The organism is Plantactinospora sp. WMMB334 (assembly GCF_049179095.1).
Taxonomy (GTDB): Bacteria; Actinomycetota; Actinomycetes; order Mycobacteriales; family Micromonosporaceae; genus Plantactinospora.
Genome location: NZ_JBMHME010000002.1, coordinates 2,183,056 through 2,298,398 on the forward strand (window position 1 = coordinate 2,183,056; position 115,343 = coordinate 2,298,398).

At 72.7% G+C, this 115,343-nt stretch carries 89 protein-coding genes, 4 pseudogenes and 4 CRISPR repeat arrays (2 of these 97 only partly in view); of the genes and pseudogenes, 50 read left to right on the forward strand and 43 right to left on the reverse strand.

What is annotated here, in order from left to right; all coding sequences use genetic code 11:
- Positions 1-75, reverse strand: partial view of a hypothetical protein gene (locus tag ACN27G_RS09270; protein ID WP_421492363.1) — the start only. It extends 135 nt beyond the left edge of the window; 75 of the gene's 210 nt are visible here — the first part of the coding sequence; its start codon is at positions 73-75; the stop codon falls past the left edge of the window.
- 472 nt (positions 76-547) lie between these two features.
- Here ACN27G_RS09270 and oxc point away from each other — a divergent pair, with 472 nt between their 5' ends.
- Together oxc and ACN27G_RS09280 are read left to right on the forward strand one after the other, a co-directional pair.
- Positions 548-2,281: an oxalyl-CoA decarboxylase gene (oxc, locus tag ACN27G_RS09275; protein WP_421492364.1), complete on the forward strand. Its 1,734-nt coding sequence runs from the start codon at positions 548-550 to the stop codon at positions 2,279-2,281.
- A 78-nt stretch (positions 2,282-2,359) separates the two neighbouring features.
- Positions 2,360-3,721, forward strand: a complete 1,362-nt coding sequence (locus ACN27G_RS09280; protein ID WP_421492365.1) for an NAD-dependent succinate-semialdehyde dehydrogenase — start codon at positions 2,360-2,362, stop codon at positions 3,719-3,721.
- A 7-nt stretch (positions 3,722-3,728) separates the two neighbouring features.
- Here the strand turns inward: ACN27G_RS09280 and ACN27G_RS09285 are convergent, their stop codons facing one another.
- The 6 genes from ACN27G_RS09285 to ACN27G_RS09310 form a co-directional block, all read right to left on the reverse strand.
- A complete protein-coding gene (locus tag ACN27G_RS09285; RefSeq protein WP_421492366.1) occupies positions 3,729-4,178 on the reverse strand; it encodes a nitroreductase family deazaflavin-dependent oxidoreductase in 450 nt (149 codons plus the stop codon).
- A gap of 35 nt (positions 4,179-4,213) precedes the next feature.
- Complete coding sequence (locus ACN27G_RS09290) at positions 4,214-4,975, reverse strand: GntR family transcriptional regulator (RefSeq protein ID WP_421492367.1); 762 nt, start codon at positions 4,973-4,975, stop codon at positions 4,214-4,216.
- A gap of 136 nt (positions 4,976-5,111) precedes the next feature.
- Positions 5,112-5,963 (reverse strand): GNAT family N-acetyltransferase, encoded by an 852-nt coding sequence (locus ACN27G_RS09295; protein ID WP_421492368.1) that lies wholly within the window; start codon positions 5,961-5,963, stop codon positions 5,112-5,114.
- Between the two features lie 55 nt (positions 5,964-6,018).
- Complete coding sequence (locus tag ACN27G_RS09300) at positions 6,019-6,957, reverse strand: RNA polymerase sigma factor (RefSeq protein ID WP_421492369.1); 939 nt, start codon at positions 6,955-6,957, stop codon at positions 6,019-6,021.
- A 53-nt stretch (positions 6,958-7,010) separates the two neighbouring features.
- Complete coding sequence (gene gcl / locus ACN27G_RS09305) at positions 7,011-8,717, reverse strand: glyoxylate carboligase (protein WP_421492370.1); 1,707 nt, start codon at positions 8,715-8,717, stop codon at positions 7,011-7,013.
- Positions 8,718-8,830: 113 nt separating this feature from the next.
- Entirely contained in the window at positions 8,831-9,832 is a 1,002-nt protein-coding gene (locus ACN27G_RS09310; protein ID WP_421492371.1) for a 2-dehydropantoate 2-reductase, read from the reverse strand.
- A gap of 98 nt (positions 9,833-9,930) precedes the next feature.
- Between ACN27G_RS09310 and ACN27G_RS09315 the strand changes: the two are divergent.
- Positions 9,931-10,014, forward strand: a pseudogene (locus ACN27G_RS09315) (hypothetical protein); the annotation flags it as partial.
- A gap of 194 nt (positions 10,015-10,208) precedes the next feature.
- Here ACN27G_RS09315 and ACN27G_RS09320 read toward each other — a convergent pair.
- From ACN27G_RS09320 to ACN27G_RS09330, 3 genes and pseudogenes are all read right to left on the reverse strand, one after another.
- Positions 10,209-10,409: pseudogene (locus ACN27G_RS09320) on the reverse strand (nucleoside hydrolase); the annotation flags it as partial.
- Between the two features lie 30 nt (positions 10,410-10,439).
- Positions 10,440-11,639 (reverse strand): hypothetical protein, encoded by a 1,200-nt coding sequence (locus ACN27G_RS09325; RefSeq protein WP_421492372.1) that lies wholly within the window; start codon positions 11,637-11,639, stop codon positions 10,440-10,442.
- 68 nt (positions 11,640-11,707) lie between these two features.
- Positions 11,708-12,886, reverse strand: a complete 1,179-nt coding sequence (locus tag ACN27G_RS09330; protein ID WP_421492373.1) for a low temperature requirement protein A — start codon at positions 12,884-12,886, stop codon at positions 11,708-11,710.
- Positions 12,887-13,048: 162 nt separating this feature from the next.
- Between ACN27G_RS09330 and ACN27G_RS09335 the strand changes: the two genes are divergently transcribed.
- Positions 13,049-14,206, forward strand: coding sequence for a low temperature requirement protein A (locus tag ACN27G_RS09335; protein ID WP_421492374.1), 1,158 nt, complete (start codon positions 13,049-13,051; stop codon positions 14,204-14,206).
- A 25-nt stretch (positions 14,207-14,231) separates the two neighbouring features.
- Here ACN27G_RS09335 and ACN27G_RS09340 read toward each other — a convergent pair whose 3' ends face one another.
- The 3 genes from ACN27G_RS09340 to ACN27G_RS09350 are packed head-to-tail and all read right to left on the reverse strand — an operon-like array spanning position 14,232 to position 17,937.
- Positions 14,232-15,257: an ROK family protein gene (locus tag ACN27G_RS09340; protein WP_421492375.1), complete on the reverse strand. Its 1,026-nt coding sequence runs from the start codon at positions 15,255-15,257 to the stop codon at positions 14,232-14,234.
- Positions 15,254-16,726 (reverse strand): M81 family metallopeptidase, encoded by a 1,473-nt coding sequence (locus ACN27G_RS09345; protein WP_421492376.1) that lies wholly within the window; start codon positions 16,724-16,726, stop codon positions 15,254-15,256. The genes ACN27G_RS09340 and ACN27G_RS09345 overlap by 4 nt, the downstream gene beginning before the upstream one ends.
- A gap of 59 nt (positions 16,727-16,785) precedes the next feature.
- Entirely contained in the window at positions 16,786-17,937 is a 1,152-nt protein-coding gene (locus ACN27G_RS09350; protein WP_421492377.1) for an ROK family transcriptional regulator, read from the reverse strand.
- A 221-nt stretch (positions 17,938-18,158) separates the two neighbouring features.
- Here ACN27G_RS09350 and ACN27G_RS09355 point away from each other — a divergent pair, with 221 nt between their 5' ends.
- The 4 genes and pseudogenes from ACN27G_RS09355 to ACN27G_RS09370 all read left to right on the forward strand — a co-directional run.
- A complete protein-coding gene (locus ACN27G_RS09355; RefSeq protein ID WP_421492378.1) occupies positions 18,159-19,964 on the forward strand; it encodes a peptide ABC transporter substrate-binding protein in 1,806 nt (601 codons plus the stop codon).
- Between the two features lie 78 nt (positions 19,965-20,042).
- Positions 20,043-21,002, forward strand: coding sequence for an ABC transporter permease (locus tag ACN27G_RS09360; RefSeq protein ID WP_421492379.1), 960 nt, complete (start codon positions 20,043-20,045; stop codon positions 21,000-21,002).
- 14 nt (positions 21,003-21,016) lie between these two features.
- Complete coding sequence (locus tag ACN27G_RS09365) at positions 21,017-21,922, forward strand: ABC transporter permease (protein ID WP_421497285.1); 906 nt, start codon at positions 21,017-21,019, stop codon at positions 21,920-21,922.
- A gap of 19 nt (positions 21,923-21,941) precedes the next feature.
- Positions 21,942-24,275 (forward strand): annotated as a pseudogene (locus ACN27G_RS09370) (dipeptide ABC transporter ATP-binding protein); the annotation flags it as partial.
- A 28-nt stretch (positions 24,276-24,303) separates the two neighbouring features.
- On the opposite strand, the gene ACN27G_RS09375 reads toward ACN27G_RS09370, so the two are convergent.
- Together ACN27G_RS09375 and ACN27G_RS09380 are read right to left on the reverse strand one after the other, a co-directional pair.
- On the reverse strand, positions 24,304-24,813 hold the full coding sequence (locus tag ACN27G_RS09375) for a hypothetical protein (RefSeq protein WP_421492380.1): 510 nt from the start codon (positions 24,811-24,813) through the stop codon (positions 24,304-24,306).
- A gap of 91 nt (positions 24,814-24,904) precedes the next feature.
- Positions 24,905-27,097, reverse strand: a complete 2,193-nt coding sequence (locus ACN27G_RS09380; protein WP_421492381.1) for a heavy metal translocating P-type ATPase — start codon at positions 27,095-27,097, stop codon at positions 24,905-24,907.
- A 99-nt stretch (positions 27,098-27,196) separates the two neighbouring features.
- Between ACN27G_RS09380 and ACN27G_RS09385 the strand changes: the two genes are divergently transcribed.
- From ACN27G_RS09385 to ACN27G_RS09400, 4 genes are all read left to right on the forward strand, one after another.
- On the forward strand, positions 27,197-27,718 hold the full coding sequence (locus ACN27G_RS09385; RefSeq protein WP_421492382.1) for a hypothetical protein: 522 nt from the start codon (positions 27,197-27,199) through the stop codon (positions 27,716-27,718).
- Positions 27,719-27,817: 99 nt separating this feature from the next.
- A complete protein-coding gene (locus tag ACN27G_RS09390; RefSeq protein WP_421492383.1) occupies positions 27,818-28,459 on the forward strand; it encodes a DUF305 domain-containing protein in 642 nt (213 codons plus the stop codon).
- 171 nt (positions 28,460-28,630) lie between these two features.
- Positions 28,631-29,014 (forward strand): VOC family protein, encoded by a 384-nt coding sequence (locus ACN27G_RS09395; RefSeq protein ID WP_421492384.1) that lies wholly within the window; start codon positions 28,631-28,633, stop codon positions 29,012-29,014.
- Between the two features lie 208 nt (positions 29,015-29,222).
- Complete coding sequence (locus ACN27G_RS09400; protein WP_421492385.1) at positions 29,223-32,186, forward strand: AfsR/SARP family transcriptional regulator; 2,964 nt, start codon at positions 29,223-29,225, stop codon at positions 32,184-32,186.
- Here ACN27G_RS09400 and ACN27G_RS09405 read toward each other — a convergent pair.
- Positions 32,119-33,699, reverse strand: a complete 1,581-nt coding sequence (locus ACN27G_RS09405) for an alkaline phosphatase D family protein (RefSeq protein ID WP_421492386.1) — start codon at positions 33,697-33,699, stop codon at positions 32,119-32,121. The genes ACN27G_RS09400 and ACN27G_RS09405 overlap by 68 nt on opposite strands.
- Positions 33,700-33,904: 205 nt before the next feature.
- On the opposite strand from ACN27G_RS09405, the gene msrB reads away from it, so the two are divergent.
- Positions 33,905-34,366, forward strand: a complete 462-nt coding sequence (gene msrB / locus ACN27G_RS09410) for a peptide-methionine (R)-S-oxide reductase MsrB (RefSeq protein WP_421492387.1) — start codon at positions 33,905-33,907, stop codon at positions 34,364-34,366.
- Between the two features lie 25 nt (positions 34,367-34,391).
- Here the strand turns inward: msrB and ACN27G_RS09415 are convergent, their stop codons facing one another.
- From ACN27G_RS09415 to ACN27G_RS09425, 3 genes are read right to left on the reverse strand one after another with little or no spacing between them, the layout of a single operon-like run.
- The gene (locus ACN27G_RS09415; RefSeq protein WP_421492388.1) at positions 34,392-35,561 is read right to left on the reverse strand and encodes a hypothetical protein; all 1,170 of its coding nucleotides are present in this window, start codon (positions 35,559-35,561) and stop codon (positions 34,392-34,394) included.
- A 58-nt stretch (positions 35,562-35,619) separates the two neighbouring features.
- The gene (locus tag ACN27G_RS09420) at positions 35,620-36,705 is read right to left on the reverse strand and encodes an alpha/beta fold hydrolase (RefSeq protein WP_421492389.1); all 1,086 of its coding nucleotides are present in this window, start codon (positions 36,703-36,705) and stop codon (positions 35,620-35,622) included.
- 28 nt (positions 36,706-36,733) lie between these two features.
- The gene (locus ACN27G_RS09425; RefSeq protein ID WP_421492390.1) at positions 36,734-37,324 is read right to left on the reverse strand and encodes a TetR/AcrR family transcriptional regulator; all 591 of its coding nucleotides are present in this window, start codon (positions 37,322-37,324) and stop codon (positions 36,734-36,736) included.
- Positions 37,325-37,466: 142 nt separating this feature from the next.
- Here ACN27G_RS09425 and mycP point away from each other — a divergent pair, with 142 nt between their 5' ends.
- Complete coding sequence (mycP, locus tag ACN27G_RS09430; RefSeq protein WP_421492391.1) at positions 37,467-38,804, forward strand: type VII secretion-associated serine protease mycosin; 1,338 nt, start codon at positions 37,467-37,469, stop codon at positions 38,802-38,804.
- Positions 38,805-38,926: 122 nt separating this feature from the next.
- Complete coding sequence (gene eccD / locus ACN27G_RS09435; protein ID WP_421492392.1) at positions 38,927-40,306, forward strand: type VII secretion integral membrane protein EccD; 1,380 nt, start codon at positions 38,927-38,929, stop codon at positions 40,304-40,306.
- A gap of 55 nt (positions 40,307-40,361) precedes the next feature.
- On the opposite strand, the gene ACN27G_RS09440 is transcribed toward eccD, so the two are convergent.
- Positions 40,362-41,069 (reverse strand): hypothetical protein, encoded by a 708-nt coding sequence (locus tag ACN27G_RS09440; RefSeq protein WP_421492393.1) that lies wholly within the window; start codon positions 41,067-41,069, stop codon positions 40,362-40,364.
- Between the two features lie 99 nt (positions 41,070-41,168).
- The gene (locus ACN27G_RS09445) at positions 41,169-42,389 is read right to left on the reverse strand and encodes a type VII secretion protein EccE (protein WP_421492394.1); all 1,221 of its coding nucleotides are present in this window, start codon (positions 42,387-42,389) and stop codon (positions 41,169-41,171) included.
- A gap of 54 nt (positions 42,390-42,443) precedes the next feature.
- On the opposite strand from ACN27G_RS09445, the gene eccB reads away from it, so the two are divergent.
- Positions 42,444-43,910, forward strand: coding sequence for a type VII secretion protein EccB (eccB, locus tag ACN27G_RS09450; RefSeq protein ID WP_421492395.1), 1,467 nt, complete (start codon positions 42,444-42,446; stop codon positions 43,908-43,910).
- Positions 43,911-43,967: 57 nt separating this feature from the next.
- Here eccB and ACN27G_RS09455 read toward each other — a convergent pair whose 3' ends face one another.
- Positions 43,968-44,366 (reverse strand): YbaB/EbfC family nucleoid-associated protein, encoded by a 399-nt coding sequence (locus ACN27G_RS09455; protein WP_421492396.1) that lies wholly within the window; start codon positions 44,364-44,366, stop codon positions 43,968-43,970.
- Positions 44,363-44,845 carry a YbaB/EbfC family nucleoid-associated protein gene (locus tag ACN27G_RS09460; RefSeq protein WP_421492397.1) on the reverse strand — a complete coding sequence of 161 codons (483 nt, stop codon included), beginning with the start codon at positions 44,843-44,845 and terminating at the stop codon, positions 44,363-44,365. The genes ACN27G_RS09455 and ACN27G_RS09460 overlap by 4 nt, the downstream gene beginning before the upstream one ends.
- Positions 44,846-44,972: 127 nt before the next feature.
- Between ACN27G_RS09460 and ACN27G_RS09465 the strand changes: the two genes are divergently transcribed.
- Both ACN27G_RS09465 and ACN27G_RS09470 read left to right on the forward strand, forming a co-directional pair.
- Positions 44,973-45,362, forward strand: coding sequence for a hypothetical protein (locus ACN27G_RS09465; protein ID WP_421492398.1), 390 nt, complete (start codon positions 44,973-44,975; stop codon positions 45,360-45,362).
- Entirely contained in the window at positions 45,362-46,444 is a 1,083-nt protein-coding gene (locus tag ACN27G_RS09470) for a hypothetical protein (RefSeq protein WP_421492399.1), read from the forward strand. The genes ACN27G_RS09465 and ACN27G_RS09470 overlap by 1 nt, the downstream gene beginning before the upstream one ends.
- A 151-nt stretch (positions 46,445-46,595) precedes the next feature.
- Here ACN27G_RS09470 and ACN27G_RS09475 read toward each other — a convergent pair whose 3' ends face one another.
- The 3 genes from ACN27G_RS09475 to eccCa form a co-directional block, all read right to left on the reverse strand.
- A complete protein-coding gene (locus ACN27G_RS09475) occupies positions 46,596-46,892 on the reverse strand; it encodes a hypothetical protein (RefSeq protein WP_421492400.1) in 297 nt (98 codons plus the stop codon).
- Between the two features lie 85 nt (positions 46,893-46,977).
- The gene (locus ACN27G_RS09480; RefSeq protein WP_421492401.1) at positions 46,978-47,295 is read right to left on the reverse strand and encodes a WXG100 family type VII secretion target; all 318 of its coding nucleotides are present in this window, start codon (positions 47,293-47,295) and stop codon (positions 46,978-46,980) included.
- Between the two features lie 158 nt (positions 47,296-47,453).
- Entirely contained in the window at positions 47,454-51,467 is a 4,014-nt protein-coding gene (eccCa, locus tag ACN27G_RS09485) for a type VII secretion protein EccCa (RefSeq protein ID WP_421492402.1), read from the reverse strand.
- A 92-nt stretch (positions 51,468-51,559) separates the two neighbouring features.
- On the opposite strand from eccCa, the gene ACN27G_RS09490 reads away from it, so the two are divergent.
- From ACN27G_RS09490 to ACN27G_RS09515, 6 genes are all read left to right on the forward strand, one after another.
- On the forward strand, positions 51,560-51,928 hold the full coding sequence (locus tag ACN27G_RS09490; RefSeq protein WP_421492403.1) for a hypothetical protein: 369 nt from the start codon (positions 51,560-51,562) through the stop codon (positions 51,926-51,928).
- Positions 51,921-52,955 (forward strand): hypothetical protein, encoded by a 1,035-nt coding sequence (locus ACN27G_RS09495; RefSeq protein WP_421492404.1) that lies wholly within the window; start codon positions 51,921-51,923, stop codon positions 52,953-52,955. Before ACN27G_RS09490 ends, ACN27G_RS09495 begins: the two co-directional genes overlap by 8 nt.
- A 169-nt stretch (positions 52,956-53,124) precedes the next feature.
- Positions 53,125-54,171: a FecCD family ABC transporter permease gene (locus ACN27G_RS09500; protein WP_421492405.1), complete on the forward strand. Its 1,047-nt coding sequence runs from the start codon at positions 53,125-53,127 to the stop codon at positions 54,169-54,171.
- Positions 54,168-55,268: a FecCD family ABC transporter permease gene (locus ACN27G_RS09505; protein WP_421492406.1), complete on the forward strand. Its 1,101-nt coding sequence runs from the start codon at positions 54,168-54,170 to the stop codon at positions 55,266-55,268. The genes ACN27G_RS09500 and ACN27G_RS09505 overlap by 4 nt, the downstream gene beginning before the upstream one ends.
- A complete protein-coding gene (locus tag ACN27G_RS09510; RefSeq protein ID WP_421492407.1) occupies positions 55,269-56,120 on the forward strand; it encodes an ABC transporter ATP-binding protein in 852 nt (283 codons plus the stop codon). It begins immediately after the preceding gene.
- Positions 56,066-57,019, forward strand: coding sequence for an ABC transporter substrate-binding protein (locus ACN27G_RS09515; RefSeq protein WP_421492408.1), 954 nt, complete (start codon positions 56,066-56,068; stop codon positions 57,017-57,019). Before ACN27G_RS09510 ends, ACN27G_RS09515 begins: the two co-directional genes overlap by 55 nt.
- 88 nt (positions 57,020-57,107) lie before the next feature.
- Here ACN27G_RS09515 and rimO read toward each other — a convergent pair whose 3' ends face one another.
- The 7 genes from rimO to ACN27G_RS09550 all read right to left on the reverse strand — a co-directional run bounded on the left by rimO (position 57,108) and on the right by ACN27G_RS09550 (position 65,709).
- Entirely contained in the window at positions 57,108-58,556 is a 1,449-nt protein-coding gene (gene rimO / locus ACN27G_RS09520) for a 30S ribosomal protein S12 methylthiotransferase RimO (protein WP_421492409.1), read from the reverse strand.
- Positions 58,557-58,692: 136 nt separating this feature from the next.
- Positions 58,693-58,854, reverse strand: a complete 162-nt coding sequence (locus tag ACN27G_RS09525; RefSeq protein ID WP_421492410.1) for a hypothetical protein — start codon at positions 58,852-58,854, stop codon at positions 58,693-58,695.
- Between the two features lie 203 nt (positions 58,855-59,057).
- On the reverse strand, positions 59,058-60,314 hold the full coding sequence (locus tag ACN27G_RS09530) for an MFS transporter (RefSeq protein ID WP_421492411.1): 1,257 nt from the start codon (positions 60,312-60,314) through the stop codon (positions 59,058-59,060).
- A complete protein-coding gene (locus ACN27G_RS09535) occupies positions 60,311-61,570 on the reverse strand; it encodes an ATP-grasp domain-containing protein (protein WP_421492412.1) in 1,260 nt (419 codons plus the stop codon). Before ACN27G_RS09535 ends, ACN27G_RS09530 begins: the two co-directional genes overlap by 4 nt.
- Positions 61,567-62,976, reverse strand: coding sequence for an ATP-grasp domain-containing protein (locus ACN27G_RS09540; RefSeq protein ID WP_421492413.1), 1,410 nt, complete (start codon positions 62,974-62,976; stop codon positions 61,567-61,569). The genes ACN27G_RS09535 and ACN27G_RS09540 overlap by 4 nt, the downstream gene beginning before the upstream one ends.
- An 11-nt stretch (positions 62,977-62,987) precedes the next feature.
- Positions 62,988-64,250 carry an ATP-grasp domain-containing protein gene (locus ACN27G_RS09545; RefSeq protein ID WP_421492414.1) on the reverse strand — a complete coding sequence of 421 codons (1,263 nt, stop codon included), beginning with the start codon at positions 64,248-64,250 and terminating at the stop codon, positions 62,988-62,990.
- 226 nt (positions 64,251-64,476) lie between these two features.
- Positions 64,477-65,709, reverse strand: a complete 1,233-nt coding sequence (locus tag ACN27G_RS09550; protein ID WP_421492415.1) for a PucR family transcriptional regulator — start codon at positions 65,707-65,709, stop codon at positions 64,477-64,479.
- A gap of 300 nt (positions 65,710-66,009) precedes the next feature.
- Here ACN27G_RS09550 and ACN27G_RS09555 point away from each other — a divergent pair, with 300 nt between their 5' ends.
- The 7 genes from ACN27G_RS09555 to ACN27G_RS09585 all read left to right on the forward strand — a co-directional run bounded on the left by ACN27G_RS09555 (position 66,010) and on the right by ACN27G_RS09585 (position 74,573).
- Positions 66,010-67,212 carry an NAD(P)/FAD-dependent oxidoreductase gene (locus ACN27G_RS09555; protein ID WP_421492416.1) on the forward strand — a complete coding sequence of 401 codons (1,203 nt, stop codon included), beginning with the start codon at positions 66,010-66,012 and terminating at the stop codon, positions 67,210-67,212.
- 295 nt (positions 67,213-67,507) lie between these two features.
- Entirely contained in the window at positions 67,508-69,418 is a 1,911-nt protein-coding gene (locus ACN27G_RS09560; RefSeq protein ID WP_421492417.1) for a 2Fe-2S iron-sulfur cluster-binding protein, read from the forward strand.
- Positions 69,415-70,311 (forward strand): dihydrodipicolinate synthase family protein, encoded by an 897-nt coding sequence (locus ACN27G_RS09565; protein WP_421492418.1) that lies wholly within the window; start codon positions 69,415-69,417, stop codon positions 70,309-70,311. The genes ACN27G_RS09560 and ACN27G_RS09565 overlap by 4 nt, the downstream gene beginning before the upstream one ends.
- A complete protein-coding gene (locus tag ACN27G_RS09570; RefSeq protein WP_421492419.1) occupies positions 70,304-71,308 on the forward strand; it encodes a proline racemase family protein in 1,005 nt (334 codons plus the stop codon). The genes ACN27G_RS09565 and ACN27G_RS09570 overlap by 8 nt, the downstream gene beginning before the upstream one ends.
- Before the next feature lie 117 nt (positions 71,309-71,425).
- A complete protein-coding gene (locus tag ACN27G_RS09575) occupies positions 71,426-73,474 on the forward strand; it encodes a M6 family metalloprotease domain-containing protein (protein ID WP_421492420.1) in 2,049 nt (682 codons plus the stop codon).
- A complete protein-coding gene (locus ACN27G_RS09580) occupies positions 73,453-73,944 on the forward strand; it encodes a hypothetical protein (protein WP_421492421.1) in 492 nt (163 codons plus the stop codon). The genes ACN27G_RS09575 and ACN27G_RS09580 overlap by 22 nt, the downstream gene beginning before the upstream one ends.
- Entirely contained in the window at positions 73,941-74,573 is a 633-nt protein-coding gene (locus tag ACN27G_RS09585; RefSeq protein WP_421492422.1) for a TlpA family protein disulfide reductase, read from the forward strand. The genes ACN27G_RS09580 and ACN27G_RS09585 overlap by 4 nt, the downstream gene beginning before the upstream one ends.
- A 64-nt stretch (positions 74,574-74,637) precedes the next feature.
- Here ACN27G_RS09585 and ACN27G_RS09590 read toward each other — a convergent pair whose 3' ends face one another.
- Together ACN27G_RS09590 and ACN27G_RS09595 are read right to left on the reverse strand one after the other, a co-directional pair.
- On the reverse strand, positions 74,638-76,215 hold the full coding sequence (locus ACN27G_RS09590) for a Na+/H+ antiporter (protein ID WP_421492423.1): 1,578 nt from the start codon (positions 76,213-76,215) through the stop codon (positions 74,638-74,640).
- 148 nt (positions 76,216-76,363) lie between these two features.
- Entirely contained in the window at positions 76,364-77,809 is a 1,446-nt protein-coding gene (locus tag ACN27G_RS09595; protein WP_421492424.1) for an amidohydrolase family protein, read from the reverse strand.
- A 270-nt stretch (positions 77,810-78,079) separates the two neighbouring features.
- On the opposite strand from ACN27G_RS09595, the gene ACN27G_RS09600 reads away from it, so the two are divergent.
- Genes ACN27G_RS09600 through ACN27G_RS09615 form a run of 4 tightly spaced genes read left to right on the forward strand, consistent with a single transcriptional unit; the run spans position 78,080 to position 81,433 of the window.
- Positions 78,080-79,309, forward strand: a complete 1,230-nt coding sequence (locus tag ACN27G_RS09600) for a CaiB/BaiF CoA transferase family protein (protein WP_421492425.1) — start codon at positions 78,080-78,082, stop codon at positions 79,307-79,309.
- A complete protein-coding gene (locus tag ACN27G_RS09605; protein ID WP_421492426.1) occupies positions 79,291-80,160 on the forward strand; it encodes a citryl-CoA lyase in 870 nt (289 codons plus the stop codon). Before ACN27G_RS09600 ends, ACN27G_RS09605 begins: the two co-directional genes overlap by 19 nt.
- 29 nt (positions 80,161-80,189) lie before the next feature.
- Entirely contained in the window at positions 80,190-81,074 is an 885-nt protein-coding gene (locus tag ACN27G_RS09610; protein WP_421492427.1) for an extradiol ring-cleavage dioxygenase, read from the forward strand.
- Positions 81,071-81,433, forward strand: a complete 363-nt coding sequence (locus ACN27G_RS09615; protein ID WP_421492428.1) for a hypothetical protein — start codon at positions 81,071-81,073, stop codon at positions 81,431-81,433. The genes ACN27G_RS09610 and ACN27G_RS09615 overlap by 4 nt, the downstream gene beginning before the upstream one ends.
- 27 nt (positions 81,434-81,460) lie before the next feature.
- Here the strand turns inward: ACN27G_RS09615 and ACN27G_RS09620 are convergent, their stop codons facing one another.
- Complete coding sequence (locus ACN27G_RS09620; RefSeq protein ID WP_421492429.1) at positions 81,461-82,297, reverse strand: IclR family transcriptional regulator domain-containing protein; 837 nt, start codon at positions 82,295-82,297, stop codon at positions 81,461-81,463.
- Between the two features lie 478 nt (positions 82,298-82,775).
- On the opposite strand from ACN27G_RS09620, the gene ACN27G_RS09625 reads away from it, so the two are divergent.
- From ACN27G_RS09625 to ACN27G_RS09650, 6 genes are all read left to right on the forward strand, one after another.
- The gene (locus tag ACN27G_RS09625) at positions 82,776-83,276 is read left to right on the forward strand and encodes a DoxX family protein (RefSeq protein WP_421492430.1); all 501 of its coding nucleotides are present in this window, start codon (positions 82,776-82,778) and stop codon (positions 83,274-83,276) included.
- Between the two features lie 122 nt (positions 83,277-83,398).
- The gene (locus ACN27G_RS09630) at positions 83,399-85,087 is read left to right on the forward strand and encodes an amidohydrolase (protein ID WP_421492431.1); all 1,689 of its coding nucleotides are present in this window, start codon (positions 83,399-83,401) and stop codon (positions 85,085-85,087) included.
- A gap of 85 nt (positions 85,088-85,172) precedes the next feature.
- The gene (locus ACN27G_RS09635) at positions 85,173-86,429 is read left to right on the forward strand and encodes an amino acid ABC transporter substrate-binding protein (RefSeq protein ID WP_421492432.1); all 1,257 of its coding nucleotides are present in this window, start codon (positions 85,173-85,175) and stop codon (positions 86,427-86,429) included.
- Positions 86,430-86,543: 114 nt separating this feature from the next.
- The gene (locus ACN27G_RS09640) at positions 86,544-87,422 is read left to right on the forward strand and encodes a branched-chain amino acid ABC transporter permease (RefSeq protein ID WP_421492433.1); all 879 of its coding nucleotides are present in this window, start codon (positions 86,544-86,546) and stop codon (positions 87,420-87,422) included.
- Complete coding sequence (locus ACN27G_RS09645; RefSeq protein ID WP_421492434.1) at positions 87,422-89,455, forward strand: ABC transporter permease subunit; 2,034 nt, start codon at positions 87,422-87,424, stop codon at positions 89,453-89,455. Before ACN27G_RS09640 ends, ACN27G_RS09645 begins: the two co-directional genes overlap by 1 nt.
- Positions 89,448-90,164: an ABC transporter ATP-binding protein gene (locus ACN27G_RS09650; protein WP_421492435.1), complete on the forward strand. Its 717-nt coding sequence runs from the start codon at positions 89,448-89,450 to the stop codon at positions 90,162-90,164. Before ACN27G_RS09645 ends, ACN27G_RS09650 begins: the two co-directional genes overlap by 8 nt.
- A gap of 102 nt (positions 90,165-90,266) precedes the next feature.
- Here ACN27G_RS09650 and ACN27G_RS09655 read toward each other — a convergent pair whose 3' ends face one another.
- Together ACN27G_RS09655 and ACN27G_RS09660 are read right to left on the reverse strand one after the other, a co-directional pair.
- Complete coding sequence (locus ACN27G_RS09655) at positions 90,267-90,542, reverse strand: hypothetical protein (RefSeq protein WP_421492436.1); 276 nt, start codon at positions 90,540-90,542, stop codon at positions 90,267-90,269.
- Positions 90,543-90,545: 3 nt separating this feature from the next.
- Positions 90,546-90,944, reverse strand: coding sequence for a hypothetical protein (locus ACN27G_RS09660; RefSeq protein WP_421492437.1), 399 nt, complete (start codon positions 90,942-90,944; stop codon positions 90,546-90,548).
- Positions 90,945-91,074: 130 nt separating this feature from the next.
- Between ACN27G_RS09660 and ACN27G_RS09665 the strand changes: the two genes are divergently transcribed.
- The 3 genes from ACN27G_RS09665 to ACN27G_RS09675 all read left to right on the forward strand — a co-directional run bounded on the left by ACN27G_RS09665 (position 91,075) and on the right by ACN27G_RS09675 (position 94,744).
- The gene (locus ACN27G_RS09665) at positions 91,075-91,839 is read left to right on the forward strand and encodes a DUF5753 domain-containing protein (RefSeq protein WP_421492438.1); all 765 of its coding nucleotides are present in this window, start codon (positions 91,075-91,077) and stop codon (positions 91,837-91,839) included.
- Positions 91,832-92,029, forward strand: coding sequence for a DUF397 domain-containing protein (locus ACN27G_RS09670; RefSeq protein WP_421492439.1), 198 nt, complete (start codon positions 91,832-91,834; stop codon positions 92,027-92,029). The genes ACN27G_RS09665 and ACN27G_RS09670 overlap by 8 nt, the downstream gene beginning before the upstream one ends.
- Before the next feature lie 100 nt (positions 92,030-92,129).
- Positions 92,130-93,805: direct repeats of the CRISPR family, unit length 28 nt; unit sequence CTGCTCCCCGCGCACGCGGGGGTGATCC.
- A 61-nt stretch (positions 93,806-93,866) separates the two neighbouring features.
- Positions 93,867-94,744 (forward strand): IS5 family transposase gene (locus ACN27G_RS09675; RefSeq protein ID WP_421492440.1). Its coding sequence is split into 2 segments (ribosomal slippage): positions 93,867-94,214 and positions 94,217-94,744, totalling 876 coding nucleotides; the frame shifts between segments, so codons are not numbered across the junction.
- Positions 94,745-94,777: 33 nt separating this feature from the next.
- A CRISPR array of direct repeats spans positions 94,778-97,125; the repeat unit is 28 nt; unit sequence CTGCTCCCCGCGCACGCGGGGGTGATCC.
- A gap of 92 nt (positions 97,126-97,217) precedes the next feature.
- Positions 97,218-97,917: a CRISPR direct-repeat array (repeat unit 28 nt; unit sequence CTGCTCCCCGCGCACGCGGGGGTGATCC).
- A gap of 9 nt (positions 97,918-97,926) precedes the next feature.
- Here ACN27G_RS09675 and ACN27G_RS09680 read toward each other — a convergent pair.
- On the reverse strand, positions 97,927-99,024 hold the full coding sequence (locus ACN27G_RS09680) for an IS630 family transposase (protein ID WP_421492441.1): 1,098 nt from the start codon (positions 99,022-99,024) through the stop codon (positions 97,927-97,929).
- 316 nt (positions 99,025-99,340) lie between these two features.
- On the opposite strand from ACN27G_RS09680, the pseudogene ACN27G_RS09685 reads away from it, so the two are divergent.
- Positions 99,341-100,575 (forward strand): annotated as a pseudogene (locus ACN27G_RS09685) (IS3 family transposase).
- Between the two features lie 39 nt (positions 100,576-100,614).
- Positions 100,615-102,838: direct repeats of the CRISPR family, unit length 28 nt; unit sequence CTGCTCCCCGCGCACGCGGGGGTGATCC.
- A 513-nt stretch (positions 102,839-103,351) separates the two neighbouring features.
- Here ACN27G_RS09685 and ACN27G_RS09690 read toward each other — a convergent pair.
- From ACN27G_RS09690 to ACN27G_RS09700, 3 genes are all read right to left on the reverse strand, one after another.
- A complete protein-coding gene (locus tag ACN27G_RS09690; RefSeq protein WP_421492442.1) occupies positions 103,352-103,822 on the reverse strand; it encodes a PPC domain-containing DNA-binding protein in 471 nt (156 codons plus the stop codon).
- Positions 103,815-104,867 (reverse strand): asparaginase, encoded by a 1,053-nt coding sequence (locus ACN27G_RS09695; protein ID WP_421492443.1) that lies wholly within the window; start codon positions 104,865-104,867, stop codon positions 103,815-103,817. Before ACN27G_RS09695 ends, ACN27G_RS09690 begins: the two co-directional genes overlap by 8 nt.
- Before the next feature lie 189 nt (positions 104,868-105,056).
- Entirely contained in the window at positions 105,057-107,165 is a 2,109-nt protein-coding gene (locus ACN27G_RS09700; protein ID WP_421492444.1) for an N-6 DNA methylase, read from the reverse strand.
- A 95-nt stretch (positions 107,166-107,260) separates the two neighbouring features.
- Here ACN27G_RS09700 and ACN27G_RS09705 point away from each other — a divergent pair, with 95 nt between their 5' ends.
- Both ACN27G_RS09705 and ACN27G_RS09710 read left to right on the forward strand, forming a co-directional pair.
- Positions 107,261-107,434: a hypothetical protein gene (locus tag ACN27G_RS09705; RefSeq protein ID WP_421492445.1), complete on the forward strand. Its 174-nt coding sequence runs from the start codon at positions 107,261-107,263 to the stop codon at positions 107,432-107,434.
- Positions 107,435-107,481: 47 nt separating this feature from the next.
- Positions 107,482-108,189, forward strand: coding sequence for a hypothetical protein (locus ACN27G_RS09710; RefSeq protein ID WP_421492446.1), 708 nt, complete (start codon positions 107,482-107,484; stop codon positions 108,187-108,189).
- On the opposite strand, the gene ACN27G_RS09715 is transcribed toward ACN27G_RS09710, so the two are convergent.
- Entirely contained in the window at positions 108,128-109,360 is a 1,233-nt protein-coding gene (locus ACN27G_RS09715; RefSeq protein ID WP_421492447.1) for a protein kinase domain-containing protein, read from the reverse strand. The genes ACN27G_RS09710 and ACN27G_RS09715 overlap by 62 nt on opposite strands.
- 321 nt (positions 109,361-109,681) lie before the next feature.
- Here ACN27G_RS09715 and ACN27G_RS09720 point away from each other — a divergent pair, with 321 nt between their 5' ends.
- The 3 genes in view from ACN27G_RS09720 to casA are tightly spaced (at most 25 nt apart) and all read left to right on the forward strand, a layout consistent with a single transcriptional unit that may run on beyond the window.
- Positions 109,682-111,790 (forward strand): UvrD-helicase domain-containing protein, encoded by a 2,109-nt coding sequence (locus ACN27G_RS09720; RefSeq protein WP_421492448.1) that lies wholly within the window; start codon positions 109,682-109,684, stop codon positions 111,788-111,790.
- Positions 111,787-114,636 (forward strand): CRISPR-associated helicase Cas3', encoded by a 2,850-nt coding sequence (gene cas3, locus ACN27G_RS09725; protein WP_421492449.1) that lies wholly within the window; start codon positions 111,787-111,789, stop codon positions 114,634-114,636. Before ACN27G_RS09720 ends, cas3 begins: the two co-directional genes overlap by 4 nt.
- 25 nt (positions 114,637-114,661) lie before the next feature.
- Positions 114,662-115,343: the beginning of a type I-E CRISPR-associated protein Cse1/CasA gene (casA, locus tag ACN27G_RS09730; RefSeq protein ID WP_421492450.1), read on the forward strand. The gene runs 986 nt beyond the window's last position; 682 of the gene's 1,668 nt are visible here — the first part of the coding sequence; its start codon is at positions 114,662-114,664; the stop codon falls past the right edge of the window.

Here is a 115,343-nt window from a genome sequence, read left to right on the forward strand (position 1 = left end):
CGGGAACCCGGTCGGCAGGGCCAGCCGGTCGGAGAGTCGGGTCAGGGAACGTGAGAACGTTCGCCAGGTGGTCATGACAGCATCACTCCTGCTGCTTGTCGGCCTGCCCGGGAAACGACGCTTCCCGGGACCGTGCGCACCGGGCCGGACGGGATGAGACCGTCCGGGACGGTGGTCCGGCAGGACATGGTGTGAACGGCACGCCGATCTCTCCTCTGTGGAGCTACCCGGTGCCGCGCCACCACAAACCCTCGTGCTCGTCCTGTCCGGCGACAGGTCCTGTTCGACGGTTCCAGGATACCGCCTTCGGTATACAAAAAACGATGTAGTGACCAAGGCCACCGCGTCGCTCACCGGTCCACGACCGGGCAGCTCGACGGCGGTGTGGATCGGCTGCCCGGAAAACGTCCCTGCCACCCCCTAGACACCCTGCTGTTACATGGTCCACGATTATTGCCTACCCCATACGGTATGCACTTCGAGGGACAGCGAGGGACGGTCGCCGCTTCCCCGCGCGCCCGCACGACGATGATGGAGGACCCTGATCATGACCATCGCTTCCGTCCGGGAGTCAGAGGCTGACGGCCCCGTAGGTGCGAAGAAGCTCACCGACGGGATCCATCTGGTCGTCGACGCGCTCAGGCTCAACGAGATCGACGCCATCTACGGCGTGGTCGGCATCCCGATCACCGACCTGGCCCGCCTGGCGCAGGCGTCCGGCATCCGCTTCATCGGCTTCCGGCACGAGAGCGCCGCCGGGCACGCGGCGGCGGCGGCCGGCTTCCTGACGAAGAAGCCGGGCATCTGCCTGACGGTCTCCGCTCCGGGTTTTCTCAACGGGCTGGTGGCCCTGGCCAACGCCACCGTGAACTGCTTCCCGATGGTGCAGATCTCCGGGTCCAGCGAGCGGCACCTCGTCGACCTGCAGCGGGGCGACTACGAGGAGATGGACCAGCTGTCGGCGGCGCGACAGTTCGCCAAGGCGGCATACCGGGTCCACCGGGCGGAGGACATCGGCCGCGGCGTGGCCCGCGCGATCCGTACCGCCGTCTCCGGACGACCGGGCGGCGTCTACCTCGACATCCCGGCCGCGGTCCTCGGCGAGGTCGTCGACGCGGATCTGGGCGCGGCGTCACTGTGGCGGGTCGTCGACCCGGCACCGCGTCAGGTGCCCGATCCCGCCGCCCTCGACCGCGCGATCGAACTGCTCGCCGGCGCCCAGCGGCCGCTCGTCGTGCTCGGCAAGGGCGCCGCGTACGCGCAGGCGGACGACCAGATCCGCCGGTTCGTCGAGCTCACCGGTCTGCCCTACCTGCCGATGTCGATGGCGAAGGGCCTGCTCCCCGACGACCACCCGCAGTCGGTGGCCAGCGCCCGATCACTCGCCATCCGCCGGGCCGACGTCGTGATGCTCGTCGGCGCGCGCCTGAACTGGCTGCTCGGGCACGGCGACGCACCGCAGTGGAACTCCGACGCCAGGTTCATCCAGGTGGACATCGCCAGCACCGAGCTGGACAGCAACCAGCCGATCGCGGCGCCGCTCGTCGGTGACGTCGGTTCGGTGCTACAGGCCCTGGTCGACCGGAGCGGATCCGGTCGGATCGCCGTCCCGGCCCAGTGGCGGGACGAGCTCGCGGCCCGCTCCGCGGAGAACGTCGGCAAGATGACCAGGCGCCTCAAGGCCGCCGAAGCGGCACATCCGATGAGGTTCCTCGGGGCCCTACAGGCCATCCGCGACGTCCTGCGGGAGAACCCGCGGACGTACGTCGTCAACGAGGGCGCGAACGCGCTGGATCTGGCGCGCAACACGATCGGCATGCAGGTGCCGCGACACCGCCTGGACAGCGGCACCTGGGGCGTGATGGGCATCGGCATGGGGTACGCGATCGCCGCCGCGGTCGAGACCGGAGACCCGGTCGTCGCCATCGAGGGCGACAGCGCGTTCGGGTTCAGCGGCATGGAGCTGGAGACGATCTGCCGCTACGGCCTGCCCGTCGTCACGGTCGTGCTGAACAACAGCGGCGTCTACCGTGGCGACGACGCGTCGACCTCCGGGGACCCGGCCCCGACCGCCCTCCGGGCCCGGCACGACCTCATGATCGCCGCATTCGGCGGCCGGGGCTTTCGGGCGACGACTCCGGTGGAGGTCGCCGCCGCCCTGCGCGAGGCCCTGGCGCTGGGCAGGCCCGCGCTGATCGACTGCGTCATCGACCCCGCCGACGGGACCGAGAGCGGCAACATCTCCCACCTCAACCCCAAGGGCATCACGGTGCGGCGGTGAGGACGAGCACCACCCCCGCACCGCACGGTGCACGTCGATCACTGCGCCCCACCGCACCGACCGGAGGCTTGGTTTCCCATGTACACAGTTGCCGACCCAGCGACGGGTGAACTGATCGAAAAGATCGAGAACGCGACCGACGAAGAGGTCCGGGCGGCGATCGACCGCGTCCATCGTGGGTACCAGTCGTGGCGGCGTCGGCCGGTCACCGAGCGGGCCGCGATCGTCTCACGCGCGGCGGACCTCTTCGCCGAACGCGCCGACGAGCTGGCCGCGACGATGACGCTGGAGATGGGCAAGCGGATCAACGAGGGCCGCGGTGAGGTCGGCGTGGTCGCCGACATCTTCCGGTACTACGCCGACAACGGCCCCGCGCTGCTGGCCGACGAGCCGCTGGAGATCAGGGGCGGCAGGGCCGTGATCACCAAGAACCCCATCGGGCCGCTGCTCGGCGTCATGCCGTGGAACTTCCCCTGCTACCAGATCGCCAGGTTCGCGGCGCCGAACCTGGTCCTCGGCAACACGATCCTGCTGAAGCACGCCTCGATCTGCCCCCGGTCGGCGGCGGCGATCGAGCGGATCCTGCACGACGCCGGGGTGCCCGAGGACGTGTACGTGAACATCTTCGCGTCCAGCGCGCAGGTCCCGTGGATACTCGCGGACCCCCGGATCCAGGGGGTCTCGCTGACCGGCAGCGAGCGGGCCGGCATCTCGGTCGCCGCCGAGGCGGGAAAGAACCTGAAGCGGGTCGTCCTGGAGCTGGGCGGCTCCGACCCGCTGATCCTGCTGGACACCGACGACATGAAAAAGACGGTGAGGGCCACCGCGACCGCCCGGATGCGCAACTGCGGCCAGTCGTGCAACTCGCCGAAGCGGATGATCGTGCTCGCCGACATCTACGAGGAGTTCGTCGACCGGCTGACCAGGCATGTGGCCGAGACCTTCCTGCCGGGCGATCCCCGCGATCCTGCCACGAAGCTGCCACCGCTGGCGTCGGTCGCGGCCGCCGACGAGGTGGCCGGTCAGGTCGAGAAGGCCGTCCGGCAGGGCGCGACGCTGCGTACCGGTGGGCGCCGGGTCGACCGGCCCGGCGCCTATCTCGAGGCCACCGTCCTCACGGACGTGACCCCCGAGATGGACGCCTACTACGAGGAGATCTTCGGCCCTGTCGTGCTGGTCTTCCGCGCGGAGACCGAGGAGGAGGCGGTCGCGATCGCCAACGACTCGCCGTTCGGGCTCGGCGCCAGCGTGTGGGGCACGGATCCCGACCGGTTGCGCCGGGTCGCTGAGCGGATCGAGTCCGGCATGGTGTATCTGAACAGTGCCGGTGGGTCGCAGGCCGATCTGCCGTTCGGCGGGATCAAGCGCTCCGGGATGGGCCGGGAACTCGGCCCGGCCGGCATTGAGGAGTTCATGAACAGGAAATCCATCCGCCTGTGAAGAGGCACTAGCCGTCCAGCGGGGTGAGCAGGACGATCGGGATCTCGCGGTCGGTCTTGCGCGCGTAGTCGTCGTAGAGCGGGAAGATGTCCGCCATCTGGGCCCAGAGGGGGGCGCGCTCGGCCGGGGAGGCGACGCGGGCGCGTGCGGTGAACCGGCGAGTGCCGACCTGCACGCCGACGCTGGGGTCCGCCTGGAGGTTCATGAACCATGCCGGGTCCTCCTTGGCACCGCCCTTCGAGGCGACGACGACGTACTCGCCGCCCGAGGTGCCGTAGATCAGGCAGGTACGGCGGGGCGTACCGGTCCGGCGTCCGGTCGTGGCGAGCACGAGGGTGTGCACGCCGTTGTTCTCATGGCCTTCGGTGCCGCCCGAGGCGAGATACCTGCGGGTGTGCTCGGCGACCCAGTCCCATTGCGAGTCGGTGGCGCGGTCGAGGTCCTCGGCGGTGGCCATGGCGGCGGTCCTTTCGATGTCGGATGGTGCGGCCATCAGCCTAGGGCTTCGCGCTCGGCGGCCTCCTTGCGGCGCTGATGGTAGCTCTCCCGGGTCCGCTCGGTGTGCCGGCGCATCATCTCGCCGGCCCGCCGGCCGTTCCGGCCGGCGATCACCTCGATCAGCTCGGCGTGCTCGTCCCACGCCTCCCGCCCCCGGGACCGGGCGATCGGGGCGTAGTACCAGCGCACCCGCCGGTCGACCATCGAAATCAGTTCGGCGAGGACCTTGTTGCCGGACATCTCCACGACGTACGCGTGCAGGGCCGCGTTCGCCGCGACCAACTCCACCTGGTCGTCGTCCCGCAACGCCTTCTCGCCGGCCTCCTGAAGCTCGCGGAGCCGCTCGATCTGCTCCGGGGTGGCCTGCCGGGCCGCCAGCCGGGCCGACTCCGACTCCAGCAGGGTACGGGTGGCGAGGAGCTGGTCCGCCTCCTCCTCGGTCGGCACGTGGACGAAGGCGCCGAGCGCGGGGCGCAGGTCGACCCAGCCCTCGCTCTGCAACCGTTGCAGCGCCTCCCGGACCGGTTGCCGGCTGACGCCGAGCTGGGCCGCGAGCTCGTTCTCGACCAGGTGCTCGCCGGGGCGCAGCTCGCGGTTGATGATCATTTCCGCGATGACGTCGTAGACCGCCTGGCGCAGCGGCGCCGGCCGCTCCAGGGGCTGCCGGGCGGCCCGTGGCTCGCGACGCGCCGAGGCGAGCCGCCGCCGACCAGCACTGCCGCCGACGGGCGCGGTCGAGCCGTCCCAGTCGGTCATGGACCACCTCCGGGCGCGAGGAAACGAGCGGGCGCGGGCGCGCCGATGTGGGTTATAGCATACAGTAGTCGAGATGCAGTTATCGCCCGCTATCATATCGACGCGCGGCGATCAGCGGGCTGCCGGCGCGGGAAGGTCAGGCGGTGCTGCCCGGCGCGGGCTCGGCCCGCCAGCGCCAGTTCTGCCGGACGTACTGGACGCGCAGCCCGGCACGCCGCATGTTGTTCAGGGACTGGTTGACCCTGCCGTCGGTGAGGTTACCGGTCTCCGAGGCCAGCCAGCGGCAGCCGAGGCTGCGCGCCGCCTCGGCGCGGGCCGCGATCAACGCGGTCTGCCCGCCCAGCCTGCGGTGGCTGGGCAACACCGAGGCGGAGTGCAGCGAGCCGACCGGGTCGTGCACCGACAGGGTGGCCCCGCCGACGATGTCGGCTCCGTCCCAGACGGCGAAGGGATGGCAGGTCGGGTCCGCGAAGGCCGAGGCCATCATCTCGGCGAGCCCGTCGGGCGGCATGCCGTGGCCGCGTACCAGCACCGAGGCCCACTCCTCGGCGTCGTCCTCGTCGACCGGCCCGACCCGCAACCGGGTGCTGACGGCGGGGCGGACCCGGTCGCTGGGGGCCATGAGTTTCACCCACGACGAGACCGGGTCGAGGGCGTGGGCGGCGCTGATCTCGTCCCAGTCGGGCGGCAGGAACGACGGCGCGATCTGGACGACCGCGCTCGGCGTGCCCTGGTCGCGGTAGAACGCTACGACCCTGTCCAGCACGTCACGGGTGACCGGTGCGGTGACGCCGAACCCGAGGGCCTTGCTCCAGTACTGGACGGGGTCGTGCCGCATGGCGAGGACGACGGCGCCGCCGATCCGGGTGCCGGTGATCCCGAGCCGGGCGCGGACGGCGGGCGGGGCCAGGGTCTCGAGCCCGTACATGAACTCCGCCTCGGACCATTCGGCCAGGGCGGTCAGCTCTGCTGTCGAAGAGATGCTCACGTAGACACGATGGGCGCACCGGGCGGGAAGTTCGGAAGAACGGCTGTGACGCCACTCACCCCGCCCGCGCGGGGACCGGCGCCGGTCGGCGGGCGTGGTGCAGCCGGAACCGCTGCACCCGGCCGGCCCAGAGGTGCTGTACCCAGACCGCGCCGGGTGGGCAGTGGAACGGGTCGTCGGCCGGGTTGACCAGGTCCACCTCCCAGATGGTGATGTCCCGCGCGGCCACGACGTTCGTCAACCGCTGGTGCACCCGGTCGGTGAGGTCCCTCTCCATGGCCCGGACCGGGTAGTCGTAGCCGATGGTCCGGTGACCGCGCGGCCAGCTCGACTCGACCGTCGGCGACCAGTGGGCCGCGAGCGCCGCGGCGAAGTCGCCGCGCCGGGCCGCGTCGAGCGTCTCCTCGGCCTCCCGCCGCCTCGACCTGGCCAGCGGCAGGACGTCGTCGTGGGCCGCGTCCGCGGTGGCCAGCAGGGCCCGCGCCAGCTTGCCCCGGGCGTCGGCGAGCCGGCTGCGCACGGTGCCGACCGGCACGCCGCAGGCGTCGGCGATCTCCTGGTACGCGGTGACGCCGGTGAAGTACCGCAGCATCAGCACCAGTCGCAGCGGCGGCGACAGCTCCGCCAGGGCCTGCCAGACCCAGTCCCCGGTGGCGTGCCCGTCCAGCAGGTCGGCCGGGTCGGGTTCGGTCGACGGTAGGCTCGCCAGTCCGTCGAGCGGGACTGGTGTGGCGGCCCGTAGCCGCGTCCGGCAGGCGTTGCGGACCACCGTCCGCAGCCAGGGGCCGGCCGCCCCGGGGTCGCGCAGGTCGCCGATGCGGCGCAGGGCGATCACGGCGGTTTCCTGCACGGCGTCCTCGGCGTCCGGACCGTAGCCGAGGACGCCGTACGCCACGGCGAGCAGGGCCGGCCGGTGTCGGGTGAGCAGCAGGCCGAGGGCGCTGACCTCGCCGGCCTGGGCCGCACGGACCAGGCCGGCATCGGTGGGTTGCACGCAACCGAGGCTACCTGTGGCTCCGCGGCGCCCCCGCCCACGGGCCGGCTCCGCTATTCGATCTCCGGCACCGGCTCGAACTCGTTGACCTGGGCGATGGAGAGCCCGTGCGCGGTGTTCGCCTCCCGCTCGATCATGACCTCGACCAGCACCGGACGGCTGGTCCGCCGGGCCTCCTTGCTGGCCCAGGCGAGCGCGTCGGCGATCTCGTCGGGGTGCAGCACCCGGCGGCCGGCGCAGCCGTACGCCTCCATCACCTTGACGTTGTCGGTGCCGTACTCGTCATAGTGGATGTCCACCTCGTAGTTCATCCCGTAGCCGATCTCGGCCTGCCGGATCAGCCCCAGATACTCGTTGTTCAACATGACGAGGACGAACGGAATGTGGTATTGCGCGGCGACCGCCAGCTCCTCGACCAGGAACTGGAACGAGTAGTCGCCGACCACGCCGACCACCTCGGCGTCGGGCCTGGCCGACTTCACCCCGATCGCCGCCGGGATCTCCCAGCCGAGCGGGCCGGCCTGGCCGCAGACCTGGTAGTGCCGGGGCTTGAAGACGTGCTGGAACTGCCCCGACCAGATCTGGTAGAGCCCGATCGCGGTGACGAAGTAGGTCTCCGGACCGAAGAACTCGTTGATCTCCCTGAAGACCCGGGGAGCCTTGATCGGTACGGTGTCGAAGTCGTCCCGGCGGCGCAGTGTCGCGCGCAGCTCGCGTATCCGGGACACCCACCCGGTGCGGTCGCGCCGCACCCCACGACGGCGGCGTACCGCGTCGAGCAGCGCGGCGAGGAACGCCCCGGCGTCCGAGACCACCCCCAGGTCCGGGCCGAAGACCTTGCCGAGCTGGGTCGGCTCGATGTCGACGTGGATGAACGTCCGGTCGCCCCGATAGGTCTCCAGGTCGCCGGTGTGCCGGTCGCCGAAGCGGGCGCCGAGCGCGAGCACCAGGTCGGATTCCAGGAAGGACGCGTTGCCGAAGCGCTGCGTCGTCTGGATGCCGGTCATTCCGGCGAAGAGGTCGTGGTCCTCCGGGATCGCGCCCTTGCCCATCAGGGTCACCTGGACCGGGATCTCCAGCGTCTCGGCGACCTCCCGGAGCAGCTCGGCGGCCTCGCCGATGATGACCCCGCCGCCGGCCAGGATCAGCGGCCGGTCGGCGGCGAGCAGCATGTCCAGGGCCCGTTCGACCCGGGGCGGGTGCGGCTCGACCCGGTGCACCGGCAGCGGCGCGTCGATGGTGGCGTCCCACTCGATCTCCTGGCGCGCCACGTCGACCGGCAGGTCGATCAGGACCGGCCCCGGCCGCCCGGAACGGGCGATCCGGAACGCCTCCCGGAAGATCCAGGGTGCCTGGGCCGCCTCCTTCACCTGCACGGCCCACTTCGTCACCGGCTTGGCGATCTCGACGATGTCGACCGCCTGGAACGCCTCCTGGTGCAGCTTGGCGGTCGGCGCCTGGCCGGTGACGCAGACCATCGGGATGGAGTCCGCCTGTGCGGTGTAGAGCCCGGTGATCATGTTGGTGCCGGCCGGCCCGGAGGTGCCGATCGCCACCCCGACCCGGCCGTTGGTCCGGGCCCAGCCGTCGGCCATGTGGGTGGCGCCCTCCTCGTGCCGGACGATCAGGTGCCGGATGTCGCTGCGTCGCAGCGCGGCGTAGAGCGGCAGGATCGCGGCGCCGGGGCAGCCGAACGCGATGTCGACGCCCTCGGAGGCGAGCACCGAGACGACCGCGTCCATGCAGGGGATCTTGGCCATGGTTCAGACCTCCGGGTGGTGCGTGTGGGTGGGGACGGTGCCGGGTTTGCGGATAAGGGTCACGGGGGCCTCCAGGGCCTGGCACGTGCTGTGCGAAAGGGGGAGCCAGCCGGTCAGGCGGCCGTCATGCTGGGAGCCGGCGCCGGCCTGGCCAGGGTCCTGGCCAGCAGCTCGGTCGCGGCGTAGATGGTGCGCAGGGTCGGGGCCGGAGCCCCGGTGATGTCGGCGATCTCCACCACGGCGGCGACGACGGCGTCGAGCTCCAGCGCCTTGCCCGCCTCGAGGTCCTGCAACATCGAGGTCTTGTGGTGGCCGACCCGGCGGGCTCCCTCGACCCGTCTGCTGATCGAGATCTCGGGTCGGCTGCCGACCCGGTGCGCGATGTCCAGGGTCTCTGCCATCATCTGCTCGACCACCCGGCGGGTTCCCGGGCTCTCGCAGATCTCCGCCATCGTGGCCCTGGTCAGGGCGCTGATCGGGTTGAGCGAGACGTTCCCCATCAACTTGATCCAGATGTCGTCGCGCAGTCGCGGCTCGACCGGGCACTTGAGGCCGCCGGCCACCATCGCCGCGCTGAACCGCAGGCAGCGCTCCGAGACCGTGCCGTCCGGCTCGCCGATGGAGAACCGGGTCCCCTCCAGGTGCCGGATCACCCCGGGTGACTCGATCACGGTCGCCGGATAGACCACGCAACCGATCGCCCGCTCCGGCGCCATCACCGCCGAGGTCGCGCCGCCGGGATCGACGGCCTCGATGCGGTGCCCCTGGTACGGCCCCGGCAGCTTGTGGAAATACCACCACGGGATGCCGTTCTGCCCCGCGATGAGGGCGGTCCCGGGGCCGAGCAGCGGTGCGAGCAGCGGCCCCGCCGAGGCGTAGGAGTGCGCCTTGAGCCCCAGGAACACGTAGTCGACCGGCCCGACCTCGGTCGGGTCGTCGGTGGCGTGCGGGTGTGCGGCGAAGTCGCCGCGCGGGCTCAGCACCCGGACCCCGTGTGCCCGCAGTGCGGCCAGGTGCGGGCCGCGGGCGATCAGTTGGACGTCCACCCCGGCCCGGCACAGGGACGCCCCGACGTACGCGCCGATGGCGCCGGCTCCGAGCACAGCAACTCGCACGGGCTGCTCCCTTCTCGTACGACGTCCGCACGGCGTCGAGGCGACGCAGCGGTGTGCCCTTTCGTATGCGTTATGTTGACTACAGTATGCAATCTCGGATGACGCTGACAAGCCCGACCCGTCCGACGAGGAGGGCGGAGGCGACGCGGGACAGCAGGGACCCGTGTGGGCCGGTGCTGACGTTCACTCCCGGACAGTGGCGCGGTTTCGTCAGGCCGCGCCGGGACTCCCCGGAGGGCACGGGGTCACCGGGCCCGGTCGACGACCTCGAAGTAGTGCGCGAGGGCTTCCGCCGGGCGTACGTCGACGGCGGCCTCGTGCCCGACGCGGCCGGTCGAGGCCCGAAAGGTGGTGGTGCCGGCCGTCGGCCGGCCGCACCGGGCAGGATCGGGACGTCCCGGCCAGCGACCCGGCAGAGCACGCTGGCAAGCGACGCCCGGGCCACCGGCTCGGCGCTGACCGTCGTGATGCCGAGCAGGTCGCAGCGGGGCTGCGCCAGCAGGTACGCGAGGCAGACGGCGTCGTCGATGTCGTTGCCGATGTCGGTGTCCAGCAGGACGAGGCTGCGGTCGGCCATGTCGATGATTGTTCACCCGGGGACGGGCCGCTACCGCAGCGTCGAGCCGGTCACCGTGGGGTTGCGGGCGCCGAGGAAGAAGATGCCGGGAAAGCCCCGGGTCTCGAAGCCGTCGCTGGGGTTGCGGCGCAACGTCGAACCCTCGATCGTCATCGTCCCGGTCCGGTCGTTGCTGACGAAGAAGACCGCACCGCCGCCCTCGTGGGCACGGTTGTCCGTCACGACGCTGCCGGCGATCGTCACCGTGAACCGGTTGCCGTCGGTGTAGATGGCGCCGCCGCTGCCGCCGCCCGGCGTACCGCCCCGGGCCGGGTTGGCGCCCCGGCCGACCGCCCGGTTGTGGGTCAGCACGCTGTTCAGCACCACCCAGGAGACGCCGATGCTGCTCAGCGCGCCGCCGTTGGCGCAGCTCCCGCCCTGGCCGGCGGCGCCGCCGAAGGTGCTGTTCACCACGTACACCGGGAGGTTCCTGTGCTGGCTGAGCACCCGGATCGCCGCGCCGCCCAGGTCGGGGCCGGTCTGGTCGCAGCGGTTGCGGACGAAGCGCGAGTTGACCACCTTGAACCGGCCGCCCCGGACGAAGATCGCGCCGCCGCCACCGCCCTCGGCGCGGTCGCCGGTGGAGTTGCCGTCGGCGAAGACCAGGTTCTGCACGGTGAGCTGCGGATGGTCCTGGTCCTGGCAGTGCGAGGTGGTCCAGCCCTGCGCCTGGTCGCAGGTGTTCATGTAGAGGATCCGGCGCTTACCGCCGCCGCTGAGCGTGACCCTGCCGCCGCCGTCGAGCACGATCCGGGGGCCGGTCGAGTTTCTGATCTTCGCGGTCGCCCTCATCGTGATGGTGACCGGGGCGGGGCCGCAGGAGAAGGTGATGATGCCGCCCCTGGCCACCGCCGAGACCACCGCCTCCGAGGTGCAGCTTGCCGGCGTACCGTTGCCGATCACCCTGGTGGGGCGGGACGTCTGCACCGCGCGGGCCTCGGCCGGGACGGCGGCCCGGCCCCTGGGGTTGCCCGGTCTGGGCAGCGCGGGCACCGTCCGGGGCGCGGGGGTGGGCGTCGCCTGCGGTGTGGTCGTGTCGGACGGCGCAGGTGTCGCCGTGGCGGTTCCGGCGGCCGACGGATCCCACCGCGGGGTCGCCGCCCGCTCACCCGCGGAGGAGCCACAGCCGGTCAGGCCGACGACTGCGGTCAACACGGTCACGATCAGCCCCGGGGCGGTCCTGGTGCGCATCGGCAGATCGTAGGCCCGGCCGCCCGGACCAGCGTCATCGGCCGGAAGGCGTGCTCGCCCGGCCGGACTCAGCCGCCGCGCCCGGTCGGGACGAGTGGACGCCTGCGCCACGAGACCGTGTTCTGGGCCGCGATGCCGGTCAGGATGATCAGGACGCCGAGGGCCAACGTGACCGGTGGCACCAGCGGGGCGGCGGCGGTCAGGGCGGCCAGCAGCGGCAGTCCGATCACGATGGCCGGGCTGACCCGCGCGAACACGATGTAGCCGAGCGCGCCGCGAGCGATCAGGAAGAGCATCGGGGCGCCGACGACGACCACCGTCCAGGAACCCGGGGTCTCCCCGAACGGGCGACCGATGACGAGCTTGCTGGTGACGGCCGTGCCGATGATTCCGGTCACCATGATCAGATGTAGCAGGGCGGTGAGCTGGCTGAGCCGGATCGGATCGGCGGACCGGGCGATGGTGGCGGCCATCAGCGCCCCCGCGCCACCGATGTAGACCCGCCAGATCATCACCTTGACCGCGATGACCACGACCAGCGCCACGGCGTGCGGCACGGTGTACGCACCCGTGGTGAAGGCGCTGCCGGTGACATAGATCGAGACGCCGAGCGCGACGATGACGAACTGCCGGTAGCGCTCGGCGATCCGCTCGCCGACGAGCCGCTGGTTGTGCCGGGGCACGCGGCGCCACGACCCCGGCACGGGCCAGCCGAGCGTCGCCCCGACGTACTCGATCGTGATCGCCGCCGCCCAGAGCGCGTCCCGGGCCGTGCCCGACAGGGTTCCGCCGGCGAGCCAGCCGGCCGAGGAGAGGACGAACCAGCAGAAGATCCGGACGGTCCGCAGCCGCAGGGCGGGCGGGCCCAGGATCATCATGTAGAGGCCCGTGCCGATGGTGACCCCGACGTAGGTGGAGGCGAAGAGCAACCCGCGAGACCCGTACGCGTCCATCACCGTGGCGCCCATCAGCAGGATGCCCACCATGGAACCGATGACCCGCGGCAGCAGGAGCGCCGGGCTCAGCAGATCGCCCGCCCAGGCGGTCAGCGCCCAGAGCAGCGCGAAGGCGAGCAGCAGGATCAGGGTTCGTCCGGCGCCCACCCAGGTCAGGTCGTCGAACAACCTCTCCGCGAGCAGGATCAGCACGAAGACGAAGGCCAGGTCGAAGAAGAGTTCCAGGAACGCGGGACGGTTCGGCGTCTCGTGGACCGGTTCCGCCGCTCCGCCGTCCTCGTCCGCCGCCATCGATCGCTCGTTCCGGTCGCCTGCGCGGTGGAGAGCGAAGCGCCGCACACCCTTGTCCCCTCGAGGATAGGAGATCGGCAGGGCGCGTACCGGCGTTCGGCAACGGAAGTCTTGTCTGGCTTTGTACGGTTACCGGAACAGGTACCCAGGAGGCTCCCCGTCGTGACGACCGCCGAGCTGCCCCGGATCCTTCGCAGGCGGGGCGAGCCCGAATATCCGACGTTCCTGGAACTCTTCTTCGACCTCGTCTACATCTTCATGCTCTCCCGGCTCTCCACCGGGCTGGCCGGCGACCTCAGCGCCCGCGGCGTGTTCCAGACCGCGGTCCTGCTCTGCGCCGCCTGGTGGGTGTGGGTGCTGACCGCCTGGCTCACCGACATCTTCAATCCCCGTCTGGCGATCATCCAGGCCACGACCCTGGTGATCATGTTCGGCGCGCTACTGATGGCGGTGGCGGTGCCGGCCGCCTTCGCCGACCGCGGTCATCTCTTTGCCGTCGCGTACGTCGGCATCCATCTCGTCCGCGCCGGCGTGGTCATCGCGGCTACCAGGGTCAACCGGCACATCCAGGCCCCCACCATCCGGATCCTGTTCTGGTTCCTGGTCGCCGCGCCACTCTGGGTCACCGGAGCCTTCGCGGACGAGGTCCTCCGGTTGGTGCTCTGGGCGGTCGCGGTGGCCGTGGAACTCCAAGCGCCCCTGATCAGGTGGCCCACACCGTGGCTCGGCCGCACCGAACCCGCCCGCCAGCCCTTTACCGGCACGCACCTGGCCGAACGGCACCGGGAGATCTTCCTCATCGCGCTCGGCGAGCTGGTGCTGACCGTCGGCCTCGGCCTTGCCTACAGTGACCTCACGGCCCGCGAGGTGGCTGTCTGCGCGGTCTCCTTCGGCAGCGCCGTGCTGTTGTTCCTGCTCTACCGCCGGCAGGTGCGGCACCTGCTGCTGCGGCAGGGCGCCGCGGTGGAGGGGATACGACCGGGCATCTTCACGTCCTACAGCCACCTGACGATGGTCGGCGGTGTACTGCTGATCTCCACCGGCACCACCCTCGCGCTCGAACACCCGGACGCCGGATCGCCGGCCGCCTGGATTCCCGTCCTCCTCGGCGGCCCGGCGCTCGTGCTGCTCGGCAGTTGTCTCTTCGACCGGGTGACCACCGGCCGGATTTCCCCGTCCCGGGCGGCTGCGATCGGGGTGCTGGCCCTGGTCGGGCCGGCGACGCCCCTGCTACCGCCGGTGGGAGTCATGCTGGTGGGGGCCCTCGTCCTGCTGGCCACCCTCCTGGTCGAGACGGCCGCGGCCAGGCGACGCCGGTGATGCCGTCGGCGCCGGTGCGGGGTGGTCAGGGGACGCGGACCACGGGCCCCCGGCCGGCAGCGGGGACGGGTGCGGCCCAACCCTCCGGCACCGGCAGGCCGGCTGCCCGGCGGGCCAGGATCGCGGCGCCCACCTGGGCGGCCCGGGTGCCGAACGCGGAGGGGACCACCTCGGGCGCGCTCCGCCAGGCCAGTGCCGCACGCAGCGCGTCGCGTACCGGGTCGAAGAGCTGGGCGCCGGCCTCGGCGAGACCGCCGCCGAGCACGATCCGGGCCGGGTCCAGGGTCAGGGTGAGGGTGGCCAGGGCGATTCCCAGCGCGTGTGTCGCGGCGTCCCAGACCTCGCCGGCCAGCGGGTCGGTCGAGGCGGCGGCGGCGATGGCCCGGCTGTCCAGCCCGGAGGCACCGCCGAGCCGGAGATAGCGCCGGGCCAGGCCGCCGGCCGAGGCGTACACCTCCAGGCAGCCGCGCTGGCCGCAACTGCAGGGTTCGCCGCCGGGGTGCACCGGCATGTGTCCGACCTCCCCGGCCGACCAGGCCGTGCCGGGCACCGGCCCGCCGTCCAGCACCACCGTGGCGGCGATGCCGGTGCCGAGCGGCAGCAGCAGGAAGTTGGCCAGACCCCGGCCGGCCCCGGCGACCGCCTCGGCGACCCCGGCCGCCCGCGCGTCGTGCCCGACCGCGACCGGCAGTCCCAGGTCGTCGCCGACCAGGGCGCGCAGCGGCACGTCGCGGAAGCGGATGTTCGAGGCGTACCGCACCACGCCGGCGGCCTCGTCGACGATGCCGGGGGTGACCACGCCGATCCCGGCCGGCGTGACACCGGCGGCGAGCGCCTCGTCGCGCAGCCGCCGGCAGAGCGCCCGGAGCGCGCCGACCGGATCGCCGTCGGCCCGGGACGGCACCACCACCGAGTGCCGGACCCGGCCGTCCTCGTCGAAGGCCGCTCCCTTGATCGTCGTCCCCCCGACGTCGACGGCGAGGACACCGGGGCCGGTGACGAGCGTCCCGGACCGGGACCCCGGCCGGGCGCCGGTGGCGGGCGGGATCACGCGGTCGCCACGGTGAGGTCCGCGACGAAGTCGCGGTCGAGCGGAAAGAGCGGCCGTACCAGGTGCCGGTACGGCAGCCGCACGAGGTCCTGGTCGACCCCGCCCGGTGTCAGCGCCAGCAACCAGTCGCCGGCCGCCTCGTAGAGCTCGGGCTCCAGGTAGCCGATCTTCACCACCACCAGGTCGACGGCGTCGACGGTGACGCCGAGCCGGGCGTACGAGGCGAGTTCGCGGTACTGCATCCGGCGGGAGGTGACGAAGACGCTCAGCCCGCCGACCCGTACGCTCACGCAGCGCCCGCCGGCCGGATCGTCGGCGACCGCCTCCAGCACTCCGTCCAGGCGTACCGGACCGGGGTCCCGGGGGTCGATCCGGCCGCCGACCGTGACGCTGACCGGCGTGCCGGGCGGCTGGTCGGCGACCTGCGCCACGGCGTCCGGGTCGACCAGCGAGGCGTGCACCGCACGGACCGCACCGCCGACGATCTCGGGGCGGGCCAGCATCCGGGCCAGCGCGAACGTGACGTCGTCGGCGCCACCGGCGCCCGGGTTGTCCCCGGAGTCGCTGACGAGGAAGGGTCGCCGGGCCGGGTCGGCGACGGCGGCGAGCGCCTGGTCGAGGCACTCGTCCAGGCTGCCGGTCGGCGCGACGAAGGTGAACCCGTCGCGGGCGGCCCAGAAGTGTTCGCCGAGTTCCCGGGCCGCCGCGGTCGTCGCCACCGCGTCGGTGCCGGTGACCACGACCGCGCCCCGGCAGCGGGGCTGGTCGGCCCAGGCGAAGCCGATCCAGATCGCCGCGTCGACGATCCCGTGCCGGGACTCGATCTCCGGGATCCGGGCGTAGAGGCCGCGGGCCGGCTCGACCCGGGTGCTGGTCATCTCGCCGGGCAGCAGGATCGGCACGTGCACCAGGGCCTTGTGCGGGCGCCGCCCCCGGCGCAGCGCCTCGACCAGGTTGCGGGCCGCCCGCTCGCGGGTCTCCCCGACGTCGACGTGCGGCGCGGTGCGATAGCAGGTGAGCAGGTCGCAGCCGGCGAAGAGCACCGGCGAGACGTTGCCGTGCAGGTCCATCGCGGCCGAGACGTACGGCTCCGGTCCGATCGCCGCGCGAATCGCGGTGACCAGGTCGCCCTCGGCGTCCTCGCGCCCGACCACGCTCATCGCGCCGTGGATGTCCAGGAGTACGCCGTCGACCGGCCCGAGCCGGGCGAGCCCGTCGACGAGCTCGGCGGCCCAGGCGTCGTAGCTGGCGGCGTCGACCGCCCCGCCGGGCAGCGCCCGGGCGTGCACCAGCGGCAGCCACTCGACGCCGCCGGCCCACGGCTGGAGCGGCGGCGCGAGCCAGGCGTAGCGGGCCAGCAGCGCGTCGCCCCGGGTCACCTCGAAGTCGTCGGCGGTGCTCAGGTGCGGCGAGAAGGTGCTGGACTCGATGTGGATGCCGCCGATGGCGATCCGCAGCGGACGGTGCACGGGTGGAACTCCTCAGGCGGTTCGGGTGTGTCGGGCGTCGGGTGTTCGGGTGTGGGCCGTCAGGCGGTCCGGGTGTCGGCCGTGGCGCGTACCAGGTGCCCGAGGCCGACCAGGGCGGCGTCCGGGCCGGCGGCGCTGGCCTCGATGGCGAGGGACTGGGTCATCGACGGCAGGCAGCGCTCGTAGAGCATGCCCCGGGCCGCCGCGACGTAGACGTCGAGGCTGGAGAGGGCCCCGCCGATGACGACGGCGTCGGGGTTGAGGAAGTTGACCAGGCCGGAGAGGGCGACCCCGAGCAGCCCACCGGCGCGCCGGACCAGGGTGACGGCGGCCGGTTCGGCGTTGACGACCGCGGTGATGACGTCCTGGGTGGTGGTGGTCGGCTGGCCCTGCTCGACGAGCCGGGCGGCCAGGGCGGCGCCGCTGGCCACCGTCTCCAGGCAGCCCCGGCTGCCGCACGAGCAGTGCCGCTCGCCGCCGCTGTCCGCCACCCGCACGTGGGTGACGTCGCCGCTGAGCCCGCGGCCGCCCCGGTAGACCTGGCCGGCGCTGACCAGGCAGCCGCCGATGCCGGTGCCGGCCTTGACGTAGATCATGTCCCCGCTGTCCCGGCCCCGGATGACGTACTCACCGATCGCCGCCGCCCGCGCGTCGTTCTCGACCACCACCGGCGCCTCGAAGCGCTGTCCCAGCTCGGTCCGCGCGTCGACGCCGCTCCAGCCGGGCATCCGGGCGGGCCCGACGAGCCGGCCTCGCAGGTGGTCGACCGGGCCGGGCAGTGCGGCGCCGACGCCGAGCAGTGCCTGACCGGGTGCGCTGGCCGCCAGGATCCGGCCGAGGGCGGCCTCGACGGTGTCGAAGACCTCGCCGGGGCCGGCGGCGATGTCGATCGCGACCTCCTCGGTCGTGAGCAGCCGGCCGTCGGGGGTGCAGAGACCGACCCTGGCGTGCCGGGCGCCGAGCTCGGCGACGGCGAGCACACCCTCCGGCTCGCGGAGGCGCAGGATCCGGGGCCGTCGCCCGCCGGTGGAGCGGCCGACACCCTCCTCCAGGATCATGCCCTCCGCCAGGAGGCGCCGCACCAACCCGGTGACGGTCGAGGGTGCGACCTGCAGCGCCTCGACGAGCTCGGCCCGGGAGGTCGCCTCGCCGCTGGCGAGCAGGCTGAGCGTCTGGTCGCGCAGGGTGGCGGAGATCGACGAGTCCGACATACCTCTCCTTCTGCTGGCCGGTCATCCGCCGCTCCCCGTGCGGTTGCCGGGGACGGGACACCACCGCGAAGGGTATCGGAAGATGCTTCGGCGGCTTTGATCCTAGACCGTTGGAAGTCTTCGAAGGAAGTGGCTTAGTTCCGTTGACTCGAAACTTCATCGCCTATACATTCTCCGCATTGACCGCCCGGGAAGCCCCCGCGTGTTGATCGAGGAGACGTATGAGGAGCAGATACCACCGGCGGGCACTGCGCGGCACCGTGGCCGTGGCCAGTGCGCTCGCCCTCGGGACAGGGCTCGTCGCCTGTAGTGGCGACGCCAGTTCGTCGGGGCAGGGCGGAAGCCAGGGCAGGGACACGGCGACCGTGGCGTTCCGGACCCCGAACTGGATCCTGCCCATCTCGGCACCCGGCTTCACCCAGGGCGAGAACGCCATCTTCGGCAACGCCCAGTACCGGCCGCTCTACCAGTACCGCCTGGACGGTACGGCGAAGTACAACATCGACACCGAACGCTCGCTGGCCGAGCCGCCCGAGGTGAGCGACGGTGGCCGGACCCTGACGATCACGCTGAAGGAGAACACCTGGTCCGACGGGAAGCCGATCACCACCCGGGACGTCGACTTCTGGTGGAACGTCGTCACGGCGAACAAGGACAAGTGGGCGTCGTACCGCAAGGGCGGCTTCCCGGACAACGTCGCCAACTGGACGATCAAGGACGAGAAGACCTTCTCGCTGACCACGACCCAGGTCTACAACACGGCCTGGTTCGTCGGAAACCAGCTCAACCGGATCACCCCGATGCCGCAGCACGTCTGGGACAAGGACTCCGCCACCGCGAGCGTCGGCGACCTGGACCGGACCCCGGAGGGGGCGAAGAAGGTCTTCGACTTCCTCACCGCGGCGGCGAAGGACCCCAAGACATACGCGACCAACGACCTCTGGAAGGTCAACAGCGGTCCGTGGAAGCTGGAGAAGTACGTGCCGAACGGCGAGGTCGTGCTCGCCGCGCAGCCGAACTATTCCGGCTCGGACAAGCCGAAGCTGTCGACGATCGTGCTGCGTCCCTTCACCGGCGACGACGCGGAGTTCAACGTGCTCCGGGCCGGTGAGATCGACTACGGCTACGTCCCGGCGGCCAACCTCTCCCAGCAGTCCTACCTGGAGTCCAAGGGCTACACGGTCGCTCCCTGGTACGGCTGGTCCATCACCTACCTCCAGCTCAACTTCAACAACCCGAAGACGGGCGTGCTCTTCAAGCAGGACTACCTGCGGCAGGCGATGCAGATGCTGATCGACCAGCCGACCATCAACAAGGTCATCTGGTCCGGCATGGCCGCACCCACCTGCGGCCCGGTGCCGCTCGAGCCGGGCACCGCCGGCTCCGGCGAGAACGGCTGCGTCTACTCCTTCGACCCGAACAAAGCGAAAGAACTATTGGAGAGCCACGGCTGGAAGGTGACCCCCGACGGCCGGACCACCTGCCTGTCGGCGGGCACCGGGGCGAACCAGTGCGGCGCGGGCGTCGCCGCCGGCACGCCGCTGGCCTTCACCGTCACCAGCCAGAGCGGCTTCGCCGCCACCACCAGGATGTTCGCCGAGATCAAGTCGCAGATGGCCAAGCTCGGCATCGAGCTGACCATCAGGGAGGTGCCCGACTCGGTCGCCGTCACCCCGGCCTGCGAGCCGACCGAGGCGAGCTGCACCTGGGACATGTCCTTCTTCGGCTCGCAGGGGAGCTGGTACTACCCGGCGTTCGCCAGCGGCGAGCGGCTCTTCGCCACCGACGCGCCGGTCAACCTGGGCAGCTACAGCGACCCGCAGGCCGACCAGCTCATCGAGGCGACGCAGTTCTCCGGGGACGACACCGCGCTGAAGGCGTACAACGACTTCCTGGCGCGGGACCTGCCGGTGCTCTGGATGCCGAACCCGGTGTACCAGATCTCGGCGTACCGGTCGGGGTTGCAGGGCGTCGAGCCGCAGGACCCGATGAACAACATGTACTTCCAGGACTGGTCCTGGAAGTAGCCGGCAGTCACTGACCGTCCCGGCTCCGGCGGTGCCCCCGTGGCGCCGCCGGAGCCCTCGACCGGGAAGGATCCGCCCGTGGTCCGGTACCTCGTCACGCGCCTGGGCCAGGCGCTCGTCGTCGTCGTGCTCGTCACCGTGATCGCGTTCCTGCTGCTGCACCTCCTGCCCGGCGGTGCGGCCCGGGCCACCCTGGGCAAAGAGGCGACGCTCGAACAGTTGGCGGCGTTCAACCACGAGATGGGCTACGACCGGCCCTGGATCCAGCAGTACGGCATGTACGTGCAACGCCTGCTGCACGGCGACCTCGGCTACTCGTTCCAGCTCAACCAGTCGGTGACCGAGGCGGTCGGCCAGCGGCTGCCGAAGACCATGGTGCTGTCGCTGCTCTCGACCCTGCTGGCGATCGCGGTCGCCATCCCGCTCGGGGTGATCCAGGCGGTACGCCGCAACCGCTGGCCGGACTACGCCATCACCTCGCTGTCGCTGCTCGCGTACGCCACCCCGATCTTCTTCCTCGGCCTGATGCTGATCATCGTCTTCTCGCAGCTCTGGCCGATCCTGCCGCCGGAGGCGCCGCAGGGCTTCACCGTGGCCGAGGTGCTCGCCGACCCGGCCGGGCTGGTGCTGCCCACCGTCACCCTCGCGATCGTCACCATCGCGGTCTACTCCCGCTACGTCCGCTCCTCGATGGTGGACAACCTCAACGAGAACTATGTGCGGACCGCCCGCGCCAAGGGGCTCTCCGAGCGGCGGGTGGTGCTCCGGCACACCCTGCGCAACGGGCTCTTCCCGGTCATCACCCTGCTCGGGATGTACCTTCCGACGCTGTTCAGCGGTGCCCTGGTGGTGGAGTCGCTCTTCAACTTCCCCGGCATGGGGCAGCTCTTCTGGCAGGCGGCGCTCAAGCGGGACTTCCCGATCCTGCTCGGGGTCACGCTGATCATCTCGGTGGCGACGGTGCTCGGGGCGCTCCTCGCCGACCTGCTCTACGCCGCGGTCGATCCGCGGGTGCGACTCCGGGGGAGCACGTCGTGACCACCCTTCCCGAGGTGGCCGCCCCGCCACCCGTACGCGCACCGCAGCCGGCCGCCTCCGACGACGCCCCGCTGCACGGCCTGTGGCGGCAGGGCTTCGCGGTCTTCCGCGAGAACCGGCTGGCCCTGGTCGGGCTGGGACTCTTCGTGCTGCTGGCCGGGGTCTGTTTCCTCGGGCCGCTCTTCTACCACACCGACCAGGTGCACACCGACCTCACCAGGGTGCACCTGGCACCGGGCGCCGGGCATCCGCTCGGCACCGACGGCGTCGGCTACGACCAGCTCGGCCGGCTGATGCTCGGCGGCCAGACCTCGATCATCGTCGGGCTGGCGGCCGGGCTCCTCGCCACCTTCCTCGGCACCGTCTGGGGCGCGGTCGCCGGCTTCGTCGGCGGCTGGGTCGACGCGGCGATGATGCGGGTGGTCGACGCGATGATGTCGATCCCGTCGCTCTTCCTCTTCATGCTGCTGGCGGCGATCGTCACGCCGAGCGTGCCGATGCTGATCCTGATCATCGGCGCCTTCGCCTGGCTCGGCCCGGCCCGGCTGGTCCGGGGTGAGGCATTGAGCCTGCGCACCCGGGAGTACGTCCAGGCCATGCGGGCGATGGGCGGCACCGGCGGCCGGGCGGTCCGCCGGCACATCGTGCCGAACGCCATCGGCACGGTGATCGTCAACGCGACCTTCCAGGTCGCCGACGCGATCCTCTACGTCGCCTACCTCTCCTTCCTCGGCCTCGGTGTCCCGCCACCGGCCGCGAACTGGGGCGGCATGCTCTCCGACGGCCTCGCGGACACCTACAGCGGGCACTGGTGGCTGCTGTATCCGCCCGGGATCGCCATCATCCTCATCGTGCTCGCCTTCAACTTCATCGGCGACGGGCTGAGGGACGCCTTCGAGGTCCGCCTCCGGCGACGTTAGGAGTGGGACGATGACCGCACCGCTGCTGGAGCTGCGGGAGCTGCGTACCGACATCGCGCTGCGGCGCGGCACCGTGCACGCCCTGGACGGGGTGAGCCTGGCGGTCCGGCCGGGGGAGACCCTCGGCATCGTCGGCGAGTCGGGCAGCGGCAAGACGATGACCGCGCTGTCGGTGATGGGGCTGCTGCCGCCGGGCGGCGAGGTGGTCGGCGGCGAGATCCGCTTCGAGGGCCGCGACCTGCGGTCGCTGCCTCCCGAGGAGGTACGCCGGATCCGGGGCGTCCGGATGGGCATGGTCTTCCAGGACCCGCTGACCTCGCTGAACCCGACGATGCGGATCGGCACCCAGGTCGCCGAGCCGCTGCGGGTGCACCAGCGGGTCGGCAGGGCGCAGGCCCGGGAGCGGGCGGTCGAGATCCTGCGCCGGGTCGGGATGCCCCGCCCGGACCGGGTGGTGGAGAACTACCCGCACGAACTCTCCGGCGGGATGCGCCAGCGGGTCGCCATCGCGATGGCGCTGGTCTGCTCGCCCCGGCTGCTCATCGCGGACGAGCCGACCACCGCGCTCGACGTGACCACCCAGCGGCAGATCCTCGAACTCCTCGACGACCTGCGGGAGGAGTTCGGGATGGCGGTCGTCCTGGTCACCCACGACCTCGGCGTGATCGCCGGCCGGGCCGACCGGGTCGCCGTGATGTACGCCGGCCGGGTGGTCGAGGTCGCCGGCACCGGCGAGCTGTTCCGGTCGCCCCGGCACCGCTACACCGAGGCGCTGCTGGAGGCGCTGCCGGAGTCGGCGGTCCGCACCGAGCAGGCCCGGCTCTACAGCATCCCCGGCCTGCCGCCGGACCTCTCCCGGCCGCTCACCGGCTGCCGCTTCGCCCCCCGCTGCCGGCACGCCACCGACGAGTGTCGCGGCACCGAGGTGGTGCTGACCCCCGGCGGCCGGCACCGGTACGCCTGCCTGCACCCGGTCGCCGCACCGGCCACGATCCCGTCCGCCGCACCGGCCACGGCCCTGGCCCGGCGCCCGGACGCACCGGCCCCCGTCCTACCGGACGTGCCGGCCGACGCGAAGGCCGCGGTCCCACCGGACGCGCCGGCCGACGCACCACGCGACGTGGCTGCCGTCGTCGAGTCGGGCGCGCCGCTCGACGGCGCCGCTGGGGTGCCGCTCGACCGTGCCGCTGGGGTGCCGCTCGACCGTGCCGCTGGGGTGCCGCTCGACCGTGCCGCTGGGGTGCCGCCCGACCGTGCCGCTGGGGTGCCGCCCGACCGTGCCGCTGGGGTGCCGCTCGACCGTGCCGCTGGCACGGCGGTCACCGGCGCTACCGGTGCCGGTCCGGCGCCGATCCTGTCGGTCCGGGACCTGGTCAAGAACTATCCCGCCGGTGGTGGCGGCCTGCTGCGCCGGGCCGCCGGGCAGGTCAGCGCGGTCGCCGGGGTGTCGCTGGACGTCCAGCCGGGGGAGACGTTCGGGCTGGTGGGCGAGTCCGGCTGCGGCAAGTCCACGGTGGGGCGGCTGATGGTCGGGTTGGAGCGCCCCACCGCCGGCCGGATCGTCCTGGACGGCACCGACATCGCCGGCCTGCGACGGCGGGAACGCCGCCGGATGCACCGGCAGGTCCAGTTGATGTTCCAGGACAGCTACGCGGCGATGAACCCCCGGATGCGGGTCGACGCGATCCTCGCCGAGCCGCTGGAGATCCAGCAGGTCGGCGACGGCGCGGCCCGCCGGGCGCGGATCACGGACCTGCTCGACCAGGTCGGGCTCTCCCGGCGGGTACTGGAACGCTATCCGCACGAGTTCTCCGGCGGTCAGTTGCAACGGATCGGCCTGGCCCGGTCGCTGGCCCTGCGACCCCGGCTGATCGTCGGGGACGAGCCGGTGAGCGCGCTCGACGTCTCGATCCAGGCCCAGGTGCTCAACCTGATGCGGGACCTGCAACGTGAGCTCGGGCTGGCGTACGTCTTCATCAGCCACGACCTCTCGGTCGTCGACTACATGTCGGACCGGATCGGGGTGATGTACCTCGGCAAGCTCGTCGAGGTGGGCCCGGCGCGCGACGTGGTCCGGTCCGCGCGGCACCCGTACACCCAGGCGTTGATCGACGCGGTCCCGTCCGCCAGCCCCGACGCCGCCGCGCAGCCGAGGAGCGGGGCGATCCGGGGCGAGTTGCCGAGCGCGGTGAACCCGCCGACCGGGTGCCGGTTCCGCACCCGGTGCCCGATCGCCGCCGAGATCTGCGGGACCGAGCCGCCGCTGGCCGGCGCCGTGCACCGGGTGGCCTGTCACTTCCCGCTACGTCCGGAGTCGAGCGCGGCCGGCGTACGGGCGGGGGCGGCCGGATAGCTCCCACCGGGCGGCGGGCCGGTCGTCGTCAGGGCGTGGCGAAGCCGTACCGGGAGGCGTGCTCGGGGTCGGCCGGGTCGATCTGCCGGAGCCCGTCGTCGGCGAGGCGCTTGTTGACCTCGTCGAGGTGGTCGCGGACCAGCCGGGCCTCCTCCTCGGTGACCCGGCCCCGGTGCGGCTTGCCGGCGTGTTCGAGACTGGCGTAGTCGACGCGTTCCCGGCTGGCCCTGGCCGGCCGGACCCGTTCGGCGGTGCGCAGCAACTGCGCCATCGGCACGTCGGTGGCGAGCGCGTCGAACTCGCTGGCGGTGAGCACCACCCGGCGGGGGGCCTCGCCCGGCCGGCCGTCGTGGATCTCCACGACCGCGACGTCCAGCGCCGCGTCGTCGATGCTCTCGACCTCGGCCGGCTCGGCCTCCAGCTGCACCGGCCCGGCGACCAGGTCCGGGTGGTCGAGCACCACGATCCGTACCGCCTCGTCGGCGCCGGGCAGCACCTTGCCGCTGAAGTCGGAGACGTGAACGGTCCGCTTACCCATGCCTGCGCTCTCCCTGTCCTGGCCGTGGTCACCTGAGACCTGTTCCTCGCCTGACACCTACTCCTCGGTGGGCGACGGCCGAGAAGAGAAGTTACCCGACAGGTGTGCGAATCGCCGGCCGGGGGAGCCCGTGTCCGTACCGTGGTTCGGGAGTGAGGCGTACCCGGCGCAGGAGTTGTGCGTTGACGGCGACCACGATGGTGGAGGCGGACATGAGCACCGCTCCGACGGCCGGGCTCAGGGTCAGGCCCGCCCAGGCCAGTACCCCGGCGGCCAGTGGGATCGCGACGATGTTGTAGCCGGCGGCCCAGGCCAGGTTCTGCAGCATCTTCCGGTACGACGCCCTGGAGAGCCGGATGACCCCGGTGACTCCCCGGGGGTCGGAGGAGGCGAGGACGACGCCGGCGGACTCGACCGCCACGTCGGTACCGGCGCCGATCGCGATGCCGACGTCGGCGCGGGCCAGCGCCGGGGCGTCGTTGACACCGTCGCCGACCATCGCCACGGTCAGGCCGCGGGACTGGAGGTCGCTGACCGCCCGGTCCTTGTCGGCCGGCAGCACCTCGGCGAACACCTCGTCCACACCGGGCCGGAAACCGAGGTCGGCGGCGACGGCGTCGGCGACCGGCCGGGCGTCACCGGTGATCATGACGATCTTGTCCACTCCCTGCTCGCGTAGCTGGCTGATCGCCTCCCGGGCCTCGGGACGGATCTCGTCCTCCAGGCTCAGTGCCCCGAGCACCTCGGCCCGCTCACCGTCGAGCCGGAGCAGGTGCAGTACGGCGGCGCCGCGCCGTGACCAGTCCTCGGTGGTGGCGACGAGGTCGTCCGGCACCTGCGCGCCGAACTCGCGGAGCAGGGCCGGGCCGCCGACGGCGTACCGGATGCCGTCGACACCGGCCTGTACGCCCCGGCCGGTCAGGGAGCGGAAGTCCGATGCGGACGCCGGACCGACGGGCGCGGCGGCGGCCACGATCGCCCTGGCGAGCGGGTGTTCGCTGTCGGCCTCCACCGCTGCGGCCAGTCGCAGCACCTGGTCCTCGGTCTCGCCTACGGCGGCGGTGATCCCGGTGACGGTGTGGGCGCCCCTGGTCAGGGTCCCGGTCTTGTCGAACAGCACCGCCTGCACGGTACGCATCCGCTCCAGCGCGAGCCGGTCCTTGACCAGGATGCCGGCCTTTGCCGCGACCGCGGTCGACAGGGAGATCACCAACGGGATGGCCAGCCCGAGGGCGTGCGGGCAGGCGATCACGAGCACGGTGACGGTGCGTACCACTGACTCGTCGAGGTCGCCGAACGCCCACCAGACCGCGAAGGTGACGATGGCGGCGGCCATCGCGACGTAGAAGAGCAGCGCGGCGAACCGGTCGGCAAGCACCTGGGCGCGACCGCCGGCGGCCTGGGCCTGGGCGACCAGGCGCTGGATGCCGGCCAGCGCGGTGTCCTCGCCGACCGCCTCGATCCGGACCCGGATCGCCGAGTCGGTGGCGACCGTGCCGGCGACCACCCGGTCGCCGCTCGCGCGGGTCACCGGCCGGGACTCCCCGGTGATCATGGACTCGTCGAGCTCGGCCTCGCCGTCGACGATCCGGCCGTCGGCCGGGACCCGGGCACCGGAGCGGACCAGCACGACGTCGCCGACGGTCAGCTCCGTGGCCGGGACCGGGCGCACCTGACCGTCGGCGCCGACACGTTCGGCGTCGTCGGGCAGCAGTGCGGCCAGGGCGGCGAGCGCGCCCCGGGCCTGGCCGATGGCCTTCATCTCCTGCCAGTGGCCGAGCAACATGATGGTGACCAGGGCGGCGAGCTCCCACCAGAAGTCGAGGTCGAAGGCGCCGACGCTGGTGGCGAGCGAGGCGACGTAGGCGACGGTGATCGCCATCGAGATCAGCAGCATCATGCCGGGGGCACGGTCACGCAGCTCCCGGACGCCGCCCGCCAGGAACGGCCAGCCGCCGTACCAGAAGACGACGGAGCCGAGCACCGGGCCGACCCAGGACATGCCCGGGAAGTCCACCGTGTAGCCGAACCAGTCCATGACCATGTGGCTGGTCGCCACGATCGGAACGGTCAGGGCCAGGCTCAGCCAGAACGTGCGCCGGAACATCTCCGGGTCATGGCCGGCGTGCTTGTCGTGTCCCCGGTGACCGTCGTGGCCGGGCGGACCTCCATGCCCCTCGTGACCGTCAGGACCGGCGGGCCCACCATGACCCGCGTGTCCACCATGACCCGCGTCTTCACCATGCGTGACGTCCAGCCGTGCCGTATGCGCTTCCTGTCGCATCTCCAGCACCTCCTCGATCCCGAAAGCTATACCCCTAGGGGGTATCATCGCAAGACCGGGTTCCCCGTGGCGTGGACCACTGCCCCCTGCTGACACAGCGTGCGCGCGGGCGATTCGGCGGCCGGGTTGGTCCGCCGGCTGACTAGGATGACCTCGATGACAGCCGTCGGTCGTGTCCAGTGCCGCCGATCACTTGCGGTGATCCGCATGGTGGCGATGCTGGTCGGGCTCGTCGGGCTGATCTTCATGCACCAACTCGTCGGTGCTCCGGTCGCGGATGGTCATCACTTGTCGCCCGCCGCCGTCGAGGAGATGGCGGGATCGGAGCTTCAGGCAACGGGTCCGGAAGGGGCGTCCGCTCTTCTCGCCGGCCCCGATCCACACTGTCCTCCGGGCGATCTCCACTGCCCGGAGGCGCCGCACGGGCACCCGGGACAGGTGTGCCCGGTCACCGCGTCGAGCCAGCTGCCGGCCGCACCGGCGCCGGCCCTGCTGCCGGTTCCTGGTCCGGTGCCGGCACTGGCCGTCGTGCTGTCTCCGCGGACGGCGGCGCACGAGGCCGCCGGTGGCAGTGGCTGCGGTCCTCCGACGCTGTCCGAACTCTCCCTCTGGCGCGTATAGGCCGACTCCCGGCCCGGTTACCGACTCCGCCCGATCCGCGGGCGGGGCGTCGGGCATCTCGTCGTGACCGTGAAACGGCTATCAGGGAGTCGACAAGCCATGTACATCAAACGATCCATCATTCGATCCGTCGTACTGACGTCCGCCGCGATCGGCGCCGTCGCTCTCGTCGCCGCCTGCGGTGGTGCGAGTGACGGCGGCGGTCGCACCACCGGGCGTCCGGTGGCGACCGCGACCGGCGTGCCGGCCGTGGCAGCCGGACACAACCAGGCGGACATCGCCTTCGCCCAGGGCATGATCCCGCACCACCGGCAGGCCGTGCAGATGGCCGAGATGGCGGAGCTCCGGGCCGGCGATCCGCGGGTCAGGTCCCTCGCAAGCAAGATCAGGGCAGCTCAGCAGCCGGAAATCGACCAGATGACGGCCTGGCTGCGGGAGTGGGGGGTGCCGGCGGCGCCCGCCTCTGTGGGCGGGCACGGCATGCACGGTGCCGCTCCGGGCGGACTCATGCCCGGGATGATGACCGAACACGACATGACCGGCCTGGAGCGGGTCGGCGGGCACGGGTTCGACCGGATGTTCCTGGAGATGATGATCCGCCACCACGAGGGTGCCGTGCAGATGGCCGGCACCGAGGTGGAGGAGGGCCAGAACCCGGCGGCGAAGAGTCTCGCGGAGAAGATCAGGTCAGACCAGACGGCGGAGATCCGCCAGATGCGGAACCTGCTCACCGGCGGGTAGGCGGCACGGTCCGGCGTGCCGAGTCTTGGCACGGCGCGCCGGACCGTCGCTGTCGCCCGCACCATGCCGTCGCCCCGTCGCCCCGTCGCCCCGTCGCCCCGTCGCCAGGAATATCTGTACGATGTACAACGTACGCCGTAAGGAGTTTTGGATGCCCGCGAGGAGCCGCCTGTGAAAGTCACCTCCGCCGCCGTCTCGTTGAACGTGGCGGACGTCGCCGCCGCCAGCCGCTTTCTCGTCGGGCACTTCGGGTTCCGCGAGGAGATGGCCGCCGACGGGTTCGCGTCGCTCCGCCGGGACGACGTCGGCATGAACGTCGTCTTCCTACGTCAGGGCCTGCCGACGCTGCCGGCGGACCAGCGCGACGAGCACGCCCGAGGGCTCATCCTGGCCTTCGTCGTCGAGGACCTGGAGGGCGAGCTCGCCCGCCTCCAGGCGGAGGGCGTGACCATCACCATGCCGCTCACCGTCGAGGAGTGGGGGGAGCGCGCCTTCCAGGTGCGCGACCCCAACGGGATCATCGTGCAGCTCGTCGACTGGAACGGAGCGGGTTAGCCGGATGCCCCGACGGCCGGGTCCGCGAGGAGGCGGCCGCCGGGGCACGCCGGGCCGGCGCGGCGGGCCGGAAAACAATGTTCGGGCCGGATGACCGGCCGTCTGTCCGATTGCTCCGTCAAGTGACGCTGATCTAAGTTCGAGGCCGGTTGACCGCCGCACCGATCGCTCCGTCGCGGCGGCGACGCGCGGACGGCGGGGGGCGCCCTTGCGTATTCAGCTGCTCGGTCCGGTGCGGGCCTGGCGTGACGGCGAACCGCTGGACCTGGGGCCCGCGGCCCGCCGGGTGGTGCTGGGACTCCTCGCGCTCGCCGGAGGAAAGCCGCTGCTGCGGGCCGAGCTCATGAGCGGACTCTGGTATGACCGGGAGCCACCGACCAGCGCCGCCAACGTCATCCAGACGCACGTCAAGCATCTGCGCCGGCTGCTGGAGCCGGACCGGCGCCCCCGGGACCGGGGCACCATGCTGCGGCTGGTCGGCGACGGCTACGCGCTGCACCTGCCCGCCGCCGCACTCGACCTGGCGCGGTTCCGGCAGTGCGTCGAGACGGCCGCGACCGCACAGCGACGCGGCGAACTCGCCGAGGCGGCGGACCTGCTCGGCGAGGCGCTGGCGCTGTGGCACGGTCCACCGCTCGCCGACCTCCCCACCCTGGCGACCCATCCGAAGGTCGTCGCACTGACCGGCGAGCGGCAGGCCGCACTCGGCCGGTACGGCGAGGTGATGATCGCCGCCGGTCGCGCCCCCGAGGCGCTCTCCATCCTGGCAGAGGCCGCGGTCGCCGCCCCGCTGGACGAGGCGGCGCACGCCTGGCTGATCCGGGCGTACCACGCGGCCGGACGGCGGGGGCAGGCATTCGCCGCGTACCACGAGGTGCGGCGCCGGCTCGCCGACGACCTCGGCGTCGCCCCCGGCCCAGCACTGGCGGAGGCACACACCGCGCTGCTGCACGACGAGGAACCGGCCGGCGCGGTGACCGCTCGGCACCAGGCGCGAGGTGGTCTCGGCACGGTGGCCGGCGGCCCGCCCCGGAGCGTCCCGACACCGGCGCAGCTTCCGGCGGACCTGGTCGACTTCGCCGGCCGGACGACCGAACTGGGCCTGCTGGACAGCCTGCTGGACCGCACGGACCCGTCGGCCGGCACGACCGCGACGGCGATCGCCGTCGTCTCCGGTACGGCCGGCGTCGGCAAGACCACCCTGGCGGTGCACTGGGCGCACCGGGTGGCACACCGCTTTCCCGACGGGCAGCTCTACGTCAACCTGCGCGGCTTCGACCCGAGCGGCGCGGCGGTGGACCCGGCCGAGGCGGTACGGCGCCTCCTCGACGCGCTCCAGGTGCCCGCCGAACGGATCCCGACCGACCTCGACGCCCAGGCCGCGCTCTACCGCAGCGAGATGTTCACCCGGCGGATGCTGGTGCTGCTGGACAACGCCCGGGAGGCCGCCCAGCTCCGGCCGCTGCTGCCGGGCGGCCCGGGTTGCCTGGTCGTGGTCACCAGCCGGACCCGGCTGGCGGACCTGGTCGCCATCGAGGGTGCCTGGCCGGTGCCGGTCGACCCGCTGCCGGGGCTGGAGGCCAGGGAACTGCTGATCCGGCGGATCGGCGGGCAGCGGGCCGGCGACGAGCCGCAGGCGCTGGCCGAGGTGCTCTCCTGCTGCGCCGGCCTGCCGCTGGCGCTGGCGATCGTGGCGGCCCGGGTCGCCACCGACCGGGACCTCTCCCTGACCGACCTGGCCGACCAGTTCCGCCGGGGCGCCGGCCGGCTGGACGCGCTGACCACCGGCGACCCGACCACCGACCTGCGGGCGGTCTTCTCCTGGTCGTACCGCTCACTCAGCCCGGCCGCCGCCCGGCTCTTCCGGCTGCTCGGCCTCCATCCGGGCCCGGACTTCACCGCCGCCGCGGCGGCCAGCCTGTCCGGTCGCCCGGTGACCGAGGTGCGCCGGACGCTGGCCGAACTGGCCCGGGCCAACCTCGTCGGGCAGCGCTCCGACGGCCGCTACGCCCTGCACGACCTGCTGCGGGCGTACGCGGCCGAGGACGCCGAGCGGGTCGACTCCGACCGTCGCCGCCGCGCCGCCACCGGGCGGCTGCTCGACCACTACCTGCACAGCGGGCACGCCGCCGACGTGCTGCTGCGGTCCGACCGGAGCAGTCCGGTCGCGCTCGGCCCGCCCCGCCCCGGGGTCACCCCCGAGCGTCCCGCCGACGACCGGGCGGCGATCGACTGGTTCACCGCCGAACGCACCGTGCTGCTGGCGGTCCTGGGCGACGCCGCCGGCGCCGGGCTGGACCTGCCGACCTGGCAGCTCGCCTGCTCCCTCGGCACCTATCTGGACCGGGCAAGCCACTGGTACGACCTGGTCGGCACCCAGCGGACGGCGGTGGCCGCCGCCCGCCGGATGGCCGACCCGACGGCCCAGGCCGTCGCGCACCGCTTCCTCGCCCGCGCCTACACCCGGCTGGACCGCCTCGACGACGCGCAGACCCAGCTCCGGTACGCCCTCGACCTCTACCGGCACTCCGGCGACGAGGCCGGGCAGGGGCTGACCCAGCTCAACCTGTCGCTGCTGGCGGAGCGGCGGGACCACCCCGTCGAGGCGCTCGAACACGCCCGGCGGGCACTCGAGCTGTTCCGGTCCACCGGCAACCGGCACGGGCAGGCCCGCGCGCTGAACGCGATCGGCTGGTGCCACACGCTCCTGGCCGACCACGCGTCGGCGCTCACCTACTGCGAGCAGGCCCTCGACCAGCTCCAGGAGCTCGGCGACCGGCTGGGGCAGGCCAACACCTGGGAGAGCCTGGGCCGGGCCCACCACCACCTGGGCGAGCCGTCCCGGGCGCTGGAGTGCTACCGGCACGCCCTGCGGCTCTTCCGGGTGCTCGGCGACCGTCACCTGGAGGGCATCACGCTGTCGCACGCCGGCGACACCCAGCAGAGTCTCGGTGACCTTCCGGCCGCCCGGGACGCCTGGCGGGGGGCGCTGGCACTACTTGGCGGGGTGGACCAGGTGGAGGCCGGCCGGGTGCGTACGAAGCTCGCCGCACTCGACCAGTCCGCCCAGGTGGTGGTGGCGGGGGCCGTCCGCTACCGCCCGGTCAGCGCGGTGCCGGCAGGGTCGTCGTCCACAGTGACCGCCCGTCCTGGTCCCGCAGGTGCACGGTGAGCGCTCCGGACGGGCCGTCGATGGCGACCTCGCCGAAGTGCTGGAAGCCCTCCGCCGGTGACGTGTTGGCCCGGGGCGGCGCGTGCACGAAGACCGCCCGCGGTCCGAAGGTGCCGTCCAGGGTGTTCGGCCCGAACGCCCCGGCGTGCGCGGGCCCGGAGACGAACTCCCAGAACGGGGTGAAGTCGGCGACCGCGGCCCGGGCCGGGTCGTAGTGGTGTGCCGCCGTGTAGTGCACGTCGGCGGTGAGGAAGACGATGCCGCGTACCCCGGCCCGGTGCGCGGCCCGGAGGATCTCGGCGAACTCCAGCTCCCGGCCGGCCGGCGCCCCGCCCTCGCCCTGGGCGACGCCCTCCTGCGCGGTCGCGCCGTCCGGCACCACCAGGCCGACCGGCAGGTCGGCGGCGATCACCTTCCAGGTCGCCCGGGACTGCTTGAGCTCCCGGATCAGCCAGGCCCGCTGCTCGGCGCCGAGCAGCCCGCGTCTCGGGTCGGCGTAGGTGTTGCCGTCGTTGGGGTCCTTGTGCGTGCGCATGTCCAGCACGAAGAGGTCCAGCAGCGGCCCGTACGGCAGCCGCCGGTAGAGCCGCCCGGACGACGGGGTCGGCACCCACTCGTGGAACGCCTGGCGGGCCCGGGCGGCGAGGACGTCGACCCGGCGTTCGGTGTAGCGGGCGTCGTCCAGGATCTCGCCGGGATACCAGTTGTTCGTCACCTCGTGGTCGTCCCACTGGTTGACCTGCGGCACGTCGGCGACGAACGCCCGGAAGTGCTCGTCGAGCAGGTTGTAGGCGAACTGTCCCCGGTATTCGTCCAGGGTCTCGGCGACCTTGCTCTTCTCCGGGGTGACGATGTTGCGCCAGGTGCTCCCGTCGGGCAGGGTCACCGTCTCGGCCAGCGGGCCGTCGGCGTAGACGGTGTCGCCGCTGCAGAGGTAGAAGTCGGGGTGTACCGCCCGCATGGCGCGGAAGATCGACATGCCGCCCAGGTCGGGGGCGATGCCCCAGCCCTGGCCGGCGATGTCGCCGGTCCAGACGAACCGGACGTCGTCGCGCCGGTCCCACGGGCCCGGGGCGGTGCGCAGCGAGCCGTGCAGCGCCTCGCTGAACAGGCCGGGCCGGTCGAGGCTCTCCACCCGGGCGCGGTAGTACAGCCGCTCCCCGGCCGGGAGGCCGGTCAGGCGTACCTTGCCGGTGAAGTCGCCGCGCGGGTCGAGCACCGGGCCGCGGACCCGGCGGGCACCCCGGAGGTCGGGACGCCGGCCCACCTCGAGGTGCAGCCGCCCGGCCCGGTCCGCCCGGGTCCAGACGACGGCGGAGTGCGCGGTCGCGTCGCCGCTCTGCACCCCGTGGGTCAGCACCGGGCGCCCGCCCGGGTGCCAGCCGGGCGTGCCGGGCCAGCCGGTCCGCCCGGTGGCGGGCGCGGCGGCGCCGCCGAGCAGGGCGCCGCCGGCGAGTCCGGCTCCGGTGGCCAGGCCGGCGCGAAGCAGGGTACGCCGATCAAGTGCGCTCATCGGTCCTCCGAATCTGGGTCCAACTCCGGTCCGTCGCAGGTCTACCGACCGGACGTTGCCTGATCACCCGGCTTCGGTGACCACCACCTCAACCGCACGCGAACGGCTGCCGGACGGTGGGCCGTGCCGGGGTCGCGCCCGGGCGGGCCGTGACGTTTCCGGCACCGCTGGCCGGGTAGGCGGCTCTGCGGGAGAGGAGGATCCGGTGGTGTCGAAGGAGTACCGAAAGGACCCGGAGGCGGTGTCCCGGCTGTCCCCGCAGCAGTTTCACGTCACCCAGGAGAGCGGGACGGAGCCGCCGTTCCGGAACGCCTACTGGGACAGCAAGGAGCCCGGGATCTACGTCGACGTCGTCTCGGGGGAGCCGCTCTTCGCCTCCGTCGACAAGTACGACAGCGGCACCGGTTGGCCGAGCTTCACCGCCCCGATCGAGGCCGGCAACGTCGTCCAGATCGCCGACGCCAGTCACGGCATGGTCCGCACCGAGGTGCGGTCGGCGCACGGGGACAGCCACCTCGGCCACCTCTTCGACGACGGCCCACGGGGCCGGGGCGGGATGCGGTACTGCATGAACTCCGCAGCGCTGCGGTTCGTGCCGCTGGCCGACCTCGAACGCGAGGGCTACGGCGAGTACCGCCGGCTCTTCGAGGGCGCCGCGGCGAGCTGATCCGGTGGCCCGGCCTGCCGTCCCGCTACCGCGCCCGGCCCGGCGGGCGGCGGCGGGCCCGCCGGACGGCGAATCCGCCCGCCGCCGTCAGGAGCAGCAGGGTGGCCGCCACCGCGGTGACGAAGTGGCCGGTGACGTCCTGGTGCGACTCCGCCGGCCGCGCGCGGCCGACCTCGGGGTCGTCGGGTGCGGCGCGCGGGGCGGCACCCGGGGTGGCGGAGGAGGGTGCCGACCGCTCCCGGTCCGCCACCGGATAGCGCAGCAGCACCGGATCGGCGGCGGACTCGCCCTCCGCCTTCTCGGAGAGGGTGAGCAGTGCCGTACCGTCCGGGCTGTAGCTGATCGCCTCGCCCTGCGGTTCGTCCGGCAGCGGGATGATCCGGGGCGTGCCGGTGACGACGGCCCGGACCACGTCGCCGTCGGGTACCTCGAACTCCAGGGCGTCGGCATAGGTCCGCAGCACCACCCGGCTGCCGTCCGGGGCGACCGCGCCACCGGTGACGAGCTGCGGGCCGAAGATCGAGTACGGGTTGCTGGTGGTGCTCCTCGGCAGGGTGAACTGCCCGACCCTGCGCAGCGGTACGGTCCGCCCGGGTCGCAGCGCCCCGTCCGGGCTGTAGAGGCCCGGCGTGCCGGGATCCTTGGTCACGATGATCGGGGTGCCGTCGGCGGAGAGCAGCAGTGCCTCGGCGTCGTGCGCGCCGTCCGGGTAGCTGACCCGGTGCAGCACCGGCGCACCGGCACCCGGGGCCAGTTTCCAGAGGGCGACGGTGTCCCGTACCCGGTCGTTGTCGCCGATGTCGCCGATCCAGATGGTGCCGTCCGGTGCCCGGGCCAGATCCTCGGTGTCCCGGGGCCGGGACGGGTAGCGGACGGATCGGGTGACCGCACAGTCCCGGCCGAGGAAGAAGACGCGCCGCCGGTTGTCCACGTCGGAGCCGTCGTTGACGACCACGTAGCCGTCCCCGGTGGCGGCCAGCCCGGAGATCTCGGGTAGTCGCTCGTCGTCGACCGTGCAGACGGGCGTGCCGGCGGCGGCGCGGACGCCGGCCACCGGCTGGCCGGGTGCTGTTCCCGCCACCGGCCGGGCCGCCGCGCCGCCGGTCGGCAGGACCAGCACCCCCGCCAGCACCGAGGTCACCCCCGCCAGCACCGAGGTCACCCCCGCCAGCACCGAGGTCGCCAGCCGTCGCATTCGGCAAGTGTGCCATGGGGTTTCACGTTTCGAGCCGGTATGCGGCGGGGGTCAGCCGTCAGCGGGACGAGGGCCAGCCCGCCGCCTCCTGCCGCACCGGCAGCGGCGCTTCCCACCCTGGCGGAGGCGGGCCCGCCGGGCTGACCGGCGCCACCTCGCCGGTGCCGGATGCGGGGGCGGCTCCGGGTGCGGGGCGGGGCTCGGTGGCGGTTCCGGTCTCCCGGACGAAGTCCACCACCCGGAGCACGACGTCGGGGTCGGCCAGGATGCGCCCGTGCCCGAGCCCACTGGTGCGGTGCAGCCGTCCCGGCCAGGCGGCGGCCAGGGCGGCGCCGTCGGTCGGGGCCACCTCGCGGTCGTCGCGGTCCTGCACCATCAGCAGCGGAGGCAGCCCGCCGACCCGCCGCCGGGCCCGCTCCGGCAGGTGGAAGTCGGCCATGGGGCGGCCGGCCAGCGATTCCAGCTCCGCGATGAACCGGTCGGCGGCCGCCGGGCCGATCCCGAGCGCCCGGCGGAACGTCCCGAGGTAGGGGAGCGGATCGGCGAGCGGAGCGATCAGCACCAGCCGGCGTACCGGCAGCCCGTCGAGGACGGCGAGCCCGGTCGCGCTGGCGCCGAGCGAGTGCGCGATCACGGCGTGCCCGGGGCCGTGCGCCCGGACGACGGCCGTCAGCGCGTCGGCGAACTCGACGAGTGTGGCGCGGTGCGGGCCGAGCGCGCCGGATGCGGAGCGGCCGTGGCTGAGGGCGTCCCAGGCGACCACCCGGTAGCCGGCCGCCACCAGCGGCGGTACGAATCCGTGCAGCTGGGTGGCGGAGCCACCCCAGCCGTGTGCCAGGTAGACGAGCGGGCCGCTGCCCCAGGCCCGGCCGGTGACCGTACTGCCGTTGACGGCGACGGTGAACGGGGCGCCGTCGTACGGGCCGGTGAAGGTGCCGGCACCGCCGGGACCCACCCGCACGGTGGGGACGGTGCCCCGGCGGCGGGGCGGGGTGCACCAGAGCCGCAGTGCGAGCCGGCCACCGGCGGCCGGGGCGAGGTGTTCGAGCACCCGGAACGCGACCCGCAGGCCGCGGACCGAGAGGGCACGAATAATGACACGAACGATCGTGCTTTTTTTGCGCCGGACGTACGCGGTGGTCATGGCGGCTCCTCGGGTCGTTGCGCTGCGCTCAGTCGGATTTCGGTCGTGCGGCGTCCAGCAGTGCCTCGAAGGCCCGCCGGGTCCAGGTCTCGGCGCGCGGATCGTGCAGCAGGCGTGCCGCGTGGAAGGCGCCGAGCATGACGCTGTGCAGGTCGTGGGCGAACCGTTCGGGGTCGGCGGCGCTGTCGAAGTGACCCTCGGCGACGCCGGTACGGAAGATCTGGGCGATCACGTCGGCCAGGTCGCGTTGCGCGGCGACCAGGTTCTCCCGGATCGGGCCGGGCTGGTCGTCGAACTCCGTCGAGGCCGAGACGAAGAGGCAGGCGCCGGGGACCTGGATGCTGGCGTACCAGTTCTCGAAGAGGGCCCGCATCCGCGCCTCGCCCCGGGGCGCGCGCAGCGCCGGGCGGATCACCTCGGCGGTGAAGGACTCCCGCGCGTGGTCGAGGACCTGCAGGTGCAGCGCCTCCTTGGAGCGGAAGTGCGCGAAGAGCCCGCTCTTGGACATCTCCATCCGGGCGGCGAGGGTGCCGATGGTGAGGCCGCCCAGACCGAGCCGGCTGGCGATCTCGGTCGCCTCCGCCAGCACCGCCTGGCGGGTGGCCTCCCCCTTGCTCACCCGTCAGTGATAGCACGATCGTTCGCATATGCCAACCGCGATTCGCCAACGCGCGCTGCCGGAGCGCGACGCCGAACACGCGACTGGCGGCATGGAATACGCGACTGGCGGCATGGTGTGCGCGTGGCGGCATAATGCGGGGGTGCGAGCCGATCGGGATGCACGACCGGTGCCGTCGCCACCGGCGACCGTGCCGCAGCCCGGCTTTCCGTCCACCCGGCATCGGCATGGGAATCTGCACCGGCACCGGCACCGGCACCGGCACCGGCATCTGCGACGGGGACCGGCGGCCGTGCTGGCGGCGCTGGTGGCCGGCCTGGTCGCCACCGGCGGCGGTCCGGCCGCGGCAGCCCCGCCGGCCGGCTCCGTGAGCGCCGCGCGCTGCGGCCCGAGCGTCACCGACCCGCTCTCCGCCGCACCCTGGCCGCTGACCCGGTTGCGACCCGACCTCGCCTGGCCGTTGAGCACCGGCGCGGGGATCCGGGTGGCGGTGGTCGACTCCGGCGTCTCCGCCGACCATCCGACCCTGACCGGCAAGGTGCTGCCCGGCCGCGACCTGCTGGCGTCCTCCGGGGGCGACGGCCAGTGCGACGAGAACGGGCACGGCACCCTGATCGCCGGGATCATCGCCGGCCGTGAGGCGGTGAGCGCCGGATTCCGGTTCTACGGCGTCGCACCCGGCGCCGAGATCGTCCCGGTACGCGTCCTGCGTGACCAGCGCAGGTCGGTCGAGGCCGATCTCTCCGAGCGGATCGCGGAGGCGATCCGGTGGGCGGTGGACGAGGGCGACGCCGACGTGCTCAACCTGTCGCTGACCACGCCACCGACCCGGCAGTTGCAGTCCGCCGTCGCGTACGCCCTCGACCGGCAGGTCGTGGTGGTCGCCGCTGCCGGCAACTCCGGCGAGTCCGGTGTGGAGGCGGGCCGGCCGACCTTCCCGGCCGGCTATCCGGGGGTCATCGCGGTCGCCGGGGTGAACGCCGACGACGAGCACGTGCAGACGTCGACCACCGGTGAGTTCGTGGACGTGGCCGCGCCGGGTGAGCGGATCGCCGGCCCGGCGGCGGCCGGCGGGGGATACCTGTTCACCGCCGAGGGTGGCACCAGCTTCGCCACCGGGTACGTCTCCGGGCTCGCCGCGCTGATCCGGGCGTACGATCCGACGCTGTCGCCGAGCCAGGTGGCCGAGCAGATCTTCCGGACCGCCGACCACCCCGACGGGCTGTGGAACCCGCAGGTCGGGCACGGTGTGGTCAATCCGGTACGGGCGGTCGGCGCGGTGCGGCCGGCGGTAGCTCCGGCTCCGGCCGCTGCCGGCAGCGTGCCGCGCCCGGCGGCCCGGCCGGCGCCACTGCGCGCCGTCGGTGTCGCCTCGGCGGTGATCGCCGTGGTCGGCGTCGCGCTGGCGTTGCTGCTGCTGGCCTCCGTGCCGGTCATCCGGCGGGGGCGGCGTCGCGGCTGGCGGGCGACCCGGAAGTGAGCGCCGGCCGGCCGACCCGGGCTCCACCGTCGACCTGGTGCCGGCCGCGGGCGCGCCCGTTCCGGTGATAATGTCCCGGCATCGTTGACACGTCCCGGCATCGTTGACACGGAGGTGCAGGCGTGGCCAGTGGGTTCAGCCGGGTCACGGTGGTAGCGCCACGCAGTCGCGTCGATCTGGCCCTGCCCGCCGACGTACCCCTGGCCGACCTGCTGCCGACGGTGCTCGGTTATGCGGGCGACGGGCTCGCCGACGACCCGGCGGCGCGCAACGGCTGGACGCTGTCCCGGATGGGCGGTGCGGCCCTGGACAGTTCGCGCAGTCCCGCCCAGCTCGAGGTGCACGACGGCGAACTGCTCTATCTGCGGCCCCGGGGTGAGGAGGCGCCGCTACCGGTCTTCGACGACGTGGTGGACGCCGTCGCCACGGCCGCCCGGGAGCGCACCGGCCGGTGGAGTCCGGCCACCACCCGGACCCTAGGCCTCACGCTCGGGGCGCTGGCGCTGCTCGGCGGCGCCGTCGGGGTGCTGCTCGCCGGCCCGCCGCAGCTGCCCGGTGGCCTGGTCGCGCTCGGCCTCTCCGCCGCGCTGCTGGTCGGCGCGGTGGTGCTGGCCCGCGCGGTGGGTGACGCGCGCAGCGCCACCATCCTCGCCCTGGTCGCGCTCTGCTACGCGGCCGTCGGTGGGCTGCTGGTGCTCGCCGGGGACCGGAGCCTCGGCCAGCTCGCCCCGCCGCACGTGCTGGTCGCCGCGACCGCCATGGTGCTGGTGGCGGCGGCCGCCGCGATCGGCGTCGGCGACGCCGGCCCGGTCTTCCTCTGCGGCGCCGCGTGCGCGGTGGCACTGCTGGTCGCCGCCGCGATCCGGGTGCTCTTCGCCGTCGGTACGCCGGCCGCCGCTGCCGTCACCGTGACGCTGGTCTTCGCCACCCTTCCGCTGTTGCCGATGGCCGCCTACCGGCTCGGCCGGCTGCCGGACCCGTCGGTGCCCACCGAGCCGGAACACCTCCGGCAGGACGAGCAGGCGGTCGACGGCCTTGATGCGTTCGCCCGATCCGACCGGGCGGACGCCTTCCTCGCCGGCATGCTGGGCGCGCTCGCCGTGATCGGGGCCGTGGCAGCCGTGGCCGTCTCCACCGCCGGCATCGGCGGGCTGGCCCTCTGCGTCGTACTCGGGCTGACGATGATGGCCCGGGGCCGCTGGTTCCTCGGCCGGGCGCAGCGGCTGCCGCTGCTCGGCGGCGGTACGGTGGCCCTGGGCGCCGCCATCGTCGCCGCCTACGACGATCTCGGGCTGGTGTGGCGGCTGACGGCGCTGCTCGGCGCCCTGCTGATGGTCGCCGCGATCAGCATCGGCTTCGCGCTGACCAGTGGACGCCGGCCGGGTTCACCGATCTGGGGACGCACCCTGGACATCGTCGAGGTGATTCTCATCCTCGCCGTCTTTCCGCTGGCGGTCTGGGTCAGCGGCCTGCTCGGCTGGATCCGCGCCATCCGCGGCTGACCCGCGCCAACCGCCGTGCCCGACCGGGTTGGGGGGGCGCCGGTCGACCGGGGTGTCAGCCGAAGAGCTGGCGTTCGTGGCGGGTCGGGGTGAGCCAGAGGTAGCGGGCGGAGCCGCCACCGAGCGCGGCGACCATCTCGGGCCGCATCGCGGAGAGCGGGGCCCAGAGTTCCCCGGCCAGGCCGAGCGCCGAGCCGACCAGCGCCGCCTCGGGCCGGGTCAGCCGCTGCGCCAGCACCACGTCGGCGCCGGCCAGCACGGGTACGCCGGCCGGGGTCAGCCGGGGCAGCAGGGTGAGCTGGGTCTCCCAGGCCCGGGTCGGCGGCCGTCGCTCCGGCCCGTGCACACCGACGTCGCGGAGCCGCAGCAGCGGCCGGGTCGGGCCGGCCGGCTCGTCGCCGCCGGGATAGGCCGAGCGCCAGACCCGGTCACCGGTGCCGCCGGCCGCCCGGTCCAGCGCCAGCCAGTGGGCCATCGTGGCGATCGTGCCGGCCGCTGCCGGATTGACCGCGTCCACGGCCTCGACCGCCACCCGCGCGCCCTGGCCGAGGCAGCGGAACAGCAACACCTGGGCGGTCCACCAGTCACCGACGAAGGCCACGGCCAGCGGTTCCGGGCGGAACAGGCGCAGCAGCACCGGCTGGTTGGCGCCGTCCCGGCCCAACAGCACGCCTACCGCGTCCAGATCCAGGCTGAGCCGGCCGAGCAGGTCGCCGACGAGCCGGCGTTCCGGCGCGACGGTCTTCGGATCACCGGTCGGCATCGCCGGCCCTCCTCCCGGTCGCACCCGGCCGTTTCGTGACGTCCCCACCCGGCCGCCTGCCCGCGGTGGCACCCGGCCGCGCCGTCACGCCGCGGGCGCTCACCGGGCGATCAGTCCCAGGGTCGCCCCGGTCGGCGCGGTCGCGTACACGCCGGTGGCGTGCTCGCCGTTGAGCCGGACCAGCCGGATCCCGGCACCGGCCGCACCGGCCCGCAACTGCCGCACGCAGGCGTCGACGGATTCGGGGAGCGCGGTGAGGCGTACCAGGGTCCGGGCCGCCGCCCGGCCGCCCGGGAGCCGGGGATCGCCACGCCGGCCGAACACCACCGCGACGCTCACGTCGAGGGCGGACGGGACCTGCGTCAGTGCCCTGAGCGGGTCTGCGCCGGCCTTCGCCGGCCAGGCGCGTACCGCGAAGCAGACCTGCACCCGGCGCCGGCCCTGCCAGCGCGACCACCGCTCCCGGGCCGGCCCGGACGGTGCGGCGGCGCTGGCGAGCCCGTCGATGCCGTCGACGCCGCACGAGTACGCCACGGCCTGCCGCAGGCCCTCCCCGTCCAGCATGCTGTGTTCGAGACCGAGGTTGGCCAGTCCGGTGCCGACCCGGGCGAGCGCGGCGGTGAGCGCCCGGTGTACGCCGGCCGTCCCGCCCCCACGATCAGCCGCCACCGTCGCCGCGTCCCGGGTGGCGAGCCGGGCGGCGATCCAGAGGTCGTGGTGCACCGGCACCGCCAGGACCCGGCAGAGCTCCAGATAGGACTGCGCGGCAACGGCGTGCGGGTGGACGGCGGCGACCGGCAGCGACGAGTGCCGGAGCACGACCTGGAGGGTGCTGGCCGGCAGCGCCGGATCGGCGGCCAACTCGGCGAGCCAGTCGAGCGGCAGCGCGCCGCGGTGGCCGCCGGCGAGCGCGTCGGGATGGCGTACCGCGATCGCCGCGAACCAGCCCAGCGGATCCTCGCCCACGCCGATCGTGCCGGCCCGGTCGGTGACGGTGCTGGTGCGTGGGCCAGGCGGAAGGACGGCCAGCAGCGGGTCGTCCACACCCTCCGCGCCGGCCAGGCGCTGTGCGCGGCGGGCGGCGCGGCGGCGGCCGGCCAGCCGCAGTCGGGCGCCGAGGACCTCGTACCACCAGCGGCCGCCGGACCGGCCGAAGGTGGCGACGAGCAGGACGGCACCGGCGGCCCCGGCCAGCACACCCGGCACGGGGGCGAGTGCGTAGGCGGCGGCGCCGGCCGCGAAGAGCGCCAGCTCGACGGCGACGAGTTGGACCGTGCCGAACCGGCCGGTGGGCCGGCCGACAGCCATCAACTCCGGCATGGTCCACACCATACGTGCCGGCGCTAAGATATCGCATCGGGCGAAGGCGGGGTGATGATGCGCAGTCGTCGGGAGCAGGTCCAGGCGTACCGGTTCCTCCTCCGGCGGATCGTCTCCGCGCTGCTCGTCGGCGAGCCCGAGACGAACGAGCTGCCGATGCGGCGGTTCGCCCTCGCGATGCTCGGCGGCCTGCTCGCCGCGGTGCTGCTCGTCGCCGGCTTCGGCGTCTACGGGCTGCTCCGGCCGGGCGGTCGGCAGCCGGTCGAGAACGCCATCATCGTGGAGCGGGGCACCGGCGCGAAGTTCGTCTACACCCGGGGCCGGCTGCACCCGGTGCTCAACTGGACCTCCGCGCTGCTGATCCTCGGCCAGCCGGAGCCGGCGGTACGGACCATGTCGGAGAGTTCGCTGCGCGCGGTGCCGCGCGGGCTGCCGATCGGGATCCCCGACGCGCCCGACTCGCTGCCGCCGAGGTCGGCCCTGGTGGGGCTCCCGATCAGCGTCTGCAGCGCGCCCCGGTCGCTGACCTCGGTCGCCCGGGCCACCCATCTGCTCCTCGGCCGGGCCCCGGCCGGAGGCACCCCGGTCGGTCGGCAGGGGCTGCTGGTGAGCGTGGACGGTGGCGACCGCTACCTGCTCTGGGACGAGCACCGGCTGCGGATCCGGGGCAACGCCGTCCTCGCCGCCCTGGGCTGGGCCGGGATTCCGCCGGTCGCGGTCGGCGAGGCGTTCCTCAACTCGGTGCCGCCGGGGCCGGACCTGGTGCCGCTCGCCCTGCCCGGTGCCGGCTCACCCGCCCGGCCCACGATCGCCGGCCAGCAGACCCGGATCGGGCAGCTCTTCCGGGCGGCCGGTCGGTCCTACGTGATGCTGCCCGACGGGCTGGTCCCGATCGGCGCGGTCACCGCCCGGCTGCTCGAGGCCGCCGGCCGGGCGGTCAACGAGATCTCCGCCCAGCAGGCCGGCCGGTTGATCGTGGACGGTACGGCCGAGCCGCCCGGCCTGCCCGACGAGGTGCCCCGGGCCCGTGGCGCGCAGACGCCGACCCCGGTGGTCTGTGCGAGCTACCGCGACGACGGCGGTGCGGCGGAACATCCGGTCACCATCGAGACCTTCGGCGGCGTACCCGGCGAGGTGCCACCGGTCGAGGAGCCGGCGGCGGCCGGGATCGGGGCGGACGGGGTCCGGCCGGCGGACCGGGTCGCGCTGCCGGGCGGGCACGCGGCGCTGGTCCGTGCCGCCAACCCGATCGGCGCGAACGCGGCCGGCAACGTCTACCTCGTCACCGACCAGGGGCTGAAGCTGCCGCTGGCCCGCCCGGACCTGGAAAAGGTGCAGAGCTCGCTCGGCTACGCCGGGATCCGGCCGGTGCAGGTGCCGGCGAGCATCCTGGCGCTGGTGCCGACCGGGGTGGCGCTCGACCCGGAGGCCGCGCTGCGGCTCGCGCCGCCGCCGACCGCCGCACCGGCCGGCGGCGGACCGGCCGGCGGCCCCGGCACCCCGGCAGCCAACCCGAGCTGACCCGGCGTCAGCTGCGAGTCGGCCCGGCCCCCGGCCGGTGGGGCAGTGACATGGCTGCTACGGCGCCGGCCTCTCCGCGCCCCGGATCAGCCGCTCGCACTCGGCGACCTCGGGCGGGGCGACCTCCGCGACCGCCTCGTCGTACGCCGCACGGGCCCGCTGCTGGGTGTCCCGCAGCACCCGGGTGACCACCTCACCGAGCTTGACGTGGTGGTACTGCCGCAGCGCCCCGCCCCGCAGGCGGACCTCGGTGACCACGCCCGCACCGGTCACCCGGACGGCCACCCGGCCGTCCCGGCTCTGCCCCTCGACCGGCGCGCTCGCCAACCGTTGCAGCTCACCGTCCAACGTGTCGAGCGCGGCGAGCGCCCGGCGGGCCAGGTCCTCGTATCGTGCCTCGTCGTGCGGGGAGTAGCGCAGCGGCACGCCGTCGTCCCGGTCGTCACGTCCGGTCATCGCGGCTCGCCTCCCAGCACCCCGCCGTGCGGCTCCGGCGGCTCCACCCCGCCGCCGGGCGGCGACCCGGCGGTACGCCAGCCATCGGCGCCGCTCCGGTCCCCGACCATGTCGCCGGAACCGCCGGCGGCGGCCGGGCTGGGAACCGTGGCGGAGGGCGTGGCCCCGGCGGCGAGGGCGGCGCAGGCGTCGCCGAGGCGCTGCTGGGCCGCGGCGACGGCGGCGAGCACGGCATCCTCGACCACGGCCGGATCGTGCCGGGCGACCGTCGGCGCGAAGGTCACCCTGACCACCAGGCCCTCGCCGTCGACCACGCAGGTGACGAGCCGGGCCGGATCACCGCCCTCGTAGCTGCCGGCCCGCAGCCGTTGCCACTCCGCCTCCGTCCGCGCGATCGACGCCTCCAGCTCGGCAAGGCCGGCGGGGGTGGCACCCGGGGTGGTGATCGTCGTCGGGTCGGGCGGGTCGTCCGTCGGCATCGCAACCTCCGCAGGCATTGGGACCTCGACCCGGTAGGCATAATATTTTATGAAGGCCGATCCGATGGTCCCCGGCCGATCCGATGGTCCTCCGTGCCAGCAGAAGCGACAAACCGGGAGGATGGCGTTGAGCATTCCGGACGGTTCCGACCCCGTCGCCGCGTCGGGCTCCATGCCCGTCGGCGCGGCAGAGTTCCAGGCACACCTGCCGGAGATGCGGGTGGCGGCGAACCAGATCGCCAGCCTGGCCGAGGAATACCGCAGCTCCTTCACACCGATCGGTGGCGCGGTCGAGGGCACGGTGGCCGGCAACGCGGGGCTGCCCAGCTTCAGCACGATGGCGCAGTTCTTCACCGTCGCCCTCTCGGCGGCGGTCCGGACCGTCGCCGAGGAGCTGGACACCCAGGCGGTGCAGGTGCGCCAGGTGGCGCAGCACTTCGAGGAGGTCGACCTGCAACAGCGGCAGCGGGCCGCGATGTTGCGCTTCGACGACCGGATGCCGCCGGGGGTGGCGTGATGGGCGCGGTGTCCTTCATGGGCCTGCGGCTGTCGCAGCCGGCCGTGGTCCAGTCGATCCTCACCCCGGTCGTGCAGACCCTCGTGCAGAACATGACGAACACCAGAGCCAGCTTCGGCACCGCCGCCACCCTGCCGAACCTCGTCGGCGAGACCGGTGTCGCCCAGCAGGACCGCCGGACCGTCGCGCTGAACGCACTCCAGCAGGTCGTCGGCACGGTGGCCCAGGCGCAGATGACGACCAGCACCGGCAGCGCCCAGTTGCAGGCGACCAAGACACGGCTCGACGCGATCGTGGCCAGCGCGACCGCGGGTGGCTACATGGTGCTGCCGACCGGGCAGGTGACGCCGGGCGCCGCGCAGCGGGCGTACTGCAAGGCGACCTGGTCGCACGGCGGCGCCGCCAGGTGGGCGATGTACCAGGCGAGGGCCGCGCAGTACACCGCGCAGATCGCCGCCACCACCGGCCAGGCGTCGACCCTGGACGCGCAGCTCACCGCCGCCCTGGTGAAGCTGGCCAGCGACTATCTCACGAGCCTGTTCCAGAAGGAGCCGGACGCGGCCACGACAGCGCTGCCGCCCGTACCCGAGATCCCGGCGCCACCGACCTTCCCGTCGCCGGCCATCCCGGCACCGGGCGGCGGTGCGCCGGTCGGCGCCACCCCGACGACGCCGCCCGCCGGCATCGGGGCGGACGTCGGCGCCGGGGCCGAGCTGACCGGCGCGACCGCCCTGGCCGGGGCGGGGGCCGGGGGAGGGCCGCTCGGCGGTGCCGGCGCGCTCGGTGCCGGCGCGGCCGGGCTCGGCCTGAGCGGCGCACCGGCCGCCGGCACCGGCGCCGTCCCGCTGCAGGGTGGTGCCGCCGGTGTCGGGATGGCCGGGATCGGCACGGCGGCGGGTGCCGCCGCCGGAGCCGGGGCGGGGCGGGCGGCCGGGGGCGTGTCCGCAACGGGTGTGGGCGGCTTCGCCGCCGGTCACCCCGGCGCGGGGAGCGACTCCCGCGAGCACGAGGGCGCGGACTGGCTGGTCGAGGATGGCGAGCCGTGGGCCTCCGGCGACGCACCGGACGGGGTGATCGGCTGACGCACCGGTCGGCCCGGTGGCGGCGACGCCCCGGACCCGGGCTCGGCCGGCCGGCGCGGCAGAGGGAGTAACGGGGCCGCAGCCGCCCCGGCGAAGAACACGACGCACCCGGCAGCGCGGGGCGCGGCTGCCGGGTGCGTGCGGTCCGACCTCAGCGACCGCTCTGCTGCATCGTCTGGGCCGCCTGCCTGTCGACCTGCCTGATGGCGGTGCTCGCGTCGCTGACCACGGTGCCGGCCTTCAGGACCACCTGGTGGAACTCGTTCCACATCTGCTCCATCTGGCCCTTCCAGACCTCGAACTCGACCCGGGCGTCGCTGTCCCACGGGATCTTCGCGATGTCGGTGACGAAGTTCTTGGTGATGCCCTCGATGTTTGTGCCGTACTTCTTGAGCTGCACGGCCGCGGCCTCTGCCTCGGCGTGGACCATCCGGATCTGGTTGCTCATGGGTTCCTCCGCTCGGACCGTTCCGTCCGCCTGGATGTGACCGGGTGGACGCGAGCCACCCTCGGGTGCGACCGGTCGCGCAGGATCAGCCGATGTTGTAGACGTTGATCGTGTTGACCGAGGCGGTCATCGTCTCGTTCGCCTCGGAGAACTTGCGGTCCACCTGCTCCAGGCCACCCCGCATCTCGTCCATCTTGTTCTGCAGGCGGCGGGCCCCGGCCACCATCTCGGCGGCCACGGCGTAGAACTTGGTGGCGGCCTCGCCCTCCCAGCCTCGGCCCTTGAGCTGCTGCACCGACTGGTCGATGTTCTTGACCTGAGACTCGATCATGCCGCGGGCCTGGTCCACGAGCGCTGCGGCGCGCTGGGCGTTACCCTCGTCGTGGGTGAATGTCTGTGCCACGCTTCCCTCCGGGAAATAGGCAGAGGCGGGACGCCCGATCCTCGGCGTCGCTATTCGGCCAGGGTAGCCGATGGCCGCACCGAGCCGCACCGTCCACGTGCCGTCCGCTCACCCATGATGATCGATGCCGCCGCGCTGTTTCCACTCCGGAACGGGTTTCACTCCGGGGCGAGCCACGCCGTCTGCACCAGGTTCACCCCGTCACTGCGCCGGATCAGCGTGCCGCGACCCGCCGGTTGCGGGCTCGGCCGGAGGTGCCCGAGTACGGCGCCCTCGTCGGGGTTGCCGGACATCAGCAGTCCCGGCGTGTTCAGGTCGGTGATGGTCTGCAGGACCGGCTCGTACATCGCCCGGCCGATCCCGCCGCAGCGGCGGGCCAGGATCAGGTGCAGGCCGATGTCCCGGGCCGGCGACAGCAGGTCGACCAGCCCGTCCAGCGGGTTGCCGCTGCTGGTGGCGACCATGTCGTAGTCGTCGACCAGGACGAAGATCTCCGGCCCGCTCCACCAGGAGCGGTTGCGCAACTGCTCGGTCGTCACGTCCGGGCCGGGCAGCCGGGCGGTAAGCGCCTGGGCGATCCCGCCCACCATCGCCGTCGTGGTCTGCGCCGAGGGGGTGTAGTCGAGCAGGTGCTCGCCCTCGACCACGCCGAGCAGCGTACGCCGGTAGTCGACGATCACCAGCTTCGCCTCGGTCGGCGGGTGCCGTTCCACGATGGTCCGGGCGATCAGCCGGAGCAGGTTCGTCTTGCCGCACTGCGCGTCGCCGAGCACCAGCAGGTGCGGCTCGGTGTCGAACGCCAGCCGCACCGGGGCCAGGTGGGTCTCGTTGAGCCCGATCGGGATGCCCGGCCCGGCGACCTCGCGCAGCCGGGCCGCCGGCAGTTCGCGGGGGAGCAGGCGTACCGCCGGGGCGGGCTCGTGCTGCCAGGCGGCCCGGACCCGCTGCACCAGGTTGCCGGCGCCGGTCGCCAGGTCGTCGGCGCCGGCCCGGCCGTCGATGCGCGGCACGGCGGCCAGGAACTGGAGCTTGTCCCGGGTGACGCCCCGCCCCGGGGTGTCCGCCGGTACGTTCGCCGCGGCCCGCCGGTCGATCTCGGAGTCCGCCGGGTCGCCGAGCCGCAGCTCCAGCCGGGTGCCGAAGAGCTCCCGGACGTTGTAGCGGATCTCCGACCAGCGGGTGGCGGTGAGCACCACGTGGATGCCGAAGCCGAGACAGCGGGCGGCGAGCCGGGTGATGATCTCCTCCTGCTGCTCGAACTCCTCCCGTACGACGCCCCAGCCGTCGACGACGAGGAAGACGTCGCCGAACGGGTCGTCGGTGATCTCGCCGCCGGCCCGCATCGCCCGGTACGCGTCGATCGACTCGATCCCGCGCTCGGCGAAGCGCGCCTCCCGCTCGTCGAGCAGCACGCTCACCTCGGCGACCGTCCGGCGGATCGCCTCGTGGTTGCGGCGCACCGCCACCCCGGACAGGTGCGGCAGCCCCTCCAGGGAGCGCAGCGTGCCGCCACCGAAGTCGAGGCAGAGGAACTGCACCTCGCGCGGGCTGTGGGTGAGCGCGAGGGCGCAGAGCATCGAGCGGAGCAGGGTGCTCTTGCCGGTACGCGGACCGCCGACGATCACCACGTTGCCGCCCGCCCCGGCCAGCTCCACCAGGAACGGGTCGCGGCGCTGCTCGTAGGGGCGGTCCTCGATGCCGACCGGCACGGCGAGCCGCCCGACGCCGGGCCAGGCGGGGGTGACCAGGCCACGCCGCTCGTCGACGACCGCCTCGCCGAGCAGCGCGTCCAGGCTCGGCGCCACGTCCAGCGGGGGCAGCCAGACCTGGTGCGCCGGCGGGCCGTGCCGCAGCCGCGCCACGATGACGTCGAGCATCGTCGTCTGCCGTCCGGCCTCGGCCGGACCCTCCGCCGTGTTCACCGGCTGCTCGGGCGCTGCCGGCAGCTCGGGCGGGACCGGCACGTGCACGGTGCCGTACGGCATGATGCGGCGGCGTACCAGGGCCTGCGGCACCCGGGGGCCGGTGCCGTCGGCCGCGCGGTACGGCCCGGAGACGTACGCGGCCCGGAAGCGCAGCATGGGCACCGTGCCGGCCTTCAGGTAGCCGTGCCCGGGCGCGTTCGGCAGCTCGTACGCGTCCGGCACGCCGAGCACCACCCGGCTCTCCATCGCGGAGAAGGTCCGCAACCCGATCCGGTACGACAGGTGGGTGTCCAGCCCGCGCAGCCGCCCCTCCTCCAGGCGCTGGCTGGCCAGCAGCAGGTGCACCCCGAGCGAGCGGCCGAGCCGGCCGATCGTGACGAAGAGGTCGATGAAGTCCGGCTTGGCCGCCAGCAGCTCGCTGAACTCGTCGCAGATGATCAGCAGGCTGGGCAGCGGGGCGAGCGGTTCACCGGCCCGCCGGGCCTTCTCGTACTCGTACCGGGAGACGTAGTTGCCGGCGGCCCGCAGCAGCTCCTGCCGGCGGACCAGCTCGCCCGCGACGGCGTCCTCCATCCGGTCCACCATGGCCAGTTCGTCGGCGAGGTTGGTGATCACCGCACTGGTGTGCGGCAGCACGTCCAGCGAGGCGAAGGTGGCGCCGCCCTTGAAGTCCACCAGGACCAGGTTCAGCTCCTCGGAGGAGTGGGTGACGGCGAGCGAGACCACGATGGTGCGCAGCAGCTCGCTCTTGCCGGAGCCGGTGGCGCCGATGATCAGCCCGTGCGGGCCCATGCCGTCCTGGGCGGCCTCCTTGAAGTCCAGTTCCACCACGGAGCCGTCCGCGCCGATGCCGAGCGGGATGCGCAGCCGGTCCCGGTCCGGGCGGGGCCGCCAGCTCCGGGCCGGGTCCACCGCGCCGGCGTCACCGAAGCCGAGCAGCTCGGGCAGCTCGGTGACCCGGGCGGTCGCCTCCTCGGTCTCGACGTGCCGGGAGAGCCGGTGCGGGGCGAGCTGCCGGGCGAGCCCGGTGACCTGCTCGACGCTGAGCCGGTCCGGCACGCCGAGCGGCATGCTCCGGTCGCCCCGGTCCGCCGCGAGGGTCTCGGCGGTGACGTCGAGGCAGAGCAGCCAGCGGCCGGCGTCCCGGGGCACCATGCCGGAGAGATCCAGCACGGTGCTGCCGAGCACGCCGGCACCGTGCAGTTGCGAGGTCGCCGGCACCTCGGCCCCGTCGACGACGACCAGCAGGTGCGCCGCGGTGGCCAGCGGCCGGGCGTCGGGCGAGTGCCGCGGCCGGGCGGTGAACTCCTCGGCGAACGCCTCCTCGAGCGCGGCGGTCGACTCGAAGACCAGCCGGATCGCCCCGGCGCCGTCGCCGACCCGGTCGTCCTGGGCGTGCGGCAGCCACTTGACCCAGTCCCAGTCCGGCCGCCGCTCGGCCGTGGTCACCACCGCGATCCGCACGTCGTCGGGGGAGTGGAAGGTGGCGAGCTGGCCGAGGAGGGCCCGGGCGAGGCCGAGCACCGGGTCGCGGTCGCCGCGCAGCACGAGCCGACTGAACGAGCGGAGCTGGATCGCCAGCGGCAGGTCCGGCACGACGGACTGGGCCCGCACGAAGCGGCGTAACGCCATCGCGGTCAACGGTTCCAGGTCCTCGACCGGCCGGGTCTCCGGCGGGACGATCCGTACCGACAGCTTCTGGGTGCCGGCGGCCACCCGTACCTCGGCGAAGTCGTCGTCGGTGCTCCGCCGCTCCCACATCCGCCGGGAGGCGCAGACCGACCAGAGCGTGGTCGGGGCCGGATGCCGCCACAGCAGGGCGGTGCGCTGCTGCGCGGCGGCGTTGCGGGCCTTCCGCCGGGCCTGGGTCAGATAGCGCAGGTAGTCGCGGCGTTGCGCGTCCACCTCGGCCCGGGTGTTGCCGTGCCCGCCACCGCCCATCGTGGTGGCGGCCATGCCCAGCATGGAAAGTCCGAAGAGGCCGCCGACGACGTAGGTGAGCACTCCGCCGCCCCGGCCGGAGTAGAGAATGGCCATCGCGGCGACGCCGGCCACCATCGGCACCAGCATCAGCATCTGGAGCGGGCTGCGGGGCAGCGGATCCGACAGTTCGGGCGGGGGCTCGAGGACGAGCTCGCCCCGGGGCAGCGGCGGCGAGGGCTGGCGGGGCGGCCGGCGGAACAGGACGGTGCCCGCGGCACCCTCACGGGCGCCCGGAAGGCGAGACTGGGCCTCGGTGACCTCCACGACCCGGGATACTATACGGAGAGTCTCCCGGCACCCTCCGCTCCGTTGGCTAGACTTGCCGTTCCCGTTCGGCGTTTGGGGAAGGTTGCACGATGGCCGCCGATGAGTTCGCCGTCAATCTCCTGTCGCTGCACGACTTCCAGCGCAGCCTCCAGCCCCGCGTCGAGGCGGCGCTCGCCGCGCTTACCACGCTGACCACGGCGCCCGGCAGCGACCGGCCCGCCCTCGGCGGGTTCCACGACGCGCAGCGGACCGCCGACCGGCACCAGGAACTGCACGACGAATATGTCGCCCGGCTGCGCCGGCTGGCCACCGCGCTCACGGTGGCGCAGGCGGCCACCGCGCAGATCGTCGAGGGCTACCGGAGCGTCGACGAGCTGAGCGAGACGAACGCCAGACGGATCGCAGGCGCCCTCGGCGCGGTGAGTGAGGCTCTGCATGGTGGCCGACGCGATGGTTGACGAGTACCACGAGCGCTACCGGCAGCAGACGCACGAGGAGCTCTACCGGCTGCTGATGGCCGGGCTGCCGGCACAGGTCGACGGCATCGCCGACGCCTGGCACAGCGTCGAGGAGATCCTCGGCGGCATCGCCACCGGGCTGCACGACGATCTCACCCGGATGCTCGCCACCTGGACAGGGCCGGGCAGCCGGGAGTTCCACTACCGGGTCGGTCTGATCGTCAGCTATGCCGCGAAGCTGGCCGAGGAGGCGGCGGCGATGCGCACCGGGCTCACCGTGATGGCCGGTGCGCTCGGCGAGGCGCAGCGCCAGGTCGAGCGGGACCGCCCCGAACTTGCCGGGGCCGGGGCCGGGGTCGACGAGATGTCCGGGGTCTTCGGGCGGGTCATGTCCGAAGAGGAGCGGGCCAAGGCGCGGGAGCGGGTCTCGGCGCAGGTGGCCCGGCTCGCCGCCGAGTACGCGGTCACCGACCACCGGAGCTGGCCGGCGACGATCCCGGTCGAGCCGGGCGACCTGCCGGTGGTCGGCGGGCTGGTCGGCGACCTCGAGCTACCGTCGCCGATCTCGGTGCCGGATCCGGCGCCGCCGCTCGACGCGGAGCCGCCGGTCGACACCACCGCGCTGGCCGGTGCGGGGAGTTTCGGTGACGCGCCGGGTGGCATGGGCGCGCTGGCCGCCGCGCCGTCCCCGTCGCCGGCACCGCAGCCGGCCAGCTCGCTGAGCGGCGCCGGGCCGACCCTGGCCGGCCTCGGCAGCCATCTGATCACCCGTGCGGCCGGTGCCGAGGGGCGCGCCGGCTCCGGCGCCGCGAACCAGGGCGCCGCGCACCAGAGCGGGGCGGGCGCGGCGCCGATGATGGGTGCGGCCGGCGCCGCCGGTCTCGCCGGCCGCCCGGCCGACGGCTACCCGATCACGGACCCCCGGCTCGCCGCCGACGGCACGGGATGGGCGGCGGACGGGAGCCTGGAGTGGGACGCCGACGGCGACGCCCCGCCACCGATCCTCGGCCGCTCCGACGACGCCTGAGCCCTGCCGCCTCGCGGTCGGTCCCGCGGGCCGGCCGGCAGATTCCCGGCCCGTTCTCGGCCTGCCGGGCTCCGGTCGGCACGGTGACGTCCGTCATGCCGGGTAGGCGGCGTGACCAGTAGATCGTAAGGTTAGCCGACCCTAATTCAGGAACCCACGGGGAACGATCGTGACGACGCTAGCGGGCCGGCCGGGCGGGGCCGGGGTCCGGCCGCGCCGACGCGCCGGCCGGCGCGTCGGGGTCACCGCCGGAGCGGCGGTGCTGCTGGTGGTGGCGGTACTGGCGAGTCTCGCGCTCGGCAGCAAGCCGCTCCCGCCGGCCGAGGTGTGGCACGCGCTGGTCGCACCGGACGGCGGCGAGGCGAGCACCATCGTGCGGGAGCTGCGCGTCCCGCGTACGCTGCTCGGGCTGCTCGTCGGCCCCGCGCTGGCCCTCGCCGGGCTGCTGCTGCAGGCGCTGACCCGCAACCCGCTCGCCGAGCCCCGGATCCTCGGGGTCAGCGCCGGCGCCTCCCTCGGCGTGGTGCTGGCGATCGCGGTGTTCGGGGTCGGCACGCTGGCCGGCTACGTCTGGTTCGGCATCGTCGGCGCGCTCCTCGCCGGCCTGCTCGTCTACGGCATCGCCAACCGGGCCCGGGAGGGCGCCAGCCCGGTGACCCTGGCACTGGTAGGCGTGGCCCTGGACGCCAGCCTCGGCGCCACCGTCGTCGCCCTGCTCACCATCGACGCCCGCACCTTCGAGGAGTACCGCTTCTGGGTGGTCGGCGCCCTCACCGGCCGGGACGCCGGGGTCGCCGCGCAGGTGGCGCCCTTCGTGCTGGTCGGCGTGCTGCTGGCCGCGTTCGCCGCCCGTGGCCTGGACGCGCTGGCTCTCGGCGACGACGTCGCCCGGGGGCTGGGCCACCGGGTCGGGTTGGTCCGGCTCGCCGGGGGAGCGGGCGCGGTGCTGCTGACCGGGGCGGCGGTCGCGGCGGCCGGGCCGATCGCGTTCGTCGGGCTCGCGGTGCCGCACCTGGCCCGCGCCCTGGTCGGCGCCGACCACCGCTGGGCGCTCGCGGTGGCGCTGCTGCTCGGCCCGGCGCTGCTGCTCGCCGCCGACGTCATCGGCCGGCTCGTCGCGCCGCCCGGCGAGGTGCCGGCCGGCATCGTCACCGCGCTGCTCGGGGCGCCACTGCTGGCCGTGCTGATCCGCCGGGCCCGGGTGGTGACCGCGTGACCGTGTCGCGGGTACGCCCCGCCGCCCAGCCTTCCGGCGAGGCGGTGACGGGACTCCGTTCCCCGGTGGTGCCGGTGGGCCGCAGCCTGATCCGGCTCGGCCCCGCCCGGCTCGCCGTCCGGCGCCGGCCCCTCGCGGTCGGCGGAGTGCTGCTGCTCCTGCTCGCCGCCGCCGTGGTGCTGGGGCTCTCGCTCGGCACCCCGTACGTCGCACCGCAGGACGTGCTCCGGTCGCTGTCCGGCGCCGGCACCCCGTACGACCTGGTCGTCCTCGACCTGCGGCTGCCCCGGGTCGTGCTGGCCGTGGCGGTCGGGGCGGTCTTCGGCATCGCCGGCACCCTGATCCAGAGCGTCGCCCGCAACCCGCTGGCCAGCCCCGACGTGATCGGGGTCAGCCAGGGCGCCGGGCTCGCCGCCACGGTGGCGTTGACCAGCGGGGCGGGTGCGGTGCTGATCGCACCGGCCGCGCTGCTCGGCGGCCTCGCCGCCGCCGGCGCGGTGCTGCTGCTGGGGCTGCGGCACGGGCTGGCCGCGCAGCGGTTCGTGCTGGCCGGCGTCGCCGTCGCGGTGGCGCTGCGGGCGCTGACCGAGGTGGTGATGATCTCCGCCGACCCGATCGACGGGATCCGGGCACAGCTCTGGCTGGTCGGCACGCTGGCCGGCAAGGGCTGGCAGGAGGCGGCGTACCTCGGGGTGACCCTGCTGGTGCTGCTGCCGGTGCTGCTCTGGGCCGGCTGGGCGCTGCACGGCAGCGCGCTGGACGACGACACCGCGCGCGGCATCGGGCTGCGCCCGGTCGCCCGCCGGATCGGCCTGGCCACCACCGGGGTACTCGCCGCCGCGATGGTCACCGCGCAGGTCGGCGCGGTGGACTTCGTGGCGCTGGCCGCACCGCAACTCGCCCGGCGGCTGGTCCGGGCGGAACGGCCACCGCTGTTCTGCGCCGCCCTGGTCGGCGCGCTGCTGGTGGTCCTCGCCGACCTGGCCGGGCGCCGGCTCTTCGCCCCGACCCAGTTGCCGGCCGGGGTGCTGACCGCCGCCCTCGGCGGTCCGTACCTGATCTACCTGCTGCTCCGCGGTCGACGGAAGGTCTCCTAGATGCTCTCCACCCGCGACCTCGCCGTCGGCTACGAGGACCGGACCGTCATCGACGGCCTCGACCTGAGCCTGCCGGCCGACGCGTTCACCGTGATCGTCGGCCCGAACGCCTGCGGCAAGTCGACCCTGCTGCGCACCATGGCCCGGCTGCTCACCCCGCGCCGGGGCACCGTGCTGCTGGACGGCGAGGCGATCCGCACCCTGCCGACCCGGGCGGTCGCCCGCCGGCTCGGGGTCCTGCCGCAGAGCCCGCTGGTGCCCGAGGGGGTGACCGTCGCCGACCTGGTCGGCCGGGGGCGGCAGCCCTACCAGCGCTGGTGGCGGCAGTGGTCGCCGGCCGACGAGGCCGCGATCCGCGAGGCGATGGCGCTCGCCGACGTCGCGGAGCTGGCCGAACGGCCCGTCGACACCCTCTCCGGCGGGCAGCGGCAACGGGTCTGGATCGCCATGACGCTGGCCCAGGACACCGACGCGTTGCTGCTCGACGAGCCGACCACCTTCCTCGACCTCGCCCACCAGGTGGAGGTGCTGGACCTGCTGCACCGGCTGCGTACCGAGCGGGGCCGCACCGTCGTCGCCGTGCTGCACGACCTCAACCAGGCCGCCCGGTACGCCGACCATCTCGTCGCGATGCGCGACGGCGCGGTCGTCGCCGCCGGGCCGCCCCGGCAGATTCTCACCGCGGACCTGGTCCGCGACGTTTTCGGGCTCGACTGTGTCGTCGTGCCCTGCCCGGTGACCGGGGCGCCACTTGTCGTCCCGGCGCTCGGCACGCTCTCGCTGAAGAAAGGTTCGTCATGCGCCGCAGACTCACCACCCTCCTCGCCGTCGCCGCCCTCGGCGCCGGCCTGACCGGATGCACCAGCAGCGATCCGGTGGTCGGGGAGGGTGCCGCCGGGTCGGAGACCCGGACCATCGCGCACGCCATGGGCAGCACCGAGGTGCCGGCCCAGCCGAAACGGGTCGTGGTGCTCGACACCGACAAGATCGACACCGCGCTCTCACTCGGGGTCGTGCCGGTCGGTGCCGCGCAGACCGGTGAGGTCGCCGGCTGGCCGTCGTACTTCGGCGCCGACCAGGTCGACGGCATCACGCCGGTCGGTCTGCTCGCCGAGCCCGATCTGGAGGCGATCACCGCGTTGCGGCCGGACCTGATCCTCGGCAGCAGGTTCCGCCAGGAGAAGTTCTACGACGAGCTCTCCGCGATCGCCCCCACCGTCTTCACCGAGCGGGTCGGCATCACCTGGAAGGAGAACTTCCTCCTCGACGGTACGGCGCTCGGCAGGGAACAGGAGGCGAAGGATCTGCTGGCCGCGTACGAGAAGCGGGCCAGGGATCTGGGCAGCACGCTCGGTGACGCCGCCGCGCGGAAGATCTCCATCGTCCGGTTCCGGCCCACCGAGATCCGGGTGTACGGTCCGGACTCCTTCTCCGGGCTCGTCCTCGGTGACGTCGGGCTCGGCCGGCCGGAGCGGCAGCTGCTGGCGGACAAGGAGGACAAGCGGTTCGACAAGGTGAGTCCGGAGCGGATCGCCGAGGTCGACGGCGACATCATCTTCGTCACGGCGTTCGGCGAGAAGGCCGCCGCCGAGCAGGCCAGGGTGACCGGCGGCAGCCTCTGGAAGAACCTCTCGGCGGTCCGGGCCGGCCGGGCGTACGTGGTCGCCGACGAGACCTGGATGACCGGGATCGGTGTCACCGCGGCCGGCAAGATCCTCGACGACCTTGAGCGGTACGTGCCGGCCGCCTGATTCCCTGTCACGCCCCCGCCCCGGGCACGTTCGAGTGCTGCCAGCGACAGAAGTCGTCCGTGACGGTGCGCTGCGCCCGACTGGCCGGCTACGCCTGGCCGGCCGTGGCCGGCACCGACCGGTCCGGCGACGCCGCGGAGACCTCCGCGACGAGGTCGACGCCGTCGGAGCCCACGACGGTCGCCGCGCACCGGTCCCCGGGGCGGAGGGTGTCCGACGGCAGCCGGACCAGGCCGTCGATCTCCGGCGCCTGGTGTCCGGCCCAGCCCTCGTGCTCGGCAGAGACGATCACGTCGACGGTGGAGCCGACGCGCTCCGCGGCCCGCCGGGCCATCGTGGTCTGGGCCAGCGTGGTCAGCTGCGCGACCCGTTCGCCGATCACGGCCGGGTCGGTCTTGTCGGTGAAGCCGCCGGCCTCGGTGCCGTCCTCGTCGGAGTAACCGAAGACGCCGACGGCATCGAGGCGCGCCTCCTCGACGAAGCGCACCACCTCGTCGAAGTCGGCGTCGGACTCGCCGGGGAAGCCGACGATGAAGTTGGACCGCAGGCCGGCCGCGGGGACGGCGTCGCGGATCTGCCCGACGAGGTCGAGGAAGCGTCGTCGATCGCCGAACCGGCGCATGCGGCGAAGTATCGGCCCGCTGGCGTGCTGGAACGACAGGTCGAAGTAGGGTGCGACGCCCGGCGTCGAGGCGATCGCGGCGATGAGCGACGGTCGCAGTTCGGCAGGCTGCAGGTAGTGCAGCCGGATCCGGTCGACAGCACCGGCGAGCCGGGGGAGGAGCTTCTCCAGCGCGGCCAGGTCGCCGAAATCCTTGCCGTACGAGGTGGTGTTCTCGCTGACCAGGACGAGTTCCCGCACGCCCTCGCCGGCCAACCACTCCGCCTCGGCGACCAACTCGTCCGGGTGGCGGGAGACGAACGCCCCGCGGAACGACGGGATGGCGCAGAAGCTGCAGCGACGGTCGCAGCCGGAGGCCAGCTTGAGCGGCGCCGCCGCGGCACCGGCGAGGCGCTTGCGCAGCGGCTGCGGACCCCGGCCGGGGCCGGGCCGGTGCCCGTGACCCGGCACGTGCGCGTCGTGGCTGTGCGGACGGGCCGCCGGGGTGAGCGGCAGCAGCCGGCGGCGGTCCCGCGGCTGGTGCGCTTCGATCTCGCGTCCGTCGAGCACGTCGTCGAGACGGTCGGCGATCGTCGGGTAGTCGTCGAACGACAGCACCGCCGACGCTTCGGGCAGGGCCGCCGCCAGTTCTTTCCCGTAGCGCTCGGCCATGCAGCCGGCAGCGACGATCTTCGCGCCGGACTGGGCCGCCCTCAGCACGGTCGTCACGGACTCCTGCTTGGCGGCCTCGATGAATCCGCAGGTGTTGACGACGACGACGGCGCTGCCGGACGCGTCCGAACCGCCGTCGGAGACCTGCCAACCCGCGGCCTCCAGCCGGGCGGCGAGTTCCTCGGAGTCGGTCTCGTTGCGTGCGCAGCCGAGCGTGACGAGTGAAACGGAACGCTGTTGCGACATCGGAACCCCCGTGCTCATAGGTGTGTGCGCCGAACGCGAACGGTGCGCTTTCGTCGTGCCTACGATCTCCGACCCCGTCCGAGGGATATCCGACCCCCTCCGAGGGACAGGTCCGGGTGCGGGCGACGCTCGCCGGCCCGCACCCGGACGGCGGTCAGCAGGCGGGGCGCCGGACCGTGGGCGCGTCCTTGACCCGCCCCCGCACCGTCGGCGCGTCCTTGATCCCCGGCGCGTCCTTCACACCGGTCCGGGGCAGGTCGCGGCTGGCGGACAGGTCTTCGCGGGCTTGCCGGACGAGGTTGTCGATGCCACTCATCGCTTCTCCATTCGACTCGACTGATCTGGCGCTGCTCTGGGGCCAGACGGCAGCTCGGCGCTGGCAGTCATCGATGATGGCGACAGTCCATCGGCTCCCGCAGGGGGCGGGGGGCGAGTGATGTCCCCGATCATCACTGGCTCCGGACCGGCGGGTCACGCGCCCACCGGTTGCCCAAGTATGTGGGAGGGCGATCCCGAAGGTCAAGACGGTGATCGATGCGCCGCGAGTGGGACCGGCTCGGGTAGGGCTCTGGTGAGCGCCGCGACCGTCGGCGCCACCAGGGCGGCCACGACCACGAACACCACCGAGAGGGCCAGCCACCCCACACCGTCGCCGGACAGCACCGTCGGGGCCAGCAGGGCCGGACCGAGGATGCTCTGGGCGGTCGTGCCGAGGTGGAACACGGCGAGGTGTGTGGAGAGCGTCTCCTGGTCGGCGAAGGCGTAGGAGAGCTCCCAGCCGCCGGCCGACTGCCACAGCTCCCCGAAGGTCAGCAGCAGCACACCCGCGGCCAGCACGCAGACGGTGAGCCAGACGTTGGTCCGGCCGGTGACCGCGATCAACAGGCAGGCGCCGGCCATGGCGACGCCGGACCAGCGCAGTGCCCGTACGCCGCCGGAGATCCCTCGGGCGGTCCGGGAGAAGCGGACCTGGAGCACGACGGCGAGCACCGTGTTGACCACGACGGCGAACGGCACGACGGCCGCCGGAGCTGCCGTCGACTCGACCGTCCAGAGCGGGATCAGCACCGCCAGCACGGTCATGTGCAGGCAGAGCACGCCGTTGAGGCCCGCGAGCGCGAGGTAGCGGTGGTCCCGCACGGTCGCCAGCGCGCGCAGCGGGGACTGCCGCGGCCGGCCGTCCGGCCTCGGGCGGCTGGTACGCACCCGGGAGAGCAGCACGGCGGCGACCACGAACGAGAGTGCGTCGCCGAGCATCACCGACCGGTATGTCCACTCGGTGCCGGCCGCGAGCAGTGGGGCGGTGGCCAGCGCGCCGACGCCGAACCCGACGTTGCGCAACGCCCGCATCGCCGCCATCGTCGGCACCCGCCGCTGCGGCCCCACGGCGTCGGAGACGACGCTCTGGGTCAGGCCGGAGGCGGCGCCGTCGGCCACGGCCAGGCACGACGCCAGTACGGTGAACGCGAGCGGCCCGGCCGCGAAGGCGAGCCCGACCTGCGACGCCGCCCGCCAGAGTTGGACGGCGACGAGCACCTGGCGGGAGCCGAGCCGGTCGGCGAGCGCCCCGATCGGCACCGCCGAGACGAAACCGACCGCACCGGCGACGGCGAGGCCGAGGCCGACCTGTGCCGGGGTGAGGCCGACGGAGCGGACGAAGAAGATCGTCGACCCGGCGAGGAACATGCCGGTGCCGATCGAGTCGACAAGCGCGACGACGACGAAGACCCGGGGAATCTCGCCGTCCCCGCCGAGCATCGCGGGCAGCCATCTCATGCCGGATCGCTCGTCGTCACGTCGACGAGGCGGACGGCGTGGTCGGCGCGGGCCACGGCCTCGGCGGCGTCGCGGCCGACCGCGAGGACGTACCCGGCGCGCTGCCACGAGGTGGTGAGCGCCTCGACGACGTCGCCGGCCCGAGCGGTCACGGAGACCTCGTGGACCCCGTCGGCCCGCTCGGCGTACGCCGTGCCGGTCACCCCGGTCACCACGCCCGGACCCGCGTGCAGGAAGCGGATCGCCGCGGCCCGCGGTGCAATGTCGGTGCGTGGCGGACGCCGTCCCTCCAGCACCGCCACGTGGTCGCCGACGAGGCTGCCGCCGTAGGCGAGATCGATCAGTTGGTCGATCCGGTCACCCGGTGCCCGTGCGGCGCACTCCACCAGGTGCGGCCGGTCGCCACCGACCAGGATCCACTCCGAGTGCAGCAGTCCGGAGCCGAAGCCGGTCGCCTCGACGAGTCCGGCCACGAGTTCCGTGATCCTCCTCGTCAACGCCCCGTCGAGGGCGGCGGGCGCCACGTGCCCGATCTCCACCGGATACCGTCCGGGCAGCACGGACTTGCCGGTGACGTTGCTGAAGAGCAGCTCACCGTCGGCCACCAGGGTCTCCACACTGATCTCGGGCCCGGTGAGTCGCTCCTCGACGAGGTAGCGCGGGGGCAGCGGCCGTCGCGCCCGCAGCTTCACGTCGTCGGCCCCGGTCGTGTGCCGCCAGGCCGGGCCGATCAGGTCGTCCGGCCCCAGAACCTGCACGCCGATGCTGGCCTGCAGGTTCGCGGGCTTGAGGACGCACCAGCCGTCGTGCTGGGCGCGGAAGGCGGTGACCTGGTCGGGAGAGGTCGCGGGTTGCCATCGTGGCTGGGGCAGGCCGGCGGCGTCGGCGATGCGGCGGAGCAGGGACTTGTCGCGGAAGGCCCGCGCCGCGGCCAGCCCGGCACCCGGTAGCCGCCACGCCTCGGCCAGCGCGGCCGCGGCGACGACGCTGTATTCCACGGTCGGCAGGACGGCCCGCACCGACGGTGGCCGGTCGACGGCGGCGACCAGGGCGCCGGCATCGCCCTCGAGCTGGGTCGGCGCGGCCACCAGGCGCGCGACGCACCGATGGTGTGCCACGGCGTTCCGGACCGAGCGGGACTCGATGACCTCCGGCTCCTCCAGCACCGTCACGGTGGCCGGCGGTAGCAGACCGTCGAGATCGGTCAGTGTTCCACGCGAGTAGCCGACCGCGACGTAGCCGGCGTCCGTGGTCATGCGGCCCCCTCCCCGTCAGGCGTCTGGTCCGGGGCGCGCGTCCCGTCCCCGCCGACGGTCCCGTCACCGTCGTGAGTCCCGTCCCCGCCGACGGTCCCGTCCCCGTCGTGAGTCCCGTCCCCGCCGACGGTCCCGTCCGCGTCGTGAGTTCCGTCCGCGTCGTGAGTTCCGTCCGCGGCCGGGATCGACGCGTCGGCGAAGAGCCGCGCCGCCACCCGCCGGTGCGCCGCGTCGGCGGCCGAGGCCGCCTGCTCCGGGGTCGCGGCGACCGTGACCACGTAGCCGAGGCGGTCGTCCGACGACCTGGGCGGTCGGACGGTGGCGCCGGGGCCGGGTGCGGTCAGCCGCTCGCGGACGACTCCGCCGACGCCCCGCGCGGCGCCGACCGGCAGTGGGTCGGCGAGCCGCGCCGGCCGGGCAGCGGTGAGGAAGCGGATGGCGGCGCCGCGACTCCGCGCCGGTGCCGGCGGCGTCCGGACCGGTGCCGGCGGCGTCCGGGCCGTCCCGACCAGATCCAGCAGGGACTCCCGCATGAGGTTGCGACCGGTGGCGAGCATGAGCAGCTCCCAGATGCGGTCGCCGCCGATCCTGCGGTTGATCTCGACGATCGCGGGACCCGAGGGTGTCACGATCAGCTCGACGTGCGACGGCCCGAGCCGGTGCCCGATCGCGGAGAGTCCGCGTACCGCCTCGTCGGCAAGGGCCGCCGCCGTCCGGCGGTCGACCCTTGCCGGCATGACATGGCCGGTCTCCACCCGGTGCGGGTCACCGGTGGTGAGCTTCTCGGTGATCGCCACCACCTCGTGCCACCCGTCGACGGTCCGCGTCTCCACGCTGTACTCCGGACCGTCCAGGAACTGCTCCGCGAGTATCCGGGCGCCGCCGTCGACGGCGGCGGCGTGCGCCCAGGCCGCCCCCGCCGCATCCGGCGCCCTGACGGCGTGGACGCCCTCGCTGGCCGATCCGGCCACGGGCTTGACGATCACCGGGAATCCGACCTGCTCGGCGAAGGCGACGATGTCGGCCGGGCCGTCGCACAACCGGTGGGCCACGGTCCGGCAGCCGCCGTGGTGGAGCTGCTTGCGTACCACCGCCTTGTCCTGGCCGAGGGTGTGTGCCGGACCGGGCAGACAGGGCAGCCCGAGCCCGCCGGCGATGGTGGCGACGGCCGCGAGCGCGAACTCCCGGAACCCGGCCACCGCGTCGACCGGGTCGGCGGCGTGCAGCAGGCTCGCGGCGGCCAGCGCGGCGCCCGGGTCGCGGTAGTCGACCTGCTGGTACCGGTACACCCAGTCGGCCTCGCGGTCGTTCGCCAGCTCCGGCAGCTGGAACAGCGACATCCTGGCGGGCAGGCCGACGAGCTGGCTCGCCAGCTCCGGCCAGGCGCCGACGACGAGTACGTGCATCTCCGGAAGCCCTACCCGACCTCGACCTCGAGGGTCGCGGCGAGCTTGCCGCAGGCGTCGTCGAGTCGTTGCCGGGACTCCGCCGTGAAGATGACGTGCCCGTTCGACTGGGCGACATGGGGCGGCACGTCGACCCGGTCGCCGACCCGGCGGTAGAGGACCACCTCGTGCACGGACGGGTCGGCGGTGGCCGCGTCGACACCCCGGAACGCGACGACCCGGCCGGGCCGCTTCGCGTAGAGGTCGAAGATGCCGATCGGCACCGGTTCGGGCCGCGGCAGCAGGTGGACCTCCCGGCCGAGAGCGAGATCGACGGCCGCCTCCACCAGGTCGACCGAGCGGCTGAGCAGCACCGACCGGTAGATCGGGCCGCCGCCGATCCGGGCGGCCGTCTCCAGGATCGACGGACTGCCGTCCGGGCGGACCCGGAACTCGGTGTGCGTGACGGCGCTGTCGATGCCGAGCGCCCGGTGGGCCGCCGCCGTCAACCGTTGCACGCTGGCCTGGACCTCGATGGGGAGCACGGTCGGTGTCGCGGTGTAGACCTCCTCGAAGGAGGGCCCGACCATGGGCAGCGGCTTGTCGTGGATCGCCACCACCTCGGTGTGGCCGTCCTGCACCACCGACTCCACACTGATCTCGCCACCGGGAACGTACTGCTCCAGCAGCACCGCGCCCCGGTATTCCTCGCGGGCGGAGTCCCGCAGCGGGTCGTAGCCGAAGGTGTCCCAGGACTGCCCGCGGATCGCCCCGAAGTGCTCCGCCAGCGCGTCGGGGCTGTCGACCCGCAGCACGTACTTGCTGCCCCCGCCGAGGATCGGCTTGAGCACCAGCGGAAACCCGAGGCGTTCGCTCTCCGCCCGGGCCTCGGCCGTCGTACGGGCCGGCGCGAAGTGTGGCTGCGGGATGCCGGCGGCGGCAAAGGCGCGCCGCATCGCGTACTTGTCCCGGGCGAGCCGGGCCGTGTGCTCACTGACGAAGGGAAGTCCGAGGGCGGCGGCGACCGCCGCCGCGGCGGAGACGCTGTGTTCGACGAAGGTGACCACGCCGCGTACCGGCTCCGGTCCGGCGGCGGCGAGCTGCCGGGCCGCCGACACGGTCAGCGGGATGCTGGCGGTGTCGACCGGTACGACGGCGTCGACGAACTCCCCTTCCCAGGTGGCCTCCGCCATCAGCAGGATCAGTCGCTCACCGAGGCTTGCCGCGTGCTCGCGGGCCCGGGCGAAGTGTGGTCGTCTGCTCGGACTCGCGGTGTGCACGATCAAGATGCTCATGATGAATCCCCCGTAGTCGGCATCTGTTGCCGGAGTGTGCCGCCCGCCTCGCGCGGCGGGCGGCGCGGCGCACCGACGATCGAGCCGCATACTACCCATCGACGGCCATATCGTGGGTCGCCGTCCCGGGCCGGCGCCCGGACCCGGTCGACGATGGCCGGGGCGATCGGCCCGCCGGCCGAGTGTTCAGTTCGCCGGCCGGGTGTCCAGTTCGCCGGCCCGGTGATCAGGTCGTCGGTCGGTAGTGGCCGGTGAGGCGGCCCAGTTTCAGCGCCAGGTGCAGGCAGAGCCGCTCGGTGCCGTCCTTGAGATCGGTCTCGGCGAGCTGCTCCACCCGGTGCAGTCGGTAGTAGAGCGTGGTGCGGTGCAGCCGGAGCTGCTCGGCGGTGGCGTGCGCGTTCCCGGCCAGGTCGAGATAGACCTCCAGCGTCTCCAGCAACACCTGGTGGGAGTCGTCGCGCAGCAGCCGTTCCAGCCCCGGATGCACGCCCGCGACGTCGAGGTGCCGACCGTCCATCCGGGACAGCATCCGGTAGATGCCGAGATTGGACCAGGCGACGACCGGCCCGAGCGCGGAGAGTTGCCCGCCGACCCGGGCCGACTGGCGTGCCTCGTCGTAGGCGTGCACGACGTCGGCGAGCCGGGGGCGGGGCTCGCCGGTCCCGACCACCACCCGGGCCACCGGGGGCAGGTTCCGGGTCGCCCTGTGCAGCCCTTCGCTCAGGTGCCGGGCGATCGCCTCGGTGGACGGCCGGCCGCCGCCCCGGCCGCCGCAGATCAGCAGTACGCCCTGGTCGTGCCGGACCAGGTGCAGCGCCTCGCGCACCCCGACCCACCTGCGGGTGGCCACCAGCACCTGTTCCAGGGCGATCCGGGCCACCTCGTCCAGCACCTGCCCCCGGGCCGGGACGAGCTGCGCCACCACCGCGTTGGCCGGCCCGTCGGCGGCGACCACACCCTCGGCGAGCAGCGAGCGGACCGCCTCGGTGCGGATCTCCGGACTGTCGACCAGCAGCGTCCGGGCCGCCTCGGCCTCACGTTGCGACGCCAGTTCGCCGAGCAGGTTCTCCCGGTAGAGGGCGAGGGAGAGCTCCGACATCGCCCGGGTGACGGCCTGGATGTCGGCGTCCGTCATGCCGCCGTCGGCGTCGATGAACCAGACGAAGCCGAGCAGCACGTCGTGGTGGCAGATCGGCACGCAGAGCCGGGGCAGCAGGTCCAGCTCGGGGCAGGCCGGGGTGCGCAGGGGCGTGCGGGCCTGCATGATGCCGACGCCCTGAAACCAGGAGATGACCTCGGGGGTGGTGTGCCGGCGCAGGATGGAGGTCCGGCGCACGTCGTCGATCACTCCGGTGTGCTCGCTGTACACCACCACCCGCTGCCGGCGGTCTTCGATCAGCGCGGGCCGGCCGACCCGGGCAGCCACCGCGTCGACGATGCGTTGCAGCTCGGCGTGCATGCCTCCCCCGGGTCCTCCGCGTGGCCGGCCGGCGGCCAGGCTCCGACCGCCCCGCGGCACGGAGCCGTCGGCATCGCTGCCGCCGGTCCTTACCCTCTGACGGCACCGGCCGGTACGCAAGAGGCCCGGCCCGTGCGGCGCGAGTCCCCGACAGAAGTCCTGATCAGCCCGGCGGGCTTCCTGCACTTGTCCGAAGACCCGCAAACGCCGGCCTTCGTACCGTGCTTGCGACCTGTCCCGGTCGGGCCGGCGGTGAGGAGACGGGACCGGCAGGGCGGACGGGCCGGCGGAGAGGACGGCATGACGGGCAGCTTCGACGTGGTGGTGGTCGGCGCCGGCATCGTCGGTGCGGCCTGCGCCTACGCCTGTGCGCGGCGGGGGTTGGCCGTGGCCGTGCGGGAACGGGCCGGCCTGCTCGGCGGAGCCACCGGTTCCGGCGAGGGGAACCTGCTGGTCTCGGACAAGCTGCCCGGCCCGGAGCTCGACCTGGCGCTGCTGAGCAACGAGCTCTGGCGGCGCTGGGCGGCCGAACTCGGCGACCGGTACGGCGACATCGAGCTGGAGGCCAAGGGCGGGCTGGTGGTCGCCGGCGTGGGGCGGACCGCCGATGCCGGAGCGGCGCGGGCGGGGCTCCGGGCCACCGCCGAGGCGCAGGCGGCGGCGGGCGTGCTGGTCGAGACGCTGGACCCGGCCGGGGTGCGCGAGCGCGAGCCGGCGATCGCCCCGGAGTTGGCCGGCGGTCTCTTCTATCCGCAGGACATGCAGCTCATGCCGGCGAAGGCCACGGTCGCGCTGCTGGCCGCCGCCCGGGAACACGGTGCCGAGGTCCGGCTGCGTACCGAGGTCACCGGCGTGCGCCGGGACGGGGCCGGCCGGGTGGTGGGGGTGCGGACCGACGCCGGTCCGGTGTCCGCCGCAGGCGTGGTGAACGCGGCCGGGGCCTGGGCCGGCCGGCTCGCCGGGCTGGCCGGCGCGGCTGTGCCGGTCGCGCCGCGCCGGGGCTTCGTCCTGGTCACCGAGCCGGTCGTCCCGTCGCTGGTCCGGCACAAGGTCTACTCGGCGGACTACCTGGCGAACGTCGCCAGCGGGGACGCCGGGTTGCAGACCTCGACGGTCGTCGAGGGGACCCCGGCCGGCACCATCCTGATCGGTGCCACCCGGGAACTGGTCGACTTCGACCGGCGGTACCACGCCGAGGCGGTACGCCGGCTGGCGCACGGTGCCGTACGCCTCTTTCCGGCGCTGACGGCGGTCCGGGCGATGCGGGTCTACCACGGCTTCCGGCCGTTCTCCCCGGACCACCTGCCGGTGATCGGCGCCGACCCGCGCGCGCCGGGCCTGGTGCACGCGCACGGGCACGAGGGGGCCGGCATCGGCCTGGCGGCGGCCACCGGGCACCTGGTCGCCCAGGTCGTGCTGGGCGAGACGCCCGACCTGCCACTGGGTCCGTTCGACCCGGCACGGTTCCGCTCCACGATGGAGGACGACCGTGCCGTCGCCTGAGGCCGGTGCCGGGCATGCGTCGCCTGAGGCCGGTGCCGGGCATGCGCTGCCTGAGGCCGGTGCCGGGCACGCGTCGCCTGAGGCCGGTGCCGGGCATGCGCTGCCTGAGGCCGGTGCCGGGCATGCGTCGCCTGAGGCCGGTGCCGGGCATGCGTCGCCTGAGGCCGGTGCCGGGCACGCGTCGCCTGAGGCCGGTGCCGGGCACGCGCCGCCTGAGGCCGACGTCGGGCACGCGTCGTCCACCTCCGGTGCCGGCCGGGAGGGCGTCAGCGGACCGGCCACCTTCTCCCTGACGGTGGACGGTGAACCCGTCTCCGCGCGCGCCGGTCAGACGCTGGCGGCGGCACTGCTGGCCAGCGGTTGCCGGACGCTGCGGCGGACCAGGTTCGCCGGTCGGCCGCGCGGCGTCTTCTGCGGCATCGGCGTCTGCTTCGACTGCGTCGTCGTGTGCAACGGCGTACCGGGCGTGCGGGCCTGCCTGCGCCCGGCCGAGCCCGGTGACGTCGTCGACACCGGCCGGCATCCGGCAACGGTGGCGGGGGCCGGCCGGCGCCCCACAGGTGTGACCGGGACCGACGAGGGGTCCGCGGCCCGAGAGGAGGGCTCGGCCGGGCGGCCAACCCGGGAGCGCAGCGGCGCCGTGGCCGGGAGCCGGGCCGTTGTTGACGGCCGCGCCGTCGCTGGAATCCGGGCCGTTGTCGACGGCCGGGCCGTCGCCGGGAGCCGCGCCGCAGCCGGCGGAAGCGTGCGCCTGGCCGTCGTGGGTGCCGGTCCTGCCGGGCTCGCCGCCGCGGTAGCGGCGGCGGAGGCCGGCGCCGAGGTCGTCGTCGTCGACCTCGGCCGGCGGCCCGGCGGCCAGTACCTCCGCCAGTCCACCGTGGCCGCTGCCCGGCCGCTCCCTGTCGTCGGTGGTCGCGGCGGTCGCGCCACGGACCATGGCCGGCCGGCGACTTCCGCCGACCGGATCGACCTGCTGCGCAGGGCGACCCGGAACCCCCGGATCACCATCCACCCCGGCCAGCAGGTCTGGTCGGCCGAAGCGACCGGGGCCGGCGCGGCCGGCGAGGTCATCCTGCGGCTGCTCGGCCCGGCCGGCCCGACCACCCTGGCGGCGCCCGCCGTGGTGCTGGCCCCCGGCGGGTACGACCGGGTCGTGCCCTTCCCCGGCTGGGACCTGCCCGGAGTGGTCACCGCCGGGGGCGCGCAGGCGCTCGCCAAGGGGCAGGGCGTGCTGGTGGGCCGGCGCGTGCTGGTGGCCGGCACCGGCCCGTTCCTGCTCGTCGTCGCGGCCGGACTGGCGGCGGCCGGTGCCCGGGTCGCCGGGGTCGTCGAGGCGGCTCCGCTGCGGCGCTGGGTCCGGCATCCGGTGGCGGTCGCCGCGGCGCCGGGCAGGCTCGCCGAGGCGGCCCGGCTTCTCGTCGCGCTGCGCCGGCACCGGGTGCCGCTCTGGCGCGGCCAGGCGGTCACCGAGGTACGCCAGGACGGTGCGGATCTCGCCGCCACCGTGCGCCGGGTCGACGCAGGCTGGCGGGCCGGCCCGGTGACCCGCAGCGTCACCGTGGACGCGGTCTGTGTCGGGCACGGCTTCACCCCGTCGGTCGAGCTGGCTGTCGCGCTCGGCTGTGCCACCCGTACCGACCCGGCCGACGGGAGCCTGGTGGTCACCGTGGACGAGCTGGGCCGCAGCGGCGTACCGGGGGTGCTGGTGGCCGGGGAGGCGACCGGGGTGGGCGGTGCGGCGCTGGCCGCCGCCGAGGGGCACCTGGCCGGGCTCGCCGCCGCGCACCGGCTGGGGCTGCTCACCGACACCGAGCTGACCCGGGCCGCCGCGCCGGTGCTGCGCCGGGCCGCCCGGCAGCGCCGGTTCGCCGCCGCGACGCACCGGGTGCACCGGGTGCCGGACCGGGAGCCGGAGGGCTGGCCGGGATGGCTGCGCCCGGAGACCGTGCTCTGCCGCTGCGAGGAGGTCACCGCCGGCCGGCTCCGGGCCGACGTGACCGCGTACGGCCTCGACGACATCCGGGCGCTGAAACTCGTCACCCGGGTCGGGATGGGGCTCTGCCAGGGCCGCATCTGCGGCCGGGCCGCCGCGGTGCTGCTCGGCGCCGCCTGCGGCCGGGACCAGCCGCTCGAGGACTTCGCCACGCGTCAGATCGCGCTGCCGGTGCCGCTGGGCGCCGTCGCCGAGGAAGGACCACCACTGTGACAGCTCGCAAGCCCTGGCAGGGCGTCGTGGTCGCCATCCCCACGCCCTTCCGTGACGACCTCTCCGTCGACCTGGACCGGCTCCAGGAGCACGTCCGGTGGCTGGCCGACGAGGGCTGCCACGGGGTCACCCCGTGCGGCTCGCTGGGGGAGTACCAGACCCTCTCCGACGCCGAGCGGGTCGACGTGGTGCGGGCCACCGTGCAGGCGGCCCCGCCCGGCTTCTCGGTGGTCCCGGGGGTCGGCGGGTACGGCAGCCGGCAGTCCCGGCACTGGGCCGAGCAGGCGCGGGCCGCCGGTGCGGACGCCGTACTCGCCCTGCCGCCGAACGCCTACCGGGCCCGTGACGTCGACGTGCTGGCCCACTACCGGGAGGTGGCCTCGGTCGGGCTGCCGGTGGTGGCGTACAACAATCCCTTCGACACCCGGGTGGACCTCACCCCGGAGCTGCTGGCGGCGGTGGCCGAGACCGACGGTGTGGTGGCGGTGAAGGAGTTCAGCGGGGACGTCCGCCGGCTGCACCGGATCCGCGACCTCGTGCCGCACCTCGACGTCCTGGCCGGCGCCGACGACGTACTCCTGGAGTTGGTGATCTGCGGGGCCACCGGCTGGATCGCCGGCTTCCCGAACGCGCTGCCCCGGCTCTCCGTACGCCTCTACGAGCTCTGCCGGGCCGGCGACCTGGCGGCGGCGCTGCCGCTCTACACCGAGCTGCACCCGATCTTCGGCTGGGACTCCGGGCCGGAGTTCGTCCAGGCCATCAAGCTCGCCATGGAGCTGGCCGGCCGGTACGGCGGCCCGTGCCGCCCGCCGCGCGGCGCACTGGCGGAGCCGGCCCGGATGCGGGTGACCCGGGAGATGGAGCGGGCGCTGAAGGCCGACGTCGATGCGTAGCCGGCTGGTGCTGCACGCCGTCGACTCGCACACCGAGGGGATGCCGACCCGGGTGGTCACCGGCGGCGTCGGGGTGCTGCCCGGCGAGACGATGCTGGAGCGTCGCCGGCTCTTCGCGCGCGACCGCGACGGCCTGCGCCGGCTGCTGATGTGCGAGCCGCGCGGCCACGGGGCGATGTCGGGGGCGATCCTGCAGCCGCCGACCCGGCCGGACGCCGACGTCGGGGTGCTCTTCATCGAGGTCTCCGGCTGCCTGCCGATGTGTGGCCACGGGACGATCGGGGTGGCCACGGTGCTGGTCGAGACCGGGATGGTGCCGGTCGTCGAGCCGGTCACCACCATCCGGCTGGACACCCCGGCCGGGCTGGTGAGTGTGGACGTGGCGGTCCGGGACGGCCGGGCGGCCGGGGTGACGCTGCGGAACGTACCGTCGTTCCTGCTCGCCGCCGACCGCAAGCTGGAGGTGGGCGGGGAGGTCGGCACGATCCGCTACGACATGGCGTTCGGCGGCAACTTCTACGCCATCGTGGACGCCGCCGAGCTGGGGCTGCCGGTCGAGCCGGCGGCGGTGCCCGAGCTGATCCGGCGCGGGTTGCGGATCATGGACGCGGTCAACGCGCAGGCGCCGCCCCGGCATCCGACGATCCCCGGCATCGACGACTGCCGGCACGTGCAGGTGGTGCAGGCCGGTGCCGGCGGCGCCGACGCCCGCAACGCGGTGGTGATCCATCCCGGCTGGGTGGACCGGTCGCCCTGCGGCACCGGTACGTCGGCCCGGATGGCGCAGCGGCACGCGCGTGGCCTGCTCGGGCTCGACACGCCGTTCGTCAACGAGTCGGTGATCGGGACGAGGTTCACCGGCCGGCTGGTCGGGACCACTCTGGTCGGTGACCTGCCGGCGGTGCTGCCGACGGTGACCGGCCGGGCGTGGATCACCGGCACCGCGCAGTATCTGCTCGACCCGGAGGACCCGTTTCCCGAGGGCTTCCACATCTGACCCTCCGGCATGATCATGGATGCTCACGCCGGAGGTGTTAGGAAGGGCCCCCGCTACAACAGAAAGCGATAAGAAGGGGCCCTTCCTTACGCTCCGATCGGAACGAGAGGTGACTGGATGCAGCTACTCTCCACCAGGCGCGTGGCGTGGCGGTCGGCGTTGGCCGCCGGCCTCGTGGCCACGCTTGTCGCCGGCGCTGCCGGCGGGACGACGCCGGCCGCCGCGGCGCCCGGGAACCCGGCCGGTGGCACCGGCCCGTTCGACGTGCTCGACCCGCAGGCCTGGGAGAACCCGGACGGGATGACCTGGGACGACTACGTCACACCGCCGAACACCAACTGGGCCGACCCGGCGGTTGCCGGATCGGTCCGCAACTTCGACATCGCCCTGGTCACCCTCGACTATCCGGACCAGCCGTTCGTGGTCACCCAGCGGCCCCGCTCGACGGTCTTCGGCAACCCCCAGTCGACGGCCGCGAACATCCCCCGGGACCAGGTCGCCGGCTTCTACACCGACTTCCTCAACACCCCCAACGAGCTCAACCGGGGGCACACCCTGCACGAGTACTGGATGCAGGACTCGGGCGGACGGTACGGGGTGGACCTGACCGGCTTCGGCCCGTACGAGATGCCGAACAAGTCCTACCAGTACGGCATCGACAACGGCTTCAACCCGGGTGCCTGCCCCAGTGGCGAGCAGTGTGCCCGCAACATCCGCACCGACGGGCTGGGCGCCTGGCGGGCGGCGGTCGGCGACGAGGTGGCCGACTCGTACGAGCTGGTCTTCATCCTCTCCGCCGGCCAGGACGAGTCCTCCACCTGGCAGGAGTTCGGCCAGATGATGTTCCAGACCAGGGAGGACGTGCCGGACGCCTGGGGCCCGCCGGACCCGAACCTGCCGAACCACGCCCGTACCCGGTATGTCGAGTGGACCTCCTGGAAGGCGGCGTCGACGATCTGGCCGAACGCCGGTGGCGGCTCCTCGACCCAGGCGGAGAGCTCCGGCATGGGCGTGTACGCGCACGAGCTGAGCCACCTGCTCAGCATCGGCGACAACTACAACAACCCGTACGGCGTGCCGCTGCGCCGGTCGTACACCGGCATCTGGGGCATGATGTCGCGCGGCTCGTTCAACGGGCCGGGCGGGCCGCACACCCGCTGGCAGATCCCGCCGGTCAACGGCGGCTCGATGGGCTCGCTGCACAGCGTCCGGGACAAGATAAAGATCGGTCTGCTCGGCGAGGAGCACCTGCTGCGGCTGAACCGGGAGGCGCTGGCCACCTCCGGCATGGTGGTCGCGACGGTGACCGCCCGGGCGGTGGACGCCGGTCCGAAGGGCCTCACCGGGCTCAACATCGCGATGAACCGGGACCGCTCGCCGGCCTGTAACACCAGCACCGAGCCGCTCTGCGACGGCGGCAACTTCAACAACTACACGGTCGAGGTCGTGGACCGGATGGGTGCGGACTCGTTCACCCCGGACAGCGGCGTGCTGCTGTCGAAGACGAAGAACGCCGACAGCGCGCCCTTCGTCTGGGTGATCGACGCCAACCCGCAGGACATCGACATGGTCGACTTCTACCAGCCGAACGGCACCCCGCAGAAGATCACCATGGGTGACTACCGGCAGCTCTCCGACGCGCTCTTCCACGCCGGCACCCGGTCGGGCAGCGAGTACGAGTACGTCGACGAGGCCAACCGGCTGCACTTCTACGTCCTCGACCTGAAGCGGGACGGTGACGGGGTGCTGTCGTACACGGTGGCGGTGCGGTCCCTGGACGGGGCCGGGCCGAGCAGTCACGGCGTGGCGATGTCCAAGGGTGAGGTGACCACCGCGGGCCGGTCGACCAAGCGGGGCGTGACCTGCTCGTTCACCCTGACCAACACCGGGGCGTACTCGGCCGGCGGTCAGGCGCACCCGGAGAACGCGACGCCGTACCTCAAGTCGGACGTGTACGGGCTCTCCGCCTCGGTGGGCGGCAAGGGCTGGCGGGTGGAGCTGCCGAACGCGCTGGCCACGGCCGGCTTCGGCAGGTCCAGCACGGTCCGGGTCTCGGTCGGGGCGACCCCGTCGGCGACCCAGACCGGCATCGTCAAGCTCACCGCGACGTCGGAGAGCGACCCCACGAAGACCGTGACGAAGCAGTGCCGCGTCGAGAAGTCCTGACGCGGCCGGTGGCGAACCCGGGGCACGGCGTGCCGCACGCCGTGCCCCGGGCGCTGCCCCTGGCACTGTCGCTGCTGCTGCTCGGCGCGCCCGCCGGGTGTGGCGGTGACGAGGAGCCGCGCTCCGCGATGACGGTGCGGGTGCTGGTCCGGGACATCAACATCCGGCCCGAGGGCGTCGAGTGCGCCGGCACCGGGCCCTACACCTACTTCCACAACCGGTCGGCCTACCGCGTGGTCGACGGCGACGGCGAGGTCCTGGCCGAGGGTGCCCTGCCGCCCGGCAGGTCGGTCCGCGCCTTCGAGGAGGACCTGGAAGTGCCGCGCATCCCGACGTACTGCGAGTTCACCGTCCCGGTCACCGTGGCCGAGCGGGCCGCGTACCGGCTGATCGTGGACGACCGCCGGCCGATCGCGCTGACCCGCAACGACACCGAGGGACCGGCGCTGGTCGCGGTGGTGCCGTCGTGACCGGCCCGACCGCCCACGCCGGGCGTCTCCGGATCGTCGGGCTCGCGGTCGCCGTCGCGGTCGCCGTCGGGCTGGCCGGGTTGGGCACCGGCGCCTGCACCGGAGACGACGGCGGCGGGGAGGGCGGGCCGACCCCGGCGCCGGCCGGTGGCGCGGCCGTCCTGCCGGGGCCGGTGCCGGACGACCTCGCGCTCCGGCCCGCGCCGACCGACTCCCCGGTCGCGCCGAAGGTCACCGGCACGCTCACCGACGGCAGCCCGCTCGCCCTGGCCGACCTCTGGGCCGACCGGCCGGTGGTGCTGACCTTCTTCAGCTCCTGGTGCGATCTCTGCGGCGACCGGCAGGGTGGCTTCAGCGAGCTGGCCGCACGCTACCGCGACCGGGTGGTCTTCGTCGGGGTGGCCGGCGAGGACGACGGGGAGGGCGTCCAGGCGTACCTGCGGCAGCACCGGGTGGAGTATCCGGTGCTGGTGGACGCCGACGGGAGCATCGCCCGGTCGTACGCGGTCCGGGAGCCGCCGGCCGTCATCCTGGTCGCCAGGGGTGGTGCGCTGCTGCGGGGCTGGCCCGGCGGGCTCGACAGCAACGCCGTCGACGACGAGCTGCGCACCCTCGTGCTCGCCCCGTGACCCCGTCCGGGCCAGCCCGGCAACTCCCGTGGCGGGTCCTCAGTCGGATCTCGTAGCGGGGTCCTCAGTCGGACGAGGGCGGGCCGAGCAGCCGGATCTCCTCGATGTCCATCGCGGCCTGGAGTTCCTGCAGGACGATGTCGTCGATCTCGTTGCTGTTGCGCAGCCTGATGATCTCGCGGCGCTTGTGTTCGAGGATACGCAGCCGCAGCCGGCGCTCGGCCTCCCGGTCCTGCTGGGCGGTACGGTCGTCGTCCTCGGCCCGGATCGCGTCGAGGTGGTCCTGGTAGTCGGCGCGGACCCGTTCGGCGATCTCGTCCGGGGCGCGCAGCTCCCGGGCCGACTCCGGCAGCCTCGCCAGCCCGACCTCGGTGGCGCGCAGCCGCGCCGTCCGCACCTCGTCGAGCCGCTGCTCGTCACCGACCAGCCCGGCCCAGCGGACCACCAGCGGCAGGGTGGTGCCCTGGATCAACATGATCAGCAGGATCACCGTCGCCGTGCAGAAGATGATCAGGTCGCGTTCGTGTACCGGCTGGCCGGCGGAGGTGGTCAGCGGTACCGCGAGCGCCGCCGCCAGCGACACCGCGCCCCGGAAACCGGCCCAGCCGGCGGCCGTACGGATCCGCCACCCCACCCGCAGCTCCCGTTGCGACCTGCGGCGGTCCACCAGTCGCAGGAAACCCGTCGAGACGTGCAGCCAGGCCATCCGGGTCACCACCACCACGACGGTCACCAGCACCGCGACCGTCACCGCGCGCCCCAGCGAAATGCTCGTCACACCACGCACCGCGCGCGGGATCTGCATGCCGAGCAGCACGAAGAGCGCGCCGTTGACCAGGAAGGTGGTCAGATTCCAGAAGGAGAGCGCCAGCACCCGCGCACGGGCACCGATCACCCTGGGGCTGGCGTACGCGATCATCAGCCCGGCCACCACCACGGCCAGTACGCCGCTGGCGCCGATCTCGTCGGCGAGCAGGAACGCGCTGAACGGGGTGAGGACGCTGAGCGCACCCTCCCGGAGCGGGTCGTCGAGGCGACGGCGGATCAGGATCACCGCGCCGCCGACGAGCAGGCCGGCGGCGACTCCTCCGAGGAGCGAGATGGCGAACCGCTCGGCGAGCTGCGCCGGTCCGGGCACGGTGTGCCGGACGATCAGGTCCAGCGCGACCGCGAAGAGGACCAGCGCCGTACCGTCGTTGATCAGGCTCTCCGCCCGGATGACGGTGAGGAACCGCCGGGGCGCCCGCTTGGCCAGCCCGGCGACGGCCGCCGCGTCGGTCGGGGCGAGGACCGCCCCGAGCACCCAGGCCACGGCCGGATCGAGCCCGAGCGCCTGCGCGGTCAGCGACACCGTTGCCATGGTCGCCGCGACCAGCACCACGGCGAGCAGCGAGATGGCGAGAAGGTTGCTGCGGATCTCCCGCAGGCTGATGGTGAGGCTCTCCCGGTAGAGGATCGCCGGCAGGAAGAGCAGCAGCACCACGTCCGGCTTGAGTACGACGTGCGAGAGCGGCGGCGCGAGCGCCAGCAGCGCGCCCGCGCCGATCAGCAGGACGGGCGGCGCCACCCGGTACCGCCCGCCGAGCGTGGTGCCGACCAGCACGGTGGCGCCGAGCACCACCATCAGCACCAGCGCTTCCACGTCACCCCCTGAAGGAAGGGCCCCTTCTTATCGCTTTCTGTTGTAGCGGGGGCCCTTCCTAACACCCATCGTCCTGGCCAGCGGCGACGGCGGGTGGCGGAACGGATCTATTGGGCGCGGATCGGTCGGGTGCGGGGGCGTGCGGGAGTCAGCGCTTCCACTGGGCCGAGCCGGCGTCCCACTCCGTGTAGGTGTAGGGGTTGTCCAACACCTTCGTCTCTGGGATGTCCGGGTTCATGCCCTTGTCGAAGGCGTCCCGGCCCATCGAGTCGAGCAGGTGTTCGACGGTCCGCTCCACCTCGCGCCGGGCCCCGTCCAGGTCGACGCCGACCAGCCTGTGCTCGTGCTTGACCAGCCTGCCGTTGACCAGGACGCTGTGCACGTCGCCGCGCTGCGCCTGGAACGCCACGTGCCCGTACGGGTGCAGGATCGGGAACATCACCGGCGAGGCGTCGTTCTTGATCAGGACGACGTCCGCCTTCCTGCCCGGGGTCAGGCTCCCCACCACGTCGTCCAGGCCGAGGGCGCGGCTGCCGCCCCGGGTGGCCCACTCGACCACCTGCTCGGCCCGCAGGTGGCAGTGCGTGATGGTCTCCTGCCGGCCGTGCGCCTCCAGGTGTTCGCGGGAACGGTCCGCGCCGAGCGTGCTGCGCATCGCGCTGAACAGGTCGCCGCTCCACCAGACACTGGTGTCCATGGAGAGCGAGACCGGGATGCCGTGGTGCCGGAGCTGCCAGGTGGGCGGGTACCCCTGGCCGGCGCTCTGCTCGCTCTCCGTGGAGACCGAGACCGAGCCGCCGGTGGCGGCGATCCGGTTGTACGAGTCCCGGGTCAGCGTGGCCGCGTGCACGTAGACGGTGCCCGGGGTCATGAAGCCGTTCTCGTGCATCAGCCGGATGCCGTCGTCGTTGGTGGCGCCCCAGACCCCGGCGTGGGTGGTGACCGGCACGCCCAGCTCGCGCGCCACCTCGAAGGCGGCCCGTTCCGGGAAGGCGGGGTCGCCGGTGACGTCGAAGGCCATCTGGAAGCCGAGCATGTCGCCCCGGCCGGCGAGCCGCCGCTGCACGAAGTCGCGGAAGTCGGGGCTGGTCGCCCACTCCCACGGGCCCTGCTGGATGTTGCCGTAGGCGAGGACGAAGCGGCCGGGGACCGCCTCCAGGGCGTCGACGGCGGCGTCGGCGTGCTGCGGGGTCTGCAGCCCGTGCGACCAGTCGACGGTGGTGGTGACCCCGGCGTCGATCGCCTCGATGGCGGCGAGCAGGTTGCCGGCGTAGATGTCCTCGGGCCGGAAGAGCTTCCCGGACTCGAGGTAGTACCAGACGAAGTACTGGGTCAGGGTCCAGTCGGCGCCGTAGCCGCGCATGGCGGTCTGCCACATGTGCCGGTGGGTGTCGATCATGCCTGGCATGACGATGCCGTCGCTGGCGTCGATCTCCAGGGCCCCGTCCGGGGCGGTCAGCCCGACGCCCACCTCCGCGATACGGTCCCCGACGACGAGTACGTCGCCGCCGGTCAGCACGGTGTGCGCGTCGTCCATGGTGAGCACCAGACCGTTGCGCAGCAGCACCGGACGGTCGGTTTCGTTCGTAGCCATCGTCAACTCCTATCGGCGGAGTGATCTACGCGGACGATCGTCCGTATAGCGGGCGCGAATTGGTGGCGCAATTATTGTCCCGGTGTTTCGTGGCTGTCAACGATCAGCACCTACCCGGGCTGACCGGCCGGGACCGCCGCTCCGACGTAGGGTCGGAGAGTGACCGCCGTGGCGGCCCGCACCGGGGTCGCCGGCAGTTGACACGGTTGGCGGGCGCGAACAGACTGTCGGCGACGGACAAACGTCCGCGAGACGGACGGAGGCAGGAGTATGGCGGATCAGCCGGCTACCGGCGACGCGCCGGGACCGACCGGCGGGGCGTCGGAGCCGACCGGCGGGGCGTCAGGACCGAGCGGTGGCGCGTCGGGACCGCTGGCCGGGCTGCTGGTGGCGGACTTCTCCCGGATCCTCGCCGGGCCCTACGCCACGATGCTGCTGGCGGATCTCGGCGCCGACGTGATCAAGGTGGAGGGACCGGCCGGGGACGACACCCGGACCTGGATGCCCCCGGTCCGGGACGGGGTGGCCACCTACTACCTCGGGATCAACCGAAACAAGCGCTCGATCGCGCTCGACCTGCGGTCGCCGGAGGATCTGGCCGTGGCCCGCGCCCTCGCGGCCCGCGCCGACGTGATGATCGAGAACTTCAAGCCCGGCGGGATGCGCCGCTTCGGCCTCGACTACGAGTCGGTGTCGGCGGAGAACCCCGGCATCGTCTACGCCTCGATCAGCGGCTTCGGCACCGGTGCCGGCGCCTCGCTGCCCGGCTACGACCTGATGGTGCAGGCTATCTCCGGGTTGATGAGTCTGACCGGCGACCCGGACGGCTCGCCGTACCGGGCCGGCATCTCGGTCTTCGACGTGATGGCCGGGATGCACGCGAACATCGGCATCCTGGCCGCGCTGCACCACCGCACGGCCAGCGGCCGTGGCCAGCACGTCGAGGTCAACCTGCTCTCCTCGGCCCTCTCCGGGCTGGTCAACCACAGCAGCGGGTACGTGGCCGGCGGGGTGGTGCCGTTCCGGATGGGTAACGCGCACCCGAGCCTCTTTCCGTACGAGCCGCTGCCGGTCGCCGACGGCGAACTGATCGTCATCGCCGGCAACGACGGGCAGTTCCGCAAGCTCTGCGAGGTGCTCGGCCTGCCGGAGCTGGTCGACGACCCCCGGTTCGGGCGCAACCAGGACCGCACCGCCAACCGCGAGGAGCTCCGCCCGCTGCTGGTGGAGAAGCTGCGTACCCGGACCCGGGACGAGTGGTTCGCGGAGCTGATCGCCGCCGGGGTGCCGTGCGCGCCGATCAACACCATCGACCGCGGGGTGGCCTTCGCCGAACAGCTCGGCCTCGAACCGGTGGTGACGGTGGGGGAGGGGGCCTCGGCGGTGCCGATGGTCCGTAACCCGATCACCTTCTCCGGCACCCGTTCCCGCTACGACCTGCCCCCACCGGGGCTTGACGAACACGGCGAGGAGATCCGCGCGTGGCTGACCAGGAACTGAGCGACGAGAAGCGAGCGGGTGACGAGAAGCGGGCGAGCGACCAGAAGGAGCTGAGCTTCCCCACCTCGATCGGCACCTCCGACGCCGACCGGATCCGGCTGCTCGGTCAGGACCTGGCCGCCGACCTGATGGGCAGGGTGGGCTTCGGCGAGCTGGCCTTCTGGCTGGTCGCCGGTCACCGGCCCACCCCGGCCCAGGTGCACGTCTTCGAGGCGGTGCTCGTCGCCCTCGCCGACCACGGCTTCACCCCGACCGCGATCGCCGCCCGGGTGACGTACCAGAGTGCGCCGGAGTCGTTGCAGGGGGCGCTCGCCGCCGGCCTGCTCGGCGGCGGCTCCCGGTTCCTCGGCGTCACCGAGGACAGCGGCCGGTTCCTCGCCGCCACCCTCGCGGAGCTGACCGACGCGCCGACCGACGACGCCGGCTGGGACGAGGTCGCGCTCGCGGCGGTCACCCGGGCCCGCGCCGAGCGCCGGCTGGTGCCGGGGCTCGGGCACCCGGTGCACAAGGTGCGGGACCCGCGTACGCCGGTGCTGATCGCCCTCGCCGAACAGGAGGGGTTGCGCGGCCCGCACCTGCGGCTCTTCGAGGCGATCGGCCGGGTCCATCCGCAGGTGCTCGGCCGTACGCTGCCGTTGAACGGCGCCGGGGTCTGCGGTGCCGCCCTGGCCGACCTCGGGCTCCCGCCGGAGCTGCTGCGCGGCTTCGCGCTGCTGGCCCGCGCCGCCGGGCTGCTCGGCCACCTCGCCGAGGAGCGCCGCACCGGCATCGGCATGGAGATCTACCGCACCGTCGACCGCAACGCCCGCTACGTATCCCCGGACCCCGTCCAGCCCTCCGACCCCGCCTGACCCCGAATCCGCCTGAGAGAGGAGCCGCGATGGCCACCATCGCCGCGGTGATCGCCTCCACCCACCATCCCTTCTACTACCGGGCCAGCACCGCGCAGGGCGAGGACCGGCCGCCCTTCGCGGACGAGTGGGTGAGCAAGATCCTCGCCTTCCGGGAGACGCTCACCCGGGCCAACCCCGACGTGCTGGTGATGGTCGGCTCGGACCACTTCCACCAGCTCTGGCTGGACAACATGCCGCAGTTCCTGATCGGCAAGGCGCCCTTCTACGACGCCAACTGGTACAACGAGGAGCGCGAGTTCGGCCTGCCGAAGATGCTGCTGCGCGGCCAGGAGGAGCTCTCGGCGCACCTGCTGCGGGAGGGGCTGGACGCCGGCTTCGACCTGGCATTCAGCAACGAGCTGCGGATCGACCACAGCATCACCTGCCCGATCATCACGCTGCGGCCCGAGGCGGACCTGCCGATCGTGCCGGTCTACACCAACATCTTCGCGCCGCCGCTGCCGCAGCCGAAACGCTTCGTGCAGCTCGGCCAGACGATCCGGGAACTGGTCGAGTCGTGGCCGAGCCACCTGCGGGTGGCGATCATCGGCACCGGCCACCTCTCGCTGGAGCTCGGCGGCCCGCGCCAGTTCGGCCCGCACGGCCCCGACCCGGAGTTCGACCGCAAGGCGGTGGAGTGGATCGCCACCGGTGACCTGGAACGCTGCCTCGCCGAGGTGACCCTCGACAGCCTGCACTCGCCGGGCAACGCCACGCACGGTTTCATGGACTTCATGCTGATGATGGGGGTCGCCGGGGCGGGGGCGAAGGCGGACCACGTCGACGCCCTCGACCTCTTCCACACCATGGAGGCCTACTTCACCTGGTATCCGAACGGCGTACCGGCGGGCACGGCGGAGGTGACCCGGTGAGCAGGTACCTGCTGAACAAGTTCCTCTACACCGTCGACCGGGACGCCGAGCTGGTCGAGCGTTACCGCGACGATCCGCGCGGCACCGTGCAGTGGTGGGAGGCGGAGCGGGCCAACGCGGTGCTCAACTGCCACACCGGCGAGGCGAGCACCTGGCAGCGCTTCGAGGACGCCGAGCGGGAGGCGCTGGCCAGCCACGACTACGTCAGGCTCTTCGAGCTGGGCGCGCACCCCTTCCTCACCCTGACCCTGTTCATCGCGATGTTCGAACGCGACCACGACGAACCGCTCGGCTTCCAGAAGCAGTACGCGGCCCGGCTGGCGCACTTCTCGATGCCGTACCCGGACATCGCCACCTGACGGCGGTGCCGCGACCCGCCCGCGTGGTCAGTGCTGGGCGGCGGTGACGGCGCCCACCGCGCCGCCGCCCACCTCGACCTGCGGCCGGGACTGCCAGCGGGCCCAGTCGGCGCTTATCGCGCTGGCCGCCCGGATGAGCTGGGGGAGATGCTGCTCGACCAGGGTCTTGACGCTGGTCTCGGACGAGTTGACGGTGACGTTCATCGCGGCCCGCACCTCGCCCTGGCCGTCCCGGATCGGCACGGCGACCGAGCGGATGCCCGGGGCCAGCTCGTCGTCGGCGAGCGCCCAGCCCCGGGCCCGGACCTCCCGGAGCATGGTGTCCAGTGCCGGCCGGCCGTGCCGGACCCGGGGCTGCACGCCGGAGCGGCTCGGCTGGGCCAGCGCCGTGTTGAGGGCCTCCGGATCGAGCGCGGCGAGCAGCACCTTCCCCTGCGACGTCACGCCCGCCGGGAAGCGGGTGCCGATCTGCACCCGCAGCGCGATGATCCTCGGCACCGCGACCCGGGCCATGTAGACGATGTCGGAGCCGTCGAGTTGCGCCATCGAGCTGGACTCGCCGGTCGCGGCGACCAGGTCCTGCATGTGCGGGCGGGCGATGTCCCAGAGCGAGAGCGCGCCGACGTACGCCATGCCGAGCTCCAGCACCCGGGGGGTCAGCTCGTAGCCGCCGGCGTCGGCGCGGACGTAGCCCAGCTCCTCCAGGGTGAGCAGGAAGCGCCGGGCGGTCGGCCGGGCCAGCCCGGCGGCGGTGGCGACCTCGCTGAGGCTCAGCCGGGGCTGGTCGGCGTGGAAGACGGTGATCACCTTGAGTCCTCGGGCCAGGGCCTCGATGAAGTCGGGTCCTTCGCCGCGCTGTGCCATCGTCCGCCTCGCTCCGTCGTCGCCGTTCCGGTATCCACCCCTCCGCCGCCCGGCCGGTGCCGGGGCGGAACCCGGGCGTCCACAAGTTCACCATGGGCCCGTCCAGGGTGCCGGACGGCGCTCCGGGCGGGGCGTCCGGGCGGTGGCCGGAGCGGTCCGGGCGCCGGGGCAGCCCGCCGGACCCGACCTCTGACCGTCAAGCGAACACCAGTCCGCGTCCAGACGCAATTGTTTCCAGCATGAGTCTTGACATCTTGCAGGTGGCGGCGGAGATTGTGATGTGCGCCGCGTCCGTGTAGCGGACGTTCGTCCGCAGAAATGGTAGCGCAGGGCTCAATCTTCGGAGGAGAGTTATGGCGCCAGCGACCGGGGTTCCGCATCCCGCCACCACCAGCAGGTCCACCCCCGCCCGGCGGTCCGCCGGGAGCCGGCCGGCCACCGCCGGCCGGACCGCCGGACCGGGTTCGGCAGGTGCGGCATGAACCTCGGTCTGCTCCTGCTCCGGCTCCTCCTCGCGGCACTGCTCTTCGGCCACGCCAGTCAGAAACTCTTCGGCTGGTTCCGGGGTCAGGGACCCACCGGCACCGGCACCCTCTTCCACACCTGGGGCTTCCGGCCCGGCCGCCAGATGGCGGTGCTCGCCGGAGTGGCCGAACTCGTCGGCGCGGCACTGATCGCGCTCGGCCTGCTCACCCCGCTCGGCGCCACCGTCGTGCTCGGCACGATGGTGGTGGCCGCCTCCGTCAACGTCCCCAATGGGCTCTGGGCGCACCTCGGCGGCTACGAGGTCGCCTTCGTCTACGGTGCACTCGCCGTCGTGCTCGCCTACACCGGACCCGGCGCCTGGTCGCTGGACCACCTGATCGGACTGGACGGGTTCGCCGGCTACGGCTGGGGCACCCTGGCCCTGGCCGTCGGGCTGCTCGGCAGCGTACCCCCGCTGCTGCGCCGCCGCCGCGCCCTCGCCGCCGGCGACTGACCCGGTCGCCCCGGCACCTCACCCCACCGTCACCCCCGACACCTCAGATCGCCGTTACCACCACCGTGCCGGCCGTCGCCCCTGCCGAAGGGCCGGCGCCGCATCCGAGAGGTGACCCCCGCATGAGCAACGAAGAACGCAGAGGAGTCTCCCGGCGCAGCGTGCTGCGCGGCGGTGCCGTCGCCGGCACCGCCGCCGCGGTGGGCGCCGCGACCGGCCCGGCCGGCGTCGCCGCGCACTACCGCGACGGTGCGATCCGGGCCGATCTGGTACTGCACAACGGGCGCATCCACACCATGGACCGGCGCGACCGGGTGGCCAGCGTGCTGGCGATCCGGGACGGCCGGATCGTCTACGTCGGCAACGACCGCCGGGCCGCCGCGCACGGCTTCGACGGCCGGCCCCGCACCATCGACCTGCGCGGACGGACCGCCATACCCGGCCTGATCGACTGCCACAACCACATCGTGCTGATGGGCAACCGGCCCGGCCACCACACCCCGCTGGAGAACGCCTACTCCGTCGCCGACGTGCGGGCCGGTTACCGGGCGCGGGCCCGCCGGGTGCCGCGCGGCGAGTTCGTCACCACCATCGGCGGCTTCCACCCCAACCAGTTCACCGAGGGGCGGCTGCCGACCCTCGCCGAGCTGGACGAGGCGCTGCCGCACCATCCCGCGTACATCTCGGTCGGCTTCGCCGGGCCCTCGGTGACCAACAGTCTCGGCCGGCGCTTCTTCGAGGCGGCCGAGCTGCCGGTGACCGTCGGCCCGGACGGGTCGATCGCCGCCGGCACCGAGACCGGTCGGGCGACCCTGGCGCTGCGCCGCACCCTCACCCCCGAGCAGCGCGAGCGCGGCGTCCTCGACGCGATGACGTACGCGGCCAGCCTCGGCGTCACCACCCACCTCGACCAGGGCGCCTTCCAGGCCACCGGCACCCCGGCCGACGGCGCGGCGCACGAGGACAACCACGCGATGCACCTGCCCTTCCTCGCCGTCTACGCCCGCAACGAGGGGATCGTCCGGCTGCGCATCAACTACCTGCACCAGGACACCGACGCCGAGGTGCCGGAGCTGACGGCGCGGCTGCGGCACACGTACCCGTTCTTCGGCGACGACATGGTGCGGACCGGTGCGATCGGGGAGTTCATCGCGGCCAGCTACTCCGGCGGCCCGGTCTTCCTGGAGGCGGCCCGGCGCGCCGCACGGGCCGGCTGGCGGATCGAGGTGCACTCGCTGACCGGCACCGACTTCCAGACCCAGATCCAGGCGTTCGAGACGGTGCACGCCGAGATCCCCATCTCCGACCTGCGCTGGGTCGTCGCGCACGTACCCCGGATCACCCCGGACTACCTGGCCCGGCTCCGGGCGCTCGGCGGCGGGGTCAACCTGACCGGCTGGCAGTACCTGGCCGGCCGGGGCCCGGCCGCCGGCCCGCCGTTCCGGACGATCCTCGACAGCGGCATCCCGGCCGGGATGAGCTCCGACGGCATGCAGATCGCGCCGATGAACCCGTGGATCCACGCGTACTACGCGGTGACCGGCCGGAACGCCCGGGGCGAGGTGATCAACGACGGCCAGCAGATCAGCCGGCGGGAGCTGCTCACCCTCTACACCCGGGCCAACCAGTGGTTCCTCGGCGGTCCCGACGAGAAGCTGCTCGGCTCGCTGGAGGTGGGCCGGCTCGGTGACGTGGTGGTGCTCGACGACGACTACTTCACCGTCCCGGTCGAGCGGCTGCGCCGGCTGCGCGCCGACCTCACCGTCGTCGGCGGCGCCGTCGTGCACGACGCCGACGACCGTCAGCGGTGAGTGCCGGCCGTGCCCGCCCCGCCGATCCGCCTCCCCGGCGCCCCGCGACGAACCATCCCCGACAGCGACGAAAGGTATTTGACAGATGCGTAAGCGTTCCCTTGCCGCCGTCGCCACCGTACTGGCGCTCGGCGTGGCGGCTGCCGGCTGCGGCAGCGGCTCAGGTTCCGGCTCCGGATCCGGTGACGACGACCCGATCGTGGTCGGCTCGACCCTCTCCCTGACCGGCGCGTTCGCCGCGACCGGCCAGATACACAAGCTCGCCGGTGAGGCGTACGTCGAGCGGCTCAACGCCGCCGGTGGGCTGCTCGGCCGGCAGGTGGAGTGGAAGGTCGTCGACGACCAGTCCGACCAGTCCAAGGTCAGCTCGCTCTACGAGCGGCTGATCAGCCAGGACCGGGTGGACCTGATCATCGGCCCGTACGCCACCCCGAACATCCTCTCCGCGATGGCTGTCGCCCAGCGGCACGGGTACGTGATGCCGCAGCACACCGCCGTGCTCGCCCCGCAGCTCACGTACGAGTGCCAGTTCCCGGCCTGGTCGATCGGCCCGACGCCGAACCAGTTCATCCCGACCCAGCTCTTCGACGCGCTCGCCGCCCAGCCCGACCCGCCGAAGACGGTCGCCGTGCTGACCAGCCAGAGCGGCTCGGCCGCCTTCGTCTCCGACGGCTTCGGCGAGGACAAGGCCGGCGCGCTGAGCATCGCCCGGGAGCGCGGCATCAACGTCGTGGCCGACGTGCACTACCCGCCGACCACCACCGACTGGGCGCCGATCGCCACCCAGGTCCGGGACGCCAACCCCGACCTCGTGATCAACAACGGTCTCGGGGTGGACGCGGTGAACATCCTCCAGGCGATGGCACAGCTCAACTACCACCCGAAGCGGATGTTCGGCCTCTTCCCGGCGCCGGGACCGCTGCTCGACCTCGGCGAGGTGTCGGAGGGCGTGCTGTCGGTGTCGATGTTCGAGCCGAACAAGCCGACCCTGGACCGGCTCGGCGCACCGGCCACCGAGATCGTCGCCGACTTCACCGCGCGGGCCGAGAAGGCCGGGCTGCCGTACACGGTCTTCGAGACCCAGGCCGCGGCCTCCTGGAACGCCTGGGAGATCCTGACCGGCGCGGTGCGGGACAGCGGCGGGACGGACCAGCAGAAGATGTGCGACACCCTGCACGAGAAGGGCGCCGACACCACCTTCAGCGGACACCTCAGCTTCGACCCGAAGGTGCAGAACTTCTGGCCGACCACCCAGGCGATCAAGCAGATCCAGCAGGGTGACTGGGTCACCGTCTGGCCGGCCGACCGGGCCGCCGGGAAGTTGGCTCCCGCTCGCGGCTGACCCCAGCCGCCCACCCCACGAACGCGCGTCCGGGCCCGGTGCCCCCGTTCCGGGCCCGGCCGCGCCCCATCCACAGTGACCGTCGACCGACCAGAAGCCGAGGCGACCCCCCGTATGAACGTCATCCAGGCCACGCTCAGCGGAGCGCTGATCGGTGGCCTCTACGCCCTGATGGCCACCGGCCTCTCCGTCACCTGGGGGGTGCTGCGCGTCATCAACCTGGCCCACTTCGGACTGATCCTGGTCGGCGCCTATCTCACCTTCCAGATCGCCGTCTCCTGGCAGATCGACCCGATCCTCTCCCTGGTGGTGACGGTGCCGGCGCTCTTCGTGGCCGGCGCCGCGATCCAGTGGCTCTTCGACAAGCTGCGGCTGAGCGAGTTCAACTCGCTGCTTGTCAGCTTCGGGCTGCTGAGCATCACGATCCAGGTGGTCAGCAACATCTGGAGCGCCGACTTCCAGCGGATGCCGGCCGAGATCAACCCGTACGCGACCGGCTCGGTCACGCTCGGCCGGCTGGTCTTCCCGGTCACCACCCTGATGGCGTTCGGCCTCGCCCTGCTGGTGGTGGTCGGGGCGCACCTGGTGCTGCGGCGCACCTTCGCCGGCCGGGCGATGCGGGCGATGGCCCAGGATCCGGCGGTCGCGGGTGCCTTCGGCGTCGACCACCGGCGGCTCAGCGTGCTGCTCGGCGGGGTGGTCGGGGCGACCGCCGCACTCGCCGGGATGGTCTTCGCGCTCTCCAACGCGCTGACGCCGGAGACCGCGTACGAGTGGTTCGGCACCGTCTTCGCGGTGGTGATCCTCGGCGGGATCGGCGAGGTGGTCGGCACCTTCGCCTCCGGCATCCTGGTCGGGGTCCTCTCCGGCGTCGTCGCCGCCGTCTGGTCACCGGCGACCGCGCCGTTCGTGCTCTTCTCCGCGATCATCCTCGCCCTGCTGCTGCGCCCGCAGGGACTCTTCACGGTGGCCGGCGCCGGAGGTGTCCGGTGATGCGCCGGGGCGGGGCCGGGCTGCTTGTCGCGTTCCTGGCGCTGGCCGCGCTCGGCGCCTTCGCCGACCAGCTCGGGATCGCCTCGTTCCACCTGGTGCTGCTCGGCTCGATCTGCTTCTGGATCGCCCAGGCGACGAGCTGGAACATCCTCTCCGGTTACAGCGGCTACTTCAGCTTCGGCCAGGCCGCGTACGTCGGGGTCGGCGCCTACACCACGGCGGTGCTCGCCGGCCGGCACGACGTCGACCTCTTCGTCACCCTGCCGATCGCGGCGGTCCTCTCCGGCCTGCTCGCCCTCGGCATCGGCGCGGTCGCGTTCCGGCTCGGCTCGCTGCGCGGCGAGATCTTCGCGCTGCTCACCCTCGCCGTGCCGTTCATCCTGGCCGCCTTCGCCCGGATCAACCGGTCGATCGACGGTGGACAGGGCGCCACCGTCCCGGTCCCCGAGCTGCCGGCCGCGATCGGCTCGTTCCAGCAGTTCCAATACCTGCTGGCGCTGGCGATCGCCACCGCGGCGGTCGCCGTCGCGTACGTCGTCCAGCAGACCCGGACCGGTGCGGCGCTGGCGGCGATCCGGGACGCCGAGGACGTCGCCGAGGTGACCGGGGTGGCGACCTTCCGCTACAAGATGCTGGCGATGCTGCTCAGCGGGGTGCTCGGCGGTGTCGCCGGCAGCGTGTACGCCCTGCAGATCGGCTTCGTGACCGTCGAGAGTGTCTTCGGGCTGACGATCCCGCTCTTCGTGATCGTGATGGGGGTGCTCGGCGGGCGGCACCACTGGCTCGGCCCGGTGATCGGCGCGGTGCTGATCGTGATGTTGCAGGACCGGCTCTCGTCGTACGGGCTGGACGCGTACAACCTGATCATCCTTGGCGGGGTCCTCGCGCTGCTCGTGGCGCTCGCCCCCGACGGCCTCTACGCCCGGCTCCGGGCCCGGCCGCTGATCGCGCTCGGCACCCTTGTCGTGGTGAGCGGCGGCCTGGCGGTGCTCCAATTCTGGGGCGAGCTGCTGGACTGGCTGCTCGTCGGGATGCTCGCCGCGAGCCTGGTCGCGATCGTGCTCGGCGCGGCACCGGTCGCCGCCCGGCTCGGCCTGCGGCCGGGTGGGGGTGGTGGGCCGGCGCCCCGGCCCGCAGTTCCCTCTGCTGGTGCCGCCGTGGAGGCTGCCGGTGGTGGCGGTCTCGGTGGGGCTGCCGAGGGTGGCGTGCCCGAGGGTGGTTCCGGGGCTGTCGTCGCCGATGCTGACGGCGGTGCCGGGGGTGGGGCCGGCGGTGGCCGGCGGCCGGCGCCGGTCGAGGGCGGGAAGGTGCTGGTCGAGTGCCGGCAGGTGGCGCGATACTTCGGCGGGGTGCACGCGCTGGAGGACGTGAGCCTGCAGATCCGGGAAGGTGAACTGGTCGGGCTCGTCGGGCCGAACGGATCCGGCAAGACGACGCTTGTCAACCTGCTCTCCGGGGCGATCCGGCCGACCCGGGGCACCATCCTGCTCGACGGGCAGGACATCACCCGGTTGCCCCCGCACAGGATCGCGCACGTCGGGATGGCCAGGACCTACCAGATCCCCCGGCCGTTCGACTCGATGACCGTCCGGGACAACGTGGCGATGGCGATCATGTTCGGACGTACCCCAACCTCGTTGCCGCGGGCCCGGCCGCTGGCCGACCGTCACCTGCGTACGGTCGCGCTGGAACACCTGGCGGACGCGTACCCGGGCAGTCTCAACCTGCACCAGCGGCAACTGCTGGAGATGGCGCGGGCGATCGCCGCCAACCCCCGGGTGCTGCTGCTGGACGAGGCGCTGGCCGGGCTCAACCCGGCCGAGGTGGACAACGCCGTACGGGTCGTCCGGAGGATCCACGACAGCGGCATCACCATCGTCATCGTCGAACACCTGCTGCGGGTGCTCAACCAGCTCGCCACCCGGCTCGTCGTGCTCGACCGGGGCAGCTGCCTCGCCGACGGCGACCCGCAGACCGTGCTGAACGACCCGGCCGTGGTCCGCGCCTACCTGGGGAGGCAAGCCCATGTCTGAACCGTTGCTGCGGGTCCGGGACCTCGAGGTGCGCTACGGCGACGCGCAGGCGCTCTGGGACGTCACCCTGGAGGTGCGGGAGGGGGAGACGGTCTGCGTCGTCGGCCCGAACGGTGCTGGCAAGTCGACGCTGGTGAACGCCATCGCGGGGCTGCATCCGGCGTACCGGGGCGAGATCAGCGTCGGCGGCGCCGACATCACCCGGCTGCGCGGCCATCGGGTCTGCGGGCACGGTGTCGCGGTCGTCCCGGAGGGGCGGCGGATTTTTCCCCGGATGACGGTGCTGGACAACCTGGTGCTCGGCGCCTATCGGCGGGGTGCCCGGCGCGAGCACCGCAACACCCTGGACGAGGTGTATGCGATCTTTCCCCGGCTGGCCGAACGGGCTAATCAGCTCGCCGGCAGCCTGAGTGGGGGAGAGCAGCAGATGCTGGCGATCGGGCGGGCGCTGATGGCCCGGCCGCGCCTGCTGCTGCTCGACGAGCCGTCGCTCGGGCTGGCGCCGGTGCGGGTGGACGAGGTCTACGACGCGATCATCCGGATCAACGCGGGCGGGGTGAGCGTGGTGGTGGTGGAGCAGGACGTGCAGCGGGCGCTCGCGGTGGCGGGTCGGGCGTACCTGCTGGGCGAGGGTCGGGTGGTGCTGACCGGGCCGGCCGACGAGCTGCGCGACAGCCCGGAGGTGCGGCGCAGCGTGTTGGGACTGTGAGCCGGGTCCGGTAACCGGCTGGCCGACGCCGGCTGTCGAGGAGAGGGCCCGCCCCGGACCGGGGGAGAAGGCGGTCCGGGGCGGGCGGGGTGATGAGGCGGGTCATTGGCGGTGGGGGAGCCAGCCCAGGAGCTGGCCGGTGATCAGCGCGGGATGGGTGTCGGGGAGCTGTCGCAGGGCGCGGGCGAGGTGCGCGCCGAGGTGGACCATCAGCCCGATCCGGTCACCGTGGTAGGCGGTCAGCAGCGCCAGCCGGGCCTGCCGGCAGGGCCAGGGGGCGGCGCAGGCGTGGCAGGCGTACGACCGGGTGGGCTTGTGGGCGGTCCGGGCGTACTTCCGCCGGACGTGCCGCAGCCAGCGCTCCTGCGGGCCGATCACCGGTCACACCCGTTCACCGTGCCGGGCGTGGTGCCGTTGCGGGCTTGGGGTGAGCGCTTCGGCGCGGCCGTTCCTCGGTTGTGGGCGGGCGGACGCGTCCGGGGTGGGTCGGCGGTTGGTCGCGCGTGACCGGGTCGGTAGGGGAGTGGCGTCCGGTGTCAGCGCGCGAATCTCGGACCGCTCGGTCTCGGTGAAGGCGACGGGCGGCGTCGCGCGGGCGGTGGCCCGGTATTGCCGGCGGGTCAGCGGCGGTACGGGTGCCGGCTGGTAGGGCATCGGTACCAGGTCGACCGAGTCCGGACAGCGCCAGCGGAAACCGCAACGGCAGTACCGCCAGAGTCGCCGCCAGTCGCGGCGATGGTAGGGCTTGGCTCTGCGGCTGAGCATCATGGTGTCTCCCATCTGAGAAGCAGAGGTGGAGGACTTGGTCCTGGTGAATCGCTTGAATCCACTGTGCTGACCGTTGTGCTTCAAACACACTCCGTTGCAAGATGGATCGGGGACGTTCGGGACGTTCAGATGGGAGCAGGTGATGAATCGGACCTTTTTGGAAGCGATGACCGAGGCGGGTGAGACTCCCGAGAGTCTGGCCAAGCAAGTCGGCGTTGACCCGAAGACAGCGGCACGATGGGTGAGCCCTGGACGTGTGCCGCAGTCGCGGCACAGGGCGAAGATCGCTGGGCTTGTAGGGCGGGACGTCGCAGATCTGTGGCCGGACGTTCTGAAACGACGCGACCCGGTGTGGTTCCGGCCGTGGGCTGACACCGAGCACGAGGCGGTGTCGCTCCGGTGGTACGAGCCGGCGTGGGTGCCGGGCGTTCTCCAGACCGAGGCGTACGCACGGGCGACGCTGGCAGGCGAGATGCTGACCGAGGAGGAGGTAGACCGCCTGGTGGGTGCGCGCCTCCGGCGGCAGGCCATCCTGACCAGGGAGCGTCCGCCGCTGCTTGTGACGGTCTTGGACGAGGCTGTCATCCAACGACTCTGTGCGAGTCCGCCCCGGCTGTGTGCCGAACAACTTGAACGGCTGGTCGAGTGCGCTGAGTTGCCGAACGTGGAGGTCCACGTGGTGCCAGCCAGCGCTGGCCTTTACCCGGGGCTCGGCGGCCAGTTCATCATCGCCGACCTGAGCGACGGCGTGCGTGCCGGGTACGCTGACAGCCAGGTGGCGGCGCACATCGTGGAGGGAGTCGAGGACGTTGCTACGCTGGCGGGTAGGTGGGAGCGAATCCGTAGTTTCGCCCTCCCGAGTTCCGCCTCACTGGCATTGATCAAGAAGGCAGTCCAACATGGATGACCTGGCCGGCGCCCACTGGCGCAAGAGCACCCGCAGTGGCAACAACGGCGGCGCCTGCGTGGAGGTCGCCGATAACCTTCCCGGCAGAGTGTTGGTCCGGGACAGCAAGGATCGTGGCGGCGCCAACCTTAGCTTCGACCCGGCCGTCTGGCGTTCGTTCGTCAACGACGTTGCCCGGCGTCCGGAGTAGAGGGCTTTGTAACTGTTATGTCTGGTCTTGAGGAATGATCTTGCGAACGGTAGTGAATAAAAACTACATACTTGATCTTTAGGGCCGCAGGTCAGCAAGTCTGCTCCCCGCGCACGCGGGGGTGATCCCGGTGCATTCCGTAGCGCCAGAGATCATGCCCTCTGCTCCCCGCGCACGCGGGGGTGATCCGACGACTCCCGCCATTGATGAACCTCGCGTTCCCTGCTCCCCGCGCACGCGGGGGTGATCCTGCGTGCTGAAAAGTTGGTCGCTGAATCGCTTTCTGCTCCCCGCGCACGCGGGGGTGATCCGACGGGACTCCCCTTCGGCACGACGAGGATCAGCTGCTCCCCGCGCACGCGGGGGTGATCCGTCCAAATCGATTTCCACTCCCTCCGGGTGAATCTGCTCCCCGCGCACGCGGGGGTGATCCTGGATACAATGATGAATTCGGGTGGGCACCGCACTGCTCCCCGCGCACGCGGGGGTGATCCTCACACGGTGTAATTGCCGATGAGCAGCCGAGTCTGCTCCCCGCGCACGCGGGGGTGATCCCAAGATGACACCGCTTGACGTAGCGGAAGGGTTCTGCTCCCCGCGCACGCGGGGGTGATCCCAACGACCGTTCATCGGATGGGATGGAGAAGGACTGCTCCCCGCGCACGCGGGGGTGATCCATGGCTCATGATCTCTCTATTCGCAGCCGTGGCCTGCTCCCCGCGCACGCGGGGGTGATCCCGACGCTGACGTAGACGTCGCTGCCATCAAGGCCTGCTCCCCGCGCACGCGGGGGTGATCCGGATGACGGGAAGTGGTACGGAGAGGGTCGCTCCTGCTCCCCGCGCACGCGGGGGTGATCCCATCCCTTACCGGGGTATCGAATCGCATGGCGTCTGCTCCCCGCGCACGCGGGGGTGATCCCTCAGCCTACCTCTGGTACTTGTCTTCTTTGTTCTGCTCCCCGCGCACGCGGGGGTGATCCCTTGATTGTTTGCTGCATCATCGCTGCATTGAGCTGCTCCCCGCGCACGCGGGGGTGATCCGCAATGACGTCGGGGCAGCTCGCTCAGATGGTGCTGCTCCCCGCGCACGCGGGGGTGATCCTGGGTGGGATCGAAGGTGAGTTTGATGTACCAGCTGCTCCCCGCGCACGCGGGGGTGATCCTAGTGTTCTGACCGGACAGAACGGGGTACGTCTCTGCTCCCCGCGCACGCGGGGGTGATCCCGCCCAGAGTAGCCGTAGAAAATCCCATCATGCCTGCTCCCCGCGCACGCGGGGGTGATCCCGCGGCGTGCTGGTCTGCGACACCTGCGACCAGCTGCTCCCCGCGCACGCGGGGGTGATCCCGTATCGATCTGGGTACGCTCCGGCCGTAACGACTGCTCCCCGCGCACGCGGGGGTGATCCCTTCTTGGAGAACCCGACATTGAGTAGGGTACGCTGCTCCCCGCGCACGCGGGGGTGATCCAATGGCACAGAGAGTGGGATGGGACGAAGCAAGCTGCTCCCCGCGCACGCGGGGGTGATCCAGACCAGAGGTCGTCAGAAAGAGCAGTCGCGATCTGCTCCCCGCGCACGCGGGGGTGATCCCCCAGAGGCCGGCCCATGTCCCGCTGGAAATGTCTGCTCCCCGCGCACGCGGGGGTGATCCCCCTCCCTTAGTGAGCGCGTCGGGCGCTCTAGACTGCTCCCCGCGCACGCGGGGGTGATCCTTCAGTTGTGGTATGTCGGGGCTACCGAGGTGGCTGCTCCCCGCGCACGCGGGGGTGATCCAGTTTTGTTGCTCCCCCTAGGTGGTGTCCGGCGGATCTTGATGGTGGTTCGTTGTTCTGGTCGTGGCGCGTTTTGATTTGACTGATGCCGAGTGGGCGGTGTTGGAGCCGTTGCTGCCCGCGCAGCCCCGTCGTGGTGGGCAGTGGCGCGATCACCGGCAGGTGATCAACGGGATCTGCTGGGTGAAACGGACCGGGTCGCCGTGGCGGGACATGCCCGAGCGGTACGGGCCGTGGAAGACCTGTCATGAACGGTTCCGCCGGTGGGCTGCCGACGGCACCTGGACCCGTCTCAAGCAGCAGGTGGTCGCGTTGGCTGAGGCTGACGGTGACATCGACTGGGACGCTCAGGTCGATTCCACGGTCGTGCGCGCTCACCAGCACGCCGCCGGTGCCCGTAAAGGGGGCTCACCACCAAGGATTCGCAGGCACGTCAGGGTCTGGGTCGTTCCCGGGGAGGGTTGACCACGAAGGTGCACACTATGGCCGACGGGCGAGGCCGTTCGCTCGCCACGCGGATCACCCCGGGCCAGGCCTCCGATACCAAGCAGCTGGTGCCCTTGTTGGATCAGATCGCCGTGACCCGACCCGGCGGCGTCGGCCGTCCCCGTAAGCGTCCGGACTCGCTGACCGCGGACAAGGCGTACTCGTCCAAGGCGAACCGGGCCGCGTTGCGGGCCCGCAAGATTGCCGCCGTGATCCCCGAACGCGCCGACCAGAAAGCCAACCGGACAAGGAAAGGATCATCAGGCGGCCGTCCCCCAGACTTCGACACCAGCGCATACACCCACCGCAACCAGGTCGAACGTGGCTTCGGTCGACGCAAACACTGGCGAGGCCTGGCGACCAGGTACGACAAGCTCATCGAAAGCTACGAAGCCACACTGGACCTCATCGAGATGCTCGACTGGCTCCGTGCCGTACCCGACCACACTCCATGATCCGCAGGACACCACCTAGTGGTTGTGTTCTGACTGCTCCCCGCGCACGCGGGGGTGATCCGACGAAGAACCAGCCGATGCCTTTTTCGTGGGTCTGCTCCCCGCGCACGCGGGGGTGATCCCATAGCGACCAGCGCCAATACCACGAGAATTGCCTGCTCCCCGCGCACGCGGGGGTGATCCCCGAAATCCCGTCCGCACAGCGTATCGGCACCACTGCTCCCCGCGCACGCGGGGGTGATCCTTCATCGAATGAGCTGATTGCGTCGATTACCACCTGCTCCCCGCGCACGCGGGGGTGATCCGATGGTTGAGCTGGGGATGTCCGAAGAGGAATTCTGCTCCCCGCGCACGCGGGGGTGATCCCCTCGCAGGTTTCTTCCCATACAAGAGCGAGTACTGCTCCCCGCGCACGCGGGGGTGATCCGCTGCTGCCGGCGAGTCGTGGTGCGGGCATGGTCTGCTCCCCGCGCACGCGGGGGTGATCCCACGAAGTTGACAGTCAGAGTCATGGAGGTGGTCTGCTCCCCGCGCACGCGGGGGTGATCCCCACGCCTGCCAGCCCGGCATCGCCGACAGCGTCTGCTCCCCGCGCACGCGGGGGTGATCCGTCCAGGCCGACCGTCTGCGCCTTCCCCCCGGCCTGCTCCCCGCGCACGCGGGGGTGATCCCTCGCTGCTGGCTGGCACCCCCGGCGGAGAACGCTGCTCCCCGCGCACGCGGGGGTGATCCATGGGGGAAGATGGGAAGCCCGGACGTTCCGGCCTGCTCCCCGCGCACGCGGGGGTGATCCTCATCCCAGGTCAGGCAGACTTCTTGATGTTCCCTGCTCCCCGCGCACGCGGGGGTGATCCTGTTCTGGCGGGACAATGACGAATCAAACCTCCCTGCTCCCCGCGCACGCGGGGGTGATCCAGCGACTCAAAAGGTTCGCTCGACGCACCCGACCTGCTCCCCGCGCACGCGGGGGTGATCCGGCCAGCGAAAACACCAAGCCGACCATCGATGACTGCTCCCCGCGCACGCGGGGGTGATCCTCTGTTGATAGGCGATTCCAGTCATTCCCCCGGCTGCTCCCCGCGCACGCGGGGGTGATCCGACGGACCTCGGCCGCCGCATCGGCGGAGTTGACTGCTCCCCGCGCACGCGGGGGTGATCCCGAGTTCGTTTCCGTCATGGCCGTGGCCCGCAACTGCTCCCCGCGCACGCGGGGGTGATCCCTGGGACGACGTCGAGACGGCGCAGCCCGGTGCCTGCTCCCCGCGCACGCGGGGGTGATCCGCCGACCATCGATGAGCCCCGCGTTCCGTGGCGCTGCTCCCCGCGCACGCGGGGGTGATCCGAGCACCGGACACCGACGCTGGCCCGGCTGAACCTGCTCCCCGCGCACGCGGGGGTGATCCTGATGTCGCCGTTGCCGGCAACGTCTTTATGTGCTGCTCCCCGCGCACGCGGGGGTGATCCTCTGGTATAGATCTGGTCTTTTTATTGCCGGCGCTGCTCCCCGCGCACGCGGGGGTGATCCCAACGAGTCGAGCTGGGCACCGGGTGGCATCTTCTGCTCCCCGCGCACGCGGGGGTGATCCCGGGATGACCTCGAAGGAGTTTTCCGAGATGGTCTGCTCCCCGCGCACGCGGGGGTGATCCCTTGCCGGTCCGGTTCGAATACGCACGGAGCTGCTGCTCCCCGCGCACGCGGGGGTGATCCGGTCGGGAGTATGTTTCATCCTGCCGAACGATACTGCTCCCCGCGCACGCGGGGGTGATCCCTACCGCTAAGCGAGGTCCGAGACAAACTCGGACTGCTCCCCGCGCACGCGGGGGTGATCCTCGATTCCGCGAAGCGTGTCCTCATCGAACAGGCTGCTCCCCGCGCACGCGGGGGTGATCCGTTTTGGTCGGTCCCGTTCCTGACGTGGTTGCCCTGCTCCCCGCGCACGCGGGGGTGATCCCCTGGTTGGTCGCTCCGCCGGTGTTCTGCTCGGGCTGCTCCCCGCGCACGCGGGGGTGATCCCTCGGCGTCCCGGTACTCCTCCCAGGTGGCGTACTGCTCCCCGCGCACGCGGGGGTGATCCCCCAAAGACCGGCCCATGTCCCTCTGGAAATGTCTGCTCCCCGCGCACGCGGGGGTGATCCCCTCCCAGTGCCCGCCACGCCTCGCTCACGAGCCTGCTCCCCGCGCACGCGGGGGTGATCCCTCCATCGAGTCGGTGCTCGCGCAGACCCGTCGCTGCTCCCCGCGCACGCGGGGGTGATCCCGCGATCGCCGGCATGCCGGAGTTGTAGTCGTACTGCTCCCCGCGCACGCGGGGGTGATCCGTTCGTCTTCATCTGCCAGGAGAAAGAGCCGCCCTGCTCCCCGCGCACGCGGGGGTGATCCCTGGTGCACCGCCTCGGCAACCCGCCGGCCCAACTGCTCCCCGCGCACGCGGGGTGATCCGGACCGCGCCACCGGCGAGCAGCTCCGCAAGCCCTGCTCCCCGCGCACGCGGGGGTGATCCCGACACCGGGACGATGGCCAGCGGATCGGTTACCTGCTCCCCGCGCACGCGGGGGTGATCCCGGTGGCCGAGTGGTCGGGTCCGGACGCGGCTGCTGCTCCCCGCGCACGCGGGGGTGATCCCGGTGTCGGCACCGTCCGGGTACGCGGGCTGACCTGCTCCCCGCGCACGCGGGGGTGATCCCGTAGTCCATGTCCTGTCGCGCAAAATTGTTACCTGCTCCCCGCGCACGCGGGGGTGATCCCTGTAGCTGACGATCTTCCTGAGGCACGATCATCTGCTCCCCGCGCACGCGGGGGTGATCCCTCTTGGTCCCAACAAACCTTTCGAGGATTGGGCTGCTCCCCGCGCACGCGGGGGTGATCCCGTGCCGCCCTCCTGGACGATCTCACCCTCGTTCTGCTCCCCGCGCACGCGGGGGTGATCCCGACGCCGACCAGCAGAAGGTCCGCGAGGCGTGCTGCTCCCCGCGCACGCGGGGGTGATCCGGACTACAACGGCACCGACGCGAAGGTGGCCGCCTGCTCCCCGCGCACGCGGGGGTGATCCATCCCCAGAGCCCGAGCCTGTGTGAGCATTGCACTGCTCCCCGCGCACGCGGGGGTGATCCCCCTGCGCTAGCAGCCGTTCCATCGACTCATCGCTGCTCCCCGCGCACGCGGGGGTGATCCCAGCTCGCGCCTAGTGTCCTGAGTCGTTAATTCGTTGGCAGTATGCGGCGATCGTTCCGAGGATGTCGTCAGCCGTCTTGGTCCAGACGAAGGGTTTGGGGTCAACGTTCCACGCCTCGATCCAGGCGGCTACGTCGGCTTCCAGCGCGGCGACACTGCGGTGGGCCGACCGGCGGAGTTTGCGGTTGGTCAGTTCGGCGAACCAGCGTTCGACGAGGTTGAGCCACGACGAGTAGGTCGGGGTGAAGTGCAGGTGGAACCGGGGGTGTTTGAGCAGCCACTGCTGGATGGCGGGCGTCCTGTGGGTGGCGTAGTTGTCCAGTACCAGATGTAGTTCCAGCTCGGGCGGGGTTGCCCGGTCGATGGTGCGCAGGAAGCGCAGGAACTCCTGGTGGCGGTGTTTGCGCTGCGTCTGGCCGATGACCTTGCCGGTGGCCACGTCCAGCGCGGCGAACAGGCTGGTGGTGCCGTGGCGGACGTAGTCATGGGTCACCCGGCCGGGCGCGCCCGGCATCATCGGCAGCATCGGCGCGGTCCGATCGAGCGCCTGCATCTGCGACTTCTCGTCCACGGCGAGGACCATGGCGGCCTCGGGTGGGTCCAGGTACAACCCGACGATGTCGCGGACCTTGTCCACGAACAGCGGGTCGGTCGACAGCTTCCAACTGTCGACCAGGTGCGGCTTGAGCCCGAACGCCCGCCAGATCCGCGAAACCGCGGTCTGGTTCAGCCCGACCGCCTTGGCCATGGACCGGGTGGACCAGTGGCTGTCCTGATCGGATGGTGGTTCTTCGAGCGTTCTCGTGATCACCGCCTCGACCTGGGCGTCGCCGATCTTCCGTGGCGCGCCCGGACGCGGTTCGTCGCGCAGCCCGTCCACCCGATCGGCCACGAACCGCTTGCGCCACTTGCCGACCGTCGGCAGCGATACCCCAAGCCGACGCGACACCTCGCTGTTGGACAGGCCTTCCGCACACGCCAGCACGATCCGCGCCCGCGTCGCCAACGCCTGCGCCGTCTTCGGCCGCCGAGCCAGCCCTTGCAACTCCTCCCTCTCCTCAGCGGTCAGTTCCAGCGGCGCCAGCTTCGGACCACGTCCATCACCCATACCAGCAATCTACCAACGAATTAACGACTCAGGACACTAGGTCGTACGGCTTTACGCGTCTGCTCCCCGCGCACGCGGGGGTGATCCTCCGCCAACTCCTCCGCGTCAGGAAAACCGCGACTGCTCCCCGCGCACGCGGGGGTGATCCCCGATTCCGATGCCTAAGGTACGGCAGCTCCGTCTGCTCCCCGCGCACGCGGGGGTGATCCTTCCGCCGAACAGTCTCGGATACTGACCTCTAGCTGCTCCCCGCGCACGCGGGGGTGTCCCGCACCGGGTTTGATGGAGACATCGAAACCTGGGAGGAACTCCAGCGATGCCCGCACCGAAGAAGTACAACGATGAGCTGCGTGAGCGTGCGACCCGGTTGGCGGTCGAGGCCCGTCGGGATCCCGCCAGTGCGGTAGGGGCGATCCGGCGGATCGCCGGCCAGCTCGGGGTGCATCCCGAGGCGTTGCGTGGGTGGGTGAAGAAGGCCGAGACCGACGCCGGTGACCGTCCGGGCGTCACCAGCAGCGACGCGGAACGCCTGGCCGCGTTGGAGCGGGAGAATCGTGAGCTGCGGCGGGCGAACCAGATCCTGCGCTCCGCGGCGTCTTTCTTCGCGGCCGAGTTGGACCGGCCGTCGCGATGAAGGTCGCGTTCGTCGACTCGCAGAAGGTCGAACACGGTGTCCAGCCGGTCCTGCGGGCGCTGCAAGGCACGCCAGCCGAGATCGCACCGTCGACCTACTACGCCGCCAGGACCCGCCCCGCCTCGGCCCGATCGAGGCGCGATGAGGAGTTGACCGCGCTGATCGAGCAGATTCACGCGGTCAACTACGGCGTCTACGGGGCTCGCAAGATCTGGCACGAGCTGCGCCGCCAAGGCGTCGAAGTGGCCCGGTGCACCGTCGAGCGGCTGATGCGCGAATCGGGACTGCGCGGGCTGTTGCGCGACAAGTCACCGCGTACGACCCGGCCCACCGCCGAGACCGGACGCCCTGCTGACCTGGTCAAACGTGACTTCACCGCCGTGCGGCCAAACCAGCTGTGGGTCGCCGACCTGACCTACGTGCGCACCAGCGTGGGCTGGGTGTACGCCGCGTTCGTCCTCGACGTGTACTCGCGCATGATCGTCGGCTGGCAGGTCTCCACCAGCCTCTACACGGATCTGGCGCTCGACGCGTTGAAGATGGCGATCTGGCGCCGCGAACACCAGGGCGCCGACCTGCGCAAACTGGTCCACCACTCGGACCGGGGAGTCCAGTATCGAGCGATTCGCTACAGCCAACGCCTCGCCGAGGCCGGCGCCGTCGCCTCGGTCGGGTCCAAGGGCGACTCCTACGACAACGCGATGGCCGAGGCGTTCAACTCCCTGTACAAGGCCGAACTCGTCCGCAACCGAGGTCCGTGGCGCGGACTCGACGACCTGGAGATGGCCACCGTCGAGTACATCGACTGGTACAACAACCGCCGGCTCCACGGCGAACTCGGACACGCCCCACCCGCCGAACACGAAACGCTACACGCAATGACCCAACCGGTCACCACACCCCTGAAAACCAGCTAACCAACTCTCCACCAAACCCGGGGCTTGACACTCCGTGTCCTGCTCCCCGCGCACGCGGGGGTGATCCCATTACGAGGGGACCAACATTCCTTACCGGGGTCTGCTCCCCGCGCACGCGGGGGTGATCCCATGTCTCGCTACCATGGAGCATCGGAGGATGGCTGCTCCCCGCGCACGCGGGGGTGATCCTGGGCTGAGCAAAAGGGGATTTTGGCGAGTGACCTGCTCCCCGCGCACGCGGGGGTGATCCGTCGCTTTTCGGCAAGAGTTCGGAGGACAGTTCCTGCTCCCCGCGCACGCGGGGGTGATCCCGATACGGATAACACCATTAACTTAGCGTTACGCTGCTCCCCGCGCACGCGGGGGTGATCCGACACCAGTGTGCCGTCCGGTGTGGGAGTTGGCCTGCTCCCCGCGCACGCGGGGGTGATCCATGAGTACTCAGACTTTCAGCGTCGAGCAGTTCCTGCTCCCCGCGCACGCGGGGGTGATCCTTTGGATCAAAACCAGAATCCAATGATCTTGCACTGCTCCCCGCGCACGCGGGGGTGATCCCTCGCTATACGGGAAAATGGCACAGAGGGTGGGCTGCTCCCCGCGCACGCGGGGGTGATCCGGGAGGCTGCCCGTTATGCCTATGCCGGCGGACCTGCTCCCCGCGCACGCGGGGGTGATCCGGATTGAAAAGAAAGCCGCAGGAAGTCACGATCCTGCTCCCCGCGCACGCGGGGGTGATCCTAAAATGCGACTTCCTTTTGGTCTCGACCTTAACTGCTCCCCGCGCACGCGGGGGTGATCCAAAATGGCGACACAATCACAGGAAGCCTGGTATCTGCTCCCCGCGCACGCGGGGGTGATCCTAATAACGTCCATCAGTTCGCCAGTGAGGTTACCTGCTCCCCGCGCACGCGGGGGTGATCCTACATGGACTACGTTTACGGGATTGATATCGAGCTGCTCCCCGCGCACGCGGGGGTGATCCTGGTGGTGGTGGACCAGTCACTATCACCGCTGCCTGCTCCCCGCGCACGCGGGGGTGATCCGATCCATCAGAATCGTATGACCGTGTGATCCGTCTGCTCCCCGCGCACGCGGGGGTGATCCATACACTCTCGCCTCAGGCTCATTGGCATTGGTCTGCTCCCCGCGCACGCGCGGGTGATCCTGTACGACCAATCAACTCACTTGATGTTCTGGCCTGCTCCCCGCGCACGCGGGGGTGATCCGATGGACCGATGTGGAGTGGTCGAGTAATCACGCTGCTCCCCGCGCACGCGGGGGTGATCCGCCGCTGCCCAGATTTTTCCGCATCTCTTGGACCTGCTCCCCGCGCACGCGGGGGTGATCCCGTCTGGCGCCAGAACGCCCGACTTTGCCATCTCTGCTCCCCGCGCACGCGGGGGTGATCCGACGAAACTATTTATCTGAACCCAGTTCTCCCACTGCTCCCCGCGCACGCGGGGGTGATCCCAGCGTCACCGGCAATCACTACATGGTGACGGACTGCTCCCCGCGCACGCGGGGGTGATCCCGAGTGCGGGCACACCACGGCCCCGTCTTCAGACTGCTCCCCGCGCACGCGGGGGTGATCCGGGCAGCTCATCTACCGATGGGCAGTCGTCATCCTGCTCCCCGCGCACGCGGGGGTGATCCCGCCCCGGGATCGTCCAAGTACCAGCGTCTGATCTGCTCCCCGCGCACGCGGGGGTGATCCTCGGACCGTGAAGGTAGAAGCCGAACCCGGTAGCTGCTCCCCGCGCACGCGGGGGTGATCCCCACACCGCGTGCCCGCACTTCGCCACACCCGCCTGCTCCCCGCGCACGCGGGGGTGATCCCATCCCGTATCGCGGGATCGAATCACACGGTGTCTGCTCCCCGCGCACGCGGGGGTGATCCCGTCAACTGGTGGGACAGCCCACCCGCCACACGCTGCTCCCCGCGCACGCGGGGGTGATCCCGAGCAGGCTACCGAGTGCGCGACCGGGATGTGCTGCTCCCCGCGCACGCGGGGGTGATCCCACGGCTTCGCAGAAGGCGGTGTCCTGATGAGGCTGCTCCCCTCGCACGCGGGGGTGATCCGGCGGGAATGACCAGGTTTCAGTTCGAGTCGGCCTGCTCCCCGCGCACGCGGGGGTGATCCGTCGATGAAGGAGCAGGTCTCGCGATGGGAACGCTGCTCCCCGCGCACGCGGGGATGATCCCTTCTTCCTGGAACTAATGGACCACGGCCTGGCCTGCTCCCCGCGCACGCGGGGGTGATCCGTACCAGCCGTCCTCACCGAGCAGCTCGGTGCACTGCTCCGCGCGTACGCGGAGGGTCCCCGGACTCCTCCTCCACGATTTCAGGGGATTGACACCGTTCGTGTAGAGCACGGCGTTCCGGATGCGATGTCGGCGCATGTGCGTGGTGGCGTTGGAGTCGATATGGCTGATGAACCGAAACGATGGCAGAGGAGTTGCGAGATCCGTGCCGGCGCCGGTGTCCCTGGCCCAACCAGTGGAGTCAACGGCCCCCTCGGTGTCGTACAACCGTCCGGCGGCGGTGCCGCGCCCAACGCCGTCAACCGCCGACTTCTACGGCCGCGTCTGCGTCCCAATAGATTCGGCTGAGCTGGTGGCAGCGCTACCGCGCACGCGAGAATGATTCGTATTGGTGCCGGCTCCGCGGCGGCTTGTCCTGCTGCTACCGCGTACGCCGGAGTGATCCCCGGAATAGACACGAGTGCGCACCGGGGGAGAGCTGCATCGTCCTCGTATTCCCTCTGTAAACCGAGTTCATTGGGGCGGCTGGCCGAAGCGTAGCTGTGGTACGTCGTAGAGCTCGGGGTTCGGTATGCGGTGCATCGTTGGCGCGGTGATTTCGATGATGAGCATTTCGGTGAGGAACTGCACAGTGGCGTCCAGCAGGTGGCTGGTGTGGGCGGTGGCGCTGTGTTCCTTCAGGCCGACGGTGATGTGGATGTGGGGTTTGATTGTTTGGGTGGTGTCGTCCCAGGCGATGGTGCCGCCGCCGAGGGCTTCGATGTTGGCGAGGTCGACGTTTGACCAGACGGGGGCGTCGGGGTTGTCGAGGTGTTGGCAGGTGCCGACGAGCTTCGCCGTGCTGAGCCCTGCGATGAAGATGGGGATGTAACCCTGCTTGATGCCGTGGGTGTGGCAGGCGTCGGTGAGGGCGGTGTGGAAGTCGTCGCCGTGGTCGAGGACGACGCCGATCATGCGGCCGGGAGTGAGGTCGTGGCTACGCATCCGTCGTGCTCGCCTCCGGTTGATGATCGCTACTGATAGGCGTGGACCAAGGCCAGGAGGTGGGGCCGGCGAGGCCGCCTGCGGTGGTGATCGCTGTGGCGATGTCCTGCGGTTTCGCTTCGGCGGCGAGGAGGGTGCGGAGCAGGATGCGGGCCTTGTAGGGGTGTAGCCAGCCGGCGGGGATCAGGCCGCGCGCGATGAGGTCCTGCTCGGAGCCGGGGAAGCCGTAGGTGCGGGCGAGGGTGGGCCCGGCGGGGGTGCGGGAGGCGAGGACGACCGGAATCCGTTGGGCGAGGGTGGCGAGGGTGTCGACGAGGGGTTCGGGGACGTGGCCGACGCCGAAGCCAGCCACGACGAGCCCGTCGGCGCGGGCGCCGATGGCGTCGAGGAGCGTGGGATCGTCGTCGAGGGTGACCGTGTGCAGGCCGACGCGAGCGTGTCCGCCGGAGTGCGGAGCGGGGACAGTGAGCCGGTACGGCACCCCGGTGAGCATCCGCACCTCGCCTTCCAGGACGTAGCCGAGCGGGCCGCTGTCGAGGGATCGGAAGGTGGCGCCGCTGGTGGAGTGGGTCTTGCTGACCCAGCGGGCGGCGTGGATCTCGTCGGCGAGGACGACGAGGCAGCCCTGTTCGCGCGCGTGCGGGGCGGCGGCGGTGTGGATGGCGGCGAGGAGGTTGGCGGGCCCGTCGGCGCTGGCCAGGGTGGGGTTGCGCATCGCTCCGGTGACGACGATCGGTTCGGGGCGCTGGTGCAGCAGGTCGAGCAGGTAGGCGGTCTCCTCGATCGTGTCGGTGCCCTGGGTGACCACAACCCCGGTCGCCTCGCCGGCCAACACGTCCGTCGTGCTGCTGGCGAGTTCGGTGATGTCGGCGAAGGTGAGGGACGCGCCGGGTCGGCGGCGGAAGTCCACCACCTCGAGCTGGATTCCGGTCCCGGCGAGCCCGGGAACGGCGTCGATGAGCTGCCGGGCAGACAGGGTGGGGCTCACCGCGCCGCCGTTGCTGCTGGTCATGGCGATGGTGCCGCCGAGGCCGAACACCACCACCCGTGGTTCGGACGTTGTCGGGATCGCGGACACGGGGACCCTTCCGGCTCGTGGATTGGTGCGGGGAGCCTATTACGGCAGCGTGCCGACGAACCGGCACGCCTGGTCGACGCCGTCGAGGCAGAGGAGACGGCTCCGGCCCCGGCCGCCCAGCTAGGTCGAGGGCCGCACGCAGACTCCCAAAAGCTGTCATCGTGCAGGAGATGGGGCTGGCCTCAGGGTGAGGGCACCGCCGGTCAGGCCGTCGGCGATCTCGCGGGCCAGCACGGCACCGCTCGCCGCAGCCCGCTCCAACATGATCCGAAACTCGACGAGCTGCCGGAACGCCTGCCCGTACGCCTGCTGCTGGTCGAGCGGCATCACCGGAATCGTCAGCCGTCTGATGTCGATGCGCAGGGCACCGTTGGCGGTGCTGGAGGCGCGGCCGGCTATCCGCGCGTTGTCCGTCCGGGAGATGACCCCGGCGACGAACCATGGGTCGAAGCGGGTCGTGTCGACGCGTACGAGTTGGGTGCCGGGGCCGAGTTCGGCGCCGACCTGCTCCGGGGTGGCGACCCGGGCGTTGATCCGGTGTCCGACGGCGGGGACGAGGATGTCGCCGGGGCGTACCCGGGTCTCCGGCCCCTCGTCGGTGGCGCGGGCGGCGGAGCCGGTGGCCGGGCCACCGGAGAGGATGTCGGCGGCGGTCAGCACGGTGATGCTGGCCGATCGGCTGCGGGAGGCGGCGCGCTGCACGGTGATGCTGCCGGACCGGATCAGGTCGGCGATGTCGGCGTGCGGGGCTTCGCGCAGCGGTGCCGTCCGCGCCTCCCCGACGGCGGGGAGGCTGCGCCGCACCTGGTCGAGAAGGTTGCCGAACTCGTCGATCCTGCCGAGGGTCTGTGCCGGGTCGGGTGCGAGTTCGCCCGCCTGTGGCAGGTGGCGTTGCGGCGTCACATCGACCTGGTCGTCGAGCAGGTCGATGGCGGGGACGGCGCGGTGCACGCCGGCCAGTTCCGTGTAGTGCTCGGACCGGTACGCCGCCCAGGCCGTGCCGACGATCTCGGGCAGTGGCCGGCGTGCGGACGCGCTCGTCGTGTCGACCATCAGCACCTCTCCGGCGCGCGGCTGCCGGGCATCGGGCTGGGTGAGGACCCAGACGTGCAGTCCGATGCCGGTCGGCGGCATCAGGCCGGCGGGGAGGGCGACGACCGCGCGCAGGACTCCGTGCCGGATCAGCTCGGCGCGGATCCGGCGGCCGGCGGGGCGTGACGCGGCGGCCGGCGGCATCAGCACCACGGCGGTGCCGGTGGGGGAGAGGTGGGACAGGGCGTGCTGCACCCAGGCGAGCTCGGGTTCGGTGCGGGGCGGCAGCCCGTAGGTCCAGCGTGGATCGTAGGCGAGGCGGTCGTGCCCCCAGTCGTGGATGCCGAACGGAAAGTTGGCCACGACGACGTCGGCCCGCAGCTCGGGCAGGGCGTCGGCGAGCAGGCTGTCACCCACGTGTACGACGGGCGGCTCGGCGTCGATGCCGGCGTGCCGGGCGCGCAGGTGCACGAACCAGAGCCGCAGCAGGGTGATCAGGGCGTACTGGGGGTTGATCTCCTGGGCGTGGCAGCGGGTGGTGGTGCCGGTGGCCAGGGCGCGGTCGGCGGCCATCCGCAGGATCGAGCCGGTGCCGCTGGTGAAGTCGAAGATCCGGGCTCCGGTGCCGGCGAGCGCGAGCATCACCTCGGCGACGGCGTGCGGCGTGCCGGCGAGGCCGGAGAGCGACTGGGCCGAGGTCACGTACTGGCCGTGCAGGTATTCGAAGGCTGTCTCGGTGCCCTGTTCGGCGCCGAGCTGGTCGACGGTGCGCAACACGGTGTCGAGCTGCGCGTCCCACTGCTTCGGCAGCCGCGCTCCGACCAGGTCGGCCAGGCCGGGGTCGAGGGCGCGCAGCCGGGTGGCGAGCTGTTTCGGGGTCGGCAGGCCGCCGGCGCCGCCGTCGTTCCGCGCCTGGTCGGTACGGACGAGCAGCAGCGCCCCGGCGATGCCGAGCACGTCGCTGATCTGCGCCGCCGGCTGGTAGCTCTCGATGTGCCGCCAGGCCCACTGCTCGATGCCGGCCTCGTGTAGTCGGCCGTGCCGGCGTAGCCACTCGGTGATCTCGCGGGCGTCGAAGGACGGGCTCGTCGGGGTGCCGCCCACGGGTGTCGGGAAGTCGGCATAGCGGCGGCGCCAGTTGCTCACGGCCGCCCTGCCGACGTTGGCCAGCCGGGCGATGCCGCTGGCGGTCAGGGTGGCCTCGCGGGGGGCCGTGCTCGGCTCTCTCGTCACGCGTGAACGCTATCACGCCATAGCCCCTTGTGTGCAGTGTTCACATGGTCTACCTTGCTTGCGAATGCCGATTCACAACGCCATGGGAGGGGCCGATGTCACGTCGGGGGCGTAGCACCACCATCGGAAAGATCGCGAAGATCCATCAGGACCGCAGGGTGTCCGAGATCCGGATGCTCGGCGAGTTGCTGCGGCGCGAGCAGCAGACCCGGGCCGGCACGGGGACGACGCCCCCGCATGCCGGACCGGCGGCCTCGACCGCTCGCTGACCAGATTCGCAGCCATCCCGTCGACCTGAGGAGGACCATGAACACCCTTGCTCGTACCCGAGCCGCCAACCGCCCAGTCGTCGAGCTTCCCGCCGGTCGCGTACGCGGCTCGGGGGGCACGCCGGATCGCCGTCGGCCGGGCCGACGACACCACACCCGACGCGTACGCGCGAGTGCGCCTTGACCCCGACGTCGGTGCCGCCGTCGCGGACGCCTACGTCGCGGCACCCCGGCGGGACGAGCGCGCCTATCCCGCCTACGCCGCCTTCTGCCGCGAGACGGTGCGGCAGTACCACTTCCTGGTCGGGCGGGTCGAGTTCGGCGGTCTGGGCGTGGCGGTGCGGATCGTCGACGAGGACCCGTACCCGGACGTGGCGTCGATGGTGGACGACGTGCGCCACCACCGGTTGAGGGTCTGGGCCAGCGCGGCAGGCGGCAACCAGCACCCCTACCTCAGCGACGGGGAGAACGACATGTTCCGGGCCGTCCACGACGTGCTCGGGCACGCGGCGAGCGGGCGTGGCTTCGACCGGCACGGCGAGGAGGCGGCGTGGCTGAAGCACCGCACCATGTATTCACGACTGGCCGGGCGAGCCCTGACGACCGAGACGCGCGGGCAGAACTGCGCCCGGATCTTCCACTACGGCGGAGATCGTTTTCCGGAGCAGAAGGCGGTGTTGCTGCCCCGGAGATTCAGTGATCCGCCCCGGAGGTGGGTCGGGAGGGGCGGGGTGGTTCCGGCCGGTCCGAGCTGAGTCGGGCGATCTCCTGGCGCAGCTCCCGTACGGCGGGGTGCTCCGGGCCGTCGACCCGGATCCGGTCCTGGAGCAGCGACTGGAGCTGCCGTGCCGCCCGGTCGTGCTCGCCGAGCGCGACGTGGGCGCGGGCGGCCCGCAGCCGGAGGTCGAAGACCAGGGGATCGTCCTCGCCGCGCTGCTCGGCCTGGCGGTCGGCGAGCTGCCGCCAGTGCCGGGCGGCGGCCCGGAACTCGCCGGCGGCGTAGAGCCGTTCCCCGTCCGCGACGCTCGGCTCCGCGTCGGGTCCGGTCCGCCCGGCGGTCGCCGCCGTCGCCGGGCGGGCCTGCTGTGGGATCCGCCCCACGATGGCGGCGTAGGCCCGCACCGCCGCGGCGTCCTCGGTGAGCAGTCCGGGGATCTCCGGCAGGTCCCGGGAGAGCGGGGCCAGCACCGCGTAGACGTCGGCGGCGTGGGACGGACGGTCCTCGGGGTCGATCGACAACAGCGCGTGCACCAGGTCGTCGAGGGCGGCGGGGACCTCCGGCCGCCGGTCGGCCGGACGCGGCGGCGGGTGCCGCATCTGGCGCCGCAGCGTCGTCGTGGTGGTGGCATCCTCGAACGGCGGGCGGCCGGTGAGCAGGTCGAAGAGGGTCGCTCCCAGGCCGTAGAGGTCGGTGCGGTGGTCGGTCTGCTTGCCGTCGACCTGCTCGGGGGCCATGTAGCCGACGGTGCCGAGGCTCTGCCCGGACTGCGTGATCCGCGAGTAGCGGTCGTCGTCGTGGATGGCCGCCAGGCCGAAGTCGAGCACCTTGACCGCGCCGCTGCGGTCCAGCATGACGTTGCTCGGCTTGATGTCCCGGTGTACCAGGCCGATCCGGGCGGCGGCGAGCAGGACGCCGCAGATCTGCGCCCCGATCGCCGCGACCCAGCCGATCGGCAGGGGGGAGTTTTCCGCGACGAGGTCGGCGAGGTCGATCCCGTCGATCTTCTCGAGTACGACGTAGGGCCGGCCGTCGTACTCGCCGAGGTCGTGGATGGCCGGCACGCCCGGATGGTCGAGCCGGGCGGTCAGCAGGGCCTCGCGGCGGATCCGGCGCACCAGCTCGGCGTTCAGCCCGGCGGCGTTGACGACCTTCACGACGACGGGACGGTCGAGCAGGGTGTCCCGGGCGGGCCAGACCTCGGCCATTCCCCTGTGTGGCAAGGGAAACCGGCCCAGCCTGTATCGGTCTTTGAGGCTCGTGCCAGGGACCACCGGGTCAGCATAGCGGCCGACCTTCTCGCTTTCACGCGCCATCGGTTGGCCGGGGTCGACCCGAAGTCGTAAACTCCAGACACGAAAGAGGACTTGCAAAGCCGATTCACAAAGTGATTCACTGTGGCCGGTCGCGGGCTGGTCTCGCGTTGGCTCCGACCATGGTGGGCGATCGGCGCGGTCCAGCGTGTCCGGATCGCGACAGTTCGATGAAATGCCCGGCTTCGATCCCGGGCACAGCCGATGGGGGATGCCATGGCCGAGTTGGCCATCGGTCGGGAATTCCTGCCCGCCTACGCCAGGCTGCAACGTCGGGTGCAGCGCGCCGTCGACGCCGCCATCGGCAAGTTCGCCGCGCACACCCACGCCGGCCTGCACCTGGAGAAGCTGACCGGCGCCCGCGACCCCAACATCCGCACGATGCGGATCGACCGGTTCTACCGGGGCGTGGTGCTCGCCCTCGGCGCGGAGAAGTACGCCCTGCTCAACGTCCTGCCGCACGACGACGCCAACGCCTTCGCGGTGAGCCGCCGGTTCACCGTCAACCAGACGCTCGGCGTGCTGGAGATGCGCGACGAGGCGGGCATCGAGGAGTTCGCCCGCAGCGCACCGGCGCAGCCGCGCGACGGCGGGCTCTTCGACCGGGTCTCGACAGCCGACCTCCTACGGCTCGGCGTGGACGAGAGCCTGGTGCCGCTGCTGCGGGTCATCGCCAACGACAAGCAGTTGGAGAGCCTCGCCGGGCGGCTGCCGGAGGCGCAGCTCGACGTCCTGCGCGGCCTGGCCAGCGGGATGCCCGTCGAGGAGGTCTGGGCGGAGCTGGCCGACCGGATCGTGTCCGGGAAGGTGGACACCGACGACCTGCTGACCGCCGCGCGCCGTACGCCGGAACGGATCGCCTTCGTCTCCGGCCCGATCGAACTCGCCGCCATCCTCGCCCACCCGTTCGACGTGTGGCGCACCTTCCTGCACCCGACACAGCGGGACGTCGCCTACCGCCCCAGCTACAGCGGTCCGGCGCTGGTGATCGGCAGCGCCGGCACCGGAAAGACGGTGACCGGCCTGCACCGGGCGGTCTACCTCGCCGAGCGGCTGCCGGACGGGGGAAAGCTGCTGCTGACCACCTTCACCCGGGCGCTCGCCGAAGCCCTGACCAGGCAGCTCGACCGGCTCAGCACCGACCCGGCGGTGCGGTCCCGGATCGACGTGATCAGCGTCGACAAGCTCGCCTACGAGATCGTCGCCCGGCAGGGCGGGAAGGTCGGGGTGGCCGAGAGCGAGGTCGTCGACCAGCTGTGGGAGGCCGCCGCGAAGAACGGGCCCACCCTCCTCGACCGCGCCGGCCAGGTCACCACCTACAGCCCCGCCTTCCTCCGCTACGAGTGGGAGCAGGTGATCCTGGCCCAGCAGGTGACCACCCTGGAGGCGTACCGGGAGGCGTCGCGCAAGGGACGCGGCGCGCGCCTGCGGGCCGCCCAGCGCGAGCAGGTCTGGACCGCGATCGACGGTGTGGTGCGGGAGCTGGCGAAGCGGCGGCTGCGCACCCACACCCAACTCGCCGACGAGGCCGCCGCGATCGTCCGCCGCTCAGCCGCGCCCTACCGGCACGTCGTCGTGGACGAAGGGCAGGACCTGCACCCGGCACAGTGGCGCCTGCTGCGCGCGCTCGTCGCGCCGGGGCCGAACGACATGTTCCTGCTCGCCGACCCCTACCAGCGGATCTACGACAGTCACGTGTCGCTGGCGCAGCTCGGCATCGAGGTCCGGGGCCGGACCCGGCGGCTCACCGTCAACTACCGCACCACCCACGAGATCCTGGACCTGTCCGTCAAGGTCCTCGGCGGTGACGCCACCGTCGGCCTGGACGGGCAGGACGACACGCTGCGGGGCTACCGCTCGATCACCCGGGGCGGCGTACCCGAACTCGTCGCCCACCGCAGCCGCGACGGCGAGTGCGACGCGTTGATCGAGCGGGTGGGGACCTGGCTGGACCAGGGCGTCGAGCCGCACGCCGTCGGCGTCGCCGTCCGCACCACCCAGCTCGTCAGAGCCGTCAGCCGGATCCTGGCCGACGCCCACATCCCGGTCGCCGACGACAAGCGGGACACCGACGGGGTGCGGGTGTCGACCATGCACCGGATGAAGGGGCTGGAGTTCCAGTGCCTCGCGGTCGTCGGCCTGGACGCGGGCGTACTGCCGGCGCCGCACGCGCTCACCTCGGCGGCCGAGGACCCGCACGCGCACCGGCAGGACCTGCAACGCGAACGCTGCCTGCTCTTCGTCGCCCTGACCCGCGCCCGCGACGTGCTCTATCTCTCGCACAGCGGCACCCCCAGCCCGCTGCTGCCGGCGGTGAGCCGATGATCACCCGTCCGGGCGTCGGCGCCGGACCCGGACTGGGCGAGGCGGCCCGCTCGGTCTGGGGCAAGACCGACCGCCGGGGCACCTCCCCGGTCGGCTGGCTGCCACTCTGGCGACACCTGGCCGACGCCGCCGACGTCGCCGGTGAACTCTGGGACCACTGGCTCGGCCGGGCGGTCCGGCACCGGATCGCCGACGAACTGCCCGGCGGTGACGCCGACGGCCGCACCCTGGCCGTCTGGGTCGCCGGGGTGCACGACATCGGCAAGGCCACCCCCGCCTTCGCCTGCCAGGCGTACGCGCTGGCGCGGCGGATGGCGGACCGAGGGCTCGGCTACCAGCCCGACCTGATCCGCGCCGACCGCCGCTACGCCCCGCACGCCACCGCCGGGCACCTGGTGCTGGCGGACTGGCTCCAGGAGCGGGACTGGCTCGACCCGCACCCCGTCTCGGTGATCGTCGGCGGCCACCACGGCGTCCCCCCGACCGACCAGGGACTCTCCAACGTGCGGGTGCGACCCCACCTGCTCGGCGACACCGCCTGGCGGCAGGTCCAGCAGGAGCTGCTGACCTGGATGGCGGAGCGGTCGGGGGCCGGCGAGCGGCTCGTCGAGTGGAGCGGCGTGCCGCTGTCCCAGCCCGTGCAGGCACTCCTCACCGGCCTCGTCATCGTCGCCGACTGGATCGCCAGCAACGAGGAGTTCTTCCCGTACGTGCTGGACCGCACCGACGCCGACCGGCTGCACACCGGCTGGGACCTGCTCGACCTACCCGCACCCTGGCAGCCCGCCGCCGCCCCACCGGGCGTCGACGAACTGTTCGGGTCACGTTTCGCGCTGCCCGCCGGTGCGGTGCCGCGCCCCGTGCAGCGCACCGTCGCCGAGCTGGCCGCGACGATGCCGCTGCCCGGCATGATGATCGTCGAGGCGGCGATGGGGGAGGGGAAGACCGAAGCGGCCCTGGCCGCGGTGGAGATCGTCGCCCGGCGCGGCGGGCTCTCCGGCTGCTACCTGGCGCTGCCGACCCGGGCCACCAGCGACGCCATGTTCAACCGCATGCTCGGCTGGCTGCGCCGGCTGCCCGACGCCCAGCCCGGCCGGGGCGCCCGCGACGTGCGGCTCGCGCACGGCAAGGCCGCGCTCAACCCCGACTACGACCACCTGCGGACGACGCTGCTGCCCAGCGGCATCGCCGAGGACGACGGGGGCGCCGACATCGGCGTGCACGTCTGGCTCGCCGGGTCGAAGCGGACCATGCTCTCCAGTTTCGTCGTCGGCACCATCGACCAGCTCCTCTTCGCCGCGCTGCGCAGCAAGCACCTGGTGCTACGCCACCTGGGGCTCGCCGGCAAGGTCGTCGTGGTCGACGAGGCACACGCGTACGACGTCTACATGGGCCGGTTCCTCGACCGGGCGTTGGAGTGGCTGGGCGCGTACGGCGTACCCGTGGTCGTGCTCTCCGCGACCCTGCCGGCGCGGCGCCGGGCCGAGCTGATGGCCGCCTACGACGCCGGCCGGCTCGGTCCGCCGCCACCGCCCACCTGGCGCGACCGCGGCAAGCCCAGGATCGACCCCTACGCCGAGCTTCGCGACGACCTGCGATATCCCCTGGTCACCGCCTCCGCCGCCGGGCGGGGCGCCGCCGCCACGAGCTGCGCCGACTCCGGGCGGGGCGTCGAGGTGACGCTGCGCCGCCTCCCCGACGAACTGCCCGCACTGGTGGAACTGCTCCGCGAGCGGTTGACCGACGGCGGCTGCGCGCTCGTCATCCGCAACACCGTGGCCCGGGTCCAGGAGACCGCCGCCACGTTGCGCGCCACCCTCGGCCCCGACACCCCGGTCTCGGTGGCGCACTCCCGCTTCATGGCGATCGACCGGGCCGCCAAGGACACCTGGCTGCGCGACACGTTCGGGCCACCCGGCGCCGGCACCCGGCCACACCGGCACGTGGTGGTGGCCAGCCAGGTCGCCGAACAGTCCCTCGACATCGACTTCGACCTGCTCGTCACCGACCTCGCCCCGGTCGACCTCGTGCTGCAACGCATCGGCCGGCTGCACCGCCATCCCCGGGACCGCCGCCCCGCCCGGCTCGCGACCGCCACCTGCTGGATCACCGGCGCCGACTGGACGACCGCACCACCACAACCGGTCGCCGGCTCCCGCCGGGTCTACCAGCCGGCCGCACTGCTGCGCAGCGCCGCCGTGCTGCTGCCGCACCTGGACGGCGGCGCGCCGCTGCGGCTGCCCGCCGACATCGCGCCGCTCACCCAGACCGCCTACGGCGACGCTCCGGTCGGCCCGCCCGCCTGGCAGCCGGTGATGCGCGAGGCGGAGGCGAAACAGCACGAGGAGATCATCACCAAGGGGTTGAAGGCCGACGGCTTCCGGCTGGCCGGCGTCGGCGAGCCCGGGGCGCCGCTGATCGGCTGGCTCTCCGGCGGCGTCGGCGACGCGGACGACCGCGTGGCGCAGGGCCACGTCCGCGACACCGACTCCGACTCCCTCGAGGTCCTCCTCCTGGTACGCACACCAGCCGGCCTGATCCTGCCGCCCTGGATCGACGGCGGCGGAACCCCGGTGCCGACCGGCAGCGTCCCGCGCCGCCCCCTGCCCCGGCTCGTCGCCCGGTGCACCCTGCCGCTGCCGCGCGCGATGACCGCCGCCGACGAGATCGACGAGGTCCTCGCCGAGCTGGAGCGGCGGGTCGACCTGGGCGCATGGCAGGAGAGCCCTTGGCTCGCCGGTGAACTCGTGCTCGACGTCGACATGGACGGCTGCGCCACGGTCGCCGGCTTCGACCTGCACTACGACCCGGACGAGGGGCTGCGCGTCAGCCGCGCCGCCACCTGAGTCCACCCGATCACCAAAGGAGGTGATGCCGGTGACCGGCTCACCGCACCCTGCCGAGTACTCGCTTGTCGACGAGGCGTGGATACCCGTGCTGGATGCCGACGGCCAGCGTCGGGAGGTGTCGCTGCTCGGCCTCTTCGCGCAGGCCGGCGAGCTGCGGATGATCGCCTGCGAACTGCCGACGCAGACCTTCGCGATCCTGCGACTGACGCTGGCGATCCTGCACCGCACCACCGGCGGCCCACCCGGCGAGGCCGCCTGGCGGACCCTGTGGCAGGACCGGACGCTGCCGAACGCGGAGATCGCCGACTACCTCGGCGAATTCCGCGAACGCTTCGACCTGCTGCACCCGAAGCACCCGTTCTACCAGGTCGCCGATCTGCACGCGGCAAAGAGCAACAGCTACGGGCTGGAACGCCTGATCGCCGACGTGCCGAACGGCATCCCCTTCCTGACCACCCGCGCCGGACCGGGCATGGCGTCGGTCACGCCGGCCGAGGCGGCCCGCTGGCTGGTGCACTGCCAGGCGTACGACCCCTCCGGCATCAAGACGGGCGCGGTCGGGGATCCGCAGGTCAAGGGCGGCAAGGGCTACCCGATGGGCCCCGGATCGGTCGGTTCGCTCGGCGGCGTGCACCTGGAGGGCGCGACCCTGCGGGAGACGCTGCTGCTCAACCTCGTGCCGGTCGCGACCGGATGGCAGGTCG

Coding starts and splice junctions, on each gene's coding strand:
- oxc (WP_421492364.1), top strand. CDS start 548: ATGACCATCGCTTCCGTCCGGGAGTCAGAGGCTGACGGCCCCGTAGGT.
- ACN27G_RS09280 (WP_421492365.1), top strand. CDS start 2,360: ATGTACACAGTTGCCGACCCAGCGACGGGTGAACTGATCGAAAAGATC.
- ACN27G_RS09285 (WP_421492366.1), bottom strand. CDS start 4,178: ATGGCCACCGCCGAGGACCTCGACCGCGCCACCGACTCGCAATGGGAC.
- ACN27G_RS09290 (WP_421492367.1), bottom strand. CDS start 4,975: ATGACCGACTGGGACGGCTCGACCGCGCCCGTCGGCGGCAGTGCTGGT.
- gcl (WP_421492370.1), bottom strand. CDS start 8,717: ATGGCCAAGATCCCCTGCATGGACGCGGTCGTCTCGGTGCTCGCCTCC.
- ACN27G_RS09325 (WP_421492372.1), bottom strand. CDS start 11,639: ATGCGCACCAGGACCGCCCCGGGGCTGATCGTGACCGTGTTGACCGCA.
- ACN27G_RS09330 (WP_421492373.1), bottom strand. CDS start 12,886: ATGGCGGCGGACGAGGACGGCGGAGCGGCGGAACCGGTCCACGAGACG.
- ACN27G_RS09350 (WP_421492377.1), bottom strand. CDS start 17,937: ATGTCGGACTCGTCGATCTCCGCCACCCTGCGCGACCAGACGCTCAGC.
- ACN27G_RS09355 (WP_421492378.1), top strand. CDS start 18,159: ATGAGGAGCAGATACCACCGGCGGGCACTGCGCGGCACCGTGGCCGTG.
- ACN27G_RS09375 (WP_421492380.1), bottom strand. CDS start 24,813: ATGGGTAAGCGGACCGTTCACGTCTCCGACTTCAGCGGCAAGGTGCTG.
- ACN27G_RS09380 (WP_421492381.1), bottom strand. CDS start 27,097: ATGCGACAGGAAGCGCATACGGCACGGCTGGACGTCACGCATGGTGAA.
- ACN27G_RS09390 (WP_421492383.1), top strand. CDS start 27,818: ATGTACATCAAACGATCCATCATTCGATCCGTCGTACTGACGTCCGCC.
- ACN27G_RS09405 (WP_421492386.1), bottom strand. CDS start 33,699: ATGAGCGCACTTGATCGGCGTACCCTGCTTCGCGCCGGCCTGGCCACC.
- ACN27G_RS09415 (WP_421492388.1), bottom strand. CDS start 35,561: ATGCGACGGCTGGCGACCTCGGTGCTGGCGGGGGTGACCTCGGTGCTG.
- ACN27G_RS09420 (WP_421492389.1), bottom strand. CDS start 36,705: ATGACCACCGCGTACGTCCGGCGCAAAAAAAGCACGATCGTTCGTGTC.
- ACN27G_RS09440 (WP_421492393.1), bottom strand. CDS start 41,069: ATGCCGACCGGTGATCCGAAGACCGTCGCGCCGGAACGCCGGCTCGTC.
- ACN27G_RS09445 (WP_421492394.1), bottom strand. CDS start 42,389: ATGCCGGAGTTGATGGCTGTCGGCCGGCCCACCGGCCGGTTCGGCACG.
- eccB (WP_421492395.1), top strand. CDS start 42,444: ATGATGCGCAGTCGTCGGGAGCAGGTCCAGGCGTACCGGTTCCTCCTC.
- ACN27G_RS09455 (WP_421492396.1), bottom strand. CDS start 44,366: ATGACCGGACGTGACGACCGGGACGACGGCGTGCCGCTGCGCTACTCC.
- ACN27G_RS09460 (WP_421492397.1), bottom strand. CDS start 44,845: ATGCCGACGGACGACCCGCCCGACCCGACGACGATCACCACCCCGGGT.
- ACN27G_RS09470 (WP_421492399.1), top strand. CDS start 45,362: ATGGGCGCGGTGTCCTTCATGGGCCTGCGGCTGTCGCAGCCGGCCGTG.
- ACN27G_RS09475 (WP_421492400.1), bottom strand. CDS start 46,892: ATGAGCAACCAGATCCGGATGGTCCACGCCGAGGCAGAGGCCGCGGCC.
- ACN27G_RS09490 (WP_421492403.1), top strand. CDS start 51,560: ATGGCCGCCGATGAGTTCGCCGTCAATCTCCTGTCGCTGCACGACTTC.
- ACN27G_RS09495 (WP_421492404.1), top strand. CDS start 51,921: ATGGTTGACGAGTACCACGAGCGCTACCGGCAGCAGACGCACGAGGAG.
- ACN27G_RS09510 (WP_421492407.1), top strand. CDS start 55,269: ATGCTCTCCACCCGCGACCTCGCCGTCGGCTACGAGGACCGGACCGTC.
- ACN27G_RS09515 (WP_421492408.1), top strand. CDS start 56,066: ATGCGCCGCAGACTCACCACCCTCCTCGCCGTCGCCGCCCTCGGCGCC.
- rimO (WP_421492409.1), bottom strand. CDS start 58,556: ATGAGCACGGGGGTTCCGATGTCGCAACAGCGTTCCGTTTCACTCGTC.
- ACN27G_RS09525 (WP_421492410.1), bottom strand. CDS start 58,854: ATGAGTGGCATCGACAACCTCGTCCGGCAAGCCCGCGAAGACCTGTCC.
- ACN27G_RS09530 (WP_421492411.1), bottom strand. CDS start 60,314: ATGAGATGGCTGCCCGCGATGCTCGGCGGGGACGGCGAGATTCCCCGG.
- ACN27G_RS09535 (WP_421492412.1), bottom strand. CDS start 61,570: ATGACCACGGACGCCGGCTACGTCGCGGTCGGCTACTCGCGTGGAACA.
- ACN27G_RS09540 (WP_421492413.1), bottom strand. CDS start 62,976: ATGCACGTACTCGTCGTCGGCGCCTGGCCGGAGCTGGCGAGCCAGCTC.
- ACN27G_RS09545 (WP_421492414.1), bottom strand. CDS start 64,250: ATGAGCATCTTGATCGTGCACACCGCGAGTCCGAGCAGACGACCACAC.
- ACN27G_RS09550 (WP_421492415.1), bottom strand. CDS start 65,709: ATGCACGCCGAGCTGCAACGCATCGTCGACGCGGTGGCTGCCCGGGTC.
- ACN27G_RS09555 (WP_421492416.1), top strand. CDS start 66,010: ATGACGGGCAGCTTCGACGTGGTGGTGGTCGGCGCCGGCATCGTCGGT.
- ACN27G_RS09570 (WP_421492419.1), top strand. CDS start 70,304: ATGCGTAGCCGGCTGGTGCTGCACGCCGTCGACTCGCACACCGAGGGG.
- ACN27G_RS09575 (WP_421492420.1), top strand. CDS start 71,426: ATGCAGCTACTCTCCACCAGGCGCGTGGCGTGGCGGTCGGCGTTGGCC.
- ACN27G_RS09595 (WP_421492424.1), bottom strand. CDS start 77,809: ATGGCTACGAACGAAACCGACCGTCCGGTGCTGCTGCGCAACGGTCTG.
- ACN27G_RS09600 (WP_421492425.1), top strand. CDS start 78,080: ATGGCGGATCAGCCGGCTACCGGCGACGCGCCGGGACCGACCGGCGGG.
- ACN27G_RS09610 (WP_421492427.1), top strand. CDS start 80,190: ATGGCCACCATCGCCGCGGTGATCGCCTCCACCCACCATCCCTTCTAC.
- ACN27G_RS09620 (WP_421492429.1), bottom strand. CDS start 82,297: ATGGCACAGCGCGGCGAAGGACCCGACTTCATCGAGGCCCTGGCCCGA.
- ACN27G_RS09625 (WP_421492430.1), top strand. CDS start 82,776: ATGAACCTCGGTCTGCTCCTGCTCCGGCTCCTCCTCGCGGCACTGCTC.
- ACN27G_RS09630 (WP_421492431.1), top strand. CDS start 83,399: ATGAGCAACGAAGAACGCAGAGGAGTCTCCCGGCGCAGCGTGCTGCGC.
- ACN27G_RS09635 (WP_421492432.1), top strand. CDS start 85,173: ATGCGTAAGCGTTCCCTTGCCGCCGTCGCCACCGTACTGGCGCTCGGC.
- ACN27G_RS09640 (WP_421492433.1), top strand. CDS start 86,544: ATGAACGTCATCCAGGCCACGCTCAGCGGAGCGCTGATCGGTGGCCTC.
- ACN27G_RS09645 (WP_421492434.1), top strand. CDS start 87,422: ATGCGCCGGGGCGGGGCCGGGCTGCTTGTCGCGTTCCTGGCGCTGGCC.
- ACN27G_RS09650 (WP_421492435.1), top strand. CDS start 89,448: ATGTCTGAACCGTTGCTGCGGGTCCGGGACCTCGAGGTGCGCTACGGC.
- ACN27G_RS09660 (WP_421492437.1), bottom strand. CDS start 90,944: ATGGGAGACACCATGATGCTCAGCCGCAGAGCCAAGCCCTACCATCGC.
- ACN27G_RS09665 (WP_421492438.1), top strand. CDS start 91,075: ATGAATCGGACCTTTTTGGAAGCGATGACCGAGGCGGGTGAGACTCCC.
- ACN27G_RS09670 (WP_421492439.1), top strand. CDS start 91,832: ATGGATGACCTGGCCGGCGCCCACTGGCGCAAGAGCACCCGCAGTGGC.
- ACN27G_RS09680 (WP_421492441.1), bottom strand. CDS start 99,024: ATGGGTGATGGACGTGGTCCGAAGCTGGCGCCGCTGGAACTGACCGCT.
- ACN27G_RS09690 (WP_421492442.1), bottom strand. CDS start 103,822: ATGCGTAGCCACGACCTCACTCCCGGCCGCATGATCGGCGTCGTCCTC.
- ACN27G_RS09705 (WP_421492445.1), top strand. CDS start 107,261: ATGTCACGTCGGGGGCGTAGCACCACCATCGGAAAGATCGCGAAGATC.
- ACN27G_RS09715 (WP_421492447.1), bottom strand. CDS start 109,360: ATGGCCGAGGTCTGGCCCGCCCGGGACACCCTGCTCGACCGTCCCGTC.
- ACN27G_RS09720 (WP_421492448.1), top strand. CDS start 109,682: ATGGCCGAGTTGGCCATCGGTCGGGAATTCCTGCCCGCCTACGCCAGG.
- cas3 (WP_421492449.1), top strand. CDS start 111,787: ATGATCACCCGTCCGGGCGTCGGCGCCGGACCCGGACTGGGCGAGGCG.